The organism is Mesorhizobium sp. M0771 (assembly GCF_040320155.1).
In the GTDB taxonomy this organism is placed as follows: domain Bacteria; phylum Pseudomonadota; class Alphaproteobacteria; order Rhizobiales; family Rhizobiaceae; genus Mesorhizobium.
In genome coordinates, this window is record NZ_JAMYPC010000002.1 from 1 (window position 1) to 112878 (window position 112878).

At 63.9% G+C, this 112878-nt stretch carries 111 protein-coding genes, 2 tRNA genes, 2 pseudogenes and 2 riboswitches (1 of these 117 only partly in view); of the genes and pseudogenes, 63 read left to right on the forward strand and 52 right to left on the reverse strand.

Annotation, left to right across the window (positions count from 1 at the left end):
* From NKI05_RS03510 to NKI05_RS03520, 3 genes are all read left to right on the forward strand, one after another.
* Positions 1–234, forward strand: a 234-nt coding sequence (locus NKI05_RS03510) for a KUP/HAK/KT family potassium transporter (RefSeq protein WP_032911610.1), incomplete at its 5' end; no start/stop codon positions are given.
* A 141-nt stretch (positions 235–375) separates the two neighbouring features.
* The gene (locus NKI05_RS03515) at positions 376–2295 is read left to right on the forward strand and encodes a potassium transporter Kup (RefSeq protein WP_023815543.1); all 1920 of its coding nucleotides are present in this window, start codon (positions 376–378) and stop codon (positions 2293–2295) included.
* A 35-nt stretch (positions 2296–2330) separates the two neighbouring features.
* Positions 2331–3371 (forward strand): SDR family oxidoreductase, encoded by a 1041-nt coding sequence (locus NKI05_RS03520; protein ID WP_352668956.1) that lies wholly within the window; start codon positions 2331–2333, stop codon positions 3369–3371.
* A gap of 50 nt (positions 3372–3421) precedes the next feature.
* Here NKI05_RS03520 and NKI05_RS03525 read toward each other — a convergent pair whose 3' ends face one another.
* Positions 3422–4312 carry an SDR family oxidoreductase gene (locus tag NKI05_RS03525; protein ID WP_023706160.1) on the reverse strand — a complete coding sequence of 297 codons (891 nt, stop codon included), beginning with the start codon at positions 4310–4312 and terminating at the stop codon, positions 3422–3424.
* A gap of 138 nt (positions 4313–4450) precedes the next feature.
* Between NKI05_RS03525 and NKI05_RS03530 the strand changes: the two genes are divergently transcribed.
* Positions 4451–4858, forward strand: coding sequence for a winged helix-turn-helix transcriptional regulator (locus tag NKI05_RS03530; protein ID WP_023690335.1), 408 nt, complete (start codon positions 4451–4453; stop codon positions 4856–4858).
* Positions 4859–4933: 75 nt separating this feature from the next.
* Positions 4934–6169, forward strand: a pseudogene (locus NKI05_RS03535) (FAD-dependent oxidoreductase); the annotation flags it as partial.
* On the opposite strand, the gene NKI05_RS03540 reads toward NKI05_RS03535, so the two are convergent.
* Together NKI05_RS03540 and NKI05_RS03545 are read right to left on the reverse strand one after the other, a co-directional pair.
* The gene (locus tag NKI05_RS03540) at positions 6132–6872 is read right to left on the reverse strand and encodes a glutathione S-transferase family protein (protein ID WP_023815540.1); all 741 of its coding nucleotides are present in this window, start codon (positions 6870–6872) and stop codon (positions 6132–6134) included. The pseudogene NKI05_RS03535 and the gene NKI05_RS03540 overlap by 38 nt on opposite strands.
* Before the next feature lies 1 nt (position 6873).
* Complete coding sequence (locus tag NKI05_RS03545; protein ID WP_023668375.1) at positions 6874–7179, reverse strand: Rieske (2Fe-2S) protein; 306 nt, start codon at positions 7177–7179, stop codon at positions 6874–6876.
* A 95-nt stretch (positions 7180–7274) separates the two neighbouring features.
* Here NKI05_RS03545 and NKI05_RS03550 point away from each other — a divergent pair, with 95 nt between their 5' ends.
* The 3 genes from NKI05_RS03550 to ilvC all read left to right on the forward strand — a co-directional run bounded on the left by NKI05_RS03550 (position 7275) and on the right by ilvC (position 9585).
* Entirely contained in the window at positions 7275–7733 is a 459-nt protein-coding gene (locus NKI05_RS03550) for a MarR family winged helix-turn-helix transcriptional regulator (RefSeq protein WP_023668376.1), read from the forward strand.
* Between the two features lie 143 nt (positions 7734–7876).
* Positions 7877–8542, forward strand: a complete 666-nt coding sequence (locus tag NKI05_RS03555; protein ID WP_081726780.1) for a TetR/AcrR family transcriptional regulator — start codon at positions 7877–7879, stop codon at positions 8540–8542.
* Between the two features lie 23 nt (positions 8543–8565).
* Entirely contained in the window at positions 8566–9585 is a 1020-nt protein-coding gene (gene ilvC / locus NKI05_RS03560) for a ketol-acid reductoisomerase (RefSeq protein WP_013531065.1), read from the forward strand.
* An 81-nt stretch (positions 9586–9666) separates the two neighbouring features.
* Here the strand turns inward: ilvC and NKI05_RS03565 are convergent, their stop codons facing one another.
* Both NKI05_RS03565 and NKI05_RS03570 read right to left on the reverse strand, forming a co-directional pair.
* Positions 9667–9951 carry a PilZ domain-containing protein gene (locus NKI05_RS03565; RefSeq protein ID WP_023685169.1) on the reverse strand — a complete coding sequence of 95 codons (285 nt, stop codon included), beginning with the start codon at positions 9949–9951 and terminating at the stop codon, positions 9667–9669.
* 166 nt (positions 9952–10117) lie between these two features.
* Positions 10118–10711, reverse strand: coding sequence for a BA14K family protein (locus NKI05_RS03570; RefSeq protein ID WP_352792178.1), 594 nt, complete (start codon positions 10709–10711; stop codon positions 10118–10120).
* A 157-nt stretch (positions 10712–10868) separates the two neighbouring features.
* Between NKI05_RS03570 and NKI05_RS03575 the strand changes: the two genes are divergently transcribed.
* Both NKI05_RS03575 and NKI05_RS03580 read left to right on the forward strand, forming a co-directional pair.
* Positions 10869–11981, forward strand: a complete 1113-nt coding sequence (locus NKI05_RS03575) for an endonuclease/exonuclease/phosphatase family protein (protein ID WP_352792179.1) — start codon at positions 10869–10871, stop codon at positions 11979–11981.
* 5 nt (positions 11982–11986) lie between these two features.
* Entirely contained in the window at positions 11987–12706 is a 720-nt protein-coding gene (locus NKI05_RS03580) for an NUDIX hydrolase (protein ID WP_023668380.1), read from the forward strand.
* Here the strand turns inward: NKI05_RS03580 and NKI05_RS03585 are convergent.
* From NKI05_RS03585 to NKI05_RS03600, 4 genes are all read right to left on the reverse strand, one after another.
* Positions 12703–12945 (reverse strand): hypothetical protein, encoded by a 243-nt coding sequence (locus NKI05_RS03585; protein ID WP_023690325.1) that lies wholly within the window; start codon positions 12943–12945, stop codon positions 12703–12705. The two genes, NKI05_RS03580 and NKI05_RS03585, sit on opposite strands and share 4 nt — an antisense overlap.
* Before the next feature lie 129 nt (positions 12946–13074).
* Positions 13075–14292 carry an ABC transporter permease gene (locus NKI05_RS03590; RefSeq protein WP_023685173.1) on the reverse strand — a complete coding sequence of 406 codons (1218 nt, stop codon included), beginning with the start codon at positions 14290–14292 and terminating at the stop codon, positions 13075–13077.
* Positions 14289–14993, reverse strand: a complete 705-nt coding sequence (locus NKI05_RS03595; protein WP_023685174.1) for an ABC transporter ATP-binding protein — start codon at positions 14991–14993, stop codon at positions 14289–14291. The genes NKI05_RS03590 and NKI05_RS03595 overlap by 4 nt, the downstream gene beginning before the upstream one ends.
* A gap of 4 nt (positions 14994–14997) precedes the next feature.
* Positions 14998–16284 carry an efflux RND transporter periplasmic adaptor subunit gene (locus NKI05_RS03600; protein ID WP_023815539.1) on the reverse strand — a complete coding sequence of 429 codons (1287 nt, stop codon included), beginning with the start codon at positions 16282–16284 and terminating at the stop codon, positions 14998–15000.
* Positions 16285–16397: 113 nt separating this feature from the next.
* Here NKI05_RS03600 and NKI05_RS03605 point away from each other — a divergent pair, with 113 nt between their 5' ends.
* Complete coding sequence (locus NKI05_RS03605; RefSeq protein ID WP_023815538.1) at positions 16398–17306, forward strand: PhzF family phenazine biosynthesis protein; 909 nt, start codon at positions 16398–16400, stop codon at positions 17304–17306.
* Between the two features lie 346 nt (positions 17307–17652).
* Positions 17653–17728, forward strand: a tRNA-Lys gene (locus NKI05_RS03610).
* Positions 17729–17924: 196 nt separating this feature from the next.
* Here the strand turns inward: NKI05_RS03610 and NKI05_RS03615 are convergent.
* The 8 genes from NKI05_RS03615 to NKI05_RS03650 all read right to left on the reverse strand — a co-directional run bounded on the left by NKI05_RS03615 (position 17925) and on the right by NKI05_RS03650 (position 24551).
* Complete coding sequence (locus tag NKI05_RS03615) at positions 17925–18194, reverse strand: hypothetical protein (protein WP_023690936.1); 270 nt, start codon at positions 18192–18194, stop codon at positions 17925–17927.
* 74 nt (positions 18195–18268) lie between these two features.
* Complete coding sequence (gene cobT, locus NKI05_RS03620) at positions 18269–19279, reverse strand: nicotinate-nucleotide--dimethylbenzimidazole phosphoribosyltransferase (RefSeq protein WP_023727705.1); 1011 nt, start codon at positions 19277–19279, stop codon at positions 18269–18271.
* 24 nt (positions 19280–19303) lie between these two features.
* On the reverse strand, positions 19304–20071 hold the full coding sequence (cobS, locus tag NKI05_RS03625) for an adenosylcobinamide-GDP ribazoletransferase (RefSeq protein WP_352792180.1): 768 nt from the start codon (positions 20069–20071) through the stop codon (positions 19304–19306).
* A complete protein-coding gene (locus tag NKI05_RS03630) occupies positions 20068–21381 on the reverse strand; it encodes a cobyrinic acid a,c-diamide synthase CobB (RefSeq protein ID WP_023670839.1) in 1314 nt (437 codons plus the stop codon). Before NKI05_RS03630 ends, cobS begins: the two co-directional genes overlap by 4 nt.
* The gene (gene cobA / locus NKI05_RS03635; protein WP_023700386.1) at positions 21378–22184 is read right to left on the reverse strand and encodes a uroporphyrinogen-III C-methyltransferase; all 807 of its coding nucleotides are present in this window, start codon (positions 22182–22184) and stop codon (positions 21378–21380) included. Before cobA ends, NKI05_RS03630 begins: the two co-directional genes overlap by 4 nt.
* A complete protein-coding gene (gene cobM / locus NKI05_RS03640) occupies positions 22181–22945 on the reverse strand; it encodes a precorrin-4 C(11)-methyltransferase (RefSeq protein ID WP_352792181.1) in 765 nt (254 codons plus the stop codon). Before cobM ends, cobA begins: the two co-directional genes overlap by 4 nt.
* The gene (locus NKI05_RS03645) at positions 22942–23328 is read right to left on the reverse strand and encodes a cobalamin biosynthesis protein (protein WP_023815537.1); all 387 of its coding nucleotides are present in this window, start codon (positions 23326–23328) and stop codon (positions 22942–22944) included. Before NKI05_RS03645 ends, cobM begins: the two co-directional genes overlap by 4 nt.
* Positions 23325–24551: a bifunctional cobalt-precorrin-7 (C(5))-methyltransferase/cobalt-precorrin-6B (C(15))-methyltransferase gene (locus NKI05_RS03650; protein WP_023815536.1), complete on the reverse strand. Its 1227-nt coding sequence runs from the start codon at positions 24549–24551 to the stop codon at positions 23325–23327. Before NKI05_RS03650 ends, NKI05_RS03645 begins: the two co-directional genes overlap by 4 nt.
* A 208-nt stretch (positions 24552–24759) precedes the next feature.
* Between NKI05_RS03650 and NKI05_RS03655 the strand changes: the two genes are divergently transcribed.
* The gene (locus NKI05_RS03655) at positions 24760–25533 is read left to right on the forward strand and encodes a cobalt-precorrin-6A reductase (RefSeq protein WP_352792182.1); all 774 of its coding nucleotides are present in this window, start codon (positions 24760–24762) and stop codon (positions 25531–25533) included.
* Here NKI05_RS03655 and NKI05_RS03660 read toward each other — a convergent pair.
* The 9 genes from NKI05_RS03660 to NKI05_RS03700 all read right to left on the reverse strand — a co-directional run bounded on the left by NKI05_RS03660 (position 25497) and on the right by NKI05_RS03700 (position 36648).
* Positions 25497–26261 carry a precorrin-3B C(17)-methyltransferase gene (locus NKI05_RS03660; RefSeq protein ID WP_023670833.1) on the reverse strand — a complete coding sequence of 255 codons (765 nt, stop codon included), beginning with the start codon at positions 26259–26261 and terminating at the stop codon, positions 25497–25499. The genes NKI05_RS03655 and NKI05_RS03660 overlap by 37 nt on opposite strands.
* On the reverse strand, positions 26258–27031 hold the full coding sequence (locus NKI05_RS03665; protein ID WP_023670832.1) for a precorrin-2 C(20)-methyltransferase: 774 nt from the start codon (positions 27029–27031) through the stop codon (positions 26258–26260). The genes NKI05_RS03660 and NKI05_RS03665 overlap by 4 nt, the downstream gene beginning before the upstream one ends.
* Positions 27028–27660 (reverse strand): precorrin-8X methylmutase, encoded by a 633-nt coding sequence (locus NKI05_RS03670; protein ID WP_352792183.1) that lies wholly within the window; start codon positions 27658–27660, stop codon positions 27028–27030. Before NKI05_RS03670 ends, NKI05_RS03665 begins: the two co-directional genes overlap by 4 nt.
* Positions 27661–27662: 2 nt before the next feature.
* Positions 27663–29129, reverse strand: a complete 1467-nt coding sequence (cobG, locus tag NKI05_RS03675) for a precorrin-3B synthase (RefSeq protein ID WP_023815534.1) — start codon at positions 29127–29129, stop codon at positions 27663–27665.
* Positions 29126–32806, reverse strand: coding sequence for a cobaltochelatase subunit CobN (gene cobN / locus NKI05_RS03680; protein WP_352792184.1), 3681 nt, complete (start codon positions 32804–32806; stop codon positions 29126–29128). The genes cobG and cobN overlap by 4 nt, the downstream gene beginning before the upstream one ends.
* Positions 32807–32921: 115 nt before the next feature.
* Positions 32922–33974 carry a cobalamin biosynthesis protein CobW gene (gene cobW, locus NKI05_RS03685; RefSeq protein WP_023815533.1) on the reverse strand — a complete coding sequence of 351 codons (1053 nt, stop codon included), beginning with the start codon at positions 33972–33974 and terminating at the stop codon, positions 32922–32924.
* Between the two features lie 2 nt (positions 33975–33976).
* Positions 33977–34402, reverse strand: a complete 426-nt coding sequence (locus NKI05_RS03690) for a DUF1636 family protein (protein ID WP_023815532.1) — start codon at positions 34400–34402, stop codon at positions 33977–33979.
* Positions 34403–34440: 38 nt separating this feature from the next.
* Positions 34441–34645, reverse strand: a riboswitch (cobalamin riboswitch).
* 18 nt (positions 34646–34663) lie between these two features.
* Entirely contained in the window at positions 34664–35395 is a 732-nt protein-coding gene (locus NKI05_RS03695; protein WP_023815531.1) for a DUF6348 family protein, read from the reverse strand.
* A 29-nt stretch (positions 35396–35424) separates the two neighbouring features.
* Complete coding sequence (locus tag NKI05_RS03700; protein ID WP_352792185.1) at positions 35425–36648, reverse strand: winged helix-turn-helix domain-containing protein; 1224 nt, start codon at positions 36646–36648, stop codon at positions 35425–35427.
* A 327-nt stretch (positions 36649–36975) separates the two neighbouring features.
* Between NKI05_RS03700 and NKI05_RS03705 the strand changes: the two genes are divergently transcribed.
* The 27 genes from NKI05_RS03705 (at position 36976) to NKI05_RS03835 (ending at position 63316) form a co-directional block, all read left to right on the forward strand.
* A complete protein-coding gene (locus NKI05_RS03705) occupies positions 36976–37341 on the forward strand; it encodes an NADH-quinone oxidoreductase subunit A (protein WP_023670825.1) in 366 nt (121 codons plus the stop codon).
* Positions 37332–37913 carry a NuoB/complex I 20 kDa subunit family protein gene (locus tag NKI05_RS03710; RefSeq protein ID WP_023670824.1) on the forward strand — a complete coding sequence of 194 codons (582 nt, stop codon included), beginning with the start codon at positions 37332–37334 and terminating at the stop codon, positions 37911–37913. Before NKI05_RS03705 ends, NKI05_RS03710 begins: the two co-directional genes overlap by 10 nt.
* Before the next feature lie 4 nt (positions 37914–37917).
* Positions 37918–38520, forward strand: coding sequence for an NADH-quinone oxidoreductase subunit C (locus NKI05_RS03715; RefSeq protein WP_352792186.1), 603 nt, complete (start codon positions 37918–37920; stop codon positions 38518–38520).
* A gap of 33 nt (positions 38521–38553) precedes the next feature.
* Complete coding sequence (locus tag NKI05_RS03720; RefSeq protein ID WP_031193090.1) at positions 38554–38931, forward strand: four helix bundle protein; 378 nt, start codon at positions 38554–38556, stop codon at positions 38929–38931.
* Positions 38932–38997: 66 nt separating this feature from the next.
* The gene (locus tag NKI05_RS03725; protein ID WP_023685196.1) at positions 38998–40188 is read left to right on the forward strand and encodes an NADH-quinone oxidoreductase subunit D; all 1191 of its coding nucleotides are present in this window, start codon (positions 38998–39000) and stop codon (positions 40186–40188) included.
* Positions 40188–40700, forward strand: coding sequence for a DUF7674 family protein (locus tag NKI05_RS03730; RefSeq protein WP_023700376.1), 513 nt, complete (start codon positions 40188–40190; stop codon positions 40698–40700). Before NKI05_RS03725 ends, NKI05_RS03730 begins: the two co-directional genes overlap by 1 nt.
* A complete protein-coding gene (locus tag NKI05_RS03735; protein WP_023670821.1) occupies positions 40701–42032 on the forward strand; it encodes an NADH-quinone oxidoreductase subunit E in 1332 nt (443 codons plus the stop codon).
* Positions 42032–42235, forward strand: coding sequence for a hypothetical protein (locus NKI05_RS03740; protein ID WP_023670820.1), 204 nt, complete (start codon positions 42032–42034; stop codon positions 42233–42235). Before NKI05_RS03735 ends, NKI05_RS03740 begins: the two co-directional genes overlap by 1 nt.
* A 3-nt stretch (positions 42236–42238) precedes the next feature.
* On the forward strand, positions 42239–43543 hold the full coding sequence (nuoF, locus tag NKI05_RS03745) for an NADH-quinone oxidoreductase subunit NuoF (RefSeq protein ID WP_023670819.1): 1305 nt from the start codon (positions 42239–42241) through the stop codon (positions 43541–43543).
* 72 nt (positions 43544–43615) lie between these two features.
* On the forward strand, positions 43616–44308 hold the full coding sequence (locus NKI05_RS03750) for a helix-hairpin-helix domain-containing protein (RefSeq protein ID WP_023690305.1): 693 nt from the start codon (positions 43616–43618) through the stop codon (positions 44306–44308).
* A gap of 11 nt (positions 44309–44319) precedes the next feature.
* Positions 44320–44601, forward strand: a complete 282-nt coding sequence (locus NKI05_RS03755) for a pentapeptide repeat-containing protein (protein ID WP_023690954.1) — start codon at positions 44320–44322, stop codon at positions 44599–44601.
* A complete protein-coding gene (gene nuoG / locus NKI05_RS03760) occupies positions 44601–46682 on the forward strand; it encodes an NADH-quinone oxidoreductase subunit NuoG (RefSeq protein WP_352792187.1) in 2082 nt (693 codons plus the stop codon). Before NKI05_RS03755 ends, nuoG begins: the two co-directional genes overlap by 1 nt.
* A gap of 2 nt (positions 46683–46684) precedes the next feature.
* A complete protein-coding gene (gene nuoH / locus NKI05_RS03765; RefSeq protein WP_023685202.1) occupies positions 46685–47728 on the forward strand; it encodes an NADH-quinone oxidoreductase subunit NuoH in 1044 nt (347 codons plus the stop codon).
* Positions 47728–48219, forward strand: a complete 492-nt coding sequence (gene nuoI, locus NKI05_RS03770; RefSeq protein WP_023815530.1) for an NADH-quinone oxidoreductase subunit NuoI — start codon at positions 47728–47730, stop codon at positions 48217–48219. Before nuoH ends, nuoI begins: the two co-directional genes overlap by 1 nt.
* Before the next feature lie 123 nt (positions 48220–48342).
* Positions 48343–48963 (forward strand): NADH-quinone oxidoreductase subunit J, encoded by a 621-nt coding sequence (locus NKI05_RS03775; protein ID WP_023670812.1) that lies wholly within the window; start codon positions 48343–48345, stop codon positions 48961–48963.
* 1 nt (position 48964) lies between these two features.
* On the forward strand, positions 48965–49273 hold the full coding sequence (gene nuoK / locus NKI05_RS03780) for an NADH-quinone oxidoreductase subunit NuoK (protein WP_023670810.1): 309 nt from the start codon (positions 48965–48967) through the stop codon (positions 49271–49273).
* 10 nt (positions 49274–49283) lie between these two features.
* Positions 49284–51257 (forward strand): NADH-quinone oxidoreductase subunit L, encoded by a 1974-nt coding sequence (gene nuoL, locus NKI05_RS03785; RefSeq protein ID WP_352637076.1) that lies wholly within the window; start codon positions 49284–49286, stop codon positions 51255–51257.
* Positions 51257–52762, forward strand: a complete 1506-nt coding sequence (locus NKI05_RS03790) for an NADH-quinone oxidoreductase subunit M (protein ID WP_023670808.1) — start codon at positions 51257–51259, stop codon at positions 52760–52762. Before nuoL ends, NKI05_RS03790 begins: the two co-directional genes overlap by 1 nt.
* Positions 52763–52780: 18 nt before the next feature.
* On the forward strand, positions 52781–54217 hold the full coding sequence (nuoN, locus tag NKI05_RS03795) for an NADH-quinone oxidoreductase subunit NuoN (RefSeq protein ID WP_023815528.1): 1437 nt from the start codon (positions 52781–52783) through the stop codon (positions 54215–54217).
* Positions 54218–54222: 5 nt separating this feature from the next.
* Complete coding sequence (locus NKI05_RS03800; protein ID WP_023698334.1) at positions 54223–55044, forward strand: biotin--[acetyl-CoA-carboxylase] ligase; 822 nt, start codon at positions 54223–54225, stop codon at positions 55042–55044.
* A 32-nt stretch (positions 55045–55076) separates the two neighbouring features.
* Positions 55077–56750, forward strand: coding sequence for a ribonuclease J (locus tag NKI05_RS03805; protein WP_023753471.1), 1674 nt, complete (start codon positions 55077–55079; stop codon positions 56748–56750).
* A gap of 97 nt (positions 56751–56847) precedes the next feature.
* Positions 56848–57252: a methylmalonyl-CoA epimerase gene (gene mce, locus NKI05_RS03810; RefSeq protein WP_023690961.1), complete on the forward strand. Its 405-nt coding sequence runs from the start codon at positions 56848–56850 to the stop codon at positions 57250–57252.
* Positions 57249–57533 (forward strand): DUF1467 family protein, encoded by a 285-nt coding sequence (locus tag NKI05_RS03815; RefSeq protein ID WP_023815526.1) that lies wholly within the window; start codon positions 57249–57251, stop codon positions 57531–57533. The genes mce and NKI05_RS03815 overlap by 4 nt, the downstream gene beginning before the upstream one ends.
* 728 nt (positions 57534–58261) lie before the next feature.
* On the forward strand, positions 58262–59590 hold the full coding sequence (proS, locus tag NKI05_RS03820; RefSeq protein ID WP_023815525.1) for a proline--tRNA ligase: 1329 nt from the start codon (positions 58262–58264) through the stop codon (positions 59588–59590).
* 104 nt (positions 59591–59694) lie between these two features.
* The gene (locus tag NKI05_RS03825) at positions 59695–60933 is read left to right on the forward strand and encodes a lipoprotein-releasing ABC transporter permease subunit (RefSeq protein WP_031205436.1); all 1239 of its coding nucleotides are present in this window, start codon (positions 59695–59697) and stop codon (positions 60931–60933) included.
* Positions 60930–61613 (forward strand): ABC transporter ATP-binding protein, encoded by a 684-nt coding sequence (locus tag NKI05_RS03830; protein ID WP_023815523.1) that lies wholly within the window; start codon positions 60930–60932, stop codon positions 61611–61613. Before NKI05_RS03825 ends, NKI05_RS03830 begins: the two co-directional genes overlap by 4 nt.
* A 452-nt stretch (positions 61614–62065) precedes the next feature.
* Positions 62066–63316 carry a peptidase M50 gene (locus NKI05_RS03835; RefSeq protein ID WP_023815522.1) on the forward strand — a complete coding sequence of 417 codons (1251 nt, stop codon included), beginning with the start codon at positions 62066–62068 and terminating at the stop codon, positions 63314–63316.
* 22 nt (positions 63317–63338) lie between these two features.
* Here the strand turns inward: NKI05_RS03835 and lipB are convergent, their stop codons facing one another.
* Positions 63339–64082: a lipoyl(octanoyl) transferase LipB gene (gene lipB, locus NKI05_RS03840; RefSeq protein ID WP_023815521.1), complete on the reverse strand. Its 744-nt coding sequence runs from the start codon at positions 64080–64082 to the stop codon at positions 63339–63341.
* 337 nt (positions 64083–64419) lie between these two features.
* Here lipB and NKI05_RS03845 point away from each other — a divergent pair.
* Positions 64420–64504 (forward strand) — tRNA-Leu (locus tag NKI05_RS03845).
* A gap of 200 nt (positions 64505–64704) precedes the next feature.
* Here NKI05_RS03845 and NKI05_RS03850 read toward each other — a convergent pair.
* Both NKI05_RS03850 and NKI05_RS03855 read right to left on the reverse strand, forming a co-directional pair.
* On the reverse strand, positions 64705–64938 hold the full coding sequence (locus NKI05_RS03850) for a GcrA family cell cycle regulator (protein ID WP_081727347.1): 234 nt from the start codon (positions 64936–64938) through the stop codon (positions 64705–64707).
* A 224-nt stretch (positions 64939–65162) separates the two neighbouring features.
* Positions 65163–66245, reverse strand: coding sequence for a sensor histidine kinase (locus NKI05_RS03855; RefSeq protein WP_023815520.1), 1083 nt, complete (start codon positions 66243–66245; stop codon positions 65163–65165).
* A gap of 400 nt (positions 66246–66645) precedes the next feature.
* On the opposite strand from NKI05_RS03855, the pseudogene NKI05_RS03860 reads away from it, so the two are divergent.
* A pseudogene (locus tag NKI05_RS03860) lies at positions 66646–67572 on the forward strand (TauD/TfdA dioxygenase family protein); the annotation flags it as partial.
* A 32-nt stretch (positions 67573–67604) separates the two neighbouring features.
* Here NKI05_RS03860 and sucD read toward each other — a convergent pair.
* The 5 genes from sucD to NKI05_RS03885 all read right to left on the reverse strand — a co-directional run bounded on the left by sucD (position 67605) and on the right by NKI05_RS03885 (position 72823).
* A complete protein-coding gene (gene sucD / locus NKI05_RS03865; RefSeq protein WP_023815518.1) occupies positions 67605–68504 on the reverse strand; it encodes a succinate--CoA ligase subunit alpha in 900 nt (299 codons plus the stop codon).
* 128 nt (positions 68505–68632) lie between these two features.
* Positions 68633–69817 (reverse strand): malate--CoA ligase subunit beta, encoded by a 1185-nt coding sequence (locus NKI05_RS03870; RefSeq protein ID WP_023815517.1) that lies wholly within the window; start codon positions 69815–69817, stop codon positions 68633–68635.
* 18 nt (positions 69818–69835) lie between these two features.
* Positions 69836–70810 (reverse strand): HpcH/HpaI aldolase/citrate lyase family protein, encoded by a 975-nt coding sequence (locus tag NKI05_RS03875; protein WP_023670793.1) that lies wholly within the window; start codon positions 70808–70810, stop codon positions 69836–69838.
* A 10-nt stretch (positions 70811–70820) separates the two neighbouring features.
* The gene (locus NKI05_RS03880) at positions 70821–72011 is read right to left on the reverse strand and encodes an aminotransferase class V-fold PLP-dependent enzyme (protein WP_023731220.1); all 1191 of its coding nucleotides are present in this window, start codon (positions 72009–72011) and stop codon (positions 70821–70823) included.
* A 146-nt stretch (positions 72012–72157) separates the two neighbouring features.
* Positions 72158–72823, reverse strand: coding sequence for a response regulator transcription factor (locus NKI05_RS03885; RefSeq protein ID WP_023670791.1), 666 nt, complete (start codon positions 72821–72823; stop codon positions 72158–72160).
* A 266-nt stretch (positions 72824–73089) separates the two neighbouring features.
* Between NKI05_RS03885 and mgtE the strand changes: the two genes are divergently transcribed.
* Positions 73090–74508, forward strand: a complete 1419-nt coding sequence (gene mgtE / locus NKI05_RS03890) for a magnesium transporter (protein WP_023815516.1) — start codon at positions 73090–73092, stop codon at positions 74506–74508.
* 158 nt (positions 74509–74666) lie between these two features.
* The gene (locus NKI05_RS03895) at positions 74667–75053 is read left to right on the forward strand and encodes a MerR family transcriptional regulator (RefSeq protein WP_006203215.1); all 387 of its coding nucleotides are present in this window, start codon (positions 74667–74669) and stop codon (positions 75051–75053) included.
* 311 nt (positions 75054–75364) lie between these two features.
* On the opposite strand, the gene NKI05_RS03900 is transcribed toward NKI05_RS03895, so the two are convergent.
* Positions 75365–75871, reverse strand: a complete 507-nt coding sequence (locus NKI05_RS03900; RefSeq protein ID WP_023670789.1) for a methyltransferase family protein — start codon at positions 75869–75871, stop codon at positions 75365–75367.
* Positions 75868–76878 (reverse strand): acetyltransferase domain-containing protein, encoded by a 1011-nt coding sequence (locus tag NKI05_RS03905; RefSeq protein WP_023815515.1) that lies wholly within the window; start codon positions 76876–76878, stop codon positions 75868–75870. Before NKI05_RS03905 ends, NKI05_RS03900 begins: the two co-directional genes overlap by 4 nt.
* Before the next feature lie 232 nt (positions 76879–77110).
* Here NKI05_RS03905 and NKI05_RS03910 point away from each other — a divergent pair, with 232 nt between their 5' ends.
* Complete coding sequence (locus tag NKI05_RS03910; protein WP_023727678.1) at positions 77111–78310, forward strand: MFS transporter; 1200 nt, start codon at positions 77111–77113, stop codon at positions 78308–78310.
* Here the strand turns inward: NKI05_RS03910 and NKI05_RS03915 are convergent, their stop codons facing one another.
* Positions 78311–79474 carry an aromatic ring-hydroxylating oxygenase subunit alpha gene (locus NKI05_RS03915; protein ID WP_023727677.1) on the reverse strand — a complete coding sequence of 388 codons (1164 nt, stop codon included), beginning with the start codon at positions 79472–79474 and terminating at the stop codon, positions 78311–78313.
* 136 nt (positions 79475–79610) lie between these two features.
* Between NKI05_RS03915 and NKI05_RS03920 the strand changes: the two genes are divergently transcribed.
* From NKI05_RS03920 to NKI05_RS03945, 6 genes are all read left to right on the forward strand, one after another.
* Entirely contained in the window at positions 79611–80303 is a 693-nt protein-coding gene (locus NKI05_RS03920; RefSeq protein WP_031205435.1) for a gamma-glutamylcyclotransferase, read from the forward strand.
* Between the two features lie 67 nt (positions 80304–80370).
* A riboswitch (cobalamin riboswitch) is annotated at positions 80371–80566 on the forward strand.
* Between the two features lie 36 nt (positions 80567–80602).
* Entirely contained in the window at positions 80603–80782 is a 180-nt protein-coding gene (locus NKI05_RS03925; RefSeq protein WP_023706121.1) for a CbtB domain-containing protein, read from the forward strand.
* Positions 80783–80797: 15 nt separating this feature from the next.
* The gene (locus NKI05_RS03930; protein WP_023707847.1) at positions 80798–81601 is read left to right on the forward strand and encodes a CbtA family protein; all 804 of its coding nucleotides are present in this window, start codon (positions 80798–80800) and stop codon (positions 81599–81601) included.
* A complete protein-coding gene (gene cobU, locus NKI05_RS03935; protein WP_023706119.1) occupies positions 81594–82106 on the forward strand; it encodes a bifunctional adenosylcobinamide kinase/adenosylcobinamide-phosphate guanylyltransferase in 513 nt (170 codons plus the stop codon). Before NKI05_RS03930 ends, cobU begins: the two co-directional genes overlap by 8 nt.
* A gap of 1 nt (position 82107) precedes the next feature.
* Entirely contained in the window at positions 82108–82722 is a 615-nt protein-coding gene (cobO, locus tag NKI05_RS03940; RefSeq protein WP_023815513.1) for a cob(I)yrinic acid a,c-diamide adenosyltransferase, read from the forward strand.
* A 24-nt stretch (positions 82723–82746) separates the two neighbouring features.
* Positions 82747–83061 (forward strand): hypothetical protein, encoded by a 315-nt coding sequence (locus NKI05_RS03945; protein ID WP_023670780.1) that lies wholly within the window; start codon positions 82747–82749, stop codon positions 83059–83061.
* 14 nt (positions 83062–83075) lie between these two features.
* Here the strand turns inward: NKI05_RS03945 and cbiB are convergent, their stop codons facing one another.
* Positions 83076–84065, reverse strand: coding sequence for an adenosylcobinamide-phosphate synthase CbiB (cbiB, locus tag NKI05_RS03950; protein WP_023815512.1), 990 nt, complete (start codon positions 84063–84065; stop codon positions 83076–83078).
* Between cbiB and cobD the strand changes: the two genes are divergently transcribed.
* Both cobD and NKI05_RS03960 read left to right on the forward strand, forming a co-directional pair.
* Positions 84064–85119 (forward strand): threonine-phosphate decarboxylase CobD, encoded by a 1056-nt coding sequence (gene cobD, locus NKI05_RS03955; RefSeq protein ID WP_023707848.1) that lies wholly within the window; start codon positions 84064–84066, stop codon positions 85117–85119. The genes cbiB and cobD overlap by 2 nt on opposite strands.
* Positions 85116–85625, forward strand: coding sequence for a tyrosine phosphatase family protein (locus NKI05_RS03960; protein WP_023706115.1), 510 nt, complete (start codon positions 85116–85118; stop codon positions 85623–85625). The genes cobD and NKI05_RS03960 overlap by 4 nt, the downstream gene beginning before the upstream one ends.
* 9 nt (positions 85626–85634) lie before the next feature.
* Here the strand turns inward: NKI05_RS03960 and NKI05_RS03965 are convergent, their stop codons facing one another.
* Together NKI05_RS03965 and NKI05_RS03970 are read right to left on the reverse strand one after the other, a co-directional pair.
* Positions 85635–86438, reverse strand: a complete 804-nt coding sequence (locus tag NKI05_RS03965) for a creatininase family protein (RefSeq protein ID WP_023706114.1) — start codon at positions 86436–86438, stop codon at positions 85635–85637.
* A 53-nt stretch (positions 86439–86491) separates the two neighbouring features.
* A complete protein-coding gene (locus NKI05_RS03970) occupies positions 86492–86875 on the reverse strand; it encodes a RidA family protein (RefSeq protein ID WP_023670775.1) in 384 nt (127 codons plus the stop codon).
* Positions 86876–87130: 255 nt separating this feature from the next.
* Between NKI05_RS03970 and NKI05_RS03975 the strand changes: the two genes are divergently transcribed.
* The 7 genes from NKI05_RS03975 (at position 87131) to NKI05_RS04005 (ending at position 94152) form a co-directional block, all read left to right on the forward strand.
* Positions 87131–88135 (forward strand): ABC transporter substrate-binding protein, encoded by a 1005-nt coding sequence (locus tag NKI05_RS03975; protein WP_023670774.1) that lies wholly within the window; start codon positions 87131–87133, stop codon positions 88133–88135.
* Between the two features lie 2 nt (positions 88136–88137).
* Positions 88138–88962 (forward strand): ABC transporter ATP-binding protein, encoded by an 825-nt coding sequence (locus NKI05_RS03980; RefSeq protein ID WP_023670773.1) that lies wholly within the window; start codon positions 88138–88140, stop codon positions 88960–88962.
* Positions 88949–89800: an ABC transporter permease gene (locus tag NKI05_RS03985; RefSeq protein WP_023670772.1), complete on the forward strand. Its 852-nt coding sequence runs from the start codon at positions 88949–88951 to the stop codon at positions 89798–89800. The genes NKI05_RS03980 and NKI05_RS03985 overlap by 14 nt, the downstream gene beginning before the upstream one ends.
* A gap of 198 nt (positions 89801–89998) precedes the next feature.
* The gene (locus NKI05_RS03990; protein ID WP_023744687.1) at positions 89999–91300 is read left to right on the forward strand and encodes a cytosine deaminase; all 1302 of its coding nucleotides are present in this window, start codon (positions 89999–90001) and stop codon (positions 91298–91300) included.
* Positions 91300–92703 carry an FAD-binding oxidoreductase gene (locus NKI05_RS03995; protein ID WP_031196657.1) on the forward strand — a complete coding sequence of 468 codons (1404 nt, stop codon included), beginning with the start codon at positions 91300–91302 and terminating at the stop codon, positions 92701–92703. Before NKI05_RS03990 ends, NKI05_RS03995 begins: the two co-directional genes overlap by 1 nt.
* Positions 92704–92989: 286 nt before the next feature.
* Positions 92990–93571 carry an NAD(P)H-dependent oxidoreductase gene (locus NKI05_RS04000; RefSeq protein WP_023700354.1) on the forward strand — a complete coding sequence of 194 codons (582 nt, stop codon included), beginning with the start codon at positions 92990–92992 and terminating at the stop codon, positions 93569–93571.
* Positions 93571–94152, forward strand: coding sequence for an NAD(P)H-dependent oxidoreductase (locus NKI05_RS04005; protein ID WP_023690990.1), 582 nt, complete (start codon positions 93571–93573; stop codon positions 94150–94152). The genes NKI05_RS04000 and NKI05_RS04005 overlap by 1 nt, the downstream gene beginning before the upstream one ends.
* Positions 94153–94322: 170 nt before the next feature.
* Here the strand turns inward: NKI05_RS04005 and NKI05_RS04010 are convergent, their stop codons facing one another.
* The 5 genes from NKI05_RS04010 to NKI05_RS04030 form a co-directional block, all read right to left on the reverse strand.
* Positions 94323–96770 (reverse strand): GcvT family protein, encoded by a 2448-nt coding sequence (locus NKI05_RS04010; protein WP_023744689.1) that lies wholly within the window; start codon positions 96768–96770, stop codon positions 94323–94325.
* The gene (locus NKI05_RS04015; protein ID WP_023670766.1) at positions 96767–97948 is read right to left on the reverse strand and encodes a pyridoxal phosphate-dependent aminotransferase; all 1182 of its coding nucleotides are present in this window, start codon (positions 97946–97948) and stop codon (positions 96767–96769) included. Before NKI05_RS04015 ends, NKI05_RS04010 begins: the two co-directional genes overlap by 4 nt.
* Positions 97948–98847: a homocysteine S-methyltransferase family protein gene (locus tag NKI05_RS04020; RefSeq protein ID WP_023815508.1), complete on the reverse strand. Its 900-nt coding sequence runs from the start codon at positions 98845–98847 to the stop codon at positions 97948–97950. The genes NKI05_RS04015 and NKI05_RS04020 overlap by 1 nt, the downstream gene beginning before the upstream one ends.
* Positions 98844–101297, reverse strand: coding sequence for a GcvT family protein (locus NKI05_RS04025; RefSeq protein WP_023815507.1), 2454 nt, complete (start codon positions 101295–101297; stop codon positions 98844–98846). The genes NKI05_RS04020 and NKI05_RS04025 overlap by 4 nt, the downstream gene beginning before the upstream one ends.
* A 96-nt stretch (positions 101298–101393) precedes the next feature.
* Entirely contained in the window at positions 101394–101936 is a 543-nt protein-coding gene (locus tag NKI05_RS04030; protein WP_023815506.1) for a helix-turn-helix domain-containing protein, read from the reverse strand.
* A 282-nt stretch (positions 101937–102218) separates the two neighbouring features.
* On the opposite strand from NKI05_RS04030, the gene NKI05_RS04035 reads away from it, so the two are divergent.
* Positions 102219–102923, forward strand: coding sequence for a nitroreductase (locus NKI05_RS04035; RefSeq protein ID WP_023725586.1), 705 nt, complete (start codon positions 102219–102221; stop codon positions 102921–102923).
* 18 nt (positions 102924–102941) lie between these two features.
* Here NKI05_RS04035 and NKI05_RS04040 read toward each other — a convergent pair whose 3' ends face one another.
* The 7 genes from NKI05_RS04040 to NKI05_RS04070 form a co-directional block, all read right to left on the reverse strand.
* Positions 102942–103838 (reverse strand): MFS transporter, encoded by an 897-nt coding sequence (locus tag NKI05_RS04040; protein WP_352792188.1) that lies wholly within the window; start codon positions 103836–103838, stop codon positions 102942–102944.
* 38 nt (positions 103839–103876) lie between these two features.
* On the reverse strand, positions 103877–104005 hold the full coding sequence (locus tag NKI05_RS04045; RefSeq protein ID WP_352792189.1) for a hypothetical protein: 129 nt from the start codon (positions 104003–104005) through the stop codon (positions 103877–103879).
* Positions 104005–104382, reverse strand: a complete 378-nt coding sequence (locus tag NKI05_RS04050) for an MFS transporter (protein ID WP_352792190.1) — start codon at positions 104380–104382, stop codon at positions 104005–104007. The genes NKI05_RS04045 and NKI05_RS04050 overlap by 1 nt, the downstream gene beginning before the upstream one ends.
* A gap of 153 nt (positions 104383–104535) precedes the next feature.
* Positions 104536–105153, reverse strand: a complete 618-nt coding sequence (locus tag NKI05_RS04055; RefSeq protein ID WP_050594087.1) for a sarcosine oxidase subunit gamma — start codon at positions 105151–105153, stop codon at positions 104536–104538.
* On the reverse strand, positions 105146–108139 hold the full coding sequence (locus tag NKI05_RS04060) for a sarcosine oxidase subunit alpha (RefSeq protein ID WP_023815505.1): 2994 nt from the start codon (positions 108137–108139) through the stop codon (positions 105146–105148). The genes NKI05_RS04055 and NKI05_RS04060 overlap by 8 nt, the downstream gene beginning before the upstream one ends.
* A complete protein-coding gene (locus NKI05_RS04065; protein ID WP_023670367.1) occupies positions 108136–108432 on the reverse strand; it encodes a sarcosine oxidase subunit delta in 297 nt (98 codons plus the stop codon). Before NKI05_RS04065 ends, NKI05_RS04060 begins: the two co-directional genes overlap by 4 nt.
* Before the next feature lie 11 nt (positions 108433–108443).
* Entirely contained in the window at positions 108444–109703 is a 1260-nt protein-coding gene (locus tag NKI05_RS04070; RefSeq protein ID WP_023670368.1) for a sarcosine oxidase subunit beta family protein, read from the reverse strand.
* Between the two features lie 318 nt (positions 109704–110021).
* Between NKI05_RS04070 and NKI05_RS04075 the strand changes: the two genes are divergently transcribed.
* Positions 110022–112511 (forward strand): mechanosensitive ion channel family protein, encoded by a 2490-nt coding sequence (locus NKI05_RS04075; RefSeq protein WP_023700342.1) that lies wholly within the window; start codon positions 110022–110024, stop codon positions 112509–112511.
* Positions 112512–112655: 144 nt separating this feature from the next.
* On the forward strand, positions 112656–112878 hold the 5' portion of the coding sequence (locus NKI05_RS04080; protein WP_023815502.1) for a hypothetical protein. The gene runs 41 nt beyond the window's last position; the window shows 223 of its 264 coding nt (coding positions 1–223); the start codon lies at positions 112656–112658; its stop codon lies beyond the right edge, outside the window.

The window sequence follows — 112878 nt, forward strand, 5'->3', positions numbered from 1 at the left end:
CCCAACATTCCGCGCGCGCTGGCGATCTGCCGCAAGCAGGGCTGGAAGTTCGACATCATGACGACGTCGTTCTTCCTGTCGCGGCGCTCGCTCAAAGCATCGCCCAATTCCGGCATGCCGGTGTGGCAGGACAAGCTGTTCATCGGGCTCGCCCGCTCGGCGGCCGATGCGACGGAGTATTTCCAGATCCCGACCGGACGTGTGGTCGAGATCGGCACGCAGGTGGCGATCTGAGGTTTCCGGCAGCCTTTGACGCCACGCACCGGTCATTGCGGGGCAAGCCCTGCGCTGGGAACATGGTAGCCCTACCGTCACGGCACTTGATATTGCATCGCAGCAAGCGTAGAGCACCGCGCGCTTATCGGAGTGTCGTCCATGGCCCTTACCAATGCTGGTATTGAGGCAGAACCCGTCGAACAATCGAGCCATCCCGAAATCGAACAGCACAGCACCAAAGTTCTGATGCTGGGCGCGCTCGGTGTGGTCTATGGCGACATCGGCACCAGCCCGATCTACGCCTTCCGGGAAGCGCTTGTTGCGTCCTCCGGCGGCGAAATCGCCGAGCGCGGCGATATTCTGGGCGTGCTGTCGCTGATCATCTGGTCGTTGACGATTATCGTCACCATCAAATACATCATGTTCGTGCTCAGAGCCGACAACCGAGGCGAGGGCGGCGTGCTGTCGCTGATGGCGCTGGCGCGCGGCAGTTTCCCGACCCGCTCGGCGATCATCCTGGCCATCGGTGTTGTCGGCGCGTCATTGTTCTTCGGTGACGCCGTCATCACGCCGGCAATCTCGGTGCTTTCGGCGGTTGAAGGCATGAATGTCGTTACCCCGACCTTCCAGCCCTACGTCGTGCCGCTGACGCTGGTCATCCTGGCGATCCTGTTTTCGGTGCAGCGCTTCGGGACCGGCGGTGTGGCGCTGATCTTTGGCCCGATCACGGCGGTCTGGTTCCTGGCTATCGGTCTTTCGGGCTTGAACCACATCATCGCCGATCCCGAAATCCTGTGGGCGGTCAGCCCGCACTACATCGTCGCCTTCCTGATCAATTCGCCCGATGTCGCCTTCGTCACCATCGGCGCCATCTTCCTCGCCGTCACCGGCGCCGAAGCGCTTTATGCCGATCTCGGCCATTTCGGCCGCAAGCCCATCGTGCTCGCCTGGCTGGCCATCGTGTTTCCCTGCCTACTGCTAAACTATGCCGGGCAGGGCGCTTTCGTGCTGGCGAAGAACGGTCACGTCGGCCATCCATTCTTCGAGATGAACGAAGGCTGGACGCTGATCCCGATGGTGGTATTGGCAACCGCGGCGACGGTTATCGCCAGCCAGGCGGTCATCTCCGGCGCCTTCTCGCTGACCCGGCAGGCGGTGCAGCTCAATATGCTGCCGCGCCTCGAAATCCTGCACACGTCGGAACGGCAGTCGGGCCAGATCTACATGCCCCGCGTCAATGTTTTGCTGGCGTTGGCGGTGATGTTGCTGGTCGTCGGTTTCGGCGAATCGAGCAAGCTGGCCTCCGCCTATGGCATCTCGGTGACCGGCAACATGCTGGTGACGACGGTGCTGCTGTTCGTCGTCATGACGCGCATCTGGAAATGGCGGCTGTGGGTGGCGGTCGCCATGACGGCGGTGTTCGGCTTCATCGACATCGGCTTCTTCGCCTCCAACATCGTGAAGGTGTTCGAGGGCGGCTGGGCGTCGCTTGCGGTGGCCTTCACCATCGTTCTGGCGATGTGGACCTGGGTGCGCGGCAGCCGCTATCTGTTCGACAAGACCCGGCGCAACGAAATCCCGCTCGATTTCCTCGCCGGCAATCTGTTGAAGAAGAAGCCGCAGCTGGTGTCCGGCACCGCCGTGTTCCTGACCAGCGATCCGCAAAGCGCGCCGACAGCGCTGATGCACAGCCTGAAGCACTACAAGGTGCTGCACGAGCAGAACGTCATTCTGTCGGTGGTCACCGCACCGCAGCCGCTGGTGCCCGACAGCGAGCGGGTCAAGATGGAGACAGTCAACGAGTTGTTCATGCGGGTGACGCTGACCTTCGGCTATATGGAGCAGCCCAACATTCCGCGCGCGCTGGCGATCTGCCGCAAGCAGGGCTGGAAGTTCGACATCATGACGACTTCGTTCTTCCTGTCGCGGCGCTCGCTCAAGGCATCGCCCAATTCCGGCATGCCGGTGTGGCAGGACAAGCTGTTCATCGGGCTCGCCCGCTCGGCGGCCGATGCGACGGAGTATTTCCAGATCCCGACCGGACGTGTGGTCGAGATCGGCACGCAGGTGGCGATCTGAGGGTCTCGAACGGATAAATCGTCGAGGAGGCTAATATGAGCGGCGAATTGGTGCTGGTCACCGGCGGGTCCGGCTTCCTCGGCGCTCACTGCATCCTCGAACTGTTGAAGGCCGGCTACCGCGTCCGCACCTCCGTGCGATCGGCCAGGCGCGAAGCCGATGTGCTCGCCATGCTCAAGGCAGGTGGCACGGAGCCCGGTGACGCCCTTTCATTCGCCCATGCCGATCTGATGGCCGACGCAGGCTGGCCGGCGGCGGTGGCCGGCTGCGATTACGTGCTGCATGTCGCATCGCCTTTTCCGCCCGGCGTGCCCACGCATGAGGATGACCTGATCCTTCCGGCGCGCGAGGGCGCGTTGCGCGTGCTGCGGGCGGCGCGGGATACCGGGGTCAGGCGCGTCGTGCTCACCTCATCCTTCGCGGCCGTCGGCTATGGCAAAATGCGCGCGGATGGGCAGCCTTTCAACGAGGAAAACTGGACCGATCCGGCAGGCAAGGTCAGCGCCTATGTGAAGTCCAAGACGCTCGCCGAGCGCGCGGCCTGGGATTTCATCGCCGAGCAGGGCGGCGCGCTGGAGCTTGCGGTCGTCAATCCCGTTGGCATCTTTGGACCGGTGCTCGGCGCGGACCATTCGACCTCGACCGAATTTGTCCAGCGCATGCTGAACGGCGCCGTGCCTGGGCTGCCGCGCCTGTCCTTCGGCGTCGTCGACGCGCGCGACGTGGCGGATCTGCATGTTCGCGCCATGACCCACCCCGCCGCCAAGGGCGAACGGTTCCTCGCTGTCGCCGGCGATTTCATGACGGTCCGCGAGATCGCGCAGACCCTGAAGACGCGGCTCGGGCCGGCGGCGTCGCGCGTCTCGACGCGGGAGTTTCCCGATTGGCTGGTGCGCATCATCGGGCTGTTCAATCCGGAAGCGGCCCAACTCGCAACGGAACTGGGCAAGATCAAGAACGCCACCAACGCCAAGGCGGTGCGCGTGCTCGGCTGGGCGCCACGCTCGCGCGAAGATGCTTTGATTGCCACGGGCGAAAGCCTGATCCGGCTGGGACTGGTCAAGCGACGTAAGTAATTGTGCGGGAGGCCGAACCTTAAGGGCTCGGCGTCCCGCAACGGCAGCTTTCAGCCGGCCAGTGCAGCCTTGTTCGTCTCCAGAAACTGCTTCAGCGGCACCGACTTTCGGCCGGAGAGTTTTTCGACCGCGTCTGTCACCATGCCGAGGTCACCTGCGCGTGCGGCAGCGTCGAACGACACCAGCACCTTGGCGAAGGGTTCAGGCAGGCCGGCCGACTTCATTCCCTCGGTCAGGGCTTCGTCGGAAAGCTGGATGACCTTGATCGGCTTGCTGGTGACCTCGGTGACCAACGCCGCCACTTCGGCAGCCGTATACGCACTGGGGCCGGTGAGCGTGTAAGTCGCGCTTTCGCTGCTGTCCGAGGCGAGCCCCGCTGCGATCGCCGCCGCGAAATCGTCACGCGTGCCGTAGGAAATGGCGCCGTCGCCGGCGGAGGTGTACCACTGACCCGACGCCAGAACCTGCGGCAACGCCATGAACAGGTTCTCGTTATACCAGCCATTGCGGAATATCGTGTAGGGGATCCCGCTCGCCTTGATCGCCTGTTCGGTGTCGTAGTGGTCGGGCGCGAAAACAACCGGCGAACCAGGCTCGGGGTTGGGCATCGAGGTGTACAGCAGGTGGCCGACGCCAGCCTGTTTGGCCGCCGTCACCGCCGCAAGCTGCTGCTCGCGCCGCTTCCCCTGTACCTCAAGTTCGTTGGTCGAGATGACGAGTGCCCGGTCGGCTCCCGCGAAGGCCTCGGCAAGCGATTGCGGGTCGTTGAAGTCAGCGGCTCTGACGACGACGCCGCGCGCCGCCAGATCGGCAAGGTTGGCGGGTGTACGGGTGGTGGCGATGATGCGGTTTGCGGGGATCTTTAATGTGTCCAGCAGGTGGTTGATGACGCCGCGGCCAAGCTGGCCGGAAGCGCCGGTGACGAGAAGGGTTGCGGTCATGGGGGATCCTGAAATTGCGCCGGGTGGCGGGTGCTTCTGACAGTCTCAAAAAGAGACCAGCACTAAAATAAGAATTGACCGGCCACCGTAAAGAAGGCAGTTTTTAGGGAGGTAGGCACCGCCAGGGAACCAGCAGCCATGGACGGCAAGGTCGTCAATCTGAGAACCAAGCTCAATATATTCAAAGCCACCAGCGATGGCGCAAACATTGCCGATTGCCCAGTTCGCGACGTGATGCAGGGCGTGAACGGCAAATGGAGTTCGCTGCTGATGGCGGCGCTCGCAGAGCAGCCCTATCGTTTCGGCGAGTTGCGGCGCCTGGTGCCCGACATCTCGCAGCGCATGCTCACCCAGACGCTCCACGATCTGCAGCGCGACGGCTTTGTTCATCGCGAAGTGTTCCCGACCAAGCCGCCAAGCGTCGAATACAGCCTGACCGATCTCGGCCGTTCGATGTTCGGCGCCTTGCATCAATTGATCCTGTGGGCCGAACTCAACCATGGTGCGGTGCGCAAGGCGCGCGCTGCCTTCGACGCCGGTGGCTGATATTTTGGTCCATGCAGCAAAGGCTTGATTTGACAATGGCGCTGAAGGATTGTCCGGCCAGTAGTTGGGCGGGCAATGGAAAAATCTCTCGACATCGCGATTGCGGGCGCCGGCCCGGCGGGGCTCGCCACCGCGCTCTATCTCAAGCGCGCGGGCCACAACGTCACCATCTTCGAACGTTTCGAGGAACCCAAGCCCGTCGGTTCCGGACTGATCCTGCAGCCGACCGGGGTGAGCGTGCTCGCCGATCTCGGCCTGCTCGACGACATTCTGGCGCTGGGGAGCCGCATCGAGCGTCTGCATGGCGCCGATGCCTCGAGCGGCCGCACCGTGCTCGCCGTGCGCTACGATGCGCAGCCTGGCGGCCGTTTCGGGCTGGCGGTGCACCGGGCGGCGTTGTTCAACATGTTGTTTCGCGCCGCGCAGCGCCAAGGCATCGCCATCGAAACCGGTGTCGAGATCGAGACGCTGGACGTCGGTGAGCGGGCGATCCTGATCTTCGACAAGAGCCGAACGGTGGGGGGCCGCAGGGCAGGGCCGTTCGACCTCGTGGTCGACGCCAGCGGCTCGCGTTCGAAGCTGCGCCGGTGCCTCAACGATCCGGCCCAGCCGCGGCAGCTCACTTACGGCGCGTTCTGGGCCTCGCTCGGCTGGCGCCAAGGCTTCGACGAAAATGCGCTGCTGCAGCGCTACGACAAGGCCAGCGTGATGATCGGCGTCCTGCCGATCGGCCGACCGGAACCGGGCGGGGAAAAGATGGCGGCGTTCTTCTGGAGCCTGAAGCCGGCGGATGCCGAAAACGTGCGCGCGGCAGGGCTCGACGCCTGGAAGGCGAGACTGGTCTCGCTGTGGCCACAGTGCGAGGCGTTCACCAGCCAGATCGACAGCTTCGACCAGCTGTCGCTGGCGCGCTACGGCCATCACACGATGAAGCTGCCGACCGGCCGCCGGCTGGCGGTGATCGGCGACGCCGCGCATTCGACCAGCCCGCAGCTCGGGCAAGGCGCCAACATGGCGCTGCTCGACGCGGCAGCGCTCAGCCATGCCTTGGCACAGACGGGCAACGTCGAGGCAGCGCTGGAAAGCTACGCCCGGGCGCGGCGATGGCACGTCCGGATCTTCCAACTGCTGTCGCTGGCGTTGACGCCGTTCTACCAGTCGGACGGCACGATGCTGCCCTTCTTCCGCGACAGGCTGGTGGCAACCATCGCCAAAATCCCGCCAGTGCCAAGCGTGCTTGCCTCGATGGTGGCCGGCACGCTGATCGATCCGTTCAGGCGGATCGGGCTAGAGGAGGTGCACTGGCCAGATCATCCGGCGGGATCAGGCTCGAGAGAAGCGAATTTCTCGCACGCAGGAATAGACGCAGCCGCTGCGGATAGTCCGGCGCCACGGCACCCTTGATCGAGGCGCGTTCGCTCAACGCCTTGCGCCAGGCCTGGACCAATGGCTTGCCGTCCAGAATGCCGAAATTGCCGATCCGGTCGAAGGCGTCGAGATAGCGGAAGACCGGGCCGTAGACGGCATCGACGAGGCAAAAGCACTCGCCATTGAACCACGGTCCGGCCTGGTCGGCCAGTTCGTCCTCCAGACGATCGAACATGGCCGAAAGTGCCGTGGACTCTGCCAGGAAGGCGGCCTCCGTCGAAGCCGTGTAGAACCGGCCGATGGTGTTCAATGTCGCCGAGCCGAACTCGATCCAGGCGCGATGCCGGGCACGGGCGTAGGCGTCGGCCGGATGCAGAGGATTGGCTTGCGTCTCCTCGAGGAATTCGAGAATGACGGCGGATTCGAAGATCACCGTCTCCTCGCCATTTGCGTGGACGATCAGCAGCGGCACCTTGCCCAGCGGCGAAATCGGCTTGAACCAGTCCGGCTTGTCGGCGAGGTCGATGGTGACGCGTTCGAACGGCACGCCCTTCTCAGTCAGCGAGATCGCGGCGCGCTGGACATAGGGGCACAGATGATGGCTGACGAGAATGAGCTTGCCAGTCATTTCATTCTTCTCAGGCATGTCACTCTCCCCAGACATAGTTCAACGCGCCGTCCTCGACGCGCGTCGACAGGAACATCAGTCGCGACGCTTTTGGCGCCGGACCTTCAAGCCGATCGCCGCTTTCCATATCGAAGGCGGCACCGTGCCATTGGCAGACCAGCTTGCCGTCCTTGCAGTCGAGCGGCCCGCCGAAATGCAGGCAGACATTGGCCGCGGCACGGACACGCTCGCCGCTGCGCCAGACATGGACCTCGCGGCCGAAGAACGGTGCGATCAGGCTGCCCGTCTGTGGGACGTCGGCGACTTTGCAAATTTCGTGTTTCATGGATCTTTCCCGGATCGATGCAGTTGCATGCATATAGATGCAAGTGCATTGACCGTCAAGCTTGATGCAACTGCATCTACCGCCTAGGGTGGGTCATGACCAAAACAACCACGCCTTCGCCCGAAGCCGTCAAGGCCTGGGCCCGCCTGATGCGGGTTTCGCGCCAGCTCATCGAAAAGGCGGAAGAGGCTTTGAAGACCAGCGGCTTGCCGCCGCTCGACTGGTATGACGTGCTGCATGAACTCGCCGAGGCGGGCGAGGGCGGGCTGCGGCCATTCCAGCTGACCGAGCGCACACTGTTTGCGCAGTATAACATCTCGCGGCTTCTGGCGCGCCTCGAGGCAGACGGACTGGTCGAGAAGCTCAGGGCTGCCGATGACGGCCGCGGCCAGACCATCCGCATCTCGGCCAAGGGCCGTCAGACGCGGCGACGGATGTGGGCTGTCTATGGACGGTCTATAGCGGAATTGGTCGGCGCAAAACTCTCCGCCGAGGAGCTGAAGATACTGGCGAGCCTGCTTGGAGAGCTGCGCCATCCGCCCGCCGATGATTGATCCGTCAGAATCTCGTGGTTTGCCCGGCGGCTCTCACGTCGACGATTTTTCTACCTAACCCCTTGCGTCGAGCACAGGATTGCGCAATATGCCGAACCGTAACGTACGGTACGCCGTTTGAGGCGACCCGGCGACCTCATCGAATGGGCAGGAAATTGTTGCAGGCGAGTGCCGAGATCGATACCAGCGAAGTGCTGACAGAGCGGCAAACGGCCGTCCTGGACGCGGCTTTGCGGCTGCTGGTCGAGGAGGGCGACAATCTGACCATGACGGCGGTGGCGCGGCGCGCCAGCTGCTCGAAGGAAACGCTCTACAAATGGTTCGGCGACCGCGACGGATTGCTGACGGCGACCGTGCAGTGGCAGGCATCGAAAGTGCGCGTGGTGCCGGTCGACGGTGAGCGGCTCGATCTTGCCTCGATGACGGCAAGCCTGGAAGGCTTCGCCTCGGACTGGCTAAAGGTGATTTCGAGCGATACCTCGATCGCGCTGAACCGCGTCGCGGTCGGCCATGCCGGATCCGGAAAGGACGATCTCGGCGCCATCGTGCTGGAGAATGGCCGTTTCGCGCTGGCCAGACGGCTGAAGCCGGTGCTGCTTGCCGGCAAGCAGGCCGGACTGCTCGACTTTACGGACGCCGAAATGGCGTTCCGGACCTTTTTCGGGCTGGTCGCCCGCGACGTGCAGATCCGTCTGCTGCTCGGCGACAGGCTGGAATTGACTGAAGCGGCGATCGGCGGCGATGCCGCCCGGGCGACGCAGCAGTTTCTCGCTCTTTATGGAGCAAAAACCGGGCCGCAAGGCCTCTAATCTCTACGGGAAGGAAGCAAAAGATGCGTGTCTATTACGATCGCGACGCCGATCTCAATCTGATCAAGGGCAAGAAGGTCGCCATTATCGGCTATGGCAGCCAAGGCCGGGCGCACGCGCTCAACCTCAAGGATTCCGGCGCCAAGGAAATCGCCATCGGCCTCAAGGCGGGATCGGCGACCGCCAAGAAGGTCGAGGCTGATGGCCTGAAAGTGATGAGCGTGGCGGACGCTGCCAAATGGGCCGATTTGATGATGATGGCGACGCCTGACGAATTGCAGGCCGACATCTACAAAAACGAAATCGCGCCAAACATTCGTGACGGCGCCGCGATTGCCTTCGCGCACGGCCTCAACGTGCATTTCGGCCTCATCGAGCCGAAGTCGACCGTCGATGTCGTCATGATCGCGCCGAAAGGCCCCGGCCACACGGTGCGCGGCGAATACCAGAAGGGCGGCGGCGTGCCGTGCCTGGTCGCCGTCAACCAGGATGCTTCCGGCAATGCGCTCGATCTCGCTCTGTCCTACGCCTGCGGTGTCGGCGGCGGCCGTTCGGGCATCATCGAGACCAATTTCCGCGAGGAATGCGAGACCGATCTGTTCGGCGAGCAGGTCGTGCTCTGCGGCGGCCTGGTCGAGCTGATCCGCGCCGGCTTCGAGACGCTGGTTGAGGCCGGCTACGCACCCGAAATGGCCTATTTCGAGTGCCTGCACGAGGTCAAGCTGATCGTCGACCTGATCTATGAAGGCGGCATCGCCAACATGAACTACTCGATCTCGAACACCGCCGAATGGGGCGAATATGTCTCTGGCCCGCGCATCATTACCGCCGAGACCAAGGCCGAGATGAAGCGCGTGCTGAAAGACATCCAGACCGGAAAATTCACCTCGGAGTGGATGCAGGAATACCGCGCCGGCATGTCGCGCTTCAAGGGCATCCGCCGCAACAATGACAGCCACCAGATCGAGGAAGTCGGCGCCAAGCTGCGCGCCATGATGCCCTGGATTTCCAAGAACAAGCTGGTCGACAAGGCCAAGAACTAACCCGCAGTCGTCAGGATTGGGAGCAAAGAGCCGGCGGAGCGATCCGCCGGCTCTTTCATGCCGGTTTATCGATCAGGACGCTCAGCCATAGTGCCAATGCGGCTTCGGCTCGGTGCCGGTGAACTCGACGCCGATGCGGTCGTCGCGGCGCCAGCGCACGATGGCCTTGTAGCCGATGCCGTCGACAGGCACATAGAGCAGGAACTCGTCCGGCACGCGCGCGTCTATCGAGACTTTCAGTTCGGCGCCGCCGGCATGCATGTTGCGGACCGTGCACTTGACCTCGGAATTGGTGAGGCCGGTCAGAATCGTCGCGCCCTTCAGCACGCGCTGCCGGTGTTTGTTTCGCAATTCGTTGTCGGCCATGACGGCGTCCTTCGCGACCGGATCGGCGCGATCGTCAGATGGGGCACGATATCACGGATAGGCTGAGCCGATAAACATATGGTTAGCGGTGACCGAGACCAGCCGTCTTTCCCAATGAAAACGGCGCCGCGATGGGGCGGCGCCGTCGTTTATTGTCGTTTATAGGTCAGCTGTAGGGCGACCAGCATTGCTGGCGCGGGCCACCATAGGGCTGGAACGTGTTGTCCCAGGCCCGGTAGGACCGATAGCGGTCGTAGCACCACTGGACATGGGCGCTGGACAGACGCTGCGTGCGGTAATAGCGGCGGGGCGCCGGCTGCACGTAGTAGCCGTCATTGTAATAGCCGTTGTTGTAGTAGCCGTTGTTGTAGATGCTGCCGAGGCCGAGACCCAGGCCGAGGCCGAGAACTGCTGCGGCGCCGGTGTCAAAATCACGGCCGCGATGGTGGCGGTGATGGCGCCAGCGCCAGTTGTCGCCGCCGTTCCAGTTGCCGCCATTCCAATTGCCGTTGTTCCAGTTGCCTGACCCGGCAAAGCGACGGCTGTCGTGGCGGCGCCACTGCCAATCGTTGAAGGAGCGGCGGTCATTGCCGCCCGCCCAGCTGTCGCGAACCGGTGTGATGTCAGACATTGCGGTGCTTGCCGGCACCGACAAGTCCGGCTGCAGGATCGGGCCCGCGGCGGATGGCGCCGTGAGACCCGAGAAAAGACCGAGCGCTAACAGCCCGGATTTGACTGTGGACGAAAAGAGCGAGCTCATTGCACTCTCCAAGTGATACAGGCCCCACGCCCGGATACCCCAGGGAAGTGGCCTATTGATGGACCTTGGCGTCTGAACGGAGGATGAACAGAAAGGTTCCATCAGCCATGACGAGCAGCCCTTGTTTTCATTGGCGCTTGCGGGCAAAGGTCAGTCCATGTCGCTGCGCCTCGCCACTTTCAATGTCGAAAACCTGATGAACAGGTTCGATTACTCGGGCTTCCGCAACCAGCTCAACGAAGACCGCACGCTGGCGCTTTTCGACATCCAGAGCGAAGCCGAATACCGGATGCTGGAGCAGGCGCGCGCCATCGCGCAATCCGACGATACGCGCCAGTTGACCGCGCTCGCCATCGCCGCCACCCGCGCGGACATCATCTGCATGCAGGAGGTTGACAACATCGAGGCACTGAAGGCGTTCGAGTATGGCTATCTCTTCAAGATGGTGGGCGAGGGTTACCGGCAGAAATACACCACCGCCGGCAATGATTCGCGCGGCATCGACGTTGCCGTGATGATGCGCAACGAGACCGCGCAAGGTCAGCCGATCGAATTCGTGCGCATGACCAGCCATGCCTATGTCACGTTCGAGCAGTTCGGGCTGCACACGCCTGAACTCGAGGCGCTCGGCAACCTGGCCAACGAACGCATCTTCCGGCGCGATTGCCTGGAGGTCGACATCAAGGTCGGCGGCGTGCCGCTGACGCTTTACCTCGTCCATTTCACATCGATGGGCTCGCCGCGCAACGGGCTCGACGGACGCGAGGCGACGATGCCGGTGCGCATCGCCGAGGCGCAAGCCGTGCGCCGCATCATCGAGGAGCGCTTCGGCAAAGAGCACGCAGCCGATAAAAACTGGGCGATCTGCGGCGACATGAACGACTACCGCCAGCGGGTGAAGATCGAGGGCGACGCCGTCGACGGCTACCGCTTCCAGGTGATCGACGAGAGCCAGTCCTGTATCGATGTGCTCACCGCCGGCGGCTTTTGCGAAAACGTCGTCGAACGCCGGCCGGAGATGGACCGCTGGAGTTTCTACCACACGCGCGGGCCGAAGGAGCGGCATCTGTGCCAGCTCGACTACATCCTGCTGTCGAAAGGGCTGGCGGCGAAGAATGCGACGGCGGTTCCCGACATCATCCGCAACGGCCAGCCCTGGCGCACCATCTTTCCGGCGGGACAGGCGGTGGAGCGCTTTCCGCGCGCCGGCTGGGACCGGCCGAAGGCGTCGGACCATTGTCCCGTCGCAATTACCCTGGACATGGCTTGAGCACGGTGAGCTTCGACCTGCCGCGCAACGTCATCCTGCCCGTCGACGAAATCGACGTCCGGCTCGACCCCGGCCCGCATCCGTTCGAGCGCGACAACGCGCAGGCGATCACTGACAACTGGCGGCGCGAGGTCACGGCCAATCCGGCGCTGTTCGACGGCACGGTGGTGCTGCTCTCGGCGCTCGCCTGGCGCGACAACCGGATCGTCGGGCGTTGTCACGCGGTGAAGTACTCGACCTTCCTGCTGTGGCGAAAGAACCGGCAGGGGACGGGCGCCGAGCATGCCTATGGCCACGCCATGCTGGTCGCCGGCGACAACGCCCTGGTGGCGATCCGCATGGGCGCGCACACGGTCCCGGCCGGCAGTGTCTACTTCGCTGCCGGCTCGTTCGAGCCGATCGATTTTCGCGATGGCCGCGTCGATGTCGATTTCAACATGATCCGTGAAGTGCGCGAGGAGACCGGGCTTGACCTGACAGGCGCTGCGCGCGGCAAGCGCTACCATGCGCTGTCGACTTCGACCGGCACGGTCCTCTTCCGCCGCTACCACGTCGATGCGCCGGCCGACGAGATTGCGCGGCGCATCGGCGCCTTCGTCGCGACCGAGACCGAGCCGGAGATCGAGGGGCCGGTGATCATCCGCCACGCCGCCGACCTGCCGGAAGGGCTGGCACCGCATATGAAGCCGCTGGTCGAGTGGCATTTTGGCGGTGGCGGGGGCTAACGGCGCGGATTGTTCTGCGCCGCCTTGCGGTCGTTGCGGGCGGCGACGAGGAACAGGATAACGCCGATGCCCAGCAATCCACCCATGACCATGCCCATCGTCTGGCCGACGACTGCCTGAAAATCGGCGGTGACACGATCGGGATTGGCCATGCCGTAGCGGGCGAGATACCACCAAAGTCCCGCAAGGGCGCCTTCGATGATCACCATCGTCAGAATCAGCCGCGCCTTCTTGCTCATTGCCACTCCTTGACCAGATGCTTTGCTCTAAAATTAGCATCGCAGACCGGACGACAACAAGTATTGCCGATGTCGACAAGCACCCATCCTTGTGGATAGCGGTTGGTTGCGGTGGAGCTGATCTGGCGCTTATTCGTGGCGCAGCGCGTCGATCGGGTCGAGCCTGGCGCCGCGCAGCGCCGGGAAGAAGCCGAACACCATGCCGATCAGCGCCGAAAAACCGACGGCGAGCAGGATGACCGCCGGGCTCGGCGCAAACGGTATGGCCAGCGTTGCCGAGGCGAGGCCGGCCAGCGCCAAGCCGATCAGGATGCCGATAATGCCGCCGAGCAGCGACAGCACCGTCGCCTCGACCAGGAACTGGATGAGGATGTGCTTTTCATGCGCGCCGATGGCGAGCCTGATGCCGATCTCGCGGGTGCGCTCAGTGACCGAGACCAGCATAATGTTCATGATCCCGATGCCGCCGACCAGCAGGCTGACGCCCGCGACGGCGCCCAGCATGCCGGTCATGGTGGTGGTGGCGCTGGCCATGGCGTCGGCGATCTGGGTCATGTCGCGGATCGAGAAATCGTCTTCGCGGTCCGGCGTGATGCGGCGGGTGTCGCGCAAAATGTCCTCGACTCGCGGCTGCAATTCGGTGGTCGGGGTGCGGTCGTCGGCGGCGACGTAGATGTTGTCGATGTCGCGGTTGCCGGCGATGCGGCGCTGATAGGCGGCAAGCGGCATCAAGACGACATTGTCCTGGTCCTGGCCGAAGCCGGTATAGCCCTTGGGTTCGAGCAGGCCGATGATCTTGCACGAGGTGCGGTTGACGCGGATGATCTCGCCCTCGGGTTCGCCGGCGCCGAAGAATTGCTGGCGCACCGTTTCGCCGATCAGGCAGACGCCGGTGCCGGAGCGTGTTTCCGAATCCGAGAACGGGCGGCCCGACACCAGCTTCCAGTCGCGGGCGTCGAGATAGGCGCTGTCGGTGCCGGTGACGCCCGAGGTCAGGCTCTCGGTGCCGAAAATGACGCGGACTTGTTTCTGCGACGCCGGCGCAATGGCGCGCGCTCCGGTCAGGTGGGCTACGAGGGCGGCTACATCCTTGTCGGCCAGAGGCCGTACCGCCTGGTCGAGCCCGCCTGGTCCGCCGGTGCCTGCCGGGCGGCCGGAACGGACGACGAGCAGGTTCGAGCCGAGCTTGGCGATGTCCGACTTGACCTTGGCCGTGGTGCCCGAACCGATGGTCAGCATGGCGATGACGGCGGCGACACCGATGACGATGCCGAGCAGCGTCAGGAACGAGCGCAGCACATTGCGGCGGATGGAGCGCAGAGAGAGGCGGACGGTTTCCCAGATCATGACGCCAACTCCGACTTGGCCGTGTCGGACGCGACGTGGCCGTCGAGGAAGCGGATGGTGCGCTCGGCATAATCGGCGACATCGGCCTCGTGGGTGACCATGGCGATGGTCAAGCCGAGCTCCCGGTTCAGCCGCGTCAACAACTCCATGATCTCATGCGTGCGGGCGGTGTCGAGATTGCCGGTCGGCTCGTCGGCGACGAGCAGCGTCGGCCTGGTGACGATGGCGCGCGCGATCGCCACGCGCTGTTGCTGACCACCGGAGAGTTCGGCCGGCGTGTGATGTTCGCGCCCGACCAGGCCGACCTCCGCCAGCGCCTGCATGGCAAGATCGCGGCGCTCGCGGGCCGGCGCGCCGCGATAGATCAGCGGCAGCTCGACATTTTCCGCCGCCGTGGTGCGCGGCAACAGATTGTAACCCTGGAAGACGAAGCCGATATAGAGATTGCGCAGAAGCGCCCGGCGGTTGCGGTCGAGCCGCCCGGCGTCGATGCCCATGAAGGAGTAGGTTCCGGCCGTCGGCGTGTCGAGGCAACCGATGATGTTCATCGCGGTCGATTTGCCCGAACCGGACGGGCCCATGATGGCGACGAATTCGCCACGCTGGATGGCGAGGTCGACGCCGGCCAGCGCATGGACCTTGGCTTCGCCCTGGCCATAGCTCTTCCAGACCGTGTCGAAACCGATGAGGCCCGCGGCCATGGCGTCAGCTCCGCAGCTGCGAGGTCGTGATAACCTCTGCACCTTCATCCAGCCCGGAGGTGATCTCGGTCAGTTCGCCGTCGGTGGAGCCGATCTTGACGTTGACCGGGTGCGGCCGGCCGTTCTCCAGCAAATAGAGCGTGCGTGAGCCGTCGGTGGGCGCCTTCACCGGCTGGCGGCGGTTGCCGCCACGGCCCATGCGGCCGGTGAACAGATCGCTGAGGCTCCACGCGCGCGCGGCCTGCTGCGCCGGGCGGTAGCGGAAAGCGGTGGACGGCACGGTGAGCACGCTCTTGGCCTGCCTGGTGACGACCGAAACCGTGGCGGTCATGCCGGGCCGCAGCAAAAGCTCGTTATTGTCGACTTCCAACCGTGCATTGTAGGTGACGACGCCGTCGGTGGTGACCGAGGCGTAGGAGATGTCGCGGATCTCGGCGTCGAACGGCCGCTCCGGAAAGGCATCGACGGTGAAGCGTGCATGCTGGCCTGGTTTGACCGCGCCGATATCGGCCTCGTCGACCGCCGCCACCAATTCCATGTTCCTCAAATCGGCGGCGATGATGAACAGAACCGGCGCCTGCAGCGAGGAGGCGACCGTCTGGCCGGGGTCGACGGAACGCGTCAAGACGATGCCGTCAATCGGCGCATAGATGGTGCTCTTGGCAAGGTCGGTCTGCTGCGCCTTGAGATCGGCCTGGGCGATGGCGAGATTGGCCTGCGCACTATCGAGCGCCGCCTTGGAGCGGTCGCGCGTGGCAGTCGCCGCCTCGAGCGACTGATCGGTCGCCATGCCACGCCTGGTCAGTTCGGCCGCGCGGGTGAGGGCGCTTTCGTTCTCCTTCAGGGTTACCGTGGCGTCCTCGACATTGGCGGCAGCGGCCTTGGCCGAGGCTTCGGCGCGTTCGATCTGGACCTCAAGTTTCACCGTGTCGAGCGTCGCCAGCACATCGCCCTTCTTGACCTGCTGGTTCTCTTCGGCCGACACCGAGCGGATGATGCCGGACAGTTCGCTTGAAATGTCGACCTGGGTGAGGGGCTGCAGCGTGCCGGTCGCCGATACCGCGACGGTGAGGTTGGCAATGGTGGCCGGCGTTGTGGTGTAGTCGATCTTGGCCGGGGAGCCGGCATACCATTGGTAGCCGGCGAGGCCGCCGGCAACGGCGATCAGCGCCAGCAGCGCGTAAAGCCAGCCACGACGGCGCGTCTTGCGCACACCACTCTGGTCAAGCCCAAGCGCCGCCTCGATGGCGGAATCCGATTCCGTCTTTGGCAGATTGACAAGCTGGTCCACGCCGGACCCCTATGAAAGCGTAATGTCCCTATATGTGCACAGATCAGGCTTGGTGGTTCGAATATCAAATTAAATTTCGGCCATGTTCGGATTGAGGCGGAAGGTTTTTCAAGATGCAGACCCGCAATTACTTGCTCTACGATGTGTTTACGACGGAGCGGCTGGCCGGCAATCCGCTGGCTGTCGTGCTCGACAGCCAAGGGCTGGATACAGCCGCCATGCAGGCCATTGCGCGCGAGTTCAACCTGTCCGAATCGGTCTTCGTGCTGCCGCCGGACAATCCAAAACATCGCAACCGCATCCGCATTTTCACGCCCGACTATGAGATGCCGTTCGCCGGACATCCGACAGTTGGCGCCGCGATCGCGCTGGCCGAACTGACAGGCGAGGGCGAAGCCGGCATCTTCGTGCTGGAGGAGAATATCGGCCCGGTGCGCTGCGCCGTCAGCCGGCACGATGGCGCCACCTTTGCCGAGTTCGACCTGGCGAAGCTGCCGGAGCCGCTGAAGCTCGATGCCGACCCGGAGGCGATCGGCGCCGCCCTCGGGCTGGCGCCGCACGAGATCGGCTTCGAGAATCACCTGGTGTCGTTCTGGTCGGCAGGCGTGCCTTACGTCACCATTCCGGTCGCCAATCTGGAGGCTGCCGGCCGGATCAAGCTCGACAACCAGGCCTGGTCGGAACTGGCGCCGCGCAAGAGCGAATGGGCCTTCGCCAGCCCGTACGTCTATTGCCGCCAGACGGTGAACCATGACAGCGCCTTCCATGTCCGCATGATCGTGCCGGGTACTCCCTCCTATGAGGACCCGGCGACCGGGTCGGCGGCGGCGGCCTTTGCCGGCGCCATCATGCAGTTCGATGGCCCGACCGACGGCATTTCGCAGCTGTGGATCGAGCAGGGGCTGGAGATGGGCCGCCCTTCGCGCATCCGCCTCGAACTCACTGTCGAAGGCGGAAAACTGGCCTCCGCGCGCATCGGCGGCCATGCCATCAAGGTGGCGGAAGGCAAGCTGTTCGTTTGAGTGGCCCGTGGCTGAGATCGTCGCTGTCGGCGATCCTTCACGCCCCCCTCTGTCCTGCCGGACATCTCCCCCACGAGGGGGGAGATCGGATGTCGCATTGGCTTTCGCCAATCTCCAACGCCGAAAGACAGGCGAAACGGCAAGGCTGCCAATCTCCCCCCAAGTGGGGGAGATGCCCGGCAGGGCAGAGGGGGGCGCTGTCCCGCCGACGACTCTGGTTTTTGCTTCGCTGCAACACTCGAAACCGAAGCCCGGAGCGATTTGTCGGGAAATGATTCCGGCAGGGCTGGACAGGACCGGTATCGGCGGCTATATGCCCGCCAACGCCGGTTTTTGCCGGCCGAGTGGGTGCGTAGCTCAGTTGGTAGAGCAGCTGACTCTTAATCAGCGGGTCCACAGTTCAATCCTGTGCGCACCCACCAAATTTCTAGAAAAGTTGGTGGAAGACCTTGGTATCAGAGACGCTTTAACGCGTCTTCGGCATGCGTCGGTGGTGGCGCGAGCCTGCCGAGGGCATGCCGGTGTAGACTTGCTATTCCGGTGATCCTCTGAGCCGCGCCCAGAAACGAGGCGACCGGTTCCACGGCGCAATGTCATTTCGGCCTACAATTTGCCGTGTCAAAGGCCGCGATTGCTACGTCGAAAAACCCGACGCAGAAATCTGCCGAACCGAAAAGCGATCCCGCCATCCGTGCTCTGACGTCCATCAGCATCGACGCGGGCTTTTCTTCTTGAGAAGTCGCTGATCAGCCACCAGAAGAATACCAGAAAGACAACGAGGATAGCGGTGTCGAGCGGTCCATAGGTTGTGTATCCGCTACGCCGATACACACCGGCAAGAACCGCGGCGATAGCTATAGCAGCAGCAAGCGGACGGAGCTTCATCATCCTCCAACTCTACTGAAGAGTTTTCAGGAATAAAAGATGCTTCTTACCAAGGCGGTCCCCTAAACCGCTCTGGTTTACTTCTCCGACACGCCAGCCTCGGCAAAACTCGCCATCCTCGCATGGCATTCCAGTGCCGAGCGGACGATGTTGACGGCGAGGCAGGCGCCGGAGCCTTCGCCGAGCCGCATGCCGAGGTCGAGCAGCGGCGGCAGGCCGAGCGCTTCGAGCAGGCGGCGGTGGCCGGATTCGGCCGAGACATGGGCGGCGATGGTGTGGGCAAGGCCGTTGGGGTGCAGCCGCGCCAGGGGTGCTGCGGCGGCCGTGCAGACGAAGCCGTCGAGCAGCACCGGGACGTTCTTGCGGCGGGCGGCGAGCGTGGCGCCGAAGATGGCGGCGAGTTCGCGGCCGCCAAGGGCGGCGGCGATCTTCAGCGGGTCGGACAGCGCGTCGGCATGGCGCTTGAGGCCGGATTCAATGGCGGTGACCTTGCGCTTCAGCCCGGCATCGTCGACGCCGGTGCCGCGCCCGGTCCATTTTTCAGCGCCGCCGCCGAACAGGGCGGTCGAGATGGCGGCCGCCGGCGTGGTGTTGCCGATGCCCATCTCGCCGAAACAGACGAGGTCGAGGTCGTTCGTCACCGCGTCGTAGCCTGCCGAGACGGCGGCGAGGAAGGTTTTTTCGTCCATTGCCGGCACGTCAGTGAAGTCGCCGGTCGGATGATCGAGATCGAGCGGGATGACGTCGAGTTCCGCGCCGGCGATGCGGGCAAGCTGGTTGATGGCGGCGCCGCCGCCGGCGAAATTCGCCACCATCTGCACCGTCACTTCCGACGGGAAGGCCGACACGCCTTGCGCCGTCACACCGTGGTTGCCGGCGAACACGAAGACTTTGACGCGGTCGAGTTTCGGCATGTCGCGACCCTGCCAGCGCGCCAGCCAGGCGGCGAGAGTTTCCAGCCGGCCCAGGCTGCCTTGCGGCTTGGTCAGCGTGTCTTGGCGGCGGGCGACGGCGTTGGCGGCGGTATCGCTGCCGGCAGGCAGATCGAGACAGGCGGCGCGCAGTTCGTCGAATGATTTGAATGGCATGGGGAAGGAATCTCCGGGGAAGAATCAGGACAGGGAAACGGAAGCGACGAGCAGGACAGTGATCTCGCCCAGCTGCTGCAGGGCGCCGATCGTGTCACCGGTGTGGCCGCCGATCTGGTTGAGGGAGAGCGCGCGCAAGGCGCTGAACACGAGAGCGAGCAGGATCAGTGCGGCACAGGCGCCGCCGAGCGCCAGCGTCAGAAGGGGGATGGCGCCGAGCACGGCGCCGAGAACAGCTGTCTGGGCCGAGACGGTCCCGGCGCCGGCAGACAGGCCGTCACTGCGCGCCGCCGGCGCCAGATGCATGAACGCGCCGAGCAGGCCGCGCGATGCGGCGTGTGCGGCGATCAGCGCGAAGAGCACGCTTGTCGGATTGGCCAGTTGCGACAGCGCGCTCCAGCGGATGAGCATCGACAGGCCAAGAGCTGCTGCGCCATAGGCGCCGATGCGGCTGTCGCGCATGATCTCCAGTTTTTTATCGCGCGTCTTGCCGCCGCCAAAACCGTCGGCGACATCCGACAGCCCGTCCTCATGCAGGCAGCCCGTGGCGAGCAGGGTTGCTGCAAGCGCAAGGGCTGCTGCCGGGCCGGGGGCAAGGCCGAGCTGTACGCCCGCTGCGTAGACGACAGCACCAACCACAGCGATGGCGAGGCCGGCGACAGGCGCCGCCCAGATCGCATCGGCCAGGCTGCGGCCACGAAAGTCGAAGACCGGCAGCGGCAGCCGGGTGAAGAAGACGAGGCAAAGCGCGACGTCCTCGAGCGCTTGCCGGGGCGAGGGCACGGCGGTCATGCACTCCTCGCAATGGCATGAAAGAAGGTGCCGCTGACATGGCCGCGCCGGTAGCCGGAGGCGCCGAGTGGATTGCCCTGGCCATCGGCTAGGTCGGCCAGCGGCTCGTCATTGCCGGTCGCAATCATCTGCGCATAGTGGAATTCATGGCCACGGATCAGCGCGCCTTGCGGCCCCAGCGGACAGGCGACGCGCAGGCGTGCCTCGCGGTAGCCGAGGTTCATCTTGCGCTTGGCAAAGCTGGTGGAATGGCCGAGCAGGCCAAGCATGGCGTGCGTCTCGCCGGCCGCGTCCTCCAGCGCTTCGCCCAGCACCATGAAGCCGCCGCACTCGCCATGGATCGGCTTGGTCTCGGCAAACCTGGCCATGCCAGCTCGGAAATTGGTCGCCGCCGCGAGGCTGCCGGAGTGGAGCTCGGGATAGCCGCCGGGCAGCCAGCAGACATCGCAATTCTGCACCGGTGCTTCGTCGGCTAGCGGCGAGAACGGCACGATCTCGGCGCCGGCCTGACGCCAGTGGGCGGCGACGTGCGGATAGAGGAAGGTGAAGGCGGCGTCTTCGGCGAGCGCGATTCGTTGGCCGGGCGGCTGCAAGGCATGTTCGAAACTGCCTGATGCCGGCGAAAACGGCGCGGCCAGCGCCATGATGGCGTCAAGGTCGAGGGATTTCTCGACCATGTCGGCGAGGCGGTCGAGATGCGTCATCAGGTCGGCATATTCGCCGGCCTGGACGAGGCCGAGATGGCGCTCCGGCAAATTGAGCGTGGGATCGCGCAGGATGGCGCCGACGACCGGCAGGCCGAGCGTTTCGATCGCCTCGCTGCACAGCTTGCGGTGGCGCTCGCTGCCGAGACGGTTGAGCACGATTCCGGCCATGCGCACATCCGGGTCGTAGGTGGCAAAACCCTTGGCGACGGCGGCCGCCGTCGTCGACTGTCCCGAGACGTCGAGCACCAAAAGCACCGGCAGGTGGTAGAGCCGCGCCAGATCGGCGGCCGAGCCGGTGCGGCCTTGTCCGGCCGGGATGCCGTCGAATAGGCCCATCGCGCTTTCGAGGAAGATAAAATCGGCATCCTCGGTGGCATTGCCGGCCAACGCGTTGAGCAGGTCAGGCGACATCGCCCAGCTGTCCAGGTTGACGCCGGACAGGCCAGTTGCGGCGGTATGAAAACCCGGATCGATATAGTCGGGGCCGGACTTGGCGCCGCGCACCTTGATGCCGCGCCGGGCGAGCGCGCGCAAAATGCCGATGGTGACGCTGGTCTTGCCGGAGCCGGAACGCGGCGCGCCGATGATGATGGCGCGGGTCATGCGTTACCCGCCAGTGCTGCGCGCATGGCGACGATGCCGCCGACGACAATGAGGGCCGGCGAGGCCAATTCCGCCGCGGCGGCCGCTTCGGAAATGGTGGCGAGTGTCGCGACGACGGTCCGCTCCTGCGGTGTCGTCGCCGAAACGATGACAGCCGCCGGCGTCGACGGCGCCAGCCCGCCTTCGAGCAGCGACGCGGCGATAACAGGCAGATTGGCCATGCCCATATAGATGACCACCGGCTGGCCGGTGCGGGCGATCGCGCCCCAGTCGAGATCGTCATCTGTGCCGGCGGCATGACCTGTCGCCAGGATGATCGCCTTGTTGATGCCGCGCATGGTTGCGGGAATGCCGGTGGCGGCCAGCGCGCTCAGCCCCGATGTCAGGCCGGGCATGACGCGGAACGGGATTTTTTCGCGCGCCAGCGCCAGCGCCTCTTCGCCGCCGCGGCCGAAAATATAGGGATCGCCGCCCTTCAGCCGGACGACGCGGCGGCCCTCGCGTGCCAGCCGCACCAGCAAAGCGGTGATATCGTCCTGCCTCATGGACGGTTTGCCGCCGCGTTTTCCCGCAAAGAACAGCTGGGCATTGTCCGCAACGGCGACAACGTCAGAGGAGACCAGCGCGTCATAGACCACAGCGTCGGCCTCGGCCAATGCCGCCAGCACTTCCAGCGTCAGGCAGCCGGGATCGCCGGGACCGGCGCCGGCCAGCCAGACATGGCCCGGCTCAAGCCGGCGCGGCTTGAAGTTCAGCCGGGCAAGGGCCTGTTCGAGCGTGGTGTTTTCGCTTTTACCGCTCACAATCCGTCCCGTCCCCGGAAACGCCGCTGATAGTGGGCGTCGTACAATGAACTCTCGCCAAAACCTTCCGCTGCCAGCGAGCGGCCGACGAAGATGATCGCCGTGCGCTCCATCGGGTCGGCGGCGAGCAGTGCCTCGATGGTCGCTAGCGTGCCGGTCAGCACGCGCTCGTCCGGCCATGAAGCGCGAAAGACGATCGCCACCGGGCAATCGCCGCCATAATGCGGCGACAATTCGGCGACGATGCGATCGATGGCGTGGATGGCGAGATGAATGGCCAGTGTGGCGCCGGTGCGGCCGAAGCCGGCCAGCGTTTCGCCCGGCGGCATTTTCGAGGCGCGGCCGGAGACGCGGGTCAGCACCAGGCTTTGCGCCACCTCGGGAATGGTCAGTTCGCGGCGAAGGGCTGCGGCTGCGGCGGCGAAAGAGGGAACGCCCGGCGTCAGCGTGTAAGGAATGCCGTGTTTTTCCAGCCGGCGGATCTGCTCGGCCACGGCGCTCCACACCGAGAGGTCGCCGGAATGCAGGCGGGCGACATCGTGGCCGGCCTGGTGGGCTGTCACATATTCGACCTCGATTTCGTCGAGTGACATCGGCGCCGTATCGATCAGTTTGGTCCCCGGTGCGCAGTGCTGCAGCAATTCCGGCGCGACGATGGAGCCGGCATGCAGACAGACCGGGCAGCTTGCCAGCAGCTTGGCGCCGCGCAGTGTGATGAGGTCGGCGGGGCCGGGACCGGCGCCGATGAAATGCACGGTCATGGCGCGTCTCCGCTGATGGCGATGGCGCAGGTGACCGGGCCGAGCACGGTGCGTCGACCAAGCAGCTTTGCACCGGGGCCGGCAACGGCAAGGGCGGAGGCTTCTGAGACGGAGGGTGTGCCGGCGAGATCCTGCGAGAGATCGGATTTGCTGAGTGCCTCCGACGAGACGGCCTGAAGTGCTGCGTCATCAACGATGATGACGGGAAGGTTGAGCGTGCGGCCAGCGGCAGAGATCGCTTCTTCGTCTTTCTTGAGCGCGGCGGTCGCCAAGGCCGACAGCGCCGTTATCGCCAGCCCGTGCGCTTCGAGGGCGGTTTCGATCGCCGCGAGCACGTCTTCGACGCTCACGCCCTTCCGGCTGCCGATGCCCGCCACCATCATGGCTTCACCCAGCTCCACTGGGTGACCGGCATGGCCGGGCGCCAGGCCTGCATCGAACCGACAGGAGAAGCGCGGGAAATGGTGATGCGGGTAAGGTCGCCGCCGCGCTTGATGTGCTCCGCGAGAAGCAGCGCCTCCATCTCCAGCGTCACCGCATTGGCAACGAGACGGCCACGGGATGGCAGCGCCTTGATGGCGGCGTTCAGTACGCCGGCGTCGCTGCCACCTCCGCCGATGAAGATCGCATCCGGCGTGTCCAGCCCGGCCAGTGCCTTGGGCGCCGACCCTTCCACCACGACAAGACCGGGCACGCCGCAATGCGCGGCGTTGCGGACGATGCGGGCGGCGCGGTCGCTGTTGGCCTCGATGGCGATGGCGCGCATCGAGGGGTGAGCGAGCATCCATTCGATGCCGATGGAGCCGGAACCGGCGCCGATGTCCCACAGCAATTCGCCACGCCTCGGCGCCAGCGCCGCAAGCGTGATGGCGCGGATGTCGTGCTTGGTGATCTGGCCGTCGTGCTCGAACAGATGGTCGGCGCGGCCAACGGTCAGCGGCAGGATGCGGGCCTCTTGTGTCGATTCAAGCTCAAGCGCCAGCACGTTGAGCGGATTGATGTCTCTGAGATCGAAAGCGTCGGCACGTGCCGAGCGAAGCTTCTCGTTCGGTCCGCCCAGCGCTTCCAGAACGGTCAGCCGCGAACCGCCGAAGTCGAGCTCTACGAGCAGGCGCGCTATTGTCGCTGGTGCGTCGCCGTCCGATGTCAGCGCCAGGATGCGCGCCCTGGGATGCAGCAGCGGCCGGATCAGGTCGAGCGGCCTTCCATGCAGCGAGATCGTCTCGATGTCCTGCAACGCCCAGCCGAGCCGGGCGGCAGCCAGCGAAATCGCCGATGGCGCGGGGATGACATGCATCTCTTCAGGCTTGACCTTGCGGGCAAGGGTGGCGCCGACCCCGTGGAAGAACGGATCACCGGAGGCGAGCACGCAGACGCGCCGGCCGGCCAGCGCCAGCACGTCTGCCATGCCGGCATCGAATGGCACCGGCCATGGGCGCTGCTCACCCTTGATGAGCGAAGCCACCAGCGCCAGATGCCGCTTGCCGCCGAAGACGGTCTCGGCGTCAACGATCTGCCGCTTGGCCTCGTCGCCGAGACTCGCTAAACCGTCCTCGCCGATGCCGACGATTGTAAGCCATTTTGGCGTGGGCTGTTTTTTTGACATGTCGCGCCGCCCCTCATCCGCCTGAGGCGTTCGTCGTTCGAAAAGTCAAGCAATTGACTTTTCGTCTGCCAGCCAGACCACTCCTCACCTCCCCGTGTAGTGACGGGGAGAAGGGAGAAGCTCCGGCGCTGACGCCTCCCTCTCCCCGTTCTTCACGGGGAGAGGGTAGGGGTGAGGGGCAGCGCCGACGCTGTTCAACATGGTGCTCATGAAGAAGATTCTGATCCTTGGCGGCACGACAGAAGCGCGCCAATTGGCCGGAAAACTGGTGGAAGATTTCCTTGTCACCCTGTCGCTGGCCGGGCGTACCGAAAGTCCGGTCGCGCAAGGCGTGCCGGTGCGTAGCGGCGGATTTGGCGGCGCCGACGGGCTGGCCGCCTATCTCAGGGAGGCGGGCATCGACCTGCTGATCGACGCCACGCATCCCTATGCCGCGCGAATTTCCGCCAATGCGGCGCAAGCCGCGCAAATGACCGGAGTGCCGATCCTTGCTTTGCGCCGCCCTGGCTGGGAGCCTGTCGATGGCGACCGCTGGACGCAGGCCGATACGACAGGCGATGCGGTGCACGCGCTTGGACCGGCGCCGCGCCGTATCTTCCTGGCGCCTGGTCGCCAAGAGGTCGCGGCTTTCGAGGCGGCGCCGCAGCATCACTACCTCATCCGCAGCGTCGATCCGGTCGAGCCGAAACTGGCGGTGCCGGATGCGACCTACCTTCTGGCGCGCGGGCCATTCCGCGAGGCGGATGAACGCGCACTGCTCGAGGAGCACCGCATCGATGTCGTCGTATCCAAGAACAGCGGCGGCGAGGCCACCTACGGCAAGATCGCCGCGGCGCGGGCGCTTAGCATCGAAGTGGTCATGGTGCGCAGGCCCTTCCTGCCGGAGGTGCCGTCGGCCGAAACTGTCGATGAACTCGCCGCTCTTGTTGATAAATTTTGGGTCGATCATTTGCTCGACCCCGTCGCGGAGCGCGGCGTGTAGACCAGCGCCGGTTTGTCGCCGCGCTTGATGATCCGTGTTTCCGGCGAACCGATGATGATGCAGGTCGCCATGTCGGCTTTTTGCGCGTCGACATCGGCCAGCAAAAAGACCTCGATGCGCTCGTCCGGGCGGCCGGCGGCGCGGCCGAAGATGACCGGCGTGGTGCCGGGCAGGATGGCGGCCAGGCATTCGAAGGCACGGCCGAGCTGCCAAGGGCGCGCCTTGCTGATCGGGTTATAGAGCGCGATGACAAAGCCGGCGCCGGCCGCCGCCAGCAGGCGCAGTTCGATCAAGTCCCACGGCTTCAGATTGTCGGACAGCGAGATGGCGCAGAAATCATGGCCGAGCGGCGCGCCGATGCGGGCGGCAACCGCCAGCATGGCGGTGACGCCCGGCACGACAGTGACATCGACGGTGCGCCATTCGGCCGGACCGGCCTCGATCGCCTCGCAGACGGCGGCCGCCATGGCGAACACGCCGGGATCGCCGCCGGAGACGACGGCGACGTCATGGCCGTCCGCCGCCTTTACCAGCGCGTCCTTGGAGCGGGCGAGTTCCTCGCGATTGTCCGAGGCGACGCGGGTCTGGTCCGGGCGCAGCTCCAGCCGGTCGAGATAAGGCTTGTAGCCATAGAAGAACTTTGCCTCGGCGACGGCGCGGCTGGCTTGCGGCGTCACCTGATCGGCATTGCCGGGCCCAAGGCCGATGACGGTGAGGCGGCCGCTCATGGCTTGGCTCCCATAACGCCAGGCCGGCCGGACCAGCCGGCGACCAGCACGATGGCGAAATAGGGGGCCTTGTCGTCCGGCTTGTCGGCAAGCTTCATCGAGATGCTGCCGGCCATGGTGCCGCGCTCGACATAAACGGCGCGGGCGAGCTTGCCGGTGGCGTCCAGTGCCCGCCTGATCTTGGACAGATTGCGGCCGACCTTCATGATGACGGCGGCATCCGTGTCGGCGAGACGGCGTGTCAGCTCGAACTCGCTCATCGTGCCGGGCAAAACCGTCAGCACATCGTCGCCCTGGACGATAGGCACGCCGGTCTGCGACCAGCAGCCGGACATGGCGGTGACGCCGGGGATGACCTCGGTCGGGAAGCGATGGGCGAGGCGGACATGCAGGTGCATGTAGGAGCCGTAGAACAGCGGGTCGCCTTCGGAGAGCACGGCGACCATGCGGCCGGCTTCGAGGTGTTCGGCGACCTTCTCGGCCGACTCCTCGTAGAAATCGGTGATCTGCGAACGGTAGTCGTCGTGATCCTTGTCGATCTCGGTGGTCACGGGATAGAGCAGTGGCAGTTCCAGCATATCCGGCCGGAAGCGCGCCTCGACGATGGCTCGCGCGTTGCTGTTGTTGCCGCGCTTGGCGAAATAGGCGACGACATCGGCTTCGGCGAGAATGCGCGCGGCCTTCAGCGTCAACAGCTCGGGGTCGCCGGGACCGGTGCCGACGCCGACCAAACGGCCTTTTGCCAAACCGTCTTTGACAGCCGCGTTCACAGGCCGGGCCTCGCCAGCGAATTGAGGGCGGCGGCGGTCATGGCGCTGCCGCCGAGGCGTCCCCGCACGATGGCATAGGGCACGCCATAGGAATTCTCGGCCAGCGCATCCTTGGATTCGGCCGCACCGACGAAGCCGACCGGCATGCCGATGATGGCTGCCGGTTTCGGCGCGCCATCGCGCAGCTTTTCCAGGAGATAGAAGAGCGCTGTCGGCGCATTGCCGATGGCCACGACCGAACCGGCCAGGCGTTCGCCCCAGAGGTCGATCGCGGCGGCCGAGCGGGTGTTGCCGATCTGCTTGGCGATGTCGTGCGTGCGCGGGTCGCGCAAGGTGCAGATCACCTCATTGCCGGCCGGCAGCCTGGCGCGGGTGACGCCATGCGAGACCATTGCGGCATCGCAGAAGATCGGTGCGCCGGCCGCCAAGGCGCTGCGGGCAGCGGCGACGAAATCGCTGGAGAAGACAAAATGACTTGATGCTTCGACCTGGCCGCAGGCATGGATCATGCGGATGGCGACGTCGGCTTCCGCCTCGGAGAACCGGGACAGGTCGGCCTCTGCGCGGATGATGGCAAAAGAGCGCTCATAGATGGCGTTGCCGTCATGGATGTAATCGTAGGCGGCCATGCTTATTCCTGTCGGTAGCTTTCGGCGATTGCCGCCGGCCCGAGCCTTGTCAGGCAAGCGGCGGCGGTTTCGCCCTGAAATCGTGCGCTGCGGACCATCGCCGCGACGCTACTGACGCCGCGTGCGGCGTCATAGCCCGGCCTGTAGCCCGCAGGAAGGGCCTTTGCCGTCGCGTTCACGACAAGTCCGGCTCCGTTTTCGCCGCCGACCAATGTCAGCGCCGCCTGGCCTGGGTGCGCGCAACCCTTGGCGCAACCGGAAATGTGCAGCGTGAAGTCGAGGATATCGGGGTTTTCGGCGGCGATTGTCTCGGCAATATCGCGCGTGGCGATTTGTCCGGATGCGCAGGCAGGAGTGCCGGGGCAGGCGGCGATGCGGGTGCGCGGGTCGGCTGCGGTGGTAACGAAGCCAAGGGCGGCGGCGGTGGCTTGCAGCGAGTGGTTTGCGGACGACGGTTGGCTGAGGAACAGCAAGGCGCGGCCGGGGGCGAGGCGGATTTCGGCGGTGCCGAGGTTCGACGCTCGGCTGGCAAGGTCGATAAGGTTTTGCGCTGGCATGCTGCCGAAGGGCAGGCCGATGCCGAGGGCGTGGCCGGTGTTCAAGTCGAAGAGGCCAATCGGCGAGCGAGAGCGCTCTACGGCGCCCCCCTCTGTCCTGCCGGACATCTCCCCCACTTGGGGGGAGATTGTGCTGTCGCCGCCGGTTTCGCCAGTTTTCAACGTCGAAGGCGAAGAGCTGACAGCGAAGCTGCTGATCTCCCCCCTTGTGGGGGAGATGTCCGGCAGGACAGAGGGGGGCGCGAAGGAATGCCAACCTGCGAGAGACGCTAGCTGCCTCTCCGACAAATCCCTCGCATGTGCCTCCCGGCCTTTCTCCGCGGTCATCCTGAGGGCAGCAACCGCAATATCGCGCGCTGCATCCTCATCGGCCGTCGCAAGCGGCCTCGCGCTTTGGCCATCGCCGGCAACAGACAAAGCCCACATAACGTTGCCGCCGTCCCGCACCGCCTTCAGCCTGACATCGGCCGTCACCCCATCCATCGTCAACTGCCCGCCGCCGTCGACAACCACCGAAACCTTCGGTCCCAGCCTTGCCGTCAGTCCAGCCTCCTCAACCGCCATCCTGATCCGCTCAACCAAAGCTCGCGGATCGGCAATCTCCCGCGGATCGATGCCGGCCAGCGGCCCGGTCTCGACCGGCACGCCGGTACGCACTGCAATCCCCAGTGCATCGACCTCCGCCGCCAACAGCACCGCACTCTCCGCTGTCAGCCCGCGTATCTGCAGGCTGCCTCGTGCGGTCACTTCCATGATGCCGTTGCCGTGCTTCAAGGCGGATTCGCAGAGTCCGATCAGCGACCTGGGGGAAAGCCCTCCCGCAACCGGGTTGAGCCGCACCAGCAGGCCATCGCCGGTCTGCATCGGCGCCGAGAGAGCCGGACAGGCGCCGCGGCGCGAGAAGGCGTTCATGCCGCGACCCCGAGCCACTCGGCCTCGGCGATCAACGCCGCGAGTTCATCGTCTATCGAGTTGCGCAGGGGATGCCAGAGACCGCGCCGCCGTGCCGACAGGAAGCGTTCTGCGATGACTTTGGCTGCGGCCGGGTTTTCGCGCAGGATGAAGGCGCGGACATCGGGATCACCGACATAGGCATCATGCACGGCCTCGATCAGCGCGCCTGAAATGGCGTGCGTGGTTTCAGCGAAGCCGATGAGGCGGTCGACCGTTTCGGCGAATTCGGAGGCGCCGCGCGGGCCGTGCCGCATCTGGCCGGCGATGAAACGCGCATTGACGGCTCGCGCCCGCACAACCCGCGACACAGCCTCGCCGACCGAGCGCGGCTTGGGCTTCTGCGGATCCGTGGTGTCGAGCACGATGACGTCGGCATTTCGGCCGAGCGTCGCAAGTGCAGCCGAAAAGCCGCCGATGAAGGCGACGTCGGCGGAGCCCTCGAGAATGTCGCGGCCGGGATCGTCGCCGGTGTGGACGAGCAGATCGGCCTCGGCGATGCGGGTCTCGAAAGCGCCGGGGGAGGCAATGCCTTCGCCCTCGGCGCCGCCATAGGCATGCGATGTCGCATCGAGATAGGCGCGGCCGATTTCTTCGCGCCCGACCCAGTCGCCGCTGGACAGCAGGTCCTCGACGCCGGCGCCGTAGGTGCCGGGCGAGGTGCCGAAGATGCGCGGGCCGATCTTGCCATCGGCACGGGTTCTGGCGGCGAGCGGGTTTTCCGAATCGTCCTCGTCGCGCGCGGCAACGGCGTTGGCGGCGGCGTCGATCAGCGCGATCTGGGTCGGGAACATGTCGCGGAACAGACCCGAAATCCGCCAGGTGACATCGACGCGCGGGCGACCGAGCGTGGCCGGCGGCAGCACTTCGATGCCGGTGATGCGGCCGGTGGCCGAATCCCATTGCGGCCGGCAGCCCATCAGCGCCAGGCCTTGCGCGATCTGCTCGCCGCCGGTGCGCAGCGAGGCCGAGCCCCAGAGGTCGATGACCAGCGAGCGCGGCCAGTCGCCATGCGACTGCATATAGCCGCGCACGACTTCTTCTGCCGCCGCCTTTCCCAGATCGTAGGCGGTCGGCGTCGGCATGGTGCGCGGGTCGGAGGTGAACAGGTTGCGGCCGGTGGGCAGCACGTCGGAGCGGCCACGCGCCGGTGCGCCCGCCGGACCCGCCTTGATGTGACGGCCGTCGAGCGCGGCAAGAAGTGCTGCTTTCTCGGCCTCCGCGCTTTGCACGCGCATGGCGTCGGGCTCGTCGTCGGGAGCGCGGCCATAGATGTGCAGGCCGTCCTTGATGGCGAAATCCTTGAGGTCGCAGAGCCAGGCGTCGATGCGGCGCAGCGCCTCGTCGGGCGCGTCGGTTTTGGCGACGCCGGCTTCGGAGGCGAGGCCGGTCTTTTGCGCGGTGTCGACGATCAGCTTGGCCAGACGATCGCGCCGGCGGCGGTCGAGGCCGTCGGCCTGGGCGTATTCGTCGACGAGGCGCTCGAGCTTGTGCTGCTCTTCATCAAGGCCAGCAGCTGCCAGTGGTGGCGGCAGATGGCCAAGCGTGACGGCTGCTATGCGCCGCTTGGCTTGCGCCGCCTCGCCGGGATTGGAGACGATGAAGGGATAGATGACGGGCAGCGAGCCGGTGGCGATCTCGGGGAAGCAGTTTTGTGAGAGCGCAACCGTCTTGCCGGGCAGCCATTCCAGCGTGCCATGGGCGCCGACATGGATGAGAGCATGGATGCGGAGCGATTTGCGCAGCCACAGGCCGAAGGCCAGCAGATCGTGGCGCGGCGGCAGCGTCGGGTCGTGGTAATCGGCGCGCCGGTCGGCCGAGCGGCCACGGTCGGGGGCGAGAGCGACAGTGATGTTGCCGAAGGTGGCGGCGCGGAAGGGGAAGCCGCTCTTACCCTCCCCCTTGTGGGGAGGGTGGCCCGCAGGGCCGGGTGGGGGTGGTGCACCGCTACCCCCACCCCGTTTCGCGCCATCCGCTTCGCGAATGTCGCGAACCGACCCTCCCCACAAGGGGGAGGGTGAAGGAGCGCCCCATGCCGCCTCGACTGCAGCCAGTGCATCAGCCGGCTGATCCTTTGAGAAGTCCAGATACTCATCCAGCCCCAGCCCACCATCGCTCCGCTCCAACGCGTCCAGCAGCGCACGCGGCGTTTGCGGAATCCCTTCAACGTCGTAGCCCTGCTCCTTCAGGTCATGCAGCATGGCCAGCACGCTGGACGGCACATCCAGGCCCACGGCATAGCCAGTGCGGCCGGGCGCACTCGGATAATCCGGAATGAGGATCGCCAACTTACGCGTCGCGCGGGGCGTCTGCTGCAACCGTGTGAACGCCGCTAGCCTGTCCGCCACTTGCGCCACGCGATCCGGTTCCGGCCGGTTGGCGAAGGCGCGGTGGCCGAGCGCCGGGTCGGTCTCGCTCTCGCCCTTGAAGGAAATCGCGCCGGCGAGGATGCGGCCGTCGAGTTCGGGCAGCACGACATGCATGGCGAGGTCGGCGGGCGCCAGGCCGCGCTGGTTGTTGTCCCAGACGTCGCGGCGGGTGGTGGCGACGATGACCTGGAAGACCGGCACGCCGGCGCGGTCGAAGAGCGTTTCGACGCCGGGTTCGGCACCGGAAGCGAAGGCGGTTGCGGTGATGATGGCGGTGGGCTTGAGCGTGGCCAGCGCGGTTCCGACGAAGGCCAGGGAGGTCGGGTCTTTGAGGCTGGAGACGAAGATCGGGATCGGTCTCATGCCGCGCTGGCGGAGTGCATCAAAGAGGGCATCGATTGGCGCGACATCGGCGGCCAGCAGCATCGAGCGGTAGAATAGGATGGGGATGATGGGAAGGTTGATGTTGTCTGCGCCGAGTTCCCGCCCACCCCCCTCTGTCCTGCCGGACATCTCCCCCGCAAGGGGGGAGATTGCGCTGTCATCGACGCTTTCGCCAATCGGGGATGTTGCAGAGGAATCTATTATCGACTGGGCAGAAAAAGTGCCGAGGTCCGCGCCGGCTGATCTCCCCCCTTGCGGGGGAGATGTCCGGCAGGACAGAGGGGGGTGTGAAGGAACGCCGACATCGGCCAAATCCAACTTGCCTACGACGCCGCGGCCTGGCTCGTAGTAGCCAGCTTTCGGCACGCTGACCGGCTCTGCAACCGCCGCATCCGACCCAGCCAACCCCGCCAGCCGCTGCACCAGCGCCGTCATATTCTCCGGGCCACCCTCGCGGAAATAACCAAGCAGGCCGTCCAGATCCTCGCGCGGCAGCGTCGAGGCTTCGATCAGCCTGAGATCCTCGTCGTGGCTCTCGCCCGGCAGCAGCGCCAGCTTGATGCCGTTCGCACGGGCAGTCGCGGCAAGCTGGTCGCAGCCATAGCGCCACCAGTCGTAGCCGCCGAGGATGCGCACCAAAATCACCTTGGCGTGGCGGGCGACGCTGTCGATCCAGAGGTCCACGGACATGGGATGGCGCAGGTCGCGCAGCGCCGCCAACCGCATCGACGGCAGGCGGACGGCATCGGCCTTCCAGGCCGCAGCGAGGCCGGCGAGGTCGCTGTCGGTGAAGGACAGCGCCACGATATCCGCCGGCGTCTGCCGGAGATCAACCGGTTCGGCGAGATCGTCGAGCGAGGCGGAGGTCGTGGTGAGTATGTGCATCGCGGCTTAGCGCGTTTCACCGTTTCACGGAAACGGCGAACCGCTCTATCTCCTTGTTTTTACGCAATTCCTGTGGGAAAACCGTTTCACACTTTTCCTGGAATGGCTCCTGAGATCAGCCGGCGAGTATACGCTCGATCGCCGGGCGGTTCAGCCCCTTCAGGCCAATGACGACAAGACGGGAGCGGCGGTCGTCCTCAGCCGCCCAGGCGCGGTCATAGTAATGATTGACGCGCGAGCCGACGGCCTGCAGCAAAAGCCGCATCGGCTTGCCGCCGACATCGACGAAGCCTTTCACGCGCAGCACATTCTCTTCCTCGGCCACCGTAGCGACGCGCCTGGCCAGTTCGTCCGGATTGGCGATCGAGGGGATGTCGACGATGAAGGTGTCGAAATCGTCATGCTCGTGGTCGAAGGCGCCGTCATGGTGCGACTTGCGGTTCTCGATGTCGTCTTCGACGGCGAGACCGAGGCCAAGCAGCACCGACGGGTCGACCTTGCCATGCGCGGTCGGCACGATTTTTACCGCGCGGGCGGAATGCTCATTGATGATGGTGTTGGCGCGGGCCGAACCGGCTGAATCCATCAAATCGCTCTTCGACAGGATGATCAAATCGGCGCAGGCGATCTGGTCTTCGAAGACTTCTTCGACCGGATCGTCGTGGTCGAGCGTCTCGTCCTGAGCGCGCTGTGCCTGCAGGGCGTCCATATCGTTGGCAACGCGGCCCTCGGCCAGCGCCGGGCCGTCTACCACGGCAATGACGCCATCGACGGTCACCCGGCTCTTCACGCTTGGCCACTGGAACGCCTGGACCAGCGGCTTGGGCAGAGCCAGGCCCGAGGTCTCGATCAGGATGTGGTCAACCTTAGGTGTCAGCGCGAGGATCTTGTCGAGGGCGGGCACGAAATCGTCGGCGACCGTGCAGCAGATGCAGCCATTGGCCAGTTCGAGGATGTTTTCCTCGGGGCAGGTGTCGATGCCGCAGCCTTTCAGGATTTCCCCGTCGATGCCGATGTCACCGAACTCGTTGACGATGATGGCAATGCGCTTGCCACCGGCGTTTTCCAGGAGATGGCGGACCAGCGTCGTCTTGCCGGCGCCGAGGAAGCCGGTGACGACGGTGCAGGGAACACGGGAGAGATTGCCGGCCGGATTTGGAGCGTTCATGGTCAGTCCTTCAGCATGTCGAGGGGTGGGATGCGGGCAACGAGGCCGCGCTTGAGGCTATCGGGCCGGCCGCGCCACGGGATGAGGCCGTCGGTCGAAGTCGCGAAGAGCTTTGCGCCGGTGACGAGGTCGGCGCCGCTGGTTGGGGCCAGATCGCCGAAGACATAGCTCCAGCAGCCATCACGCAGGATCGCGGCGCTGAGGCGGCGCTTGCAATTGCCGAGACATTCGGCGGTGCGGACCCGGATATCGCCGGCAGCGGCGCGGCGTGTGTCCTCAGCCAGCAATTCGCCGGCGCGCGGATGGGCGTCGGAACCGGTCTCATCGCGGCAGGAGGCGCAGACGATGACGGTCACGCCGGTCAGGGCGTCGTTGTCCCCGGACGCAATGTCCGCTGTGCCAGCCGAAAAACTGCTGTTCTGGTCCAAAAACCGTGCTCCTTGCCCGGAAACCCGCCAGGCGATCGGATACTTTGTCTCAGACGGCAGGTCTCCTGGCTCGCGGGTCATCGCCTTGGTTAGCCGCCTTCCCGGTGTTACCCAGTGGCTTTCGGCCTTGGCTCTTCGCTTACAGTTGCGGGGACAGCCGCGGATTTGGGATTTTCGTCCCGCACCGCATTCCCTCTTGGCCCTTGCCGTTGCGGGCAGGGGACCGTCTGCAGCGGATTTAGGCTTTTGCGGGCGGCGGTGTCAACGCACGGCTACGACATGGCGATGTCGGCAGGGGCTGTCATGTCCCGGTTCCGGCAGTGCCAGGATGACCTGTCGGATAGCTTGATAGCCATCGCCATAGTCCCAGTCATGACCGACAGCCAGATTCTGTCCCTCATGCCAAACCGCGTTGTCCAGAAGGACTTCGGCACTAATCAGCGTGCCCTTCAAGCCTGCCAGAAAGGTCCGGACAAAATGGCTTCCGGGGGGTACCGAAGCTGTGAACAGCTTTTCCAGCTTGGCACAGAATGCTGGATAGCCTGGTGTCAGCGAGCATAGCTCGGTTGTGGCCTGGGAAATGACCGGGCCGCTATAGATTTTCCAGCGGGCATCTTTTCGCCAGATCTTCCAACTGGCGCTGCTTCGCTGCCAAAGCTCTATTTCGGCCTGCATGTTCTCGCAGACGTGATCGGCCAGTCCCTCAATGGCCACATGGAAAACACCACGGAGAAACTTTTCAAACGCCTGGTTCAGTTCCTGTTCGCGCGTGTCGCCGAAGCCAGCAAAGGATTCAATGACCGGCTGAACATCAAGCAGCGGAGAAAAAATGTAGATTTCCAGGACCAGCCGGTCAGAACTCGTCTCGAACACCTCCGCCTCAAACCGAAGCTGCTTCGATTGGAGCATGACGTCCCTATCTCTGCGGACTGCATCTATTCCATGCGCAATGAGGGCGCCATGGATCATGTCGAGCACTTTGTCCGATGCCATTGCACAACCTACGAGGCTTATTGAGGCGTCTATGACAGACGCTGCAAGGGTTGGCCATCTCTCTCGCTAGCCAATGCCGGCCCCAAATCGCCGGCGGGCGTCACTTCGATGCGCTCAAGTCCAAGCCAGCCCTGCATCTGCTTTAGTTCCTCGAAAAGCTGTGCGGTGGTCTCAGGCGGTGCGCCTGCTTCGGCATAGGCGGCGTGGACGCGTAAGACACTCGCAGGCCGGTCGGCCTTGAGGTCGACGCGGGCGACGATCTTGTCGCCGAGCAGGAAAGGCAGCACGTAATAGCCATATTGCCGCTTGTCGGCCGGGGTGTAGATCTCGATGCGGTAGCGGAAATCGAAGAGACGCTCGGTGCGCGCTCGCTCGAAGACCACCGGATCGAAGGGCGCCAGCAAGGCGCGGGCCTCGGTCTTTCGCGGCAGGCGGGCGTCCTTATAGAGGTAAGCCGGCTTGTCCCAGCCTTCGACGCGTACCGGCAGCAACTCGCCCAGTTCGACCAGTTCCTCCAACCGGCCCTTCATGTCGGCCGGCGACAGGCGGAAATAGTCGCGCAAATCGCCTGATGTGGCGATGCCGTGGGCGCGGGCAGAAATGCGCAGCAATTCGCGGTGCGCGTCCTCGGCGGCCGGCACCGGCAGATCGAGGATCGCCTGCGGCAGCACGCGCTCGGGCAGGTCATAGAAGCGTTCGAAGCCACGGCGGTGCGCCGTGGTGATGCGTCCGGCCCAGAAGAGCCATTCGAAGGCGTGCTTGGCGTGGCTCCAGCCCCACCAGCCGCCCGAACCTTTCTGGCCTTCCAGTGCCGAAGCGGCAATCGGGCCGCGCTCGGCGACCGCGCGGTAGATCTCTTCGATATAGGCGGCGTGCTCGCGGCCCCATTTGGCGAGGCCGAGATACATTTCGTCGCCTTGCTCGGCCCGCTGCATGCGCCAGCGCATCAGCGGGTAGGTCTCGACCGGCAGGAACGAGGCCTCATGCGCCCAGTATTCGAACACCGTGCGTTTGCGGGTGATGGCCGCATTGTCGAGCAAAGCCAGCGGGTAGGGGCCAAGCCGCGAATAGAGCGGCATATAGTGGGCGCGCACCACCGCGCTGACGGAATCGATCTGCAGCAAGCCGGTGCGCGACAGCACGCGGGCGAGGTGGCGGCGATCGGGCGTGCCGACCGGGCGGGGATCGAGAAATCCTTGCGCGGCGAGCGCGATGCGCCTGGCCGCGGGGAGTGAGATTTTGTCCTTCGTCAAAGTGTCTTGCCTCGAACCATTTTCCCGACTTTAGCCGGCGATTCCGGTCATGCTAGCAGGCAAATGGCGGGAGATGTGTCAGGAGACAAAAGTGGAGTGAAAGATGAAGGAAATCAAACAGGAGGAGATCGGACCAGTTTTTCCCGGCCTGCCGTCCAGCACTGTCTTTTGAACAAGGTTTGACTTGCTTCGCTGAAAGCCGTGCGCTAACCCTCGCCGCGTTGCAGCAAAGGCACCTAAAACGGTTCAGCGCTTAAACTGTCGCGCTTCCGCATTAGGGTTGGTTGCTGTAATCAAAGTGGATTGGCCGCCAACGGAAAGCCGAGCATGAACGTACTCCTCAGTTCATACCTGCCCATCGTCCTCTTCATCGCCGTGGCCGCAGTTGTAGGCCTGGCGCTTATCATCGCGCCGTTCCTGGTGGCTTATCGCAATCCCGATCCGGAGAAGCTTTCCGCCTACGAGTGCGGGTTCAACTCGTTCGACGATGCCCGGATGAAATTCGACATCCGCTTCTACCTGGTGTCGATCCTGTTCATCATCTTCGATCTGGAAGTGGCCTTCCTGTTTCCGTGGGCGGTGTCGTTCTCGAAGATCGGCATGCTCGGTTTCTGGTCGATGATGGTGTTTTTGGCGGTGCTGACCATCGGCTTTGCCTATGAGTGGAAAAAAGGAGCGCTGGAATGGGATTGAACGACAGTTCCGGAACGCTCGTCGCGCCGAAGCCCAAAGGCCTGATCGACCCCAATACCGGACGTCCGGTCGGTTCCGACGATCCGTTCTTCCTCGAGATCAACAATGAACTGGCCGACAAGGGTTTTCTGGTCACCTCGACCGAGGCGCTGATCACCTGGGCACGCAGCGGCTCGCTGATGTTCATGACCTTCGGTCTCGCCTGCTGTGCCGTCGAGATGATCCACACCTCGATGCCGCGCTATGATTCGGAGCGGTTTGGCGTGGCTCCTCGCGCGTCGCCGCGCCAGTCGGACATAATGATCGTGGCGGGAACGCTGACCAACAAGATGGCCCCCGCTTTGCGCAAGGTCTACGACCAGATGCCGGAGCCGCGCTACGTCATCTCGATGGGCTCCTGCGCCAATGGCGGCGGCTATTATCACTATTCCTATTCGGTGGTGCGCGGCTGCGACCGCATCGTGCCGGTCGACATCTATGTGCCCGGCTGCCCGCCGAGCGCCGAAGCGCTGCTCTACGGCATTCTTCTCCTGCAGAAGAAGATCCGCCGCACCGGCACGATCGAACGGTAGACCCATGGCCGCATCCCTGAGCGAACTGTCGACCTATCTCGGCGAAAAGCTGCCGGGCCGCGTCACCGATGCGGTGCTTGCCTATGGCGAACTGACGATCTCGGTTGCTACAGACAATCTGATCGAGGTGACAAGCTTCCTGCGTGACAATTCGGGCTGCCAGTTCATTTCGATCATCGATATCTGCGGCGCCGACTACCCGTCGCGCGTCAAGCGTTTCGATGTCGTCTATCATTTGCTTTCGCCGAAGCAGAATTTGCGCATCCGCATCAAGGTGCAGGCCGACGAAGAGACGCTGGTGCCGTCGCTCACCGCTGTCTATCCCGGCGCCGACTGGTATGAGCGCGAGGCCTACGATCTCTATGGCGTGCAGTTCTCCGGCCATCCGGACCTGCGCCGCATCCTCACGGACTACGGTTTCGAGGGCCATCCCCTGCGCAAGGACTTCCCGCTGACCGGTTTCGTCGAGGTGCGCTACGACGACGAAGCCAAGCGCGTGATCTACGAGCCGGTGGAATTGAAGCAGGAATTCAGGAACTTCGATTTTCTCTCGCCATGGGAAGGGACGGACTACGTCCTGCCGGGCGATGAGAAGGCGAAACAGTGAGTAGGAAGTAGTGAGTAGTCAGTAGCAAAAGATTTGGAGCAACGGATCGAATCTTATCGCGACTTGAAGGTGTGGCAATCGGCGATGACGCTTGCTGAGGATTGCTACCGTTTCACCAAAGAGTTTCCGAGGGATGAGATTTACGGCATGACCTCTCAGATGCGCCGATCGGCGGTTTCGGTCGCAGCGAACGTCGCGGAGGGATACGGTCGGGAGAACAGAGGGTCGTTCGTTCAATTTTTGCGCATGGCGCAAGGCTCGTTGAAGGAACTGGAGACACACATACTGCTGGCATGTCGGGTTGGCCTGCTGCGAAAAGACAATGAGATTGAGCTGCTGCTGCGATGCGAAGAGATTGGAAAAATGATGAGATCTCTTATCCGAACGGTGCAGGCCAAGCAGGCGGAATGAAGCAGGCATTGAGATTGATGATCACTACTCACTACTCACTACTGACTCTTCGCCAGAGGCGCCAGAATGGCTGAAACCTCCGTCCGCAACTTTAACATCAACTTCGGACCGCAGCACCCTGCGGCGCACGGTGTTTTGCGTCTTGTGCTGGAGCTTGACGGCGAGGTGGTCGACCGCGTCGATCCGCATATCGGCTTGCTGCATCGCGGCACCGAAAAGCTGATCGAGCACAAAACCTATCTGCAGGCAGTGCCCTATCTCGACCGGCTCGACTATTGCGCACCGATGAACCAGGAGCATGCCTTCGCGCTCGCCACCGAGCGGTTGCTCGGCATCGAAGTGCCGAAGCGCGGCCAGTTGATCCGCGTGCTCTATTCCGAGCTCAGCCGCATCATGTCGCACATCCTCAATGTGACGACGCAGGCGCTGGATATCGGCGCGCTGACGCCGCCGCTGTGGGGTTTCGTCGAACGCGAAAAGCTGATGGTGTTTTATGAGCGCGCTTCCGGTTCGCGCATGCATGCGGCCTATTTCCGTCCCGGCGGCGTGCACCAGGATCTGCCGGCGAAGCTGGTCGAGGACATCGGCAAGTGGATCGACCCGTTCCTGAAGTCGCTTGACGACCTCGACAGGCTGCTTACCGGCAACCGCATCTTCAAGCAACGCAATGTCGATATCGGTATCGTGTCGCTTGCCGACGCCTGGGCCTGGGGCTTTTCCGGCGTCATGGTGCGCGGCTCGGGTGCGGCCTGGGATTTGCGCAAGTCGCAGCCTTATGAATGCTATTCCGAGATGGATTTCGACATCCCGATCGGCAAGAACGGCGACTGCTACGACCGTTATCTCGTGCGCATGGAAGAGATGCGCCAGTCGGCGAAAATCATGCGCCAGTGCGTCGACCTTCTGCTCGGCAAGGAGAGCACCGGGCCGGTGTCGAACCTCGACGGCAAGGTGGTGCCGCCGAAGCGCCAGGCGATGAAGCGCTCGATGGAAGCGCTGATCCATCATTTCAAGCTCTACACCGAGGGCTATCGCGTGCCGGCCGGCGAGGTCTATGCTGCCGTCGAGGCGCCGAAGGGCGAGTTCGGTGTCTATCTCGTCTCCGACGGCACCAACAAGCCCTATCGCTGCAAGCTGCGCGCGCCCGGCTTCGCGCATCTGCAAGCCATGGATTTCCTCTGCCGCGGCCACATGCTGGCCGACGTCACTGCCGTCCTGGGTTCCCTCGATATCGTCTTCGGGGAGGTTGATCGGTGATGGCGGCAGCCAATCCTACAGTGCGCTCTCAGGTCGGTGTTCGAGGGAATGCCGACGCTGCCCTACCGCGGTGGCGCGAATTGGCAAAAGCCATGCTGCCGGTCGAGTTCGCAGAGGCTTCTTACAACTCGACTCAGCACTGTTCGATCTATGACTTCTTTTTTACCCTGCTACCCAAGACGCGCCTTGCCCACCGCGACAATGACGTCGACAAGCTGGGTAGAATGCACGGGTTCGCCCAATGGGCTGCCGTTCACCCGAACAAACAGATTTGGAATGCGGCTGGTGTCGCTTTTTACGAGCACTTGTTCGACGATGACATCGACGCTGATGCGGTCATGGCATGGATCTCGCCTCAAGTAAGGCAAACTGTTCTGGGGCTGTGGCAATACATGTTGCCCGCAGAGCGATTTGCGAGTGTTGCTCGATCTGCCGAACGCATTCCGTTTTCTCATCAGAAAGAATGTGAAACCGCAATAGCTCTCGTAGCAGAGCAGGGGCCCGATCGCTAAATGTCAGTCCGCCGTCTCGCAGAAGCAAGCGTCCAGCCAGCCTCCTTCGCCTTCAACCGGGCGAATGCGGCGGTTGCGAAGCAATGGATCAAGAAATATCCGAAGGGCCGCGAGCAGTCGGCGATCATTCCCTTGCTGATGATTGCGCAGGAGCAGGAAGGCTGGGTCACCAAGGCGGCGATCGAGACGATTTCGGACATGCTCGGCATGCCGCGCATTCGCGGCCTCGAAGTCGCGACCTTCTACACGCAGTACCAGCTCAATCCGGTCGGCACGCGCGCACATATCCAGGTCTGCGGCACCACGCCCTGCATGCTGCGCGGCTCGGAAGCGCTGATGGATGTGTGCCGCTCGAAAATCCATCACGACCAATTCCACACCAACGACAAGGGCACACTGTCGTGGGAGGAAGTCGAATGCCTCGGCGCCTGCGTCAACGCGCCGATGGTGATGGTCTTCAAGGATACGTTCGAGGATCTCACCCCCGAGCGGCTGGCCGAAATCATCGATCTTTACGATGCGGGCAAGGGCGCCTCGGTTCCCACGGGACCGCAAAACGGCAGAACCGGCTCGGAGCCGGCGCCTGGCCTGACGACGCTGAAGAGCGAAAAGGCGATCCTCAAAGCAACGCGCGACAAGGAAGCCAGGGCGGCGAGCAAGGCTGCCCACGCGGCGCCCGACGCAATCATTGCGGCGCCTGTTCCGGCTCCTGCCGCTCCTGCAGCGGCCGCCCCGGTCGCGCCATCCAACGCCGGCAAACCGAAAACCGATGCGCCGGAAACCAGCTCGGCGTTGAAGTCGCCCTCCAGGGCCAAGGTTGCACCGGCGGCGGAAAAAGCGGCGAGCGTCCCGGCGCCCCTGCATTCGGCCGCCAACGCCAACACCGCGGCGCCTGAAGTCGAGAAGGTCGCCAAGCAGCGTAATGGCCCGAAGACCACCTCCACGCCGGCAGCTGCCTTCATCGCTCCGGAATTCAAGGCGCCAGCGGCCAACGCCCCGGTGGCCCCGACCGTCAAGGCGCCGACAGCCAGACCCGCAAAGCCGTCGCTCGAGGACAAGAACCGTCCGGCCGGAATCGACAGGCCGGCTGCGGTCGACGATCTCAAGCTGATCTCGGGCATTGGCCCGAAGATCGAGGGCATCCTTCATTCGCTTGGCATCTTCACCTTCACACAGGTCGCATCCTGGAATAAGGCCGAGCGCGACTGGGTGGATGGATATCTCGCTTTCCAGGGCCGCATCGAGCGCGACGACTGGGGCAAGCAGGCCAAGGCGCTCGCCAAGGGCGGCGTCGCCGAATACATCCGCGTCTTCGGCAAGGAGCCACGTTGATGGCTGAAGCGCAAAGCACCGGATCTTTGCTGTCGCTGCGCAGCATTGTCATCGGCGTTGTCTGCATCGCTGCTGCCAACATCCTTCTGGAGGGGCTTCGGCGCCTCGTCGAATTGCCGTTTTCGGATACCCTGGAATCGATGGCCGCGACCGGCATAGGCGTGCTGGTGTGGGTCTCGATCGTCTTGCGGGGAAAGAGGTAAGTCATGCTGGCTGACAAAGACCGCATCTTCAACAACATCTACGGGCTCTTCGACAAGTCACTGGCCGGCGCGATGGCGCGCGGCGCCTGGGACAACACGCCCGGCATCATCGCCAAGGGGCGAGAGTGGATCGTCAATGAGATGAAGGCGTCCGGCCTGCGCGGCCGTGGCGGCGCCGGCTTCCCGACCGGGCTGAAATGGTCGTTCATGCCCAAGCAGAGCGATGGAAGGCCGAGTTATCTCGTTGTCAACGCCGACGAGTCCGAGCCCGGCACGTGCAAGGACCGCGATATCCTGCGCAACGATCCGCACACCCTGGTCGAGGGCTCGTTCATCGCCGGCTTCGCCATGGGCGCGGTCGCCGCCTACATCTATGTGCGCGGCGAGTTCATCCGTGAGCGCGAGGCGCTGCAGCGCGCCATCGACGAGGCCTACGAGGCCAGGCTGATCGGCAAGAACAACACGTCCGGATACGATTTCGACATCTACATGCATCACGGCGCCGGCGCCTATATATGTGGCGAGGAAACAGCACTTCTCGAAAGCCTCGAAGGCAAGAAGGGCCAGCCCCGGCTGAAGCCGCCATTCCCAGCCAATGTCGGCTTGTACGGTTGTCCGACTACCGTGAACAATGTCGAGTCAATCGCGGTCGCGCCGACCATTTTGCGCCGTGGCGCCGCCTGGTTCTCGTCCTTTGGCCGGCCCAACAATGTCGGCACCAAGCTGTTTTGCATCTCGGGTCACGTCAACAATCCGTGCACCGTCGAAGAGGCGATGTCGATCCCGTTCCGCGAGCTGATCGAAACCCATTGCGGCGGCATTCGCGGCGGCTGGGACAATCTCCTGGCGGTCATTCCGGGCGGCGCTTCGGTGCCGCTGGTGCCGGCCGAGCAGATCATCGATGCGCCGATGGATTTCGATGCTTTGCGCGACCTGAAATCCGGCCTTGGCACGGCGGCTGTCATCGTCATGGACAAATCGACCGATATCGTGAAGGCGATCGCCAGGCTTTCCTATTTCTACAAGCATGAGAGCTGCGGCCAGTGCACGCCATGCCGCGAAGGCACCGGCTGGATGTGGCGGGTGATGGAGCGGCTGGTGCGCGGCGAGGCGCAGAAGCGCGAGATCGACATGCTGCTCGACGTCACCAAACAGGTGGAGGGTCATACGATCTGCGCGCTGGGCGATGCCGCGGCATGGCCGATCCAGGGCCTGATGCGGCATTTCCGCGGCGAGGTGGAGCGGCGCATCGACGAGTTTTCGCGCAACGCGCACCGGGCCGAACCGGTGATGGTGGCTGCTGAGTAGATTGAAATCGGGCGCAAGCCCCGGACGGAAATATAGGGGCGGGGCTGACGAAGAAACGACCAGGAGATGTCTATGGCGCCCTATTCGAACCCTTTGATGCCCAATTTGGACCAGCTTGAGAAGATGAACCAGGATTTGACAAGGATGATGCCGAAGGAGATGGCCAGCGCCGTCAACCTTCTCGCGCATCCTGTCGCGGGTGCCGCCGCCATGTCGGCGCTGGGCTTCGGCCTTGCCAACCATGCCTTTGGCGTGTGGCTAGGCGCCTTGTCGGGTGCTGCCGAGGCATCGCAGCGGATTTTCCAGCCGATCATCGACGATTTCGAGCAGCGCACCCAAGAGTTCTCCGAGACCGCGCCGGCCACCAAGGCGCGCGCGGCGACCAGAACCCTGATCGCCGAGGCGCAGAGTTTTGCCCAGGATGTGACCGATATTGCCGCTCGCACCGTCGATGCCGAGCCGGAGAAGACCGATGCCGTCGCCGAAGGCGCGACGATCGGATTGATGCCGGAGGATTTCAGACAGCCCAAGGCCGTGGCTCGTCCGGCCAAGCCGTCGGATCTCAAGGCGATCACCGGCGTTGGACCGAAGCTGGAAAAAGTGCTGAACGGCCTCGGCATCTGGACCTTTGCCCAGATCGCGGCGTGGACGCCGGAAGAGATCGCCTGGGTCGAGGACTACCTGTCGCTCACCGGCCGAATCGGCCGCGACGAGTGGACCCGCCAGGCCGCGGCGCTGACGCTGGCCGCCAAGGCGAAGAAGTAGGGGTGGCAGGCATGGAGATCCACGACAGGAGCGATGTTCTCGATGTGCGCAATGCCATCGTCAGCAACTCCAGATTTGACGATGTGAACTTGTCGAACACGCAGTTTCACAACGTCGACCTGTCGGCGGCCGTTGTGGACGACGCGAACCTCTCGGACGCGTTTTTCAGCAATGTGAATATGAGCAATTTGAAGATAGAAAACGCTGAAGTCGCCGGCATGATGATCAATGGCATCAGGCTGAGCGATCTGTTTCAGGCATATGAGACGGCGCAGACCGCCGGGGGCAATTGATGGCAAAGCTCAAGGTCGACGGGAAAGAGATCACTGTACCCGACCACTACACGCTGCTGCAGGCGGCCGAGGACGCCGGCGCGGAAGTGCCGCGCTTCTGCTTCCATGAGCGGCTGTCGATCGCCGGCAATTGCCGCATGTGCCTGATCGAGGTGAAGGGCGGGCCGCCGAAGCCGCAGGCCTCCTGCGCCATGAATGTGCGCGACCTGCGTCCGGGTCCGAATGGCGAGGCGCCTGAAATCTTCACCAACACGCCGATGGTCAAGAAGGCCCGCGAAGGCGTGATGGAATTCCTTTTGATCAACCATCCGCTGGATTGCCCGATCTGCGACCAGGGCGGCGAATGCGACCTGCAGGACCAGGCGATGGCCTTCGGCGTCGATTCCTCGCGCTATCACGAGAACAAGCGCGCGGTCGAAGACAAGTATATCGGCCCACTGGTCAAGACGGTTATGAACCGCTGCATCCACTGCACGCGCTGCGTTCGCTTCACCACGGAAGTTGCGGGCATTTCCGAGCTTGGCCTGATCGGCCGCGGCGAGGATGCCGAGATCACCACCTATCTCGAAAGCGCCATGACCTCGGAGCTGCAGGGCAATGTCATCGACCTCTGCCCGGTCGGCGCGCTGACGTCGAAGCCGTTCGCCTTCCAGGCGCGGCCGTGGGAGCTGACCAAGACAGAATCCATCGACGTCATGGACGCCGTCGGCTCGGCAATCCGCGTCGACAGCCGTGGCCGCGAGGTGATGCGCATCCTGCCGCGCGTCAATGAAGCGGTGAACGAGGAGTGGATTTCCGACAAGACCCGCTTCATCTGGGACGGATTGCGCACGCAGCGCCTCGACCGCCCCTATGTCCGCAAGGACGGAAAGCTGGCGCCGGCCAGCTGGGCCGAAGCGTTCGTTGCGATCAGGGATGCGGTGTCGAATGCGGCGCCCGAGAAAATCGGCGCGATTGCGGGCGATCTTGCCGCCGTCGAGGAAATCTACGCGCTTAAGCAGCTTATGGCTGCGTTGGGCTCGAAGAACACCGATTGCCGCCAGGACGGCGCCGCACTCGATCCCGCGCTCGGCCGCGCCAGCTACATCTTCAACCCCACCATAGAGGGCATCGAGCAGGCCGACGCGGTGCTGATCATCGGCGGCAATCCGCGCTTCGAGGCCTCGGTGCTCAATGCCCGCATCCGCAAGCGCTGGCGGATCGGCAATCTGCCGGTCGGCGTCATCGGCGAGGTCGGCGACACGCGTTACGACTATGAACAGCTCGGCGCCGGTCCGGAGTCGCTGAAAGACTTGGCCGATGGCAACGGCAAGTTCTTCCAGGTGCTGAAGAAGGCGACGCATCCGCTGATCATCGTCGGCCAGGGCGCACTATCGCGTGCCGACGGCGCGGCGGTGCTCGGCCAGGCGGCGAAACTCGCCACGGCCGTGAACGCTGCCCGCGCCGACTGGAACGGCTTTGCCGTGCTGCACACTGCGGCCGCGCGCGTCGGCGGTCTCGATGTCGGCTTCGTGCCTGGCAAGGGCGGCAAGAACGTTGCCGGCATGCTGGGGGAGAGCGAGGTTCTGTTCCTGCTCGGCGCCGACGAGATCGACATGTCCAAGACCGGCGGCGCCTTCGTTGTCTATGTCGGAACGCATGGCGACGCCGGTGCGCACCGCGCCAATGTCATCCTGCCGGGAGCCGCCTACACCGAAAAGTCCGGCACCTATGTCAACACCGAGGGACGCGTGCAGCAGACCAACCGCGCGGGCTTCGCGCCGGGCGACGCGCGCGAAGACTGGGCGATCCTGAGGGCATTGTCCGATGTGCTGGGCAAGAAACTACCCTTCGATTCGCTGCAGCAGTTGCGCGCCAAACTCTATGGCGAATACCCGCATCTCGCCCGCATCGATCATGTCGAAGCCGGCAATGCCTATGACGTCGCTAGGGTGGCGAAGCTCGGCGGGCGGCTGAACAAGGGCACTTTCACCTCGCCGGTCACGGATTTCTATCTGACCAACCCGATTGCGCGGGCCTCCGCCGTCATGGCGGAATGCTCGGCGCTGGCGAAAAACGGCTTCAGGCAGGCGGCAGAGTAGACATGGACACCTTCTTCTCCTTCTACGTGCTGCCGACGCTGATCATCCTTTTAAAGTCGGTCGTGCTGATCGTCGTTTTGCTGATCGGGGTTGCCTACCTGCTTTACGCCGACCGCAAGATCTGGGCGGCGGTGCAATTGCGCCGCGGCCCGAACGTCGTCGGCCCGTGGGGCACGCTGCAGGCTTTCGCCGATCTGCTAAAATTCGTCTTCAAGGAACCGGTCATTCCGTCCGGCGCCAACAAGGGCGTGTTCCTGCTGGCGCCGCTGGTGTCGGCCGTGCTGGCAATCTCGGCCTGGGCGGTCATTCCCGTCAATGCCGGCTGGGGGATCGCCAACGTCAATGTCGGCATCCTCTACGTCTTCGCCATCTCCTCGCTCGAGGTCTATGGCGTGATCATGGGCGGCTGGGCGTCCAACTCGAAATACCCGTTCCTCGGCGCGCTGCGCTCGGCGGCGCAGATGGTGTCCTACGAAGTCTCGATCGGCTTCGTCATCGTCACCGTGCTGCTCTGCGTCGGCTCGCTCAACCTGTCGGACATCGTGCTGTCGCAGCAGGACGGTCTGGGCACCAAGCTTGGCCTGCCCAACAGCTTCCTCGACTGGCACTGGCTGGCGCTGTTCCCGATGTTCGTCATTTTCTTCATCTCGGCGCTGGCCGAGACCAACCGCCCGCCCTTCGACCTGGTGGAAGCCGAGTCGGAACTCGTCGCCGGCCATATGGTCGAATACTCCTCGACGCCGTTCCTGTTGTTCTTCCTCGGCGAATATGTCGCCGTGGTGATGATGTGCGCGCTGGCCACCATCCTGTTCCTCGGCGGCTGGCTGCCGCCCTTCGACTTCGCCCCCTTCACCTGGGTGCCCGGCGTGATCTGGTTCGTGCTCAAGATCTGCCTGATGTTCTTCATGTTCTCCATGGTGAAGGCCTTCGTGCCGCGCTACCGATACGACCAGCTGATGCGGCTCGGCTGGAAAGTGTTTTTGCCGATCTCGCTGTTCATGGTCGTTGCCACCGCGGCCTTCCTCAAGATCACGGGGTTTGCGTGATGTCCGCTCTTGGCCAGGCCGCCAAATCGCTGCTGCTGCAGGATTTCGTCAGCGCCTTCTTCCTGTCGATGCGCCAGTTCTTCGCGCCGAAGGAGACGATCAACTATCCGCACGAAAAGGGGCCGATCAGCCCGCGCTTCCGTGGCGAGCATGCGCTGCGCCGCTATCCCAATGGCGAGGAACGCTGCATCGCCTGCAAATTGTGCGAAGCGATCTGTCCGGCGCAGGCGATCACCATCGAGGCCGGCCCGCGCCGCAATGACGGCACTCGCCGCACCGTGCGCTACGACATCGACATGGTGAAGTGCATCTATTGCGGCTTCTGCCAGGAAGCCTGCCCGGTCGACGCCATCGTCGAGGGGCCGAATTTCGAGTTCGCGACGGAGACGCGCGAAGAGCTTTACTACGACAAGGACAGGCTGCTGGCGAATGGCGACCGCTGGGAGCGCGAACTGGCGCGCAACATCTCGCTGGACTCGCCCTACCGCTGACATTTGACGCATGGACGGGGCGAGGGGCCTCGTCTAAGGACAACGCAACTTGCCGGCCGGAGGCGGTCGCAGAAATCAAACAGGACGGATGTCCTGTTTGGACAGGAACCCGGGGGATCCCCAATGCTGAGTGGACTAGAGGCGGCCTTTTTCTACCTCTTCGCCTTTGTCGCGGTGGCGTCGGCCTTCATGGTCATTTCGTCGCGCAACCCCGTGCATTCCGTGCTGTTCCTGATCCTGACCTTCTTCAACGCCGCCGGCCTGTTCATGCTGACCGGCGCCGAGTTCCTGGCGATGATCCTGCTTGTCGTCTATGTCGGCGCGGTCATGGTGCTGTTCCTGTTCGTCGTCATGATGCTCGATGTCGACTTCGCCGAGATGAAGGAAGGCGCCCTGCAATATGCGCCGATCGGCGCGCTGGTCGGGCTGATCCTGGCGGCCGAGCTGATCGTGGTGCTCGGCGGCTACACCTTCGCGCCGCAACTGGCCTCGACGGTCTCCAAACCCATCCCGGATCTTGCCGCGCGGACAAACACCGCAGCACTCGGCGACATCCTCTATACCGACTACCTCTACTACTTCCAGATTTCGGGCCTCATCCTGCTGGTCGCCATGATCGGCGCCATCGTCCTGACGCTGCGCCACAAGGAAGGGATCAAGCGGCAGTCGATCGCAGCCCAGGTCGGCCGCACGCCGGCGACAGGCATGGAAATCCGCAAGGTCAAGTCGGGCGAGGGGCTCTGAGATGGTCGTCGGCATCGCACATTACCTGACCGTATCGGCGATCCTGTTCACGCTCGGCGTGTTCGGCATCTTCCTGAACCGCAGGAACATCATCGTCATCCTGATGTCGATCGAGCTGATCCTTTTGGCGGTCAACATCAATTTCGTCGCCTTCTCGGCGGCATTGGGCGATCTCGTCGGCCAGGTGTTTGCCCTGTTCGTGCTGACGGTCGCGGCCGCCGAAGCGGCCATCGGTCTTGCCATTCTCGTCGTCTTCTTCCGCAACCGCGGCTCGATCGCGGTCGAAGACGTGAACCAGATGAAGGGTTGACGGGGCTAACATGTATCAAGCGATCGTCTTCCTTCCGCTGCTCGGCTTCCTGATTGTCGGCCTGTTCGGCAATGCGCTCGGCGCCAAGGCATCGGAATATATCACCTCGGGCTTCCTGGTGATCTCGGCCGTGCTGTCCTGGGTCGCCTTCTTCTCCGTCGGCTTCGGCGAAGGCGAGGTGTTCACCGTGCCGGTACTGCGCTGGATCCAATCCGGCGGCTTGGACGCGTCCTGGGCGCTCAGGATCGATACGCTGACGGTGGTCATGCTGGTGGTGGTCAACACGGTGTCGGCGCTGGTCCACATCTATTCGATCGGCTACATGCACCACGATCCGAACCGGCCGCGCTTCTTCGCCTATCTGTCGCTGTTCACCTTCGCCATGCTGATGCTGGTGACGGCGGACAATCTGGTGCAGATGTTCTTCGGCTGGGAAGGGGTGGGTCTCGCGTCCTATTTGCTGATCGGCTTCTGGTACAAGAAGCCGTCGGCCAATGCCGCTGCCATCAAGGCCTTCGTCGTCAACCGCGTCGGCGATTTCGGCTTTGCGCTCGGCATTTTCGGCGTCTTCGTTTTGTTCGGCTCGGTCAATCTCGGCACCATCTTCGCCAATGCCGCGACGTTCATTCCGGCTGAAGGCGCACCACAAGGCGCCGCCGTGCTGACCTTCCTCGGCTATGCACTGGACAAGCAGGCGGCCATGACCATCGTCTGCCTGCTGCTGTTCATGGGCGCCATGGGCAAGTCGGCGCAGGTGCCGCTGCACACCTGGCTGCCGGACGCGATGGAGGGCCCGACCCCGGTCTCGGCACTGATCCATGCCGCCACCATGGTCACGGCCGGCGTGTTCATGCTGGCGCGGCTGTCGCCGCTGTTCGAACTGTCGCATTCGGCGCTGACCGTGGTGACCTTCATCGGCGCCTTCACCGCCTTCTTCGCGGCGACCGTCGGCCTGGTCCAGAACGACATCAAGCGCGTCATCGCCTATTCGACCTGCTCGCAGCTCGGCTACATGTTCGTGGCGCTCGGCGTCGGCGCCTATGGCGCGGCGATTTTCCATCTGTTCACGCACGCCTTCTTCAAGGCGCTGCTGTTCCTGGGCTCGGGCTCGGTCATCCATGCCGTCTCCGACGAGCAGGACATGCGCAAGATGGGCGGCCTGCGGAAGCTCATTCCGAAGACCTACTGGATGATGGTGATCGGCACGCTGGCGCTGACCGGCGTCGGCATTCCGGTGACCGTCATCGGCACCGCCGGCTTCTTCTCCAAGGATGCCATCATCGAGGCTGCCTTTGCCGGCCACAATTCGGTCGCCGGCCTCGCTTTTGTCCTGCTGGTCATCGCCGCCTGCTTCACCTCCTTCTACTCCTGGCGGCTGATCTTCATGACCTTCCACGGCGAGCCGCGGGCGAGCCACGACGTCATGCACCATGTCCATGAATCGCCGCCGGTGATGCTGGTGCCGCTGTTCATCCTGGCCGCGGGCGCGCTGTTTGCCGGCGTTATCTTTCATGGCGCCTTCATCGGCGAAGGATATGCCGAATTCTGGAAGGCGTCGCTGTTCACGCTGCCGGACAACCACATCCTGCACGAGATCCACGAATTGCCGCTGTGGGTCGAGCTGGCACCGTTCGTCGCCATGGTCATCGGCTTTGCCGTCGCCTGGAAGTTCTACATCCGCTCGCCGGAACTGCCCCGGAGCGTCGCCGCCAACCATCGGCTGCTCTATGCCTTCCTGCTCAACAAATGGTACTTCGACGAGCTCTACGACGTCCTGTTCGTGCGGCCGGCAAAGGCGCTGGGCAGGTTCTTGTGGAAGACCGGCGACGGCACCATCATCGACGGGCTCGGCCCTGACGGCATTTCGGCGCGCGTCGTCGATGTCACCGACCGCGTCGTCAAGCTGCAGACCGGCTACCTCTATCACTATGCCTTCGCCATGCTGATCGGCGTGGCCGCACTCGTCACCTGGATGATGCTCTGATGACCGCCTGGCCAATCCTCTCGCTGGTCACCTTCCTGCCGCTGGTCGGTGTGCTGCTGATCCTGTTCATCAGAGATGACAGCCCGAATGCGCGTCGCAACATCCGCGCCATCGCGTTCACGACGACGGCGGCCACCTTCATCATCTCGCTGTTCATCTGGACCGGCTTCGACAATTCGCAGGCCGGCTTCCAGTTCGTCGAGAAGTTTGCCTGGCTGGATTCCGGCATCTCCTACCATATGGGCGTCGACGGCATTTCGATGCTGTTTGTCATCCTGACGACGTTCCTGATGCCGCTCTGCATCCTGGCGTCGTGGGAAGCGATCGACAAGCGGGTCAAGGCCTACATGATCGCCTTCCTGCTCCTGGAAACGCTGATGATCGGCGTGTTCTGCGCGCTCGACATCGTGCTGTTCTACGTCTTCTTCGAGGCCGGCCTGATCCCGATGTTCATCATCATCGGCGTCTGGGGCGGCAAGCGCCGCGTCTATGCCTCGTTCAAGTTCTTCCTCTACACGCTGGCCGGCTCGGTGCTGATGCTGCTCGCCATCATGGCGATGTTCTTCCAGGCGGGCACCACCGACATCCCGACGCTGCTGACCCACAACTTCCCGGCCCACATGCAGACATGGCTATTTCTGGCCTTCTTCGCCTCCTTCGCGGTGAAGATGCCGATGTGGCCGGTGCACACCTGGCTGCCCGACGCCCACGTCGAAGCGCCGACGGCGGGCTCGGTGATCCTGGCCGGCATCCTGCTGAAAATGGGCGGGTACGGCTTCCTGCGCTTTTCCCTGCCGATGTTCCCGCTGGCCTCGGAAATGTTCGCGCCGCTGGTGTTTACGCTGTCGGTCGTCGCCATCATCTACACCTCGCTGGTGGCGCTGATGCAGGAGGACATGAAGAAGCTGATCGCCTATTCCTCCGTCGCCCATATGGGCTTCGTCACCATGGGCATCTTCGCCATGAACCAGGAAGGCGTGCAGGGCGCGATCTTCCAGATGCTGAGCCACGGCCTCGTCTCGGGCGCGCTGTTCCTGTGCGTCGGCGTCATTTACGACCGCATGCACACGCGCGAGATCGACGCCTATGGCGGCTTGGTCAACAACATGCCGAAATACGCCACGGTGTTCCTGATCTTCACCATGGCCAATGTCGGCTTGCCGGGCACGTCAGGTTTCGTTGGCGAGTTCCTGACCATGCTCGGCGTGTTCCGGGTCAACACCTGGGTGGCGTTCTTCGCCGCCACCGGCGTCATCCTGTCGGCCGCCTACGCACTCTGGCTCTACCGCCGGGTGATCTTCGGCGCGCTGACCAAGGAAAGCCTGAAGGGCCTGCTCGATCTGTCGACGCGCGAGAAGGCGATCATCTACCCGCTGGTCGTGCTGGTCATCTTCTTCGGCGTTTATCCCGCTCCCGTCTTCGATGCCACGGCCCAATCGGTCAAGGCGCTCGTCACCAATGTCACCGCATCCATCGGCGCCGCGCAAACCGCGGCGGCGAACTGACCAGAGGTTTTGCGAACCATGACGCCGGACCTTTACTCCAGCCTTTCGCTCTCGACGCCGGAGCTGATCCTCGCCATCGGCGCGCTGGCGCTGTTGATGGTCGGCGCCTATTCGCGCGCCAACACTGCCATTCTGGTGACCGGCCTTGCCGTCGCCGTGCTGGTGATCGCAGGCCTATGGCTGATCTTTCCCACGGGGCAGGGCGCAGCCTACGGCAACGCCTTCATCCAGGATCCGTTCTCCCGCTTCATGAAGGTGCTGTCGCTGATCGGTTCGGCGGTGACGCTGGTGATGTCGATGCGCTTCGCCAGGCAGGAGCATTTCGACAAGTTCGAATACCCGGTGCTGATCCTGCTCTGCACGCTCGGCATGATGCTGATGATCTCGGCCAACGGCATGATCGGGCTCTATCTCGGCCTCGAGCTGCAGTCGCTGGCGATTTACGTGCTGGCGGCGATCAATCGCGACAATCTGCGTTCGACGGAGGCCGGTTTGAAGTATTTTGTGCTCGGCGCGCTATCGTCGGGCATGCTGCTTTACGGAATCAGCCTCATTTACGGCTACACCGGCAATGTAGGCTTCCAGGAAATTTCCTCCGCGCTTGGCAGCGGCGAGCGCCAGTTGGGTCTCGTCGTCGGCCTGGTCTTCGTTTTGGCCGGCCTTGCCTTCAAGATTTCGGCGGTGCCGTTCCACATGTGGACGCCCGATGTCTACGAGGGCGCACCGACGCCGGTCACCGCTTTCCTGGCGGCTGCTCCCAAAATGGCGGCAATGGCGCTGATCGTGCGCGTCACCATGGGCGCCTTCAAGCCGATCGCTTCCGACTGGCAGCAGATCATCGTCTTCATCTCGATCGCCTCGATGGCGCTCGGCTCCTTTGCCGCGATCGGCCAGACCAACATCAAGCGGCTGATGGCGTACTCCTCGATCGGCCATATGGGGTATGCGCTGGTCGGCCTTGCCGCCAACAGCCAGGCCGGCGTGCGCGGCGTCGCCATCTACATGCTGATCTATCTCGTCATGACGCTCGGCACCTTCGCCTTCATCCTCGCCATGCGGCGCAAGGAAGGCAATGTCGAGCAGATCAGCGATCTCGCCGGTCTGTCGTCGACCAACCCGATCATGGCGACGATCCTGACCATCCTGATGTTCTCGCTGGCCGGCATCCCGCCGCTCGCCGGCTTCTGGGGGAAATGGTACGTGTTCCTCGCCGCCATCAACGCCAACCTCTACGCGCTGGCGATCATCGGCGTGCTGGCCTCGGTCGTGGGCGCTTTCTACTATCTGCGCATCATCAAGCTCATGTGGTTCGACGAACCCGCCGGCGGTTTCGTGCCGATGGCCGTCGAACTGCGCCTCGTGCTCGGTGTCTCCGGCGCTTTCGTGCTGTTCTATGTGCTGATCGGCGGTCCGATCGCGACCTACGCCGAAGCCGCCGCCAAGACATTTTTCTGACCGGAATGGCATTTCGGCTGGCTCCCACCTCCGAAACGGAAGGGTTCCGGCTCGAGGCCCATGACAGTGTAGGTTCCACCAACACGCTTGCGCTGGACCATGCAAAGGCAGGCGACCCCGGCAAATTGTGGGTCGTTTCCAAGAAGCAGGAAAGCGGCCGTGGCCGCCGCGGCAGGGCCTGGGTATCGCCCGAGGGCAATCTGGCGGCGACATTGCTGGTCATCACCGGCGGTGAGTTGCGTCTGGCGGCGACGCTGGGCTTCGTCGCCGGCCTGTCGCTGGCCGATGCGCTCGACGCCGTGGTGCCGAAGGGCAGGATCGCCATCGGCCTCGACGGCGCCAGCCAGGGGCAGAACCGCTTCGAGCTGAAATGGCCGAACGATGTGCTGGCCTCCGGCGCCAAGCTGGCCGGCATCCTGCTGGAATCGGCCATTCTCGATGGCGGCCGTTTCGCGGTGGCGGTGGGCATCGGCGTCAATGTGGTGGCGCATCCGCCGGATTTGCCGTATCCGGCGACATCGCTTCAGGCACTGGGCGCGACATGCGACGCCGAAACGCTGTTCTTGGCGCTGTCCGATGCCTGGACCGACAATGCCCGGCTGTGGGACGACGGACGCGGGCTCGACGCCATCCGGCGTCGCTGGCTGGCGCGCGCGGCGGGGCTTGGCGGCGAGGTTGCTGTCAGGATTGACGGGAATGTGGTGCGCGGTACCTTCGAGACCATTGACGCGGACTGCCGTTTCGTGATCCGCGATGATGAGGGGTCGGTCGTGACGGTAGCCGCCGGCGACGTGCATTTCGGCGCCGTCGCGTCGGCAAAGATTTAGGGCTGGTCGCAAGGGCCGGGAAGGGAAATTTGATGGCGAAAGCGCAAAACGCCGAACTCGTCTTCGTGCCGCTCGGCGGCGTCGGCGAGATCGGCATGAACTTCGCCCTTTACGGCTATGGGCCGCCTAGCGCGCGCGAGTGGATCGTCGTCGATGTCGGCGTGACCTTTCCCGATGCGGCGCACCCGGGCGTCGACCTGATCCTGCCCGATACGCGCTTCATCGAGGAGAACCTCGCCGGCCTGCGCGGCATCATCATCACCCATGCGCATGAAGACCATTACGGGGCGCTGCTCGACATCTGGCCAAAGCTGAAGGCGCCGGTGTGGATGACACCGTTCAGCGCCGGCCTGCTGGACGCCAAGCGCCAAGGCGAGCAGGGCGCGCCGAAGAAAATTCCGGTGACGATCTACCGGGCAGGCGAGACATTCACCGTCGGCCCGTTCTCGATCGAGGCCATTCCGGTGGCGCACTCCATCCCCGAGCCGATGTCGCTGGCGATCACCTCGCCGGCTGGTACCGTCATCCATACCGGCGACTGGAAGATCGATCCGGAACCGACGATCGGTCCGAAAACCGACGAGGCGCGGTTTCGCGCCTATGGCGACAAGGGCGTGCTGGCGCTGGTCTGCGATTCCACCAATGCGCTGCGCGAAGGCGAATCGCCGTCGGAAGTGGCGGTGGGCGAAGGCCTCAGGGGCGTCATCCAGAGCGCTGTCGGCCGTGTCGCCGTCACTACCTTTTCTTCCAATGTCGGGCGCATCGTCTCGATCGCCAAGGCGGCGCGCGATGCCGGCCGCCAGTGCCTGGTGCTCGGCCGCTCGCTGAAGCGGGTCATCGATGTCGCCGGCGAGCTCGGCTACATGGACGGGCTGCCGGAGTTCATCGCCGAGGAGGATTTCGGCTTCATCCCGCGCGAGAACCTGGTCATCATCTGCACCGGCAGCCAGGGCGAGTCGCTGGCGGCGCTGGCAAAACTTTCGCGCGACGAGATGAAGTCGGTGTCGCTTACGGCCGGCGACACGGTGGTGTTTTCCTCGCGCACCATTCCCGGCAACGAGAAGGCGATCCTCGAGATCAAGAACCGCCTCATCGACCTCGGCATCAAGATCATCGAGGATGGCGACGCACTTGTGCATGTCTCCGGCCATCCCCGCCGCAGCGAATTGCGCAGGATGTATGAGTGGGTGCGGCCGCAGATCGGCGTTCCCGTGCATGGCGAAGCCGCGCATCTGGTGGCGCAGGGGTCGCTGATGTCGACCTCCGGCATCGGCCAGGTGGCGCAGGTGCGCGACGGCGACATGCTGCGGCTGGCGCCGGGTCCGGCCACGATCATCGACCAGGTGCCGTTCGGCCGCATCTACAAGGACGGCAGGCTGATCGGCACCGACCAGGCGATGGGCATACGCGACCGGCGCAAGCTATCCTTCGCCGGCCATGTCGCGGTCAATGTCGTGCTCGACGATAAATATGAGCTCGCCGGCGATCCCGATCTGGTCGCCATCGGCGTCGCCGAGGCCGATGCCCGTGGCGAAAACATGGAAGATCTGATGCTCGACGCGGCCGTCGGCGCGGTCGACTCGATCCCTCGCCAGCGCCGCAAGGACCTCGATCTGGTGCAGGAAGCGGTGCGCCGCGCCGTGCGCGGCGCCGCCAACGAGGCCTGGGGCAAGAAGCCGCTGGTGACGGTGTTTGTGACGAGGTGAGGGAATAGGCAGTAGGCGGTAGGCAGTGGAGAAAAATGCAGATGTATCACTACTGCCTACTGCCCATTCCCTACTCCCTTAACTTGTGGAGCACTTCATGCTGGGACGCCTGAACCATGTAGCACTTGCCGTGCCGGACCTGGCCGCGGCGATTGCGGCCTATCGCGATACACTTGGCGCGCGGGTGACTGCGCCGCAGGCTTTGCCCGAGCATGGCGTGACGGTGGTGTTCGTCGATGTCGGCAACACCAAGATCGAACTCCTGGAGCCGCTGGGCGAACGGTCGCCGATCGCGGCCTTTCTGGCGAAGAACCCCTCGGGTGGCATGCATCATGTCTGCTACGAGGTCGACGACATCCTTGCCGCGCGCGATCACCTCAAAGCAAGCGGCGCCCGCGTGCTGGGCGACGGCAATCCCAAAACCGGCGCTCACGGCAAGCCGGTGCTGTTCCTGCACCCCAAGGACTTCTTCGGCACGCTGGTCGAACTGGAGCAGGCATGAGCTGGATTTCGTTTGCCGCGCTGTTCTTCATCACCTGGTGGCTGATGCTGTTCATCGTGCTGCCGTTCAGCGTCAAGACGCAGGATGACGACCAGGACGTGACGCTGGGCACGGTTGCGAGCGCGCCGCGCGGACCGCATATGCTGCGCGCCGTGATCCGCACCACCATCGTCACGGCTGTCGTCATGGGGGTTTTCTACAGCCTGACGCACGGGCTGGGCTACAACCTCGACGAAGTCCCGCACATCATCCCCGAAGCCAGCCGGGCACCGGCTAAATAACACTTTCCCGCCGACAGATCGGCTGGGATGTTTGTGCCTGTTTCGAAGCGCCAAACTCAGGTTTTGTCTCGCCAGCCTGCGATGCGCAATCGGCGGTCAGGCATGGCCCACCCGCATTAGAATCACGCCTTGGTGTCAGGCTGACGCAAGCTCACGTGATTTGGGAACAGGTTGATCTAACCAGATGATCAGGCAAAAAAAATGCAAGGCACAAGGCCTTGCAATTTAAACGCGTTCCGATCTGTTTTCCGGTTTCCGGCGGCAGCGGGTAACCGCGCCTAGATCGCATCCTCCCAAGACTTTGACCGCGTAGGAGAGCAGATTTTTCTCCACCCTCTCGGTTATCGGGGCACACTAGCCTAACCCTGATGAAATTGTCACGCAGAATTTTGCCCGCAATCGGGCAATCTGTGCTGCAGTGCACAATAGTGCGGCAGGCTTTGCTTGCGAAACGAACAACACCGAGCTGCCGCATTAATGGGGCCAGGTGTGCTGGGTTGCCCGGACGCGCAAAGCGTGTGTGAGGACTTTGCCGTCAGGCGATCACTTTGCGTCAGAAGCATTATCGTTTTTCGGTGCGAAGGTCTTTGGAAGAAGAATCGATTTTTGCGATTTCGGACCGATGCGGCCGGTCGGGTTTCCATTCCGTCACGAAATAGCTATGAAGCCGGGGCAAGCAAGCCAGCCGCGCCGATTCCAGCGCAGCCTCCTCTCTCACGGACCTGTCCATGCGTTTGTCGCAGTTTTTCCTGCCCATCCTGAAAGAAAATCCGCGCGAGGCCGAGATCGTCTCGCACCGGCTGATGCTGCGTGCCGGCATGATCCGCCAGCAGGGGCAGGGCAGCTTTTCCTGGCTGCCGCTAGGCAAGCTGGTGCTCGACAAGGTCTGCCGCATCATCCGCGAGGAGCAGAACCGCGCCGGCGCGCTGGAAATCCTGATGCCGACCATCCAGTCGGCCGATCTGTGGCGCGAAAGCGGCCGCTATGACGATTACGGCAAGGAGATGTTGCGCATCAAGGACCGACAGGACCGCGACATGCTCTACGGTCCGACCAATGAGGAAGTGGTCACCGAGATCGTGCGCGCCTACGTCAAGTCGTACAAGGATTTGCCGCTCAACCTCTACCACATCCAGTGGAAGTTCCGCGACGAGGTGCGGCCGCGCTTCGGCGTCATGCGCTCCCGCGAGTTCCTGATGAAGGATGCCTATTCCTTCGACCTCGATTTCGAGGGCGCCAAGGCCGCCTACAACCGCATGTTCGTGTCCTATCTCAGGACGTTCACGCGCATGGGGCTGCAGGCCATTCCGATGCGGGCCGACACAGGGCCGATCGGCGGCGATCTCAGCCATGAATTCATCATCCTGGCCGACACCGGCGAGAGCCAGGTCTATTGCGACCGCGAATATCTGTCGCTCCAGGTGCCCGGCGAAAAAACCGACTTCGGCAATGACGGCGAGATCGCCGACATCGTCAAGACGTGGACGACGCCTTACGCCGCCACCGACGAGATGCATGACGAGGCGGCCTGGGACAAGCTTGGCGAGGCCGACCGGGTCTCGGCACGCGGCATCGAGGTCGGCCACATCTTTCATTTCGGCGACAAATATTCCAAGCCCATGGGCGCCAAGGTGACCGGGCCCGACGGCAAGGATCATTTCGTTTCCGGCGGCTCCTACGGTATCGGTCCGTCGCGGCTGGTGGCAGCGATCATCGAGGCCAGCCATGACGATAACGGCATCATCTGGCCGGAAGCGGTGACGCCGTTCCACATCGGCCTGATCAACATGAAGGCCGGCGACGCCGAGTGCGACCGCGTTTGCGGCGAGCTCTACGCCGCCTTCACCAGCGCCGGCAAGGATGTGCTTTACGACGACACCGACCAGCGGCCGGGCGGCAAGTTCGCCACCGCCGACCTGATCGGCCTGCCCTGGCAGGTGATCGTCGGGCCGCGCGGCGTGGCCGCCGGCGAGATCGAGATCAAGAACCGCCGGACCGGCGAGCGCGAGACGCTGCCGGTCGCGGAGGCCAGGAAACGCTTCGGTGCAACCGCATGAGCGAAGCCGCGGCAGCGAAGTCTCCGGTAGCCCAGTCTCCGGTTGGCAAGTCTCCGGTCGCCAAGTCTCCGGTCACCAAGTCTCCGGTCGCCGGCCCGTTCTCCATGTTCGAACGCATGGTCGCCTGGCGTTATTTGCGGTCGCGCCGCAAGGAGACGGTGATCTCGGTCATCGCCTCGATCTCCTTCCTCGGCATCATGCTGGGCGTCGCCACGCTGATCGTCGTCATGGCTGTCATGAACGGATTTCGAGCCGAACTTCTGACCCGCATCCTCGGCGTCAACGGTCATCTGATCGTGCAGCCGCTGGATTCGCCGCTTGAGGACTATGCGCAGGTCGCAGCCCGCATCAACGGCGTGGCCGGCGTCAAATACGCGATACCGCTGATCGACGGCCAGGTGCTGGCGCAGGGCAATGTCGGCGGCGGCATGGGCGCGCTGGTGCGCGGTATCAGGGCCGAAGACCTCGGCAAGATCGCCATCGTCGCCCAAAACGTCAAGCAAGGCACGCTTGACGGCTTCGACTCCGGCGAGGGCGTCGCTATCGGCAAGCGCATGGCGGAGAATCTCGGCCTTGTGCTCGGCGACACCATCACGCTGATCTCGCCGGATGGCGACGTCACGCCGATGGGCACGACGCCGCGAATGAAGGGCTACAAGGTGGCGGCGATCTTCGAGGTCGGCATGTCGGAATATGACAGCTCCATCGTCTACATGCCGTTTTCCGAAGCGCAGCTCTATTTCAACATGGACGGCAGGGCGCAGACGATCGAGATCTATGTCGACAATCCCGATAATGTCGACGCGCTGAAACCGCTGGTCGATGCGGCGGCGCAACGGCCGATCGACATGGTCGACTGGCGCCAGCGCAACGAGACGTTCTTTTCAGCACTGCAGGTCGAGCGCAACGTCATGTTCATGATCCTGACGCTGATCGTGCTGGTGGCGGCGCTCAACATCATCTCCGGCCTGATCATGCTGGTGAAGGACAAGGGCCACGATATCGCCATCCTGCGCACGATGGGCGCCTCGCGCGGCGCCATCCTGCGCATCTTCCTGATGACGGGTGCTGCGATCGGCGTCACCGGCACGCTGGCCGGCGTGCTGCTCGGGGTGCTCATCTGCACCAACATCGAATCCATCCGCCAGTTCTTCTCCTGGATGACCGGCAAGGTGCTGTTCAACCCGGAGCTCTATTTCCTCAGCCAGCTGCCGGCAAAGATGGACCCGCGCGAGACCACCTATGTCATCCTGATGGCGCTCGGCCTGTCCTTCCTGGCAACAGTGTTTCCGGCATGGCGCGCCGCCCGGCTCGATCCGGTCGAGGCCTTGAGATACGAATGAAGTCCGAGATCATTATCGAGCTGAAGAGCGTCGAGCGGCACTATGTCCAGGGGCCGCGCAAGCTCACCATTTTGAACGGCGCCGACTTTTCGCTGAAGCGCGGCGAGATGGTGGCGCTGGTGGCGCCGTCGGGCACCGGCAAGTCGACGCTGCTGCACACGGCGGGCCTGCTCGAGCGCCCCGACGCCGGCGACGTCATTCTGGCCGGCCGCGCCTGCGGACGGCTCTCCGACGACGAACGCACGGCAATCCGCCGCAACGATGTCGGCTTCGTCTATCAGTTCCATCATCTGCTGCCGGAGTTTTCCGCGCTCGAAAACATCATGATGCCGCAGCTGATCAAAGGGCTTTCGCGCAAGGAGTCGTCGGAGCGCGCAGCACAGCTGCTCGACTATATGCAGATCGGCAAGCGCGCGTCGCACCGTCCGTCGGAGCTGTCCGGCGGCGAACAGCAGCGCGTCGCCATTGCCCGCGCGGTCGCCAACGCGCCCTTGCTGCTGCTCGCCGACGAGCCGACCGGCAATCTCGACCCGGTCACCGCGTCCTATGTGTTCGAGGCGCTCGGCGCGCTGGTCAAGCAGTCCGGCCTTGCCGCGCTGATCGCCACCCACAATCACGAGCTCGCCTCGCGCATGGATCGCCGGGTGACGCTGCATGAGGGCAAGGTGGTGCCGCTTTAGCTTCCAGTTCGTCATCCTGGGGCGAAGCTCCGCGAAGCGGAGCGCAGACCTGGGATGACGAAGTGATGGGCGTTTCGGCCGATCGCAAAGGCATGCGATGCGCCCTCCGTCAGCACTGCCGTCACCCCGTCAACTTTTCCTTAACCCTGCCCAAACCGGCTGTCAGGATTCGTCGGCATGCCGCTTTCCGCTCATTGACTTTCGAACAAAGTTAGAACAAAATACGAACATAGCAACAACAGGAGAGAGTTATGAGCGATCTTGTTCAGGACGTCGTTTCGTTGGTGTGCATGAGTGCGTTTCTCGTTTCCATGGCGGTCTGGATCGGCGCCATGTGATAAATCTGCGGTTCGCCGCAGTGTTTAGGCGGGCAGGAGGGCGTTGTGCCGTTAAGCCTTTCTTGCCGCCATGACGCTAGGGTGCCCGGCCAAAGACAGGGAGCAAACGCCCAGGTGTCGCCGATCATCACGGCCGTTCTCGTGGCCGGTAATCTCGGATTGATTTTCCTTTTGGTGACCGCGCCGCTCGGTTTGCGCACGGTGAGGCTCAGCCGCGTGGTCGCAATGGACCGGCAGCGCCTCTGGCAGGCGCTGTGGCCGCTAGGCAGTGATGCCGGCTGGTCCGGCGAGATACTGAAGGCCCAGCCGCTGGACGGGCAGGGCACGACCCGCATCCTGCTGTCCTGGGAAGGCCGGGACGGCCAGCCGATCGAGCGAAGGTCGCGCTTCGAGGACGTCGTCGAAGGCAGTCGTTTTTCGATGCGGGTCATCGAGGATACCGCGCTCGACGCGTCGTTCTGGAAGGATTTTTATGAGACCACCGAACTCACCTCGGAAGGTGCCGGCACGCGGGTGACGCTCAGCCAGACCGATCGCTATCGCGGCGTCGCCTTCCTGGTGTTCCGCTACTTCGCCATGCGCCGCGAGCTCGGCAAGCTGGAGGTCTGGGCGAGGACCGGACAGTATCGCAAGGGCGGTTGGTTCGAGCATCCGCTGAGCCAGGTCGGTTTCGCCGTTCTTTCGGCTTTCATCCTTTGGCCGTTCTTCGGGCTCAATCTCGGCGGCCTGGCGCTGGCCGCGATCCTGACCTCGGTGGTCGCCCTGCATGAGCTCGGCCACATGGCGGCCTTCCGGCTGACCGGTCATCGCAAGGCGCGGATGATCTTCATCCCGCTGCTCGGCGGCATTGCCATTGGCGGGCGTCCTTATGACAGCCGCTTCGAGGTCGCCTTTGTGGCGCTGATGGGGGCGGGCTTTTCCGCTTTCCTGGTGCCGCTGCTGATCGTCGCCAGCGGGCTCGCGTCCGGCGAGGGACATCGGCTCGCCGCGGCCCTTCTGGCGACGCTTGCCGGCTTTGCCGCGCTGTTCAACATCGCCAATCTGGTGCCGGTGTGGAAATTCGACGGCGGTCAGGTGCTGCGCCAGATCTGCCCGGGGCCGGTCGCCCTGGCGCTCGCCTCGTTTTCCCTGCTCTCGGCCTTGCTGTGGCTTGGCTGGCTGGCCGGCTTTTCCCAAACCTTTCTGCTGGTGGCGGGCGCCGTCTTTGCCATCCTCAGCCTGCTGACCATGGGCAGCGGGGTAAAACCGCGCCACGAATTGAAGCCGATCCGCACCTTCGACCGCTTCGCCATGGCCGGCGCGTTGCTGGCGGTGTTCGCCATCCATGGCTACGGGCTGTTGTGGGCGTCGGCGAAACTTCTCTGAGCGTTTTGATCGAGTCGCGGTCTCAGCCAGTCTTGCGTATTGGCTCGGCTGGCGTATTCGCGGCTGCGCCGAAAACCCGCTCGAAGGAAGACTTCAGCGCCAGGTCGAAATCGCCCATGGTCACGGGCAGGCCGAGGTCGACGAGGCTGGTGACACCGTGATCCGGCACGCCGCATGGCACGATGCCGCTGAAATGGCTGAGATCCGGCTCGACATTGACGGCGATGCCATGAAAGCTCACCCAGCGCCGCAGCCGGATGCCGATGGCCGCGATCTTGTCTTCAGCCGGCGAGCCGTCGGGCAGGGACGGGCGCTCGGGCCGCACCACCCAGACGCCGACGCGGTCCTCGCGGCGTTCGCCGCGTACATTGAAGGCGGCAAGCGTGCCGATGATCCACTGCTCGAGCGCGGCGACGAAGGCGCGCACATCCTCACGCCGGCGCTTCAGGTCAAGCATGACATAGGCAACCCGCTGCCCCGGCCCGTGATAGGTGTATTCGCCGCCGCGTCCGGCGGCAAAGACCGGGAAACGGTCGGGGTCGATTAGGTCCTCGATGCGGGCGCTGGTGCCGGCGGTGTAAAGCGGCGGATGCTCGACCAGCCAGACCATCTCGGCGGCTGCACCCGCGCGGATCGCCTCGGCGCGCGCTTCCATCAGGGCCAGCGCATCGGTGTAGCCGGTCAGGCCGGGCTCGATGCGCCATTCGACCGGCGTCGAACCCGGCAAGGGCAGGAACGACGTGGCGATCTGGCTGCGTTCGGTCATGGCTTTTTCGTTTTTCGCGTGATGCACGCCGCTTGGCGAAACCGCCTTGCGCTCTGGGGCCAAATGCATTTGCCCTTCATATGGCGGTATCCGGCTGAAACGTCCAGTTCGCCACGCATTTCGGCCTTCGCGCACGACCCCGAAGATAGGAACGATCTTCGGAAAGGATCATGCGCCAAATCAAAGTGCTGCAGCGTCCTTTGCGCGTCCCACAGGACGCGCGGCGCTGTAGAGGCCGATATGCCAATTCGCGGCGATTATTGCGCGCCGCGCCCTTGTTTCGCCGGAAACGATTTGCTACACGCCGCGAGCCGGTTCGTTCCGGCTCCTACCACGGGCGGTCGTGGCGGAATTGGTAGACGCGCAGCGTTGAGGTCGCTGTGGGGCAACCCGTGGAAGTTCGAGTCTTCTCGACCGCACCATAATTTTTCGGCCATTGAAATCATTGCGGCTTCTCAGGCCGTCGACGCCAAATCATCGCCTTTGGCGCTTGAACCGGCCGCAGCAGAGTTGCAACAAGAGGTCGCAGAGCCGCACGCGAACGCCGCTTGGCTCGCACCGGCCAGCCTCCTGCACCCGAGTCCCCGGCTTTGCCGGTGGCGGGGCAGGGGATGTGGGTGACCTAAGCGGCGCGTCGTTGCGGGAAATGGAGACCCGGACGGGCTCGACGAGGGTCAACGGCCGTCACGACGGTGTGGTGGTGATCGCAGTAGACGCGATCCGGCGACGTCGGCCCGGCACAAAAACGGTAACCACCGGGTACCAACCGGTCTTCGCTCACCGGGAAGCGGCACTGGTTGAGGCCTAGCTGAATGAGGGGGACGTCTCTCGACGCTGGTCTGATATTTTCACGCATGATGGTTTTCAATTTCCTGGTTCATAGCCATTGCCGGCTGACGACCGCGGTGCGACCCGTCGGAGCTAGCTTCTCTCGTTTGGAGGGCTGTGGACCACATATGGTGCTGATCGCACCGTCAAAGAAGCCCGGCGCCCCGCTTCTGCAGCCAAATCGTTTGCGACTTAAGGCCACACCCGCGAGCGCCCGAAGCACCTGTCCGGCCGGGATTTGTCGGCGCGTCGTTACATAGCCGTCGCCGCCGATCGCTTGAAGACGATGGTGACCTTGGTTCCCTCGCCGGCACTCGACTTGACGTCGAATTGCGCCTTGGCATTTTCGGTCAGCGACCGCGCGATCAGGGAGCCGAGCTTGCCTGGCCTGGGCCAGGTCTCACCCGTCGGCAGACCGATTCCATCATCGGCGACAGTCACCCGGCAACCATCGCCGCTGACGACGCTGTGCAGCGTGATCGTGCCGCCGTCGCGCCCGACGAATGCATGTTTGAGAGCGTTGGTCAGCAACTCATTGACGACCAGGCCTGTCGGCATGGCAACGTTGATGGATACCGGATAGGTATCCACCTTAAGGTCGAGGCGGATACCTTCGACTGCGTGCGACGCCATGACGGCGGACGCGATCTGGCTAAGATACACGCCAAGATCCACCTCATCCTTCTGCTGGTCAGCCGACAATGTCTGGTAGAGGATTGCCAATGCGTCTACCCGGCCGGCAAGCCTTTCGAAACGCTTCTGGTCCGGTTCGGTGGCGTTGCGGGTTTCCATCCGGATCAAAGCGGTGATCATCTGCAGATTGTTTTTCACCCGGTGCTGCAGTTCGCGCAACAGGGTGTCCTTCTCCCGGATGAGCTCCTCCGCGGGTCGCGGGTCCTCGGTCTCGCCGTGTGCCGTGACGTCGACAAGCGCCACCAGCCGGAAGCAGAGCTTGCCGTTGTCGTCCTCGATAACGTTGGAATAAACGTCGACGATTGCCGGCTTGTCCTCGCCGCGCTCAAGACGAAATGTGCCGACGAAATCGGTGTCTTCAACGACAGCCTCGGCGAGCGGCCTGTCCTTCTGCCGATGAAGCCCCCTGCCGGAAAGGGCCGCCCAGTTTTCCCGCGCAAGCTTCGGCGCCTTGAGGTCCGAGAGCTTCTCGAATTCGGGATTGGCGTAGACGACACGTTCCTTCGCGATCAATTCAGAGACGGCGATCGCGATCGGCATCTGGTCGAGAAATTTCTTGAACTGGTCGCTTTCCAGCGCGGTGGCGAGGTCAGGCGTATCGAGCAATTGCTCGACAGCGTCAGCCTTATCGGAGTCTGTCATCTCGGCGCCTGCGTGATGCGTGGAAGCCATCAATATCAGGCATGCAATTCACCCGCCATCTCCAATATCGAAGGGGATACGACAGCGTCACTACTGGTGCGGGCCGCGTCGCGCAGCGCTCCACCGCCTGCCGCTCACGAACGAATTGGACAGAAGGCATTTTTCTCAGGGCCGCCGAACTTTGAAAAGAAATGTCTATGGAATTTGTAGAATTACGCTTTGAATGGGATCTCGGTACTGCTCGCCAGCCTTGGCGGCCTTCGCCTCCTGAGTTGAGATCAGTGCTCTCGTTACCAAGCAAGTCGGCTCCCGATGAGGGAGTTGCTCCGCCGATCGCTATGCGGCCGGCAGACGGCGGAGCATTGCCAGCAGCCCCGCGGCTTTAGAGGAAGAGGTTCCCATGACCAGACTTACCCCCGTAGAGCAGATCATCCCGGATGCCGATATTGTCCCGCTTACCGGACGCGTCGGCGCAGAGATCAGGAACATTCGGCTCTCCGGCGACCTGCCGCAGCAGACGGTCGCGGCGATCAACCAGATCCTGTTGCGGCACAAGGTGGTGTTCTTCCGCGACCAGGCGCATCTCGACGATGCCGGGCAGGAGCGCTTTGCCCAGTGTCTCGGCGACCTCGTCCCGCATCCGACCCAAGGTCCCGTCAAGGGAACGGCGTCCATTCTCGAACTCGATTCCAGCCGTGGCGGCGGTCGCGCCGACCAATGGCATACCGATGTCACCTTCGTCGACGCCTATCCGAAATTCTCCGTTCTTCGCGGCGTCGTCATACCGCCGGCCGGCGGCGACACCATCTGGTCGAACACCGCGGCCGCCTATCAGGACCTGCCCGAGCCGTTGAAGCTGCTGGCCGACAATCTCTGGGCGGTGCACAGCAACGCTTACGATTACGCCGCGGTGCGGCCGCGTGCGAGTGCTGCGGAAAAGAAGCACTTCGAGGAAATCTTCACCTCGACGATCTACGAGACCGAGCATCCCGTTGTCCGCGTCCATCCCGAAACAGGCGAGCGCTCGCTGCTGCTCGGCAATTTCGTGCAACGGCTGATCGGTCTTTCCAAAAGCGATTCGGCGAAGCTTTACGAGGTGTTCCAGTCCTATGTCACGGCGCCGGAGAACACCGTGCGCTGGCGCTGGAAGGCCGGCGATGTGGCGATCTGGGACAACCGCGCGACGCAGCACTACGCCGTCAACGATTACGGCGACCAGCACCGGGTGGTGCGTCGCGCCACGGTCGACGGCGACATTCCGGTCAGCGTCGACGGCCGCCGCAGCGCCACCCGCACCAAGGTCGCGAAGCCGGCAGCCGACAAGGCGGCATGGGCGCGGTCGAACGCGAAGGCCGCTGTTCAGGCGGCCTTCTTCATACGTGATAGTGTCTCTGCAACCACCTCGCCAAACGACGACGGCGTCGGCACGATGATCACCCCGGCGTCCTTTAGAATCTCGACCTTCTCCTGCGCCGACTCGCCGAAGGCCGAGATGATGGCGCCGGCGTGGCCCATGCGGCGGCCTTTGGGGGCGGAGAGGCCGGCGATGTAGGCGATCAGGGGCTTGCGCATATTATCGCGCGCCCAGATCGCGGCTTCGGCTTCCTGCGGTCCGCCGATCTCGCCGATCATCACCACGGCGTCGGTGTCGTCATCCTGTTCGAACAGTTTCAGCACGTCCTTGAAGGAGGAGCCGTTGATCGGGTCGCCGCCGATGCCGACGCTGGTCGAGACGCCGATGCCGAGCGACTTCATCTGCGACGCCGCCTCGTAGCCCAGGGTTCCCGAGCGGCCGACAATGCCGACGCGGCCGGGGAGGTAGATGCTGCCGGGCATGATGCCCATCAGCGCCTGTCCGGGCGTGATGACGCCGGCGCAGTTCGGGCCGATCAGCCGCATGCGGTCCTCGTAGCGGTAGCGCAGCATGTAGCGCTTGACCTGCATCATGTCCTGCGACGGGATGCCGTCGGTGATGCAGACGCAGAGTTTAATGCCGGCGTCCGCCGCTTCCATGATCGAATCGGCGGCAAAGGGCGGCGGCACGAAGACGATGCTGGCCTCGGCGCGGGTCTCGCGCACCGCGCCCTTGACCGTGTTGAAGACAGGCAGGCCGAGATGCTTCTGGCCGCCTTTGCCGGGGGTGACGCCGCCGACCAGCTTGGTGCCATAGCGTTTCATGTCGTCGGCATGGAAGCTGCCGATCTTGCCGGTGAACCCCTGGACGATGACGCGGGTGCTGCGGTTGAGCAGGATTGCCATTTTCTCGACCTCCCTAGAGCATGATGCCGAAAAGTGTGAAGCGGTTTTCGGACGACATCATGCTCCATCTGTTTGATTTTAGAGACGGATTCAGATTTCAGGTCGATTCGACCTGAAATCATCCGGCTCTAGGCTGCTTTTTTCTTGGTGGCCGAGCGCCATGCGGCGACGGCTTTTTCGGCGGCTTCTGCAAGCGTGCCGGCAACGATCACCGCCTCGCCGGAATCAGCCAGGATGCGGCGGCCTTCCTCGGCCCTGGTGCCGGAGAGACGGACCACCAGCGGCACGTTGACGCCGACCTCGCGGATCGCCTTGATGACGCCTTCGGCGACCCAGTCGCAGCGGTTGATGCCGGCAAAGATGTTGACCAGGATGGTCTCGACATTCTTGTCGCCGAGCACGGCGCGGAAGGATTTCGCCACCCGCTCCGGCGAGGCGCCGCCACCGATGTCGAGGAAGTTGGCCGGTTCGCCGCCGGCGATCTTGATCATGTCCATGGTCGCCATGGCGAGCCCTGCGCCATTGATGATGCAGCCGATGTTGCCGTCGAGGCCGACATAGGAGAGGCCACGGTCGCTGGCAAAAGTTTCGCGCGGATCTTCCTGGCTTTTGTCGCGCAGCTCGGAGATTTCCGGCCGGCGGAACAACGCGTTCTCGTCGAACGACATTTTGGCGTCGAGCGCGATCAGATTGCCGTCGCGGGTCACCACCAGCGGATTGATCTCCAGCATCGAGGCGTCGTAGTCGCGGAACACCTGATAGCAGGCGAAGATGGTTTCGGTCGCCTTGCCGATCAGATTGTGGTCGAGGCCGAGCCCGAAGGCGATCTCGCGCGCCTGGAAACGCTGCATGCCGACGCCGGGATCGACCGATGTGCGCAGGATGGAGTTCGGTGCCTTCTCGACGATGTCCTCGATCTCCATGCCGCCGGCAGCGGACGCCACGATCATGACGCGCTCTTCCTTGCGGTCGAGCACGAAGCCGACATAGAGCTCCTGCGCGATATCGACGGCTTCCTCGAGATACAGGCGCGAAATCAGCTTGCCGCGCGGGTCGGTCTGCTGTGTCACCAGCTTGCGGCCGAGCATGCCCTCGGCCGCGCTGGAAATCTCCTCGTCATTGGCGCACAGTTTGATGCCGCCGGCCTTGCCGCGGGCGCCGCAATGCACCTGCGCCTTCAGCACCCATTTGGCGCCGCCGATCTCGCGGGCCCTGTAGGTCGCCTGCTCGGGGCTGTAGGCCAGCCCGCCGCGCGGCACATGCACGCCGTGGCGTGCCAGCAGTTCCTTGGCCTGATATTCGTGGATGTCCATTTTGTCCTCCCTGAACAGTCAATGCGTGGCGACGCGCGGCTCGCTAGAGAATTGGCTGGCCCGTTCGATTGCCTCGTTGACCACCAGAACATTGCGCGCCATGCGTTCCGACGCTGCGTCGATCATCTTGCCGTCGAGTGCGGCCGCTCCCTTGCCCTGCGCCTCCGCCTCCTTCAGCACTTCGAGGATGCGCCGGGCGCGGGTGACCTCTTTTTCCGGTGGAGAGAAGACGTCGTTGGCAAGCGCGATCTGCGAGGGGTGGATCGCCCACTTGCCTTCGATGCCCAGCGCCGCCGCGCGCCTGGCGCCGGCGATGTAGCCCTCCGGATCGGAGAAGTCGCCGAACGGCCCGTCAATGGCGCGCAAGCCATAGGCGCGGCAGGCGACGGTCATGCGCGACAGAGCGAAATGCCACTGATCGCCGGGATAGTCGGGGTTGAGGCCGCCAATGTTGACCGTGCGCGCCTTGCAGCTTGCCGCATAGTCGGCGACGCCGAAATGCATGGCTTCCAGCCGGCCGGGTGTCGCGGCAATCGCCTCGACATTGGCCATGCCGAGCGCGGTCTCGATCAGCGCTTCGAGGCCGACGCGGGTCCTGAAACCCTTTGCCATCTCGATCTGGTTGACCATGGCCTCGACCATGTAGAGGTCGGCCGGCACGCCGACCTTCGGCACCAAAATGGTGTCCAGCCGGTCACCGGCCTGCTCCATGACGTCAACCACGTCGCGGTACATGTAGTGCGTGTCGAGGCCGTTGATGCGCACCGAGACGGTCTTGCCCTTGGCGCGCCAGTCGATGTCGTTGAGCGCCTGGATGATGTTCTTGCGGGCGCGTTCCTTGTCGGGCGGGGCGACCGCATCCTCGATGTCGAGGAAGATGAAGTCGGCGGCGCTGTTGGCCGCCTTGTCGATCATTTCCGGGCTGGAGCCTGGAACCGCCAGCTCGCTGCGCTGCAGCCGTAATTTCTTGAGGTGGTTGATGGTGTGGCTCATTGTCGGCTCCTCAGGCGGCTTCGGCGACCGGCACGGCGGCCGAGGCGCGGAAGTGCTGGATGGCGGCGCCGACGCCGGAGCCGGGCGCCAGCCGTACGCCGCAGTCGAGCAGCGCCATTTCGGCGGCCGAGAGCGAGGCCAGCACCATCACCTCGTTCAGCCAGCCGAGATGGCCGATGCGGAAGACCTTGCCGATCACCTTGTTGAGGCCGCCGCCGAGCGCGGTCTGGTATTTCTGGTAGGCGCGCTTGACCACATCGCCGCTGTCGACGCCGTCCGGCACCAGGATGGCGCTGACGGTGTCGGAGTGCCATTTAGGCGTCTTGGCGCAGAGCTTCAGGCCCCAGGCGTCGACCGCCTTGCGCACGCCTTCGGCGAGGCGATGGTGACGGGCGAAGATGTTTTCCAGCCCTTCCTCGGCGATCAGGTCGAGCGAGGCGCGCAGGCCGCGCAGCAGCTGAGTAGCCGGCGTATAAGGGAAATAGCCGGCGTCGTTGGCGCGGATCATATCTTCGAAGGAGAAGAAACAGCGGCGGTGGGTGGCGCTCCGCGAGGCCACCAGCGCCTTCTTGCTGACGGAGAGGAAACCGAGGCCGGCGGGCAGCATGAAACCCTTCTGCGAGCCGCTGACCGCGCAATCGACGCCCCATTCCTCCTGGCGAAAGTCGATCGAGCCGATCGACGAGACGCCGTCGACGAAGAGCAAAGCAGGGTGGTTGGCGTCATCGAGCGCGGCGCGGCAGCCGGCGACGTCGCTGGTCACGCCGGTCGCGGTCTCGTTTTGGGTGCAGAAGACTGCCTTGATGCGGTGCGCCTTGTCGGCCCTGAGCCGCTCGGCATAGAGCTCGAGCGGCACGCCGGTTCCCCATTCGCAGTCGATGACATCGACCTCGAAGCCGAGCCGTTCGGCCATGTCGACCCACAGATGCGAGAACTGGCCGAAGCGCGACATCAGCACGCGGTCACCGGGGCTGAGCACATTGGTCATCGCCGCTTCCCAGGCGCCGGTGCCGGAGGAGGGATAGATGAAGACGCGGCCGGTCTCGTTCTTGAACACCGTCTTGATGTCTTCGAACAGCGGTAGCGTGAGATCGGGGAAGGATGCTGCACGCATGTCCTCCATCGGCAGGTTCATCGCCTGGCGGACCTGTTCGGGAATGTTGGTCGGTCCGGGAATGAAAAGATGGGTGAAACCGGCCATGTCGCGAACTCCTCCTGATCCAGCAAAGCGGTGATGGGGAGTTTCGTTTCGACGGCTAATGGCAACAACACCTCAAGAGGTAACATCTTGCCGCGCGCGGGTGGGGGTTGCCTACCCGGGTGACCTACCCGCGGCTCATCGCTTTCCTACCCGAACGGCTGCTTCTGGGTACGCCGCTCGCGCGCATAGAGCGCGACGGCCATCGCCCGGTTGCGGACGTCGAGCTTGTCGTAGAGATTCTTGAGGTGATACTTCACCGTGTTCTCGGAAATCCCCGTACGCGTCGCGATCTGCAAATTGGTCCAGCCGTCGGACAGCACGGCCAGCAGTTCGCGCTCGCGCACGGTGAGCAGCGACAAGGGCGTGTCGTTGACCTTGTTGATGTCGATGTAGGGGATGCAGATGCGTCCATGCGCGACGGCCAGGATGGTCTCGAAGATGATCGCTGGATCGTCGAACTGGAAGCAGTAGCCCTGGGCGCCGAGGCGCACGCACTGCTTCAGGATGCCGATGTCGTGGTCGTTGGAAAACACCGCGATGCGCACGCCGAGCTTGCGGCTGTGAACCTCGGCCAGCACATCGGCGCCGTCCATGTCGGCAAGCTTCCACCCGATGATTGCGACGTCGAATTCGCCTTCCGCTGCCAACTCAAGAAAATGCCTGCCGCTTTGCACGCAGGCCAGGAGCTCGAAGCGCCCGTCGCAGTCCAGCATGTCGCGCAGCGCCGATATCACGAGCGGATTGCGTTCGGCCACGACCACGCGCACGCGCCGTTCCTCGATTGCTTTCTGCGTCTGCGACCTGATCTTCAAGGGCTTCCGGCTGTTCTGGTTGTCGCCTGGGCGGGTCCGGCCTTTGCCTGAACCTGCATCATGACAATTCTGCCCCAACCGTGCTGGGGTGCTCTTTCCCCAGCGACATGCGCTGTCGCGCCGCCTGAATCCTGGGCGGCGTCATATCCTGATGAAATCGCTCTCGCCCATATGCAGGGCGGGGCGCATTTCGTTTGATATTACCGTGCGTTGCGCGCTAGACCTGACAGGCACCTTTTCCGAAATTCCCATGGCGGGAGCCGCTGGTGGAACGCCAGGACGACCACACGACCGGCGCCAAAGCCGCTGACGATGCCCACGCCGACATCTATGGCGAGGACGGCGCCGTTCTGTCATCATTCCTCGCCCAGATCGGGGCGGCGATCGCCGATCGCGATACGCTGACGCTGAAGCGCGAAGTCGACGACCTGCACCAGTCGGAACTTGGCGATCTGCTCGAGGCCCTGCACCCCGAACAGCGTCGCGCCCTTGTCGAACTGCTCGGCGCCGACTTCGACTTCTCGTCGCTGACCGAGGTCGACGAGGCGATCCGCCGCGATATCGTCGACAATATGCCCAATGAGCAAATTGCCCAGGGCATGCAGGACCTCGATTCCGACGACGCGGTCTACATTCTCGAAGATCTTGAAAAGGAAGACCAGGACGAGATCCTGTCGCAGCTGCCGTTCACCGAGCGGATCAGGCTGCGCCGCTCGCTCGACTACCCGGAAGAGACCGCCGGCCGCCGCATGCAGACCGAGTTCGTCGCCGTGCCGCCGTTCTGGACCATAGGCCAGACCATCGACTACATGCGCGAAGACAAGAACCTGCCCGAGCGGTTCAGCCAGATCTTCGTCATCGATCCAACCTTCAAGTTGCTCGGCGCCATCGACCTCGACCAGATCCTGCGCACCAAGCGCACGACCAAGGTCGGAGACGTGATGCACGAGACGAGGCACGCCATTCCGGCCACCATGGACCAGGAAGAGGCGGCGCGGGACTTCGAGCAATACGATCTTCTGTCCGCCGCCGTCGTCGACGAGAACGAGCGGCTGGTCGGCGTGCTGACCATCGACGACGTCGTCGACGTCATCCAGCAGGAGGCCGAGGAAGATCTGCTGCGCATGGGCGGCGTCGGCGACGAAGAGTTGTCCGACAGCATTCTTTCGACCTCGCGCTCGCGCGTTCCCTGGCTGCTGGTCAACCTGTTGACGGCGTTCCTGGCGGCGTCGGTGATCGGCCTGTTCGACCGCACCATCGAGCACATCGTGGCACTGGCCGTGCTGATGCCGATCGTGGCCGGCATGGGCGGCAATGCCGGTTCGCAGACCATGACCGTCACGGTACGCGCGCTGGCGACCAGGGATCTCGACATCTACAATGCCGGCCGCATCATCCGCCGCGAAATGGGCGTGGGTTCCATCAACGGCATCATCTTCGCCGTGCTGATCGGCATCGTCGCGGCCGTCTGGTTCCGCGATGCCAATCTGGGCGGCATCATAGCGGCGGCGATGATCATCAATATGTTCGTGGCAGCCCTTGCCGGTATCCTGATCCCGCTATTGCTCGACCGGTTCAAGATCGACCCGGCGGTGGCGTCGGCGGTTTTCGTCACCACCGTCACCGACGTCGTTGGCTTCTTTGCTTTCCTGGGGCTGGCCACCTGGTGGTTCGCTATCCCTTGAGAAAGAGGCGTTGCGGGCTCAATTGACTTTTACGTAAATGTGGTGCGAGGCTTGCGCGGGGTTCCATGCCGAGTCCGGCTTGGAACGGGGTTGATCGGAATGCGTTGGAAATCCCGGGCGACCGGGCGTTTTCCGATGTTCCGACATTTGGAGCAAAGATGCGGGAATATTATTCGATCACCGAACTGACCCGCGAATTCGACGTGTCGACGCGGACGCTGCGCTTCTACGAGGATGAGGGGCTGGTGCAACCGGTCCGGCGGGGCCGCACAAGGCTGTTTCGCCCATCTGACCGGCATCTGATCCGCCAGATCATGCGCGGGAAACGGCTCGGCTTCTCGATCAACGAAATCCGCGAAATCATCCAGATGTACAAGGAACCGCCCGGCGAGGTCGGTCAACTCAAGCTGATGATCAAGCGCATCGAGGAGAAGCGCGAGGATTTGCGCCAGAAGCGCCGCGATCTCGAGGAGACGCTGGCGGAGCTCGACCAGGCTGAGGAGTCATGTGTTGAGCGGCTGGTGGAGCTGGGGGTTAATACCTGAGCGGACCGTCGAGCGTTTGCGCGCGCCCGTCGCAAACGTTCGTGATTAGCCGGAGCCCTTCCGCACTTCGTCATTCTAGGGCGAAGCAGGAGCGAAGCTCCGTCGCGGAGACCCTAGAATCCATTCCGTGACATCGGTCGTGGAGTGCGGCGGTAGCGAATTCTGGACCATAGCAACGCTCTGGAGTCCCGGCATGGATCCTCGGGTCTGTGCTGCGTCGCTACGCTCCTTACTCCGCCCGTGGATGATGAAGAGATGGGCGTTCGGCTAGTCGCCAAGGCATGCGAACCCTGCCAGCGATCACACCCGCCTCAAATCCACCGGCGCACCCGCTTCGTATAGTCGCGGTACTTCTTGCCGAATTTGGCGAACAGCACCTTCTCCTCGCTCTCGATGGCGACCTTCTGCGTTGCAAAAGCCGCGATCAGGGCCAGCGGCAGGAACCATATGATCCCCGAGACGAAGGCGACGCCGATCAAAAGCAGCGTGTTGGCCAGATACATCGGGTTGCGCGTCACGCCGAACGGGCCAGACGTCACCAGATGCTCCGGCAAGCCATTGGGGTTCATCGTCGTTTTGGCCCGGATCATGGCGCGGATAGCGGTGAACCAGAGGGCTGCGACGGCAAACAGCACCACAAAGCCGGCGGCAAACAAAAGGTCGCCCAAGAGGTCGCCGATCCAGGGCAGGGGATAGAACAGGCCGAGCACGATGCTGATGGCGATGGCGGCGATGTAGATCAGTGGCGGCCACGGGATCAGCCGTGGTCTCGATAGATCGGGTTTTGCCAGCCCGGGTTTTGTGAGCTTGTCGGTCATTGTTGCCCTCCCTGCGTCATCGGGCTCTCCTCCGTCCTGGCGGTGCAGATGCCGGCGAGTTCACCGAGATGCGCTTTGAACTCCGGGGTCTGGTCGCCATTGTAGAGCCGGTCGAATGCCGCTTCGCTTTGCAGCGTGTCCAGCATGCACACACAATAGCTGGTGCAGAACTCCGTGTCGCGCTGCTGTTCGCAGGATACCTGGCATTCCTTGAGGAAGACCACTTCCCGTGTCTCGACCGGCGCCGGCGCGATCTGCGAGAACAGCCAGACGCACCCGAACAGCAGCGGCTGGTGGATCAGGTAGAAAGCCAGGCTGTGGCGGCCGATGAAGGTGAGCGGCCTGGTCCAGCTTCCCGATGCCAGCGTGGCCAGCCGCGCCAGCAGGCCGGTGGTGGACGCAAACTTTGCCGCGGCGATGCCGAGAAGCACGGCGCCGAACCAGGGAAACAGCGGCACGTAATCGTTGGAGCGCGGGTTGATCGCCGACAGGCCGACCCACCACAGCGCCGGATGATCGAAGGCTTCGGATCGGAAATAGATCGGCCCGGCGATCACCACCGCCGCCACGACAAGCGTCAGCAAGGACGGCAGCCGCAAGAACAAAAGGCCGAGCAGGCTGGCCAGCGCGATCTGATGCAGGATGCCGAAGAAGATGAAGCTGTCCGGCGTGATGAAGTACGTGACCGCCGATATGGCGGCGGCCGCGACGGCGACCATGGCAAAACGTTTCCAGAAGCCGGTCCAGCGGATCTGCCTGCCATGAGCGAGAAACAGGCTGACGCCGACCAGGAACAGGAAGGTCGAGGCGATGCAGCGCGCATAGATCTTCCACCAGCCGACGGCGGTGAGGCCGGGGTCGGTGTAGTGGAAATTTTCGAGATCCCAGGTGAAGTGGTAGCTCGCCATGGCGATCAGCGCGATACCGCGTACGACATCGATGGCGACGATACGCTTCGGTTGATCTCGCTTCAGTTGATCTCCAGAGGGTGCGGTATGGATGCTCATGGTCTCGCGATCTGATTCAGCCCCAAAGACGACTATCACGGTTGCACCGGACAAAAGAAGGCCGCCCTCTACGCTCCGGGTCGCGCCGTGCGGCTGCATCGGGCGGCGCTTTAGGCCAGAGCCGGAAAGCCTTTGGCCGAATTCGCTTTTTGCCGGGAAGGGGTCGGTTTCCTGTTACCGGCGGAGGAAGCGCCAGCGCAGATTTGGGCTGCGAGTCTGATTTGGGGATCAAATGTCCACCCATGTGCGCCATCCGATCTGGCTTCCGGCCCTGCGTCCGGCGGATGCCCGCACCTTTGCCTCGCTCTATGCGGTCGAATCCTTCGCCCGCGCCACGGTATCGAGCGTCATCCCGATCCAGGCCTATGAGATTCTGCACAACGAGCAGATCGTCTCGATCCTATACACCATCGTGGCGCTGCTCGGCCTGTCGGTGACCTTGTTCATGCCGATGCTGATCCGCAGGTTTGCCCGGCGCTGGGTCTATACCGCCGGCGCCTGCCTGCTGGCGATGGGCTCGCTGTTCTTCGTCACCCACACGCTTGCCGGGCAACTGGCAGGCATGCTGTGCCGCGTCATGGGGGCGAGCGCGCTGTCGATCACGCTCAACCTCTACATCATGGATCACATCCGCAAGACCGATTTCATGCAGGCCGAATCGCTGCGCATGGCGTGGTCGATGCTTGCCTGGACCGGCGGGCCGACACTCGGCATCTTCCTCTACACACGCTACGGCATCTATGCCGCGCATGGCGCGGTGGCGGTGTTTGCGTTGGCCTTGCTGGCGCTGTTCTGGACCTACAGGCTGGGCGACAACCAGTCGATCCGGCCTGGCAAGACGCGGCCGGCCAATCCGCTGGCCAATATCGGCCGCTTCGTAGCACAACCCAGGCTCAGGCTGGCCTGGCTGATCGCCTTCGGCCGCTCCTGCTTCTGGACGACGTTCTTCGTCTATGGGCCGCTGTTCATGGTGATTACCGGCGAGGGCGAGCTTGCCGGCGGCCTGCTGGTTTCGGCCGGCAATGCGCTGTTGTTCATGGCGATCTTCTGGGGCAAGGCTGGAAAACGCTTCGGCGGCCGGCGCACCATGACCTTCGCCTATTTCGCGATGTCGGCGACGCTGCTTGCGGCGGGCGCGGTCGGCACTACCGCGCCGCTGCTTACGGGCTTTTTCCTGCTCTGCGGCGCCTTCTTCACCATCGCGCTCGATGCACTGGGCTCGACCGCCTTCATGCGCTCGGTGCGGTCCTATGAGCGGGCGCAGATGGCCGCGGTCTACCGCACCTATCTCGACTTTTCCGAGCTGACGCCGCCGCTGGTCTATTCGGTGGTGCTGGCGTTTTTCGGCCTCGGCTCGGTGTTCGTGACGCTGGGCATTCTGGCCGCGGTTTGCGGCTTTATCACCTGGCGCTATCTGCCGAAGTCGCTTTGATCAGGAGGCCGCATGCCGCTCGCGCACCCAGTTGTGGAAGCGATGCAGATCATACTCCTCCGGCATCAGCACGCCGGCCGCGTGACGCATCGAGCGCAGGCCTTTCTGGTTGACCTCGCAGATCGCGGCATCCTCCTCCAGCACCTGGGTACCGAAGGCGACGACATTGTCGATGTCGGTCTCGGCGAGCGCCTCGGGCGCGAACAGCCATTCGGCGGTGAGTTCGGTCTGTTCGGGACCGAGCGGCATCAGTCGCACCGTCCTGACATAATCGACATGGCCGACGATGAACATCGAGGGCAGGCTGGTGGCATAGGTCTGTCCGGCCGCACGCTCGGCTGGCGTCAGGCCCGGTAAGACCGGGCCATGGGCATGTCCGTCGCGCGACCAGGTCTCGGCGCCGGCGCGCAGGCCACCCGAAAACTCCGGCGCGTCATTGTCGGCATGGCGGACCCAGTCGGGGTCGTCGTGCCGGCTCATCAGGCCGCGGCCGTATATCGGCACCAGCCGAGACAGGTCCTTGTGGACGCCCGGGCAATGCAGGCACTCGTTGAAGTTCTCCCAGAAGATCTTCCAGTTGCAGTTCATCACCTTGCGCAGGACATGCCCTGATACCAGCGGTTCCAGCGGCCAGTTGGCGAGGTCGCCGGATGCGGGATCGAAGGAGGTCCCGGCGGAGCCGGCCGCAGCCTGCTGAAGGTTCACAAAGACAAAGCCGCGCCACACCGACAGCGCCACCCGGTAGAGCGGATGATCTGCCTTGTCGAAACCATCTGGCAGCGATTTCGAGGGAACGCGCACGAGATCGCCGCGCAGCGAGTAGGACCAGGCATGGTAAGGGCAAGTGATGAGCCGCGCTTTCAGCCGGCCCTCGCTTTCCTGGCAAAGCTGCGAGCCGCGATGCCGGCAGGTGTTGTGGAAGGCGCGCAACTCGCCGGTCTCGTCCCGCAGAATGACGATTTCCTGCGTGCCGACGCGGAATGTCCTGAACGCCAGCGGCTGGGCGAGGTCGGCCTCGCGGCAGACGAGCAGCCAGCTTTTGTGCCAGATGGCGTCGAGATCGCGCTGGTAAGCCTCGCTATCCCAATAGGCCGACGACGGTAGCGTCGGTTCGGCCCGGCTCAGGCCGTTATAGGGGTCGCGCTCGCTCGGGCTGGGATGCATGGCTGGCTTCCTATGAAGCGTCAGCCGACACCCCGGCAAATCGTTTGTCAATCAGAGTGCCGCATTGCCGGTTGCAGGCGCGGCGCATAATCATGTCGTGGACATGGGACATTCGGAAATTGGGGGGATTCGGAAAGTGGCCGCACGACAGATGTCGCTTACGCCGGAGCTGGTCGCGCGCTGCTGGCGCGAGATCAGGGACCCCGGGCCGGATCCGGACGCGATGCATCTCGATGAAGCCGACTATGACGCGCTGCTGGATGAATTGCAGGTCGAACTCCCGGACAGCGAACCGCTATGGCTGTTCGGCTATGGATCGCTGATCTGGAAACCGGAAATAGATTATGTCGAGGACCGCGTTGCCTTGGCGCGCGGCTGGCATCGGTCCTTTTGCATGAACATGACGCGCTGGCGCGGCACCAAGGACAGCCCCGGCTTGATGATGGCGCTGGACCGTGGCGGACAATGCAAGGGCGTCGCCTTCCGGCTGACCGACAGTAACCGGCGCGGGCAGTTGGGCCGGCTTTTCCGGCGCGAAATCACGCTGAAGCCGACAAGCTACCGGCCGCGCATGCTGAAGCTTGCAAGCGAGGCCGGACCGCTCAGGGCATTGGCCTTCGTCATCAACCGCAACGGCCTGACCTATTCCGGCCCGCTCGACGAGGGCAAGGTCGTCGAAAGGCTGGCCACGTCCTGCGGGCACTGGGGGTCGGGCGCCGACTATCTCTACAACACGGTGAAAAACCTTGAAGAGCGCGGCATTCACGATCGCCATCTGTGGCGGCTGCAGCGGCTGGTTGCCGAACGGATCACCGCGTTGAACCCGTAACGCCGCATGGCGCATTCGCGCTGTTGGCCGGCGGAATTTGGTTTGCCGGATGCGGCCGTTTCAGCCTATAGTCATGCATGTCGTCGGTTCCGTTAGGGACCAAGAGGGAATGCGGTGAGGGCTGACTTGTTGCCCAATGCCGTGGCTGCCCCCGCAACTGTGTGCGGTAGTCCTCTCCAAGCCACTGGGGATTTTTTCTTCGGGAAGGTGGGGAAGGGCGCTGATCCGCGAGCCAGGAGACCTGCCGGCGACAGGGAACTGACTTCGATGCCCTCGGGTGGAGGGCGAAAGGACAAGATATGAATTCCGCTTCCGTCTCCCTCGGCGCTTCCGTCTCCTCGCAGTCGCGCTTCATGCAGCTCGTGCTTAGCGCGTTTCTGGGGATTTTCGTCGTCGGCGTTGTCGGTTTCTCGCACATCGATGCGGTCCACAATGCGGCGCACGACTATCGCCATTCGATGGCGTTTCCCTGCCACTGACGAGGATCTGACATCATGAACCTGTTTCGCAACGTCGTGTTCATCGCGGCGATCGCAGGGCTCGTGGCCGGTGTCGCTCTCGCCTGCATGCAGGCCTACGCCACCGTGCCGCTGATCCTCAAGGCGGAGGTCTACGAAAAGGCTGGTGGCGGCCACGAGCATCAGCATGCCGCGGTGCCCGCCGCCAACGCTACGGACACCAATGCCATGAGCACCGCCGCGCCGGCGGAAAATGCGGTGAGCAGCGCAACACCGGCTGAAGCAGCCGCGCCGGCGGAGGACGAAGGCTGGGCGCCGGCCGACGGCTTCGAGCGCTTCGCCTTCAGTGTCGTCGCCAATATCGTCACCGGCATCGGCTTCGCGCTGGTCCTGGTGGCGGTTTCCGAGTTCGCCGGTGGCATCGGCAGCTGGCGCCAGGGCGTGTTCTGGGGTCTGGCCGGCTTTGCCGTTTTCACGCTGGCGCCGGGACTCGGCCTGCCGCCGGAACTGCCGGCAATGCCGGCGGCCGATCTCATGCAGCGCCAGATCTGGTGGTGGGCAACGGTGATGGCAACGGCGATCGGTCTTGCCCTTATCACCTTCCGCACGTCGGCGCCCCTGACCGTGCTCGCCGTCGTCCTGATCGTCGCCCCGCATATTGTCGGCGCGCCGCAGCCTGACAGTTTTGTAACGCCGATCCCGGAGGGCCTGCATCATCAGTTCGTGGTGGCGGTGACGCTGACCAATCTGGTGTTCTGGGTGGTGCTCGGCGCGGTTGTCGGCATAGTGCGCGCGCGCTTCACCGGCACCGCGACCAGCCTGCGCGACACCTTTGCCTGATCGCAGTTTGACCTTCATCATCGGCGGTGCGCGCTCCGGCAAGAGCGTGCATGCCGAAAGTTTGGCGACGGCGTTGCCGCCGCCATGGGCTTATATCGCCACCGCGCAAGCCTATGACGGCGAAATGCGCGAGCGCATCGCGCAGCACCGCTCGCGCCGCGGCGAGGGATGGGCGACCATCGATGCCCCGCTTGATCTTGCAGGTGCGATCGAGGCATTGCCGGACAACCAGCCGGTGCTTGTCGACTGCCTGACGCTGTGGCTGACCAATCATATGCTGGCCGATCATGATCTGGAGGGGGAGTGCCGGCGGCTGGCCGATGTGCTTTCGCGGCCGCGCGGACCGTGGTTCGTGGTCTCCAACGAAGTCGGACAAGGCATTGTGCCCGACAATGCGCTGGCACGCCGGTTCCGCGATGCCGCCGGCCGGCTCAACCAGCAGATCGCGGTCGTAGCTGATATGGTGCTTCTGATGGTGGCGGGGCTGCCGCTCAAGGTGAAATGAGATGACCGATATCGACACAAAAGACGAAGAGCGCCATCGCGCCAAGATGGCCAAGCGCAAGGCGGTGCAGGACGCCGAGGTCGCGGAAAAGACGGTCGAGAAGGGGCTGCTGATCGTCAACACCGGACCCGGCAAGGGCAAGACCACGGCTGCCTTCGGGCTGGCGCTGCGCATGCTCGGCTATGGCAAGCGCGTCGGAATGGTCCAGTTCATCAAGGGCAAATGGCACACCGGCGAGAAGGATGCCTTCGCGGCGTTCGGCGACCGTGTCGTCTGGCACACGATGGGCGAGGGTTTCACCTGGGAGACGCAGGATCTGAAGCGCGACATTGCGGCGGCCGAAGCCGCCTGGGCCAAGGCGCTGGAGCTGATCGCCGACCCCTCTGTCAGCCTTGTCGTCCTCGATGAGCTCAACATTGCGCTGCGCTACGACTATCTCGATCTCGACAAGGTGGTCGCGGCGCTGAAGGCGCGGCGCGAAGGCCTGCATGTCGTCGTCACCGGCCGCAATGCCAAGCCGGCGCTGGTCGAGGCGGCCGACCTCGTCACCGAGATGGGCGTGACCAAACACCATTTTTCCGCAGGCGTTAAGGCGCAGCAGGGAATCGAGTTTTGAGGGTCTAACTTCGGGAGATGACCGTTGGAACAAGCGGTAATTGTCTATCTTCTTCTGAGCGGCGGTCAGTTCGGGGCGCCGGAAGAGCGGCAATCGGTCCAAGTTCTGGAGGATCGGTTGGAACAAGCTGTTTCGAATGCGCATGTCGGCGAATTTGATGGCGACGAGTTTGGCGAGGGCAAATGCACCCTCTATCTGTACGGGCCAGACGCCGAGAAGCTTTTCCTTGTGATTGAGCCTGTGCTGAAATCCTCGGCAGTGGCCGCCGGCGGTTACGCGATCAAAAGATTTGGCGCGGCGGTGGATTCAAACGCCAAGGAAGTCCGTGTCTCTTGGTGAGTCAGGCGGCGCATCTACTGCGAGATCAAAACATCCAGGTAGATGACGACCGCGGAGAGCAATCCAAACAGCGCGATCAGCAGATAGTCTGCTATCTGGTAAAGTTTCAGCGCCCGCCGGATGTCGGTGCTGTCGGCCTCGCGGCGGCCGCCTTCGCCCATATAGGCGTCCTCGACGATGACGCCGCCATAGCTGCGCGGGCCGGCGAGCGCCAGGCCGAGTGCGCCGGCCATTGCCGCTTCCGGCCAGCCGGCATTGGGCGAGCGGTGCTTTTTGGCGTCGCGCCGCACTGCTTGCCAGGCGTTGCGGGGATCGGCGCCGTCAACGAGAAAGGCGGCGGCAACGATCAGCAACGCGGTCAGCCGGGACGCCGGCAGGTTGATCCAGTCGTCGAAGAGTGCTGCCGCGCGGCCGAAGGCCTCGTGGTGCGGGGTGCGGTGGCCGATCATCGAATCGGCGGTGTTGGCGGCCTTGTAGGCCACGCCGCCGGCCAGACCGCAGACACCTGTCCAGAAGGCGGGCGCAACGATGCCGTCGGAGAAATTCTCGGCCAGGCTTTCGATGGCGGCGCGGCTGACGCCGGCATGGTCGAGCTTCTCTGGATCGCGACCGACGATGCGCGCAACCGCAATGCGGCCGAGCGCCAGCCCGCCGGTATCCAGCGAATCGGCCACCGCCTCGACATGTTCGGTAAGGCTCTTTTGCGACAGCAGCGACGAGGCCAGGATTGCCGTGATGATCATGCCGGCAGGAAAGAGCTGCCAGAGCAGGATTTGCACGATGAAGGCGATTGCCGCCGGCACCAGCACGATCACCAGCAGCGCCTGCACGCTGCGGCGGCGACGCAGCGCGTCGGAATCAGTGTCGCGGTTGAGCCTGAGGTCGAGAAAGGCTATCAGCCTGCCGAACCAGGTGACGGGATGGCCGACGGCACGGAACAGCCAGTCCGGGTAACCCAGGATGCGTTCGATGGCCAGCGACAGGAAAGCGATCAGGATCGACATGAAGCTTTCTGATGGAGCGATTACTGTGGTGGATCACGGTGGATCCCTTGGCCGGGCGAGGGCGCTCTTCCCTCACGCGCCACAACCTTTCGTCGATCTCTCGACAGGTATCAATCCGCACTCCTACCCGCTTTTCGAGCTGCCCGCCACCGCCCTGTCACGATTGCCGGAGGCCGCGCGCCTGTGTGAGCTGGCCAGGGTCGCGGCCGGCGCCTATGGCGCGCCTTCGGCCGAGAATGTGGCGGTCGCCCCGGGCACGCAGATCCTGCTGCCGCGCGTCGCCTCGCTGGTCAGCCCCGGCAAGGCGCTGGTGCTCGGGCCGACCTATGCCGAGCATGCCAGGGCCGCCGCGATTGCCGGCCATGCGGTGGCGGAGGTCGACGATTTCGAGGCGCTTGCGGGAGCCGAAATTGCCATCGTCGTCAATCCCAACAATCCCGACGGGCGCGTCGTGTCGCGGGAGAGGCTGCTTCGGCTTGCCGAGACATTGCGCGCCATAGGCGGTCTGCTGGTCGTCGACGAAGCCTTCATGGATGTCGGCCCGCACGCGGAAAGCCTGGCCGGCGATGTCGGGCGGGGCGGCATCGTCGTGCTGCGCTCGTTTGGCAAGTTCTTCGGTCTCGCCGGCCTGCGGCTCGGCTTCGCACTTTCCGATGCGGTGACGGTCGAAAGGCTTGAAACGCAATTCGGCCCTTGGGCGGTCGCCGGCCCAGCGCTCGAATACGGCATCCGCGCGCTTGCCGACAGCGGCTGGCAGGCCGGCATGCGGCGGCGGCTGGCGCAGGATGCGGCGCGGCTCGATGCACTGCTTTCGCGCTTTGGCGTTGCTGTCGCCGGCGGCACGACGCTGTTTCGCTATCTCCGGCTTGCCGATGCACCGGGGCTGTTTTCGACGCTCGGTGAGCGCGGCATATTGCTCAGGCATTTTTCCGAGCGTCCCCAGGTGCTCCGCGCGGGGCTGCCTGGAAGTCAGGAGGAATGGCAGCGGCTCGAATCGGCGCTTGCCGACTGGCACGCACGGCGCGACGATGGGTCGAAGGAGATCGCGCCATGATCCATATCTGTTCGCTGGCAAAGCTTGAGGAGACGGTGGCCAAAAGCGGCGCCGAGCGCGTGCTGTCGCTGCTCGCTGCCGGCACCGAGGTGACGCGGCCGGCCTCAATCGCGAGGGAAAACCACCTGCATCTGGTCATGCACGACATCGCGGTGGCGCAGGACGGCATGACCATGCCCGGCGAAGACCATGTGCGCAATCTGCTCGATTTCGCCCGGAAATGGGACCGCGCCAAACCCATGGTCGTCCATTGCTATGCCGGCATCAGCCGCTCGACCGCCTCGGCCTATATCATTGCGGCGGCGCTCGCCCCGAAGCGCGACGAAGTCGAACTTGCGCAGACATTGCGGAAGCTTTCGCCCTCGGCGACACCCAATCCACGGTTGATCGCCGTCGCGGATGCTCTGCTCTCACGACAAGGCCGCATGATCGAAGCGATCGAGGCGATCGGACGCGGCGCCGATGCTTTTGAGGGTACGCCTTTCGTGTTGAAGATCGACGGCTAAGGCGGCCCGCTATGCCAGCCAGTCGGCAAGCTTCGCCTTGCGCACATCCTTCAACAGGGTGATGAAGCCGTTGGCCTGATGCTCCGCCGTCAGTCGGCCTTTCTCGGCCGTGGCAATGCTGGCATCGCCGACCACGCCGTTGGGGTTGAGATCCCCAGCGATCCAGGCGAAAGCGTGCGTTCCGGTGTGGCGCAGCAGCGCAAATTCGGTTTCGGCGCGGGCGACCTTGGAGGCGAAATTGTCGGCCTTGGCCATGTCGACTAACTCCGGGCGAAAATGCAGCATCAACGAGGTCTCGACGTCGCCGCCATGGATGCCATGGCGGTCTTCCAGCTCGGTGTACATGCCGGCGGGGCGGCCGAAGCGCTGCCAGCTGGTCTTCACCGCCAGCATCCTCTCACGCACGCGCAGCTCGCGCGTGACGATGCCCATGATCTCTTCATTGCCGCCATGCGAGTTGACGACGATCAGTTTCCTTACGCCTGCGCGGGCAACGGACAGGCCAAGCTCGGTCCAGGCATCGACCAGGGTGGCCGCCGGCAGGGTGAGCGTGCCCGGCGCCTGCAGATGCTCGTTCGACTTGCCGACCGTTTGGACCGGCAGGATGCGGATGTCGAGATCGCCGGGCAGGCGGGCGATGACCGTCTCCAGCATGCCGTTCATGATCGAGGTATCGGTTGATACAGGCAGATGCGGGCCGTGCTGCTCGATCGCCGCCACCGGCAGCACGGCAATCGTCGCCTCCGGATCGATCGCGGCGTATTCGGTGGTCCGGTAGTCGCCCCACCAAACGCGTCTGTTTGCAACGGTCATGTCATGCCTCTTGACTGTGAGGGAGACCTAGCGCGCCAAACGTCGCCTGTCGATCACCCAGCCGCAATCGCCTCGACCTCGACCTTGAACTCCGGCCGCGCAAAGCCTGACACGATCATCAGCGTCGAGGCGGGCGCGGGGCTGGCAAACAAGCGGTCGCGGACGTCCATATAGGGCCGCAGAAAGGCGCGGTCGGTGACGTAGGCGTTTATGCGCACGATGTCGCCTAGCCCCAGCCCGGCTTCAGCCAGAATCGCCGCTATGTTTTGAAAGCAGAGCTCGGCCTGCGCGCCGGCATCCTCGGGGATCTGGTCGTCCGCCGTGATCGCGACCTGGCCGGAGCACAGAACCAGCCGCTTGCCTGGCGGCACCTCGACGCCGTGGCTGTAGCGGGCGAAAGGCGGCTTGATCGACTTCGGCGCGAGGTATCTGAACATGGCAATCTCCTGTCTGCGAGACCAGCCTAAGACGTGACCGATAGTACGTTCAAGATGTGGTGCATGGCACAAGGGCGATTGTGGACAGGCGTCCAAAAAATAGGCACGATGCCTCCCGCACAGCATGACCCGTCCGGTGTTGGCAGTGACTGCCGCGCAAGCAGGCGGCCCGGGCGGTGGCATGTGTCTTGCTTCTTGGATCAATGGTGTCGAGCCCGGCGCGTGACGCTCCGGAGCCAACAAAGGGTGGTGTCGATGTACGGAAAACAGAAGATTTCAGCGCTTGCGGTCGCGCTGCTTGGAGCCGGCACGTTCGGCGCGGCAGCAAACGAGAAGGTCACCTTCGGCACCAACTGGCTGGCCGAGCCCGAGCATGGCGGCTACTACCAGGCCGTCGCCGACGGCACCTACGCTGCATGTGGCCTCGACGTGACGATTTCGCAGGGAGGTCCGCAGGTCAGCGGGCGGCCGCTGCTGCTGGCCGGCAAGCTCGATTTCTACATGGGCGGCAATCTGCTGTCGGCTTTCGACGCCGTCCAGCAGGGCATCCCGATGCGCGTCGTCGCCGCCGATTTCCAGAAGGACCCTCAAGTCATCATGTCCCACCCGGGGCAGGGGCTGGACAAGTGGGAGGATTTGAAGAACGCCGACCAGTACATTCTCGGCGACGAGGGCGTCCAGACCTTCTTCCAGTGGATGGTCATCGAACTCGGTTTCGATGCCGCCAAGCGCGTGCCCTACACCTACAACACCGCTCCATTCCTGGCCAACAAGAAGTCGATCCAGCAGGGTTACGTCACCTCGGAACCTTTTGCGGTCAAGAAGGAAGGCGGCTTCGTGCCCAACCAGTTCCTGCTCGCCGACTATGGCTGGGACACCTATTCGACGACGATCGAGGTGATGCAGGACACGATCGACAAGCGGCCGGAGGTGGTCCAGTGCTTCGTCGATGGCTCGGCCAAGGGCTGGTACAACTACCTCTACGGCGACAACAAGGCCGCCAACGAGATGATCAAGAAAGACAATCCCGACATGAGCGACGAGCAGATTGCCTTCTCGATCGAGCAGATGAAGAAGTTCGGCCTGGCCGATTCCGGCGACACCGAAAAGCTCGGCATCGGCGCCATGAACGAAGACCGGATCAAGAGCTTTTATGACAAGATGGTCAAGGCCAAGGTCACGCCCGAGGGCATCGATATCAAGAAGGCCTATACGCTGGCCTTCATCAACAAAGGTGTCGGAATCGAGCTGAAGAAGTAATCGTGAAGCTGGAAAAGATGGCGCAGGCGCCCATGACGGCATCGGGTGAAGGCCCGATGCTGCTGACGCTGCGCCATGTCGGCAAGGTGTTTTCCAATGGCGTGACTGCATTGAGCGACGTCGATCTCGCCATCCGCGAGGGCGATTTTGTCAGCCTGCTCGGGCCGTCCGGCTGCGGCAAGTCGACGGCGTTGAGGCTGATCGCGGGCCTGTCGACGCCGACATCCGGTCAACTCGACTGGGGCGGTTCGATCGACCGCGCCAATATCGGCTTCGTCTTCCAGGAACCGACGCTGCTGCCTTGGGCCGATGTCTTCGACAATGTCTGGCTGCCGCTCAGGCTGAAAGGCGTGTCGCGTGCCAAGGCGGCGCCGGTGGTGATGGAGATGCTGGAGCGGGTGCACCTGACCGGTTTCGAAAACGCCGTGCCGCGCGAACTTTCCGGCGGCATGAAGATGCGCGTCTCGATCGCACGCGCGATGGTGACGAAGCCGCGCATTCTGTTGATGGACGAGCCGTTCGCCGCCCTCGACGAGATCACCCGCTTCAAGCTCAACAACGACCTTCTGGAGCTGTGGCAGGAAGAGCGCTTCACCGTCGTCTTCGTCACCCACAGCGTCTTCGAAAGCGTGTTCCTGTCCAACCGCGTCGTCGTCATGGCGGCGCGGCCGGGCCGCGTCCATGCCGAGTTGGCAATCGATGCCGCCTATCCACGCGACGAGGTGTTTCGCACCTCGCCCGACTATGCCGCGCTCTGCCGCCAGGCCTCGGACATCCTGGTCAACGCCATCAACACATCAGCCGGACCGCACCATGACGGCCATTGACCAGAATGCCGCAACGCTCGACGCGGAGGAGGCCGGCCGCGTACGTCAGGAGCGGCTGGAGCGGATCGGCCGGTGGGTCTTGCCGCTGGCGATCATGATCCTGGCGATCTGGCTGTGGGACCGCATCTGCGTGTGGAACGCGATCCCGCAATATATTCTGCCGCGCCCCGGCGTGGTGCTGTGGACGCTCTATAGCGATGCCGGGCTCCTGTTCTCCGCGCTGCTGGTCACGTTGCGCATAACCTTTCTCAGCCTGCTGCTCGCGGTCGTCGGCGGCGTCGGACTGGCGGTGCTGTTTGCGCAATCGAAATGGGTGGAGATGTCGTTCTTTCCCTTCGCCATCGTGCTGCAGGTAACGCCGATCGTGGCGGTCTTCCCGCTCATCAACATCTATGTGGACAACCAGACGGTGAAGCTTTTGCTTTGCGCCTGGATCGTCGCGTTCTTCCCGATCCTGTCCAACACCACGCTCGGCCTCAATTCGGTCGACCGCAATCTGCGCGACATGTTCAAGCTCAACGGCGCGACGCGCTGGCAGCAATTGCGCTATCTCAGACTGCCGGCGGCCATGCCGTATTTTCTAGGAGGCTTGAAGATCGCCGGCGGTCTGTCGCTGATCGGCGCCGTGGTGGCCGAGTTCGTCGCCGGCGCGCAGGGACAATCCTCAGGGCTCGCCTCGCGCATCATCGAGGCCGGCTACCGGCTCAACGCGCCAAGGCTTTTCGCGGCGCTGATCCTGATCTCGCTCACCGGCATATTGATCTTCCTGGTGCTGTCGCTGGTGTCGCATCTCATCCTGCGCCGCTGGCACGAGAGCGCGCTGAAGCAGGAGCGGTAGGGGGTTGGGTGACGTGATTGAGATGCTGGCGCGAAACACCCCCCTCTGGCCTGCCGGCCATCTCCCCCTCAAGGGGGGAGATTGGACGTCATCCGGGATTTCGCCAATTATCGACGTTGGAAGACGGGTGCTGTCGGAAAAGCTGCCAATCTCCCCCCTTGAGGGGGAGATGCCCGGCAGGGCAGAGGGGGGCGGTCCTTGATACCGACCTCTGGCTCGTACCATCTCACCAACGTCCGCCTTCACCGGTCGCTGACATCAGGTCTTGCCACCACTTACGACGCCGACGGTTTCGCGCTGGCCGACATTGCCGTTGCCGATGGCAAGATCTCGGCCATCGCCGCGCACTACAAATCAAAGGCGCCGACCGATGCCGTCGATCTCGCCGGCCGCATCATCCTGCCGTGCTTCGTCGACTGCCACACCCATATCGACAAGGGCCAGATCTGGCCGCGCAAACCCAATCCCGACGGCAGTTTCATGGGCGCGCTCAATGCCACCGGCGCCGACCGTGCAGCGCGCTGGAGCGCCGAGGACGTGGCGCGGCGCATGGATTTCTCTTTGCGCTCGGCCTACGCGCACGGCACCAAGGCCTTGCGCACTCATCTCGACAGCGTGCCGCCACAGGAGGAAATCTCCTGGCCGGTGTTCGAGGCGATGCGGGAGAAATGGCGCGGCCGCATCGAGCTGCAGGCGGCCTGCCTGCTCGGCATCGAAGGCGTGCGCGACAGAAAGTGGTTCGAGAGGCTGGCCAAGCGTGTGGCTGCGGCCAAGGGCGTGCTCGGCGTCGTCACCTATATGGTGCCGGATCTCGAAGAGCTTCTCGACAAGGTGTTCGCCGAGGCGAACAAGCACGGGCTCGATCTCGATTTCCACGCCGACGAGACCGACGACATCGCGGCGATCTCGCTGAAGAAGATTGCCGAGGCTGCACTCTGGAACGGTTTTGAGGGCAACATGCTGGTGGGACATTGCTGCTCGCTGGCGCGCCAGCCGGATCTCGACGTGCTCGACACGCTGGACAAGGTCGCCAAGGCCAAGCTTGCCGTGGTGTCGCTGCCGATGTGCAATCTCTATCTGCAGGACCGGCGCGCCGACCAGACCACGCCACGCTGGCGCGGCGTGACCTTGCTGCACGAGATGAAGGCGAGGGGCATTGCGGTCGCGGTCGCCTCCGACAACACCCGCGATCCTTTCTATGCCTATGGCGATCTCGACATGCTGGAGGTCTACCGCATGGCGACGCGCATCCTGCATTTCGACCATCCGGTCGGCGACTGGCCGCAGACGGTGGCGGCGACGCCGGCCAAGGTGATGCGGCTCGATGGTGTCGGGACACTGGCAGCCGGTGGCAGCGCCGATTTCATCGTCTTCAAAGGGCGGAGCTGGACGGAATTGCTGTCGCGGCCCGAATCGGATCGCATCGTCGTGCGCAACGGCCGAGCGATCGACAGGCAATTGCCCGACTATGCCGAGCTCGACGAACTGATGGTGGAATGATGGATGTTTCGGCGCTCAAACGTGATCTCGACGGGATAAAGCTCGACGACAATCCGGCCATCGTCCAGCAGAAGAGCCGCGACTTCTACTGGTACAGCCCGGTGCTGAAGCAGCAGCTCGACCACGTCACCGGCGACCTGATCGTGACGCCCAGGAACGAGGCCGAACTGATCCGCGTGCTTACCGCTTGCCACCGTCATGGCGTTCCGGTGACGCCGCGCGGCAGCGGCACCGGCAATTACGGTCAGGCGATGCCGCTATCGGGCGGCGTGGTTTTGAACCTTGCCGAGATGAACGAGATCAAGGCCATAGCGCCGGGCCGCGTCGTCACCGGGCCGGGCGCGATCCTCGCCGACATCGACAGAGCGACGCGCGCGCATTCCGGGCAGGAACTGCGGCTGTCGCCGTCGACCTACAACACCGCCTCGATCGGCGGCTTCATCGCCGGCGGCTCGGGCGGCGTTGGCTCGATCAATTTCGGCGGTCTGCGTGATTTCGGCAATGTGCTGCGCCTGCGCGTCGTCACTATGGAGGCGGAGCCGAAGGCGCTCGAACTCGCCGGCGAGGACCTGCACAAGGTCACCCACGCCTATGGCACCAACGGCATCATCACCGAGGTCGAGATGCCGCTGACTGCAGCCTATGAATGGATCGACGTGATCGTCGGCTTCGACGCTTTCATGCCGGCAGCCCGCTACGGCAACGCGCTGGCACGCCAGGACGGCATCCTGACCAAGCTGATCACGCCGATCGCCGCGCCCGTGCCGCAGCTCTATTTCAAGCGCCACCAGAAGTTCTTCCGGGACGGGCAAAGCATCTGCGTCGTCATGGTTGCCCGGCATGGGCTAGACGCGTTCCTCGCCTTCACCCGCCGCGCCGGCGGCGAAGTCATCTTCAATGCGGCGACGGCAACGGACGAAGAGAAAAAGGGCCTGCCGCCGGGCTTCGAACTGGCGTGGAACCACACCACGCTCAGGGCACTGCGGGTCGATCCCGCGATCACCTATCTGCAATCGCTCTATCCGTTTCCCAACCAGCTGGCGCTGGTGGAGAAGATGGACGCGATGTTTCCGAACGAGGTCTTTTCGCATCTCGAATTCGTGCGCCTCGACGGCAACATCACCTGCTTCGGCCTGCCGCTGGTGAAATTCACCACCGAGGCGCGGCTCAACGAAATCATCCGGCTGCATGAGGAGAACGGCTGCCCGATCTTCAACCCGCACCGCTACACGCTGGAAGAGGGCGGCATGAAGCAGACGGATGAAATCCAGCTCGCCTTCAAGCGCGAGACCGATCCGCAAGGCCTGCTCAATCCCGGCAAGATGATCGCCTGGGAAAATCCGGATTACGACTATCGCTCGGGCCGGACTTTTTTGTTCAAGGGTTTGCAGAAAGCAGAATGAGCAGAGGTTTGAGCTTGAGCACCCCCCTCTGTCCTGCCGGCACAGGCCCTACGCTGCCGCTTCGGGCGTTCGTCGTTTGGAAAGCCAAGCAATTGGCTTCCCATCGGCTTCGCCGACCACTTCTCACCCCCCGCAAGGGGGGAGATTGGCAGCCTGAACGCCGCGGCCAATCTGACACGCTGACAATTAGTGAAAGCGATGCGGCAGTCCGATCTCCCCCCTTGCGGGGGAGATGCCCGGCAGGGCAGAGGGGGGTGCCTCGCGCCCACCTCGCAAGCATTTCCCCATGAAAGTCCTCGTCCTCTACGCACACCCGGTGGAGACCAGCTTCAATGCAGGCCTGCACCGCACGATCGTCGAGCGGCTGACGGCCGCCGGCCATGAGGTCGACGATTGCGATCTCTATGCAGAGGATTTCGACCCCAGGCTGACGCGCGGGGAGAGGCTGGATTATCATAACCAACGCAGCCCTGCGGACCCGGCCGCGCCCTATGTCGAGCGGCTGCTCAAGGCCGAGGCGCTGGTGCTGTCATATCCCGTCTGGAACTACGGCTTCCCGGCCATCCTGAAAGGCTTTTTCGACCGCGTGTTTCTGCCCGGCGTGTCGTTCAAATTGGTCGACGGCAAGGCGCAGCCTTCGCTCCACAACATCCGCAAGCTGACCGCCGTCACCACCTATGGCGGCAGCCGCTTCCGCGCCATGCTGATGGGCGATCCGCCACGCAGATTGGTCAAGCGGATGCTGCGCGCGACGATCAGGCCCGGCGCCTCGGTGTCTTACCTCGCTCATTATTCGATGAACCTGTCGACCGACGAGACGCGGGCAGCCTTCATGGCCAAGGTCGCGGCCGGGATGGATGAATTCTGATGCGCGTGCTGGTGGTCTATTGCCATCCGGTGCCCGAAAGCTTTTGCGCCGCCATCAGAGATGCCGCAGTCGATGTGCTGAAGGCACGCGGCTGGGAGGTGCGGCTGCTCGACCTCTATGCGGAGAAATTCGATCCGGTGATGGGCTGCGAAGAGCGACGCGCCTACAATGAGCGGGCGCCGGAGGATCCGGCCCTAAAACCGCATTTCGAGCATCTCGCCTGGGCTGAGGCGATCCTGTTCATCTATCCGACCTGGTGGTACGGGCTGCCGGCCATGCTGAAGGGCTGGCTCGACCGGGTCTGGGCGACCGATGTCGCCTTCAAGCTGGGCAAGGGGCGCATCACGTCGCTGATGACACATGTCACCAGGGTCGGCGTCATTACCACCTGCGGCGCGCCGACCTGGTGGAGCGTCGTCGTCGGCCAGCCCGGCCGCAAGACCTTGCTGCGCGGTATGCGCGCGCTGTGCGCCCGCCGCTGCCGGACGTTTTTCCTGGCGCACTACCTGATGGACGCCTCGACGCCAAGGACGAGGGCGGCGTTTCTGGTGAAAGTGCGGGCGAAGCTGGAGCGGTTTTGAGCTTCTTCACCCTCGCCCTTGTGGGGAGGGTCGCGCAGCAAATGCCGCAAGGCGGCATTTGCGAAGCGGGGTGGGGGGTCTCGTAGGGCGCACCCCCACCCCGGCTCGCAATCGCCGCTTCGCTCCGACTGCGAGCCGACCCTCCCGACAAGGGGGAGGGTAAAAAGGTGCTACATCCTCGTCCGTTCCGCCTTGGGATCGTACATCGGCTTCAGCGATGCTTCCGCCGCAAAACGCTCGCCGGCGATCTCGATCTCGTAGGACGAGGCCAGCACATCCGCCTCGCTCTCGCCCTGGCAGGGCACATAGCCCAGTCCGATCGCGCCGCCGAGATGGTGGCCGTAATTCCCCGATGTGATCGGGCCGACGATCTTGCCGTCGCGCAGGATCGCCTCGTTGTGGAAGAGCAGGGGTTCAGGGTCTTTCAAACGGAACTGCACCAGCCGGCGCGACAGGCCGGCTTCTTTTCTCTTCAGCACCGCATCGCGGCCGATGAACTCGCCCTTGGCGGTTTTGACCGCAAAGCCGAGGCCGGCCTCCAGCACATTGTCCTCGTCGGTGATGTCGTGGCCGAAATGCCGAAACGCCTTTTCGAGGCGACAGGAATCCAGCGTGTGCAGGCCGCAAAGTTTCAGGCCGACATCGCCGCCGGCCTCGTCGATCGCCTCGAAGACATGAGCCGCCTGGTCGGTCGAGACATAAAGTTCCCAGCCGAGTTCGCCGACATAGGTGACGCGGTGGGCACGGGCGAGGCCCATGCCGATCTCGATCTCCTGGAAGGTGCCGAATGGATTGTTGTCGTTGGAGAAATCGTTGGGGCTGACTTTCTGGATCAGCTTTCGCGCATCCGGACCCATCAGGCAGAGCACGGCCTCAGCTGCCGTGACATCGGTGATGACTACGAATTCATCCCCGACATGCCGGCGCAGCCAGGCGAGGTCGCGTTGCAGCGTCGCGCCCGGCACGACGAGGAAGTAGGCGGTCTCAGATAGCCGCGACACCGTGAGGTCGCTTTCGATACCGCCGCGCTGGTTGAGCATCTGGGTGTAGACGATCTTGCCCGGCGCCACGTCCATATCGTTGGCGCACAGCCTTTGCAGGAAGGCACAGGCGTCGCGGCCTTCGACACGGATCTTGCCGAACGAGGTCATGTCGAACAGGCCGACCTTGTTGCGGACCGCCAGGTGCTCCTCGCGCTGGTTGTCGAACCAGTTCTGCCGCTTCCAGGAATAGCGGTATTCGCGCTCCTGCCCCTCTCGCGCAAACCAGTTGGCGCGCTCCCAGCCGGCGACTTCGCCGAACACGGCGCCGCGCGCCTTCAGGTGTTCGTGCAGGGGCGAGCGCCTGACATTTCTGGACGTTGCCATCTGCCGGTAGGGGAAGTGATCCGCATAGAGCAGGCCGAGTGTTTCGGAGACACGCTCCTTGAGATACCTACGGTTCTTCTGGAATGGCTGGGCGCGGCGGATGTCGACTTCCCAGAGGTCGAAGGGCGCTTCGCCGTCATTGATCCACTGCGCCAGCGCCATGCCGGCGCCGCCGGACGAGACGATGCCGATGGAATTGTAGCCGGTCGCCATCCAGTAGCCCGACAGCTCCGGCGCTTCGCCGAGATAGTAGCGGTCGTCGGGGGTAAAGCTTTCGGGGCCGTTGAAGAAGGTGTGAATGCCGGCGGTTGCCAGCATCGGCATGCGATTGACGCCCATTTCGAGGATCGGCTCGAAATGCTCCATGTCCTCCGGCAACTGGTCGAAGCAGAAATCCTCGCTTATGCCGTCCATGCCCCAGGGCTTGGCCACCGGCTCGAAGGCGCCGAGCATCATCTTGCCGGCGTCTTCCTTGTAGTAGGCGCATTCATCGGGAACGCGCAGCACCGGTAGACGACCGAGCCCGGGGATCGGCTCGGTGACGAGATAAAAATGTTCGCAGGCATGCAGCGGGATGGTGACGCCGTTCTGGGCGCCGAGCTCGCGCGCCCACATGCCGGCGCAGTTGACGACGATGTCGGCCTCGATCGTGCCCTGGTCGTCGCCTTGCGCCCACGACACACCGGTGACGCGACCGGCCTTGGTATGGACCTTGGTGACCTTCACATTCTCGACGATGGCGGCGCCACGCTGGCGGGCGCCCTTGGCCAGCGCCATGGCGATGTTGGCCGGATCGCACTGGCCGTCGAGCGGCAGATGCACGGCGCCGACCACATCGGACACGTTGAGATGCGGGTACATCTCCTTGACTTCACCAGGCGAAATCTCGCGCACATCGACATCGAAGGCGCGGGCGAGCGAGGCCTGCCGATAAATCTCGTGCTTGCGCTCCTCAGTCAGCGCCACGGTGATCGAGCCGACCTGGCGCATGCCGGTGCCGACTTCCGTTTCGGCTTCCAGCTTGACGTAGAGGTCGGCCGAATATTTGGCCAGCCGCGTCATGTTCTGCGAGCCGCGCAGCTGGCCGATCAGGCCGGCGGCGTGCCAGGTCGTACCCGAGGTCAGCTGCTTGCGTTCGAGCAGCACGATGTCGGTCCAGCCGAGCTTGGCCAGGTGGTAGGCGACCGAACAGCCGGAGACACCGCCGCCGATAATAACCGCGCGGGCCTTGGTGGGAATGCTTCTGGTCATGCGGCCTCGCGGCGATAGCCGGATGCGAAGCGGCGCAGGCGTTTTGCGGCTTCCTGAAGCACCGGCTCCGGTTGGCAGAGGCTGATGCGGATGTGGCCGGCAGCGGCCTTGCCGAAGCTGGAACCCGGCATGACGCCGACACTCTCCTGGTCGAGAAAGGCCCAGGCGAATTTCTCGTCGTCGGGCTCGACTGCGGAGATGTCGAGCATGACATACATGCCGCCCTCGGAGCCGTGCACGCTGATATTGTTCATGCCGCGCACGGCGTCGAGCAGGACGGTGCGGCGCGCCGCATAGCGTTCGGCGATCTCCCTGACGCCAAAGCGGTTCTCCAGCGCCTCGGCGCAGGCGATCGAGATGAAGGCCGGCAGGCCGTAGGTCGTCACCAGATTGAGATTGGTCAACAGCGTGATCATCTGCGCTGGGCCGGTCAGCCAGCCCATGCGCCAGCCGGTCATGCCATGGCTCTTGGACATCGAATTGATGACCAGCGTGCGCTCCGCCATGCCGGGCAGGCCGCGCGGCGAGATGTGCTCGCCGCCGCCGAGCGTCCAGTAGACCTCGTCCGACAGCAGCCAGAGATCGTGCTCGCGGCAGATCTCGGCCAGCTCTTCCAGACGCTCACGCGAATAGACGGCGCCGGTCGGGTTGTTCGGCGTGTTGATCAAAATGGCGCGCGTGTTGGGCTTGAGCGCCGCGCGGATCATCTCGGCGTGCGGCTGGAAACCGTCTCCGGCCGGCGTCTCGACGACGGTGAAGCTGGCGCCGGCGGCGCTGAAGGTGTTGGGATAAGTCGCGTAGTAGGGCGCCACCACGATAGCGTGGTCGCCCTGGTCGAGAACGGCCTGCACCGCCGCGTAAAGGGCGGCCTGACCGCCCGGCGTGGCGATCACCTGGTCGGGGCTCGTCTCGACCCCGGTGCAGGCGGTCGAGGCCGCCGCCATCGCCCTGCGCAGGCGCGGAACGCCGGGAAGCGGGGTGTAGTGGTGGTTGCTGCCGCGAACCGCCGTCACGCAGGCTTCGATGGTCTGGCTCGGCGTATCGAAATCATGGTCGCCGACCGACAGCATGATGATGTCCTGGCCCGCCTCCTTGCGGGCCCATGCCTCGGTGTGGACCTCCCAGCCATCCTTGCCCGAAGGCACGATGCCGGAAATGCGCGATGATGGTCTGGGCATCAGGATACTCCCGAGATTTCGTGGCCGGCCTGTTCGAGCCGGTCGCGCAAGGCGGCGGTGTGGGCAGGGCCGACTTCGCAGCAGCCGCCGACGATGGTGGCGCCAGCGGCGACCCAGCCGAGCGCCTGGTCGGCATAGGCATCCGGATCAAGGTCGTGGCGTGCGTGCAGCACTTCGACCGTTCCGCCATGCTTGAGCGCTTCGACAGAGGTGAAGCCATTGGCATAGGCGCCGACCGGGCCGCCGAGGGCAATCAATTCGGGCAGTGCCGCGGCGATAGTTTCTGGCCGGCAGCAATTCACCAGGCGCGCTGCAACCGTCAGGCCGTCGAGGGCGTCCGCCGCTGCCGCTATTGTTTCGCCGCTGCGCAGCCGCGCCGCGCCGTGATCGGCGAGCGTCCAAGATACCCAGACAGGTTTGCCGCTTTCCGACGCAGCGGTAACGGCCGCACGGCCTTCCTCGGCTGAGGCCATGGTCTCGCACAGGAACAGGTCGACGCCATCGGCCTGCTCTGCGACGATGCGGCGATAGATGTCCAGCGTCTCCTGGAACGATATGGTCAGCGCCGGCGCATAGCTGCCGAACAGCGGTGACAGGCAGCCGGCGATCGCTGCATCGCCTGCCTCGTCGCGTGCCTGTCTTGCCAATTCGATGCCGCGCTTCTGCAAGGGCTTGAAGAGGTCTTCTGCTCCTTCCCGCGCGAGCCGCTCCGGCGTTGCCGAATAGGTGTTGATGGTGATGACGCGAGCGCCGGCCCGGATGAATTCGGCATGCAGGTCACGCACCAGATCCGGCTCGTCGATCAGCACCCTGGCCGACCAGAGCGGCGTCAGCTCGGAGCTGCTGCGGCGGACCAGTTCCTGGCCCATGCCGCCATCGGTGAGAATGACTTTCTTCATGCTCTCAGTCTTTCGTTTTTCGGATCCCACAGCGGCTCGTCTTTCTGCACGACTGCCTTGAAACGATCGCCAAAAATTTCAATCTCGATCGCGGTATCGGGTTCAGCCAGGTCGGCGCGCAGCATGCCGAGCGCGATCGATTTGTCGATGCGATACCCCCAGCCGCCGGACGTCGTCTCGCCGACGATCTTGCCGTCATGCCAGAGCGTCGACACGGACGGCGCGTCGCAATCGCCTGGGTTTTCGACCACCAGCGTGACGAAGCGCTTCTTCACGCCTTGCTGCTTTTCGTTCTGCAGGGCTGCCTTGCCGCGGAAGTCGGGCTTGTCCCATTTGACGAAGCGCTCGAGCCCGCCCTGCAGGACCGTATAGTCGGTCGACAGGTCGCCCTTCCAGGTCCGGTAGCCCTTTTCGAGGCGCAGCGAATCCAGCGCATACATGCCGAACGGTTTCAGACCGTGTTTTTGTCCCGCCGCCCAGATGGCGTCGAAGATGGCGGCGGTGTCTCCCACCTTGGTGTGGATTTCCCAGCCGAGTTCGCCGGCGAAGGATACCCGCACCAGCTTCGCCCAGCGGCCGGCGATGGTGGTTTCCTGATGCGTCAGCCAGGGCAGCGAGAGATCCGCGCCACAGACATCGGCCAGGATCTTGCGCGAATTGGGGCCGGCGAGGATTTGCGTCGAATAGTCTTCGGTCCTGTCGGTGAGGGTGAAAGCCGCGTCCTTCGGCAGGCGCGACTTCAGCCATTCGAAATCGTGCCACTGCGCTACCGCCGCGGTGATCAGCGTCATCTGCTCTTCGCCATGGCGCACCACCGACATCTCGGTGACGATGCGGCCCTTGTCGTCGGCGAAATAGGCGAGGCCGATTCGGCCGGGCTTGGGCACCAGACCGGTGACCTGCAGTGCCAGCCATTCGGCTGCGCCAGGACCTTCGAGGTTGAAGCGCGAGAAGCCGGGCAGGTCGAGAATGCAGGCGGCGTCGCGCACCGCCAAGCATTCTTCGCGCACGCGGTGCTGCCACGGCCCGTCGCGGCGGAAGGTGAGTGTTGCTTCTTCCGACGTGTCGTCACCGGGTTGCGCATACCAGGTGGCACGCTCCCAGCCATTATAGGCGTCGAACTGGGCGCCGAGCGCCTTGATGCGATCGTGGATCGGCGACAGCTTGCGGTCGCGCCCGGCCGGCCAGGCATGGCGCGGGAACTGGATGGCGTATTCGTTGCCGTAGATCTCCATGCCCTTGGCGACGCTATAGTCGGGGGCGGCCGCAAAGCTGGTGAAACGGCGCGGATCGCAAGACCACATGTCCCATTCGGTCTGGCCCTGCGTAACCCATTCGGCCAGCACCTTGCCGGCGCCGCCGCCCTGGGCGATGCCGAAGGTGAAGACACAGGCCTCGAACGCGTTGGGAACGCCGGGCATCGGACCGATCAGCGGATTGCCGTCCGGCGCGTAAGGGATCGGCCCGTTGATCACCTTGGACAGGCCGGCAGTGCCGAGAATTGGCACGCGGGCTACGGCATCGGCAAGGTAGTGCTCGAGACGGTCGAGATCGTCGGGGAAGAGCTGGAAGGAAAAATCCTCCGGCATCGGGTCGTTGTGGGTCGCCCAATGCGCGCGGCAATTGCGCTCATAGGGGCCGAGATTCATGCCGTTCTTTTCCTGGCGCAGATAGTAGGAGGTGTCGACGTCGCGCAGCAGCGGCAGCTTCTTGCCCTGCTCCTTCGACCACGCCACCAGTTCGGGTATCTCCTCGAACAAGATGTACTGATGGCTCATCACCATCATCGGGACGTCGCGGCCGAACATTTTGCCGACTTCGGCGGCACGGTAGCCGGCGGCATTGACGACGATCTCGCAGCGGATTTCGCCTTGCGGGGTGACAACCACCCATTCGTCGTTCTCACGGCGCACGCCCGTGGTCGGGCAGAAGCGGATGATCTTTGCCCCCATGTCGCGCGCACCCTTGGCAAGTGCCTGCGTCAGCTGCGCGGGGTCGATGTCGCCGTCGTTTGGATCATAGAGCGCGCCTTTCAATTCATGCGTCTCGATGAAGGGATAGCGGCGCTTGATCTCATCAGGGCCGACAATGTCGATGTCCATGCCCTGGTAGCGGCCCATGCCCTTGGCGCGCTGGAACTCCTGCATGCGCTCCTTGGTGTGGGCGAGCCGCAGCGAGCCGGTAATGTGGTAGTTCATGGGATAGTCGACGGCATCAGCCAAGCCGCGATAGAGCTCGGTCGAATAGCGCTGCATGTTCATCAGCGACCAGGACGACGAGAAGGTCGGCACATTGCCGGCGGCATGCCAGGTCGAGCCCGATGTCAGCTCGTTCTTTTCAAGCAGCACGCAATCGGTCCAGCCCGCCTCGCAAAGGTGGTAGAGCGAGGAGGTGCCGACGACACCGCCTCCGATGATCACCACGCGTGCCGTGGTCGGCAAACCGGCCATATTCTTCTCCCAAACCTGAAGCGCGCTGCGCTTCTATTTTTTGCTTGATGCATGTCGTTGTCCCAAAACCGCTGCACACTTTTGGGCGACATGCATTCAATAAACAGGCGGCGAAACCACCCAGATGACCACGGCCGGCTCGCTGCCGGGATTGCGCCAGCGGTACGGCTTGCGCTCGAAGCGGAAGGAATCGCCTTCGACAAGACGGTGCCAGACGCCGGCGATCTCGATCTCGAAAATGCCAGAGGCGATGTAGCCGGCTTCCTCGGTCGGCCGCAGCTGCTCGCTCTTCATCTCGGCGCCCGGCGCGAAGATCGAACGCACCATCTCGAAACTACCGCCGAGATCGGGCGACAGAAGCTCCTCCACCAGGCCGGATTCGCTTGTGCCAAGCGTGCGCCGGCTGCCGGCGCGCACTACAACGCCGCGCTCCTTTTCGATCGGCACGTCGTGGCTGAAGAACAGGCTGAGTGGCACGCCGAACAGGTCTGCGAAGGCCCTGAGGTCGCCAAGCGAAGGGATAGACAGGCCGCGCTCGACCTGGCTGACCCAGCCGACGGAGCGACCAAGCTTCAGCGCGATCTCAGCCAGCGTCAGCCCGCGCGCCTTGCGCAGCGCACGGATGTCACTCGCCAGCAGGCGCTCGTCAGGTCCCTGCAATGTTTTGGGGATAGCTGGGGCCAAAACGCTCACTTGATGAAAAACTGGAAATGAATTTCATGAGAGCTCATGTCCGTGAAAAAATCAAGCGAATTTTCATGGACACACAAGATTTGCTTGCGCGATTTTGGCGGTTCATGCAAAGGCTCTGGCACGAGCGGCGGGTGTGGGAATGCGGGTCGGCGACCAAGGATTGAAATCTGCGCAAGGTCTTTTCCGATAGCCGGTTCGGCTTTCGAAGTGTGCGCAAAGGGACGGCCCATGCTGGAAAAAAACGGCCTGGCAGCGCATAACGCGGCTGTTGTCGACGAGGCGATCATCTCGCGCCGTTCAGTGCGCGCCTTCCTGCCCGACATGGTCGATGACGAGACGATCCGAGCCATTCTTGGCGTCGCCGCGCGCGCGCCTTCGGGCACCAATATGCAGCCCTGGCGGGTCTATGTCGTCAAGGGCGAGGTCAAGCAGCAGATCACCAATGCCATCCTGAATTCCGGTATCCGCGCCGAAAAGGCCGATTGGGACGAGTATCGCTATTACCCCACCCAGTTCTTCGAGCCGTATCTCACCCGCCGCCGCGCCAACGGTTTCGGGCTCTATGGGGCACTCGGCATCGGCCGCCGCGAGGTCGACAAGATGCGCGCCCAGCACGACCGCAACTTCGTCTTCTTCGACGCGCCGGTCGGCATGATCTTCACCATCGACCGGCGGCTGAACCAGGGCTCGTGGATCGACTACGGAATGTTCCTGCAGAACATCATGGTGGCGGCGCGAGGCAGGGGCCTGCACACCTGCCCGCAGGCCGCCTTCGCGCCCTATCACCGGCAGATCCGGCCGGTGCTCAACATCCCCGACGAGGAGATCGTCGTCTGCGGCATGGCGCTCGGCCTCGAGGATACGTCGAAACCCGAAAACGACTTCCGCACCGACCGCGTGCCGCTGGAAGAGTGGGTGACGTTCAGCGGCTAGGCCTCGGCTACCGGGGCCTTATTCCACGTTCATCTGCGCGCCATGGCCGCTGACATGGGCGCCGTCCTGCGGTGTCAGTCTGAGATAGGCGATCAGCGCGCACAAAGTGATGACGCCCTCGACCACGAACAGGATGCGGAAATCGTTGGTCACCGCCGGCCTGCCGCCAGCCAGGAACGACAACAGCGCCGCCGCCAGGCCGACGCTGATCGCCACCCCCAACTGCCACAGTATGTAGTAGAGCGCGCTGAAGCGGGCGAGCTGGTCGGGCGCGATGTCGGAATAGGCGAGATTGCCGGTCGAAGCCCATTGCGCCGAGCGCAGGACACCGAAGGCGAAGATATAGGCAAGCACGATCCAGACGGGCGTTGTTGCCTCTATCAAGGCGAAGCCCGCAACCATGGCGGCAACGATCGGCGTGTTGACAACCAGCACACGGCGAAAGCCGAAGCGGTTGAGCAGGCGCGGCATGAACACACGCATGATCAGCGAGCCGATTGCGGCAACGAAAGTCAGCGATCCCGCCTGCACCGCGCTCATGCCAAAGCCGAGCTGGAACATCAGCGGCAGCAGGAAGACGACCGAGCTGAGGCCGATCGTGTCCAGTCCGCCGCCTGTGAGGAAGGAGATGCGAAAGGTGCGGATGCGCAGGAGTTTCAGGTCAAGCAAAGGGTTGCAGGCGCGCAGGCAGTGGAAGGAGGCAAGCGTCAGGATGACGATCGCCAGCGTCAGCTCGGCCGCGATCATGCTGCCGGCGGCGTCTTTCGCCGCAAGCGAATCCATGCCGAAGACCAGCAGGACCATGCCGCTGCCGACCAGCAGGAAGCCCGGGAAATCGAACGGCGTGCGCACCGGTTTGGTAACAGTCGGAAACAGCGAGGCGGCAAGAACGGCCGCCGCCAGCGCGAACGGCACGTTGAAGAAGAAGATCCAGCGCCAGGAGATATAAGTCGTCAGGGCGCCGCCGACCAGCGGGCGACCAGCGGTCCGGACTGGCCGGCCAGCGAAATATACATGTTGATCTTCAGCGTGCGGCTGCGCGGGAAGGTCGACAGGATGACGACCTGGCCGAGCGTCCCCATCAAGGCGCCGCCGAAGCCTTGCAGCGCGCGGGCGCCGACCAGCGTCCAGATGTCGTTGGACAGGCCGCACAGCGCCGATGACGCGGCGAACACCAGCAAGCGAAGCAGTAGACATTGCGCAGGCCGAAGCGGTCGGCGGCCCAGCCGCCGAGCGGCATCGAGATGATCAGGCTGGCGACATAGACGGTGATCAACAGGCCGAGCTGCCTCGGCGGCCGGCCGAGGCTGTCGCTGATGCCGGGCAGGGCGGTGACCACGACATTCTGGTCGAGGCTGGTCATGAACACGCCGCAGGCGACCGTGAGCGGCAGCAGGAGCAAGGCTCTGGCCGACACATCGGCGCAATCCGTGGCGCCGGCGGATAGTTCTGCGGTCATGGGGATGTTCGAACCAAACGACGATGCCGACTCTGAGACGGGATCTTTTTAATCCCCTGGGCCGGTTGGGCCACGTTCCCCACCATGGGCTTCCATTGGAGCATTCTCTAGCGGCAGAACCGGCTGGCCTTGAGGCCAGAACGGCTTTTGGCCCTACTGAACCTCGTAGCCGACCTCCTCGCTGGCATGGCAGAGCGCCTTCCAGAACGATCGGGCGAAGGAGCGGAAGACATAGATGTCGAACTGGTCGGCGCCGGTGCGCTGGATCTGCGCAAAGACGTCGTGATGGGTGGTCGAACGGCCGGAGCCTGTGGGGAAGGCGGGCAGGGCGAAGTCGATGGCGAAGAATTTCGCCAGCACCCATTCGGCCTTAGGGCCGGCGATGCGGATAGCGGTGCGGCCATGCGACAGGTCGGTGATCGTGCCGATTGCCGGGGTTACGTCCCCGGCAAAACTCGCCGCCAGGCCCTCGGCCTCGTCGACGACTGTGAATTTTCCAGGCGCGAAACCGAACACGGCCTTGCCGTCCTTGGCGAGACCGCCGCCGGCGCCATCGGGCAAATCGAGGCCGGTGACCTTGCCGATCACGTCGATCAGTTGCTTTTCCGCGCCCGGCCACGCGGCCAGCTGCAGGATCGAGCCCGGCCGGGTCTCGGTCAGGATGACTTCAACGCCATGCTCGAAATTGCCGTGCGAACCCGGATGGGACACCGGCTCGAGCGGCGAGAGGCGCTCGGGTGATTGGCGTTCGGGTGATTGGCGCTCAGCCATGCATGCGGCTCCCGTCCGGGTCGTAGAAATGGTTGGAGACGATCTCGACCGGCCCGAACCGCTTGCGCAGCGGATCGGAGACGAATGCCCGGGTGCCATGGCGCGCCTTGCCGCCCTCGACCAAAGCCAGCGCGATGTGCTTGCCCAGCGCCGGCGAGTAGCAGCAGGCGGTGATATGGCCGATGGAGTCGTGCGGATTGGCTTCGTCCAGTTCCTCGACGAGGTGGGCTCCGCCATTGAACGGCCGATTGTCGAGCGAGACTAGGCCGACCAGCTGCAGCCGCTCGGGCGCGATCAGGCCTTCGCGGTCCATCATCGCCGAGCCGATGAACGGCTTCTTCTTCGACAGCATCCAGTCGAGATGCAGGTCGCGCGCCGTAGTGCGCCCGTCGATCTCCGCGCCGGTGACATGGCCCTTTTCGATGCGCATCGTGCCCAACGCCTCCAGCCCGTAGGTGACCAGGCCGAACGGCTTGCCGGCTTCGATAAGGGCTTCCCAGACATGGGTGCCGTAGCCGGCGCCGCAATAGACCTCGAAGGCCATTTCTCCGGAGAAGGACAGCCGGCAAATCATCACCGGCACGCCTGATATCTCGCCGCGCACGATGCCCATGAACGGCAGGGCTGTGTTGTCGACCGCGGTGCCGGTGACACAGGCGGCGAGGATGGCCCGCGCCTTCGGCCCGCCGATGGCCGCGCCCGCCCATTCGTCGGTTACCGAGGTGACGTGCACTTTGAGCTCCGGCCAGATGACGTCGAGGAAATATTCCAGATGCTGCATCACCTTGCCGGCGTTGGCCGTGGTGGTCGTCATCAGGAAATCCTGTTCGCCGAGCCGCCATGTGGTGCCGTCGTCGAAGGCCAGCCCGTCCTCGCGCAGCATCAGGCCGTAGCGGGCCTTGCCGACGGGGAGGGTGGAAAACATGTTGGTGTAGACCCGGTCGAGGAATTCGCCCGCATCCGGCCCCTGAACGGCGATCTTGCCCAGCGTCGAGACGTCGACGATGCCGGCGCTTTCGCGCGTCGCCCTGGCTTCACGGACATAGGCCTGCTCGACCGTCTCGCCGGCAAGGCCGTAGATCATTGGTCGATACCAGAGGCCAGCGGAATACATCGTTGCGCCATTGGCGAGGTGCCAGTCATGCATGGGCGTCAGGCGCTCGGGTTTCAGATCGCCGAAGCGTTCGGCGGCAAGCGAGCCGATCGACACCGCGGAATAGGGCGGGCGGAAGCGCGTCGTTCCGACTTCGGGGATCGGTTTGCCCAACGCCTCGGCCATGATGGCGAGGCCCGGAACGTTGGAGTTCTTGCCCTGGTCGGTCGCCATGCCGAGCGTGGTGTAGCGCTTCAGATGCTCGACGGAGACAAAACCTTCGCGATGCGCCAGCCGCACGTCTTCAGCAGTCACGTCATGCTGGAAGTCGACGAAGCTTTTTCCCTTGGCTTTGATCTCGAACACCGGCGCCGGATCGGGGTTTCCCGGGGCTGCTTCGACATCCGGCAAAGCTGCCGGCGCAGCCGCTCCGCCCGCGGCGGACAGGCCGGCTGCACGGCCCTCAGTGATGGCTTCGACGGTCGAAAAGCTGCCGTTGAAAGCGCCGGCGCCAATCCATTGCCGAGTCGGTTTCGGCGGCAGGAAGGCCTGGCGGGCAGGGTTCCATTCGGCTCTGGCACCGGCCTGGCTGGCGAGATGGATGGTCGGCGACCAGCCACCCGACATCAGCAGGCAATCGGCGTGGATGCTGCGGGCGTCACCGCTGAGCGCGCCCGAGGTCATGTCGAAGCGCTGCACCTTGAGGCCGGAGAGCGCCTTGCCGCCTTCGGTGGCGACCACGGCATGGCCGGAGAGGATTTCGGCTTCGGCCTCGGTGGCGAGGCTGCGCATTTCGGCCGAAAGCTCGGGGCGCACATCGACGATGGCGACAATAGCCGCCCCGGCCTTCCTCAGCGCCAGCGCCGAGCGATAGGCGCTGTCATTGTTGGTGAACAGCGCGATCCTGTCGCCGGGCAGCACGCCATAATCGTTAGCATAGCGCTCGGCGGCATGCGCCAGCATGACGCCCGGCCGGTCATTGCCGGGGAACACAAGCGGCCGCTCGAAAGAGCCGGTGGCCAGCACCACCGTCTTGGCGCGGATCGCCCAGTAGCGATGGCGCGGCTCGCCCTTGCCGGGCGTTTCCTTGTGGTCGGTGACGCGCTCGAGCGCGGCTAGCGTGTTGCCGTCGTAATAGCCCCACACCGTGGTGCGCGGCAGCAGGCGGACCGTGTCATGGCCTTCGAGCTGGCTGACGGCGCGCGCCGCCCAGTCGGCGGCCGGCGCGCCGTCGATGGCCTCGCCGGACCAGTTGGCCGAGCCGCCGAAACGCGGCTCGAGTTCGGCCAGGATGACGCGCGCGCCCTGGTCGGCAGCGGCCTTGGCGGCTGACAGGCCGGCCGGGCCGGAGCCGACCACCAGCACGTCGCAAAACGCGTTCATGCGCTCGTAGCGCGAGGTGTCGGCGGCAATACCGGCGCGGCCCAGGCCGGCGGCGCGGCGGATGAAATGCTCGCAGAACATCCAGAAGCGGGTGCCTTTCAGGGGGCCGAAGACAGGGCCCATGAAGGTCTTGTAGTAGAAGCCGGCGGCCAGGATCTTGCCGCCGAGCTGGTTGACGGCGTTGATGTCCCAGGCGAGCGAGGGAAAGCGGTTCTGGCTGACGGCCACCAGCCCGTCATAGATCTCGACCATGGTTGCGGCGATGTTGGGCTCGCGCACTTCGCCGCGCAGCACCGTCACCAGCGCGTTCGGTTCCTCGACGCCGGCCGAGAGCAGGCCGCGCGGGCGGTGGTATTTGAATGAGCGGCCGAAAAGCGTGACGCCGTTAGCAAGCAGCGCCGAGGCCAGCGTGTCGCCGGCATGGCCGGTGTAGGGCGTGCCGTCGAAGGTGAAGCGGATGGTGCGCAGCCGGTCGACGCGGCCGCCGGTCTCGGTGCGGCGCGGGCTCACGACTTGCCTCCGGCTTTGTGCCGGGCGGCGGCATTGTGGTCGCCGCGGGCGAAACCGGTGCTGGAAATCTCATGCGTGACCGTGTTGCGCACCATCCTCAGATGGGTGCGGCAGCCGCCCGAATGCTGCCAGATCTCATTGTGGTCGCCGGCCGGGTTCAGCCGATCGTAGACATAGGCGTTCCAGGCGTCGAGGTCCTGCGAGTTGGGCTGCGGGCGCTCGCGGTTGCCGTCGCCCTGATAGGTGAACTCGATGACGTCGCGCGGGCCGCAATAGGGACAAGTGATAAGCATTTGTTTGAACCCTAATGCAGCCGGGGCGTTGCGCCCTGGCCCTTGTCGTCAATCACTAGGCCGCGATAAAAACGGTCGAGCGTGAACGGCGCGTTGAACGCGTGCGGTTCGTCCTTGGCGATGGTGTATGCGAAGCACCAGCCCGAGGCCGGCGTCGCCTTGAAGCCGCCATAGCACCAGCCGCAATTGAGATACATGCCCGGCAGCGGGCCGGTGGTGATGATCGGCGAACCGTCCATCGACATGTCGCAGACGCCGCCCCATGAGCGCAGCATGCGTACACGCGCAAGGCCGGGAAACAGCGCCAGCATCTCGCTCATCACCTCATCGACGATGGGCAGGTTGCCGCGCTGAGCGTAGCTGTTGTAGCCGTCGATGTCACCGCCGTAGACGAGGCCGCCCTTGTCGGACTGCGACATGTAGAAATGACCCATGCCGAAGGTCAGCACCGTGTCGACGAAAGGTTTCAGCGATTCGGTGACGAAGGCCTGCAGCACATGGCTCTCGATCGGCATCCTGTCGATGCCGGCAAGCTGCATCACCCGTCCGGTGCTGCCGGCAACGGCCACGGCAACTTTCTTGCCGCGGATCTCTCCGCGCGTCGTTTGCACGCCGGTGATGCGGTCGCCGTCGCGCAGGAAGCCGGTGACCTCGCAATTCTCGACGATGTCGACGCCGCGTCGGTCGGCGCCGCGGGCATAGCCCCAGGCAACCGCATCGTGACGGGCGGTGCCGGCGCGCGGCTGCATCAGGCCGCCGACGATGGGAAAGCGCGCGGAGGCCGACATGTCCAGCGCCGGGACCAGGCGCGCGATCTCGGCGGTGCTCATCAGCTCGGCATCGACGCCGAGATGGCGCATGGCGTTGCCGCGCCTTGCCAAGTCGTCGAACTGGCCCGGCGTGTGAGCCAGATTCAGGCAGCCGCGCTGCGAGAACATGACGTTGTAGTTGAGGTCGTGCGAAAGGTTCTCCCACATCTTCATCGAATGTTCGTAGAAGCGGGTGTTGGACGGCAAAAGGTAGTTGGAGCGCACCGCCGTGGTGTTACGGCCGACATTGCCGGAACCCAGCCAGCCCTTTTCCAGCACCGCGACATTGGTGATGCCGTGCTCCTTGGCCAGATAGTACGCCGTCGACAGGCCGTGGCCGCCGCCACCGATGATGATGACGTCATAGGAAGCCTTGGGGTCGGGCTTGCGCCAGGCCGGCTTCCAGTCCTTGTTTCCCTTGAGCGCGTTCGTGAGAAGCGAAAGGGCTGAATATTCCGCCATTCTTCATGTCATCCCTAGAGCATGATGCCGAAAAGTGTGAAGCGGTTTTCGGACGACATCATGCTCTATATCTTTGATTTGTAGAGCCGGATGATTTCAGGTCCAACAGACCTGAAGCCATCCGGCTCGGGTGCGATGCGGCAGACTATAGAGCAGGCGGCGGGCGCAAAGCCAAGATTGCGCCATGGCTTTTCGACTGGCCGACTCCCGCAAGGCGCCCAACTGTCATGACTTCGCCACGACTTGCTCCACGGGATGAGCGTCTCTATCAAGGACCGCTTTAGAAGCGGCCTTGCCGCCCTTTGAGTCGCCACCATTATGCTTTTTCGCTTCTTTCGCCTGATCCTGGTCCTCGCGCTCGTTGCCTTGGCGCCGCATTCGTTCGGCGCGATGGCGCAGGGGCTGGGCCAGGCGCCTGCCGGGCTGGTCGCCGACCAGCAGAAAATCCTGCAGGGTTTGACGACGAAAACCGACGCTCTGGAGAAGAAAGTCCAGGAGGACGGCGTCGACGACACCACCCTCGTCGAGATCCGCCTGCAGCTGGAAGAGCTGTCGCGCGGTGCGCTGAACAGCGCGCTGGCGTTTCGTTCGCGGCTGGGAGAGATCAATTCGAGGCTCGAGCAGCTTGGCGCCCCGCCGGCTGCCGGACAGCCCCCTGAACCGGACATCGTGACCGGCGAGCGCCAGGCGCTGGCGTCGGAAAAGGCGGAGATCAACGCCGTCATCGCCGGGGCGCAGAACCTGTCGATTCGCATCAATTCGCTGATCGAGAAGATCGGTAATATGCGCAGCGAGCTGTTTCGCAGCGGCCTAACCAAGCGCTATGTGCTGTCCGATGCACTGAGCCCGCAGGTGTTTTCCGACGCAAGGGACGAATACGCCAATTTTTACAGGGCGGTGTCGTCGTGGCTGAGCTTTGCCTTCAAGTTCAAGTTCCAGGCGATGCTCGCGGCGACCCTCATGGCGCTTGCGTTGGCCGTGGTGCTTCTGGTCGGTGGGCGCCGCCTGTTTGGGCGCATCTTCGAGCCCGACGCGTCGGTTGAAGATCCGACGTATCTCAGTCGCCTGTCGGTGGCGTTCTGGTCGACCTTGCTGCCGACGCTGGCGGTCAGCGCCTTCCTCGCCTCGACGGTGTTCCTGTACAACTACTACAATGTGCTGCGCGGCGACATAGGCGTGTTCCTCAACGCTCTGGCAGCCGTCATCGCCATAGTGTTCTGTGTCAACCGCCTGACCAATGCGGCTCTGTCGCCCAGCATGCCGAACTGGCGTCTGATCCAGGTCGAGACCGGCCCGGCGCGTTGGCTGGTGCGGCTGACGACGGCCATGGCAGTCGTCATCGGCATCAACAATTTCCTGTCGATCGTCAACGACAAGATGGGCTCGCCTCTGTCGCTGACGGTGGCCAGGAGTTTTGTCGCCACCGTGATCGTCGGGGTCATCCTGATCCTGATGGCGCTGCTGAAGCCTTACAAGGACGTCGCTGGGCGCTGGCGCCGCTGGCCGGCCTGGCTGCGCTACACCTGTGTCGCGCTCGGCCTGTTCACGATTGCGGCGGCGCTGTTCGGCTATATCGGTCTTGCCATCTTCGTCTCGTTGCAGGTCGTGGTCACTGGCACCATCCTGCTCACCGCCTATATCGGCTTCCTGTCGGCGCGCGAGATCGGCGAGGAGGGTGGTTTCGCCGGCACGTCCATCGGGCGCTGGCTGAAGACCAATTCCAGCTATGAGGACACCGCGCTCGACCAACTCGGCCTCGTCGTCAGCGTCGCCATCAACCTGATGATCGTGCTGGTGTTCCTGCCGCTGATCCTGTTGATGTGGGGCTTCCAGCCCGGCGATATCCAGGCCTGGGGCTATAAATTGGCGACAGGCGTCACCGTCGGTTCGGTGACGATTTCGGTCACCGGCATCCTCACCGGCATCGTCGTCTTCATCATCGGCTATTTCCTGACCCGCTGGTTCCAGGGCTGGCTCGACGGCTCGGTTATGGCTCGCGGCAAGGTCGATACCGGCGTGCGCAACTCGATCCGGCTGGCGGTCGGCTATGCCGGCGTCGCGCTCGCCGGCCTGGTCGGCATCTCGGCGGCGGGCATCGATCTTTCCAATTTGGCGCTCGTTGCCGGCGCACTCTCGCTGGGTATCGGCTTTGGCCTGCAGAATGTCGTGTCCAACTTCGTGTCGGGCCTGATCCTTCTCGCCGAGCGGCCGTTCAAGGTCGGCGACTGGATCGTCGCCGGCGACACATCAGGCACGGTCAAGAAGATCAGCGTGCGCGCCACCGAAATCGAGACCTTCCAGCGGCAATCGGTGATCCTGCCCAATTCGAACCTCATCAACAACGCCGTCGGCAACTGGACGCACCGCAACAAGCTCGGACGTGTGGAGATCAAGGTCGGGGTCGCCTATGGCAGCGACGTCAAGCGGGTACACGCGGTCCTGCTTGAGATTGCGCGCGGCCATGCGCTGGTGCTGAAGAACCCGGAACCCTTCGTGCTGTTCACCAATTTCGGGCCGGCAGCACTCGAGTTCGAGATCCGCGTGTTCCTGGCCGATGTGCTGAACGGCGCCATCGTTCAGAACGATATCCGCTTTGCCGTTCTCGATGCTTTTGACGCCGAGCACATAGAAATCCCCTCGACGCCGCGCGCCGAGGTCAAGGTCAAGCAGACCGACGCATGGCCGATCGACGACGACAAGATCGAAGTCGAGTTCGCCGAGAAGGAGCAGGCGGAGGCCAGAGCCGCCACCGAGGCGAAGCGGCTGGCCAAAACTGGTCGCAAGGCCCGCAAACCCGATCCCAGCTAGGCCCCAAGCTCCTCCCAAACCGATTGCGGCATGAATGCGGCATTCAGTTGCGGTTCAGCTTGCATCTCATATAAGCTCACATGCAAAGGCGAGAATGCCTTGCGAAATGCAACAGAGGCGGTGTGGAAACACCGATATTGCAAAATGTGGAAGTCGCTCGTCGTCGCCATCGCTCTTACCGCAGCGAGTGGCTCGGCCTTTGCCGCCAGCGCGGTCAACAAGGATGCTGAGACCCGTACGCTGATCGTGACGGAAGGCGGCGGCAAGACGGAGTTGGCGCTGGCCGCTGGCGAAACCGTGGAATTCTGCCCGAACGGCTGTTTTGTCACCTTGCCCAATGGTGACCTCGAGGCCCTGACCGGCTCGG

Coding starts and splice junctions, on each gene's coding strand:
- NKI05_RS03515 (WP_023815543.1), top strand. CDS start 376: ATGGCCCTTACCAATGCTGGTATTGAGGCAGAACCCGTCGAACAATCG.
- NKI05_RS03520 (WP_352668956.1), top strand. CDS start 2,331: ATGAGCGGCGAATTGGTGCTGGTCACCGGCGGGTCCGGCTTCCTCGGC.
- NKI05_RS03525 (WP_023706160.1), bottom strand. CDS start 4,312: ATGACCGCAACCCTTCTCGTCACCGGCGCTTCCGGCCAGCTTGGCCGC.
- NKI05_RS03530 (WP_023690335.1), top strand. CDS start 4,451: ATGGACGGCAAGGTCGTCAATCTGAGAACCAAGCTCAATATATTCAAA.
- NKI05_RS03540 (WP_023815540.1), bottom strand. CDS start 6,872: ATGCCTGAGAAGAATGAAATGACTGGCAAGCTCATTCTCGTCAGCCAT.
- NKI05_RS03545 (WP_023668375.1), bottom strand. CDS start 7,179: ATGAAACACGAAATTTGCAAAGTCGCCGACGTCCCACAGACGGGCAGC.
- NKI05_RS03550 (WP_023668376.1), top strand. CDS start 7,275: ATGACCAAAACAACCACGCCTTCGCCCGAAGCCGTCAAGGCCTGGGCC.
- NKI05_RS03555 (WP_081726780.1), top strand. CDS start 7,877: ATGGGCAGGAAATTGTTGCAGGCGAGTGCCGAGATCGATACCAGCGAA.
- ilvC (WP_013531065.1), top strand. CDS start 8,566: ATGCGTGTCTATTACGATCGCGACGCCGATCTCAATCTGATCAAGGGC.
- NKI05_RS03565 (WP_023685169.1), bottom strand. CDS start 9,951: ATGGCCGACAACGAATTGCGAAACAAACACCGGCAGCGCGTGCTGAAG.
- NKI05_RS03570 (WP_352792178.1), bottom strand. CDS start 10,711: ATGAGCTCGCTCTTTTCGTCCACAGTCAAATCCGGGCTGTTAGCGCTC.
- NKI05_RS03575 (WP_352792179.1), top strand. CDS start 10,869: ATGTCGCTGCGCCTCGCCACTTTCAATGTCGAAAACCTGATGAACAGG.
- NKI05_RS03585 (WP_023690325.1), bottom strand. CDS start 12,945: ATGAGCAAGAAGGCGCGGCTGATTCTGACGATGGTGATCATCGAAGGC.
- NKI05_RS03590 (WP_023685173.1), bottom strand. CDS start 14,292: ATGATCTGGGAAACCGTCCGCCTCTCTCTGCGCTCCATCCGCCGCAAT.
- NKI05_RS03595 (WP_023685174.1), bottom strand. CDS start 14,993: ATGGCCGCGGGCCTCATCGGTTTCGACACGGTCTGGAAGAGCTATGGC.
- NKI05_RS03605 (WP_023815538.1), top strand. CDS start 16,398: ATGCAGACCCGCAATTACTTGCTCTACGATGTGTTTACGACGGAGCGG.
- NKI05_RS03615 (WP_023690936.1), bottom strand. CDS start 18,194: ATGATGAAGCTCCGTCCGCTTGCTGCTGCTATAGCTATCGCCGCGGTT.
- cobT (WP_023727705.1), bottom strand. CDS start 19,279: ATGCCATTCAAATCATTCGACGAACTGCGCGCCGCCTGTCTCGATCTG.
- cobS (WP_352792180.1), bottom strand. CDS start 20,071: ATGACCGCCGTGCCCTCGCCCCGGCAAGCGCTCGAGGACGTCGCGCTT.
- NKI05_RS03630 (WP_023670839.1), bottom strand. CDS start 21,381: ATGACCCGCGCCATCATCATCGGCGCGCCGCGTTCCGGCTCCGGCAAG.
- cobM (WP_352792181.1), bottom strand. CDS start 22,945: ATGACCGTGCATTTCATCGGCGCCGGTCCCGGCCCCGCCGACCTCATC.
- NKI05_RS03645 (WP_023815537.1), bottom strand. CDS start 23,328: ATGATGGTGGCGGGCATCGGCAGCCGGAAGGGCGTGAGCGTCGAAGAC.
- NKI05_RS03650 (WP_023815536.1), bottom strand. CDS start 24,551: ATGTCAAAAAAACAGCCCACGCCAAAATGGCTTACAATCGTCGGCATC.
- NKI05_RS03655 (WP_352792182.1), top strand. CDS start 24,760: ATGAAGAAGATTCTGATCCTTGGCGGCACGACAGAAGCGCGCCAATTG.
- NKI05_RS03660 (WP_023670833.1), bottom strand. CDS start 26,261: ATGAGCGGCCGCCTCACCGTCATCGGCCTTGGGCCCGGCAATGCCGAT.
- NKI05_RS03670 (WP_352792183.1), bottom strand. CDS start 27,660: ATGGCCGCCTACGATTACATCCATGACGGCAACGCCATCTATGAGCGC.
- cobG (WP_023815534.1), bottom strand. CDS start 29,129: ATGAACGCCTTCTCGCGCCGCGGCGCCTGTCCGGCTCTCTCGGCGCCG.
- cobN (WP_352792184.1), bottom strand. CDS start 32,806: ATGCACATACTCACCACGACCTCCGCCTCGCTCGACGATCTCGCCGAA.
- cobW (WP_023815533.1), bottom strand. CDS start 33,974: ATGAACGCTCCAAATCCGGCCGGCAATCTCTCCCGTGTTCCCTGCACC.
- NKI05_RS03695 (WP_023815531.1), bottom strand. CDS start 35,395: ATGGCATCGGACAAAGTGCTCGACATGATCCATGGCGCCCTCATTGCG.
- NKI05_RS03705 (WP_023670825.1), top strand. CDS start 36,976: ATGAACGTACTCCTCAGTTCATACCTGCCCATCGTCCTCTTCATCGCC.
- NKI05_RS03710 (WP_023670824.1), top strand. CDS start 37,332: ATGGGATTGAACGACAGTTCCGGAACGCTCGTCGCGCCGAAGCCCAAA.
- NKI05_RS03715 (WP_352792186.1), top strand. CDS start 37,918: ATGGCCGCATCCCTGAGCGAACTGTCGACCTATCTCGGCGAAAAGCTG.
- NKI05_RS03725 (WP_023685196.1), top strand. CDS start 38,998: ATGGCTGAAACCTCCGTCCGCAACTTTAACATCAACTTCGGACCGCAG.
- NKI05_RS03730 (WP_023700376.1), top strand. CDS start 40,188: ATGGCGGCAGCCAATCCTACAGTGCGCTCTCAGGTCGGTGTTCGAGGG.
- NKI05_RS03735 (WP_023670821.1), top strand. CDS start 40,701: ATGTCAGTCCGCCGTCTCGCAGAAGCAAGCGTCCAGCCAGCCTCCTTC.
- NKI05_RS03740 (WP_023670820.1), top strand. CDS start 42,032: ATGGCTGAAGCGCAAAGCACCGGATCTTTGCTGTCGCTGCGCAGCATT.
- nuoF (WP_023670819.1), top strand. CDS start 42,239: ATGCTGGCTGACAAAGACCGCATCTTCAACAACATCTACGGGCTCTTC.
- NKI05_RS03750 (WP_023690305.1), top strand. CDS start 43,616: ATGGCGCCCTATTCGAACCCTTTGATGCCCAATTTGGACCAGCTTGAG.
- NKI05_RS03755 (WP_023690954.1), top strand. CDS start 44,320: ATGGAGATCCACGACAGGAGCGATGTTCTCGATGTGCGCAATGCCATC.
- nuoG (WP_352792187.1), top strand. CDS start 44,601: ATGGCAAAGCTCAAGGTCGACGGGAAAGAGATCACTGTACCCGACCAC.
- nuoH (WP_023685202.1), top strand. CDS start 46,685: ATGGACACCTTCTTCTCCTTCTACGTGCTGCCGACGCTGATCATCCTT.
- nuoI (WP_023815530.1), top strand. CDS start 47,728: ATGTCCGCTCTTGGCCAGGCCGCCAAATCGCTGCTGCTGCAGGATTTC.
- NKI05_RS03775 (WP_023670812.1), top strand. CDS start 48,343: ATGCTGAGTGGACTAGAGGCGGCCTTTTTCTACCTCTTCGCCTTTGTC.
- nuoK (WP_023670810.1), top strand. CDS start 48,965: ATGGTCGTCGGCATCGCACATTACCTGACCGTATCGGCGATCCTGTTC.
- nuoL (WP_352637076.1), top strand. CDS start 49,284: ATGTATCAAGCGATCGTCTTCCTTCCGCTGCTCGGCTTCCTGATTGTC.
- NKI05_RS03790 (WP_023670808.1), top strand. CDS start 51,257: ATGACCGCCTGGCCAATCCTCTCGCTGGTCACCTTCCTGCCGCTGGTC.
- nuoN (WP_023815528.1), top strand. CDS start 52,781: ATGACGCCGGACCTTTACTCCAGCCTTTCGCTCTCGACGCCGGAGCTG.
- NKI05_RS03800 (WP_023698334.1), top strand. CDS start 54,223: ATGGCATTTCGGCTGGCTCCCACCTCCGAAACGGAAGGGTTCCGGCTC.
- NKI05_RS03805 (WP_023753471.1), top strand. CDS start 55,077: ATGGCGAAAGCGCAAAACGCCGAACTCGTCTTCGTGCCGCTCGGCGGC.
- mce (WP_023690961.1), top strand. CDS start 56,848: ATGCTGGGACGCCTGAACCATGTAGCACTTGCCGTGCCGGACCTGGCC.
- NKI05_RS03815 (WP_023815526.1), top strand. CDS start 57,249: ATGAGCTGGATTTCGTTTGCCGCGCTGTTCTTCATCACCTGGTGGCTG.
- proS (WP_023815525.1), top strand. CDS start 58,262: ATGCGTTTGTCGCAGTTTTTCCTGCCCATCCTGAAAGAAAATCCGCGC.
- NKI05_RS03825 (WP_031205436.1), top strand. CDS start 59,695: ATGTTCGAACGCATGGTCGCCTGGCGTTATTTGCGGTCGCGCCGCAAG.
- NKI05_RS03830 (WP_023815523.1), top strand. CDS start 60,930: ATGAAGTCCGAGATCATTATCGAGCTGAAGAGCGTCGAGCGGCACTAT.
- lipB (WP_023815521.1), bottom strand. CDS start 64,082: ATGACCGAACGCAGCCAGATCGCCACGTCGTTCCTGCCCTTGCCGGGT.
- NKI05_RS03850 (WP_081727347.1), bottom strand. CDS start 64,938: ATGCGTGAAAATATCAGACCAGCGTCGAGAGACGTCCCCCTCATTCAG.
- NKI05_RS03855 (WP_023815520.1), bottom strand. CDS start 66,245: ATGACAGACTCCGATAAGGCTGACGCTGTCGAGCAATTGCTCGATACG.
- sucD (WP_023815518.1), bottom strand. CDS start 68,504: ATGGCAATCCTGCTCAACCGCAGCACCCGCGTCATCGTCCAGGGGTTC.
- NKI05_RS03870 (WP_023815517.1), bottom strand. CDS start 69,817: ATGGACATCCACGAATATCAGGCCAAGGAACTGCTGGCACGCCACGGC.
- NKI05_RS03875 (WP_023670793.1), bottom strand. CDS start 70,810: ATGAGCCACACCATCAACCACCTCAAGAAATTACGGCTGCAGCGCAGC.
- NKI05_RS03880 (WP_023731220.1), bottom strand. CDS start 72,011: ATGGCCGGTTTCACCCATCTTTTCATTCCCGGACCGACCAACATTCCC.
- NKI05_RS03895 (WP_006203215.1), top strand. CDS start 74,667: ATGCGGGAATATTATTCGATCACCGAACTGACCCGCGAATTCGACGTG.
- NKI05_RS03900 (WP_023670789.1), bottom strand. CDS start 75,871: ATGACCGACAAGCTCACAAAACCCGGGCTGGCAAAACCCGATCTATCG.
- NKI05_RS03905 (WP_023815515.1), bottom strand. CDS start 76,878: ATGAGCATCCATACCGCACCCTCTGGAGATCAACTGAAGCGAGATCAA.
- NKI05_RS03910 (WP_023727678.1), top strand. CDS start 77,111: ATGTCCACCCATGTGCGCCATCCGATCTGGCTTCCGGCCCTGCGTCCG.
- NKI05_RS03915 (WP_023727677.1), bottom strand. CDS start 79,474: ATGCATCCCAGCCCGAGCGAGCGCGACCCCTATAACGGCCTGAGCCGG.
- NKI05_RS03925 (WP_023706121.1), top strand. CDS start 80,603: ATGAATTCCGCTTCCGTCTCCCTCGGCGCTTCCGTCTCCTCGCAGTCG.
- NKI05_RS03930 (WP_023707847.1), top strand. CDS start 80,798: ATGAACCTGTTTCGCAACGTCGTGTTCATCGCGGCGATCGCAGGGCTC.
- cobO (WP_023815513.1), top strand. CDS start 82,108: ATGACCGATATCGACACAAAAGACGAAGAGCGCCATCGCGCCAAGATG.
- cobD (WP_023707848.1), top strand. CDS start 84,064: ATGAAGCTTTCTGATGGAGCGATTACTGTGGTGGATCACGGTGGATCC.
- cbiB (WP_023815512.1), bottom strand. CDS start 84,065: ATGTCGATCCTGATCGCTTTCCTGTCGCTGGCCATCGAACGCATCCTG.
- NKI05_RS03960 (WP_023706115.1), top strand. CDS start 85,116: ATGATCCATATCTGTTCGCTGGCAAAGCTTGAGGAGACGGTGGCCAAA.
- NKI05_RS03965 (WP_023706114.1), bottom strand. CDS start 86,438: ATGACCGTTGCAAACAGACGCGTTTGGTGGGGCGACTACCGGACCACC.
- NKI05_RS03970 (WP_023670775.1), bottom strand. CDS start 86,875: ATGTTCAGATACCTCGCGCCGAAGTCGATCAAGCCGCCTTTCGCCCGC.
- NKI05_RS03975 (WP_023670774.1), top strand. CDS start 87,131: ATGTACGGAAAACAGAAGATTTCAGCGCTTGCGGTCGCGCTGCTTGGA.
- NKI05_RS03985 (WP_023670772.1), top strand. CDS start 88,949: ATGACGGCCATTGACCAGAATGCCGCAACGCTCGACGCGGAGGAGGCC.
- NKI05_RS03995 (WP_031196657.1), top strand. CDS start 91,300: ATGGATGTTTCGGCGCTCAAACGTGATCTCGACGGGATAAAGCTCGAC.
- NKI05_RS04000 (WP_023700354.1), top strand. CDS start 92,990: ATGAAAGTCCTCGTCCTCTACGCACACCCGGTGGAGACCAGCTTCAAT.
- NKI05_RS04005 (WP_023690990.1), top strand. CDS start 93,571: ATGCGCGTGCTGGTGGTCTATTGCCATCCGGTGCCCGAAAGCTTTTGC.
- NKI05_RS04010 (WP_023744689.1), bottom strand. CDS start 96,770: ATGACCAGAAGCATTCCCACCAAGGCCCGCGCGGTTATTATCGGCGGC.
- NKI05_RS04015 (WP_023670766.1), bottom strand. CDS start 97,948: ATGCCCAGACCATCATCGCGCATTTCCGGCATCGTGCCTTCGGGCAAG.
- NKI05_RS04020 (WP_023815508.1), bottom strand. CDS start 98,847: ATGAAGAAAGTCATTCTCACCGATGGCGGCATGGGCCAGGAACTGGTC.
- NKI05_RS04025 (WP_023815507.1), bottom strand. CDS start 101,297: ATGGCCGGTTTGCCGACCACGGCACGCGTGGTGATCATCGGAGGCGGT.
- NKI05_RS04035 (WP_023725586.1), top strand. CDS start 102,219: ATGCTGGAAAAAAACGGCCTGGCAGCGCATAACGCGGCTGTTGTCGAC.
- NKI05_RS04045 (WP_352792189.1), bottom strand. CDS start 104,005: ATGGGGACGCTCGGCCAGGTCGTCATCCTGTCGACCTTCCCGCGCAGC.
- NKI05_RS04050 (WP_352792190.1), bottom strand. CDS start 104,382: ATGACCGCAGAACTATCCGCCGGCGCCACGGATTGCGCCGATGTGTCG.
- NKI05_RS04055 (WP_050594087.1), bottom strand. CDS start 105,153: ATGGCTGAGCGCCAATCACCCGAACGCCAATCACCCGAGCGCCTCTCG.
- NKI05_RS04065 (WP_023670367.1), bottom strand. CDS start 108,432: ATGCTTATCACTTGTCCCTATTGCGGCCCGCGCGACGTCATCGAGTTC.
- NKI05_RS04070 (WP_023670368.1), bottom strand. CDS start 109,703: ATGGCGGAATATTCAGCCCTTTCGCTTCTCACGAACGCGCTCAAGGGA.
- NKI05_RS04075 (WP_023700342.1), top strand. CDS start 110,022: ATGCTTTTTCGCTTCTTTCGCCTGATCCTGGTCCTCGCGCTCGTTGCC.